We start from the raw sequence: 115,343 nt of genomic DNA, 5'->3' as shown, positions 1-115,343 counted from the left end.
TAGAACTCCTCGGCGGAGCCGTGCCGGCTGCGGCTGACCCAGCTGGTGATGGCCAGGGTGACCGCGATGAAGACGCTGAACAGGACCAGCGCCAGGGTCTGGTGGTCGCCGGTCATCGCGCCGCCTCCCCGCCGGTCGCGGTCGCCGGACGGCCGGGCAGCGGCTGGAGCGGCAGCCCGGCCGCACCCCTGGCCGCCTGCCGCACCGCCGCGACCGGCCCCGGCACGACCGACCCCGGCGCGACCGCCTCAGGAGCCGCGGCGCCCCCGACCGGCCACCCGGGCGCCGCCGCCTGCGCCGAAGCGGCCGCCTCGGTCCCGTACCGCTCCGTCCCGTACCGCTCGGTCCCGTACTGCTCGGTCCTGTGCTGCTCGGAGGGGTGCGGCTGGGTCGCGGAGGTCTCCGGGGCGTACCCCTGAGGGACGTACGACTCCGGGCCCCCGTATCCCTCCGGTACGGACGACTCCGGGGCCGCGTATCCCTCCCGTACGTACGTCTCCGGTACGTACGACTCCGGCGCGTACGTCCGCGGCCCGTACGTCTCCGGTACCGACGCCTCCGGCGCGTACGCCTCCGGCAGGCGCTCCTCCCGTGCGTACGGCTGCTCCTCCTCGGCCGGCGGTCGTTGCGCGGCGGCCCGGCCCTGGTCGAAGACCGTCCACCGCAGGTCAAGCGCGGCCTGGTCCCGATGGCGGCCGGCGTGCCGGACATACGCCCAGGTCAGCAGGAAGGTGGTGAGGAACTGGCCGAGCCCGGCCAGCATCGCCACGTTCACCGCGCCGAAAACCGGCCGGGACATCAGCCCGGGCGCGGCGGTGGCCGCGACCACATAGCTCAGGTACCAGAGGAGGAACCCGGCGGTGGCGGGCACGACGAACCGCCGGTAGCGGCTGCGCACCTCCTGGAAGGCGGCGCTGCGGTGCACCTCCAGGTAGATGTCGGCGGCGCTGCGGGGGTGCGGCGGGGCCGGTTCCCTCCGGGCACCCGGGACGCCCGGGACGGCCGGTCCGCCGGCCCCGGCCCCCTCCCCCCATTCGGAGGCCAGCGCGTCGTACCACGGGTCATCGATCACCGGTCAACTCTCCTTGTCAGCGAACCGTTTCGGCCGCGTGCACAAGGATGGACAGACCGGGACGCTCCCGACCCCCGATCCAGGGAGTCTTCACCCCATCAGGTGACCGGAGCCCGGGAACCGATCCGGCCCGGAACCGCGTCGGCGGTTCCGGGCCGGATCAAGCAGCTTGACGGGCACAACGGAGCATTCCCGTACGGATCAGGCGTCGATCCGGGAGCGGTCCATGGTCGCCGCCGAGCTGGTGATGAACTCCTTGCGCGGAGCCACCTCGTTGCCCATCAGCAGGTCGAACACCTGCTCCGCGCCGTCCAGATCACCGATGTTGATCCGGCGCAGGGTGCGGTGGCGCGGGTCCATGGTGGTCTCCGCGAGCTGGTCGGCGTCCATCTCGCCGAGGCCCTTGTAGCGCTGGATGGAGTCCTTGTAGCGGACGCCCTTGCGCTCGAACTCCAGCAGGGTCTGCCGCAGTTCGTTGTCCGAGTAGGTGTAGACGTACTTGTCCTGGCCCCTCTTGGGCTGGATCAGCTCGATCCGGTGCAGCGGCGGCACCGCGGCGAACATCCGGCCCGCCTCGACCATCGGGCGCATATAGCGCTGGAACAGGGTCAGCAGCAGGCAGCGGATGTGCGCGCCGTCCACATCGGCGTCGACCAGCAGCACGATTTTGCCGTAGCGGGCCGCGTCGATGTCGAAGGTGCGGCCCGAGCCCGCTCCTATGACCTGGATGATCGCCCCGCACTCGGCGTTCTTCAGCATGTCCGAGACGGAGGACTTCTGGACGTTGAGGATCTTGCCGCGGATCGGCAGCAGCGCCTGGAACTCGCTGTTGCGGGCCAGCTTGGCGGTGCCCAGGGCCGAGTCGCCCTCGACGATGAACAGCTCGCTGCGCTCCACGTCGTCGCTGCGGCAGTCGGCGAGCTTGGCGGGGAGCGAGGAGGACTCCAGCGCGGTCTTGCGGCGCTGCGCCTCCTTGTGCTGGCGGGCGGCGATCCGGGTACGGGCCGCGGCGACGGCCTTGTCGAGCACGGCCCGGGCCTGCGCCTTGGCGTCCCGCTTGGTGGAGGTCAGGAACTCCTTCAGCTCCTTGGCCACCACGTTGGCCACGATCCGGTTGGCCGCGGAGGTGCCGAGCACCTCCTTGGTCTGGCCCTCGAACTGCGGCTCGGCGAGGCGGACGGTGACCACGGCGGTCAGCCCCTCCAGGGCGTCGTCCTTGACGATGTCGTCCTCGGCGACGCGCAGCAGCTTGGCGGAGCGCAGCACGTCGTTGACCGTGCGGGTCACGGCGCGCTCGAAGCCGCTGACATGGGTGCCGCCCTTGGGGGTGGCGATGATGTTGACGAAGGACCTCACCGTGGAGTCGTAGCCGGTGCCCCAGCGCAGCGCCACGTCCACCCCGAGCTCCCGGGTGACCTCGGTGGGGGTCATATGGCCGCGGTCGTCGAGGACCGGGACGGTCTCCTTGAAGGTGCCCTGGCCGCTGAGGCGCAGCACGTCGCAGACCGGCTTGTCCTGGGCCAGGTACTCGCAGAACTCGCTGATGCCGCCGTCGAAGCGGAAGGTCTCCTCGCCGGCCTCGGCACCTTCCGCGCCCTCGGTGCCCCGCTCATCCCGTACCACGATGGTGAGGCCCGGCACCAGGAAGGCGGTCTGCCGGGCGCGCTGGTGCAGGTGGTCCAGGGAGAGCTTGGCGTCCTTGAGGAAGATCTGCCGGTCGGCCCAGTAGCGCACCCGGGTGCCGGTGCGGTCCTTGCGCACCCGCTTGCCCTTGACCAGCCCGTTCGCCGGGTCGAAGGGCGCGTCCGGCCCGGACTCGGTGAAGATGCCGGGGACACCGCGGCGGAAGCTGATGGCGTGGGTGGCGCTGTTGCGGTCCACCTCGACGTCGAGCCGGGCGGAGAGCGCGTTCACCACGGAGGCGCCGACGCCGTGCAGGCCGCCGGAGGCCGCGTACGAGCCGCCGCCGAACTTTCCGCCGGCGTGCAGCTTGGTCATCACGACCTCGACGCCGGAGAGCCCGGTCTTCGGCTCGACGTCGACCGGGATGCCCCGGCCGTTGTCCCGGACCTCGACCGAGCCGTCGTCGTGGAGCAGGACCTCGATGCGGTCGCAGTAGCCGCCGAGGGCCTCGTCGACCGAGTTGTCGATGATCTCCCAGAGGCAGTGCATCAGGCCGCGGCTGTCGGTGGACCCGATGTACATTCCGGGTCGCTTGCGGACCGCCTCAAGCCCCTCCAGGACGAGCAGGTGCCGCGCGGTGTAGTTGGAACCGTCACGGTCTGCGGTCAGCAGCGCACTGGACGGCACGGACGTATCGGCGGTCACGCGGTTCGCTCCTCGCTGAATTTGGGATAGGGCCTTGGTGGGTAAGGCCGGACGGCTGTCGCCGGATCAGAGCGTACAGAGGCCTGGTAGAGCGGTTGTCACGCCACCCACCGCGATGTTCATGCTAGTCCACGCTCGCATGTCTGTTCGATCGCCCGAAGGGGTGACGTGGACATCACGTTCCCTTCGAGGCATGAACCATTTAGGCTCCGGGCACGTCCTCTTGCACAACCGGCAACCGCCGGGAGGGCGTAAGACGTAAGCAACGCGAAACCCGTAGAGCACAGCAATACGGCTCATTCGCCGCCAACCGTCGGCAGACAACCCCCTCGGAGGGAAACTTTCGAGGAAAAGCCACGAGCGGGAACGTTTTCGGCCTGGTTGGATGTTGACCCTGGTACGACAGCTCGTCGAGCTAGAGAAGAGGCGACGTGACTACTGTTCTGACCCCCGCGAGCCCGCTGACGGCCGCCGACCGCTGCGACCGCTGCGGCGCCCAGGCTTATCTGCGCGTCGTGCTGACCAGCGGTGGTGAGCTGCTCTTCTGTGCCCACCACGGGCGCAAGTTCGAGCCGGAACTCAAGAAGATCGCTTCGGAAATACAGGATGAGACGGACCGGTTGACCGCCGTGCCGGGCGCACCGGAAGAGGAGCGCTGACACTCGCATCCCCGACGAGCCAGGGGCCGGTCCCGGACCGGCCGACGGGCGACCACCTCCCTCCCGGAGGCGGTCGCCCGTTCTCGTACCCCTTGCCCCGACCACGCCGGCCGCGCGAGCCCGAGCGTCGCCGCTCGTACGGGCCCGGTGCCCCGGCCGCCCTCCCGCCCGGCACCGTCAGCCCGTTCAGGGCCGTGGGAGCCGCCAGGAACCCCCGTACGACCCCCTGGACAGGCTCCATACGGCCACGCCAGGCCCCCGTAGCCAACCCCGCACCGCCCGGGCCGCCTTGCGCCCCGTACGCCCGTCAGCCCGCCCCAGGCCGGCGCCGGCCCGCCGAGGCCCCGCCCTCGCCCACCGGCTCCTGATTCACTGCCCCGCGGACCGTCACGGCTCCTCCGGGAGCACCGCCGACAGCCGGGTGTAGACGCCGGGGGCGTCCGCCTCGCCGCAGCCGCTCCCCCAGGAGACCAGGCCGATCAGCCGGCCCCGGGCCACCAGCGGGCCGCCGCTGTCGCCCTGGCAGGCGTCCCGCCCCCCGGCCGGGTCGCCCGCGCAGAGCATCGTCGCGGGCAGATAGCCGCCGCCCGACTCCGCCGGGTAGGCCCGGGCGCACACCGCGTCGTCGAGGACCCGCACCTGGGCGGCGCGCAGCGCGTAGGCGTAGGAACCGGAGCCGGTGGTGTCCCCCCAGCCGTAGACGGCGGCGCGGGTGCCCGCCCGGTACGCGGGGTCGCCCGCCTTCGCCGTCTCGATGACGTAGCCGCGCGGCAGCGCCGTCTCCAGCGTGACCATGGCGAAGTCGCCCGCCTGGGTGGCCGGGTCGTACGAGGGGCTGATCCAGGTGCCGGTGACCGCGATCTCCACCCCGCCGGAGTCGCGCAGCTCGGTGCGGCCCGCGATCACGCTGAGGTCGGTCAGCTCCTTGGAGTCGGTGCCGAGCACCGAGGGGCCCAGGCAGTGGGCGGCGGTGACGACCTGGGTGGGAGCCACCACCACTCCCCCGCAGAACTGGCCGGCCCGGGTACCGCCGAACCGGTCACGGCTGGAGAGGGCGACGACCCAGGGGCTGTCCTCGGCCCGGACCGGCTGTCCGCCGACGACGACGCTGTCGGCGGCCGCCGGAGCGGCCGTACCGAGCGGCAGGGTGGCCGCGGCCACGAGGGCGGCCAGCGGGGCCGCGCACCTCCGGGCCGTCCGCTTCCTCCGGTTGGTGGTCCGGCTGATGGTCCGGCTGATGGGGCGACGCATACGGTCTCCTTACTCTCCGGTGGACCGGCTTCACCAAGGGTCACGTACTACGCCGTCTGCCGCACCCCCGGAGCACGGCCGAGGCCCGGCTCCTCGGCGGAACCGGGCCTCGGTGAGGGCGTGGCGGGGAGGTGTCCGCACGACGAAGCCGCCGCCCGGGGCAGAACCCTCGGACGGCGGCTTCCTCGCAGGTCACCAGCGTGCTCGCGGTACAGGCGGCGGACCGCCTCCGCGCGCGGCGGGATCAGTCCAGGTAGTCGCGCAGCACCTGGGAGCGGGACGGGTGGCGCAGCTTGGACATGGTCTTGGACTCGATCTGGCGGATGCGCTCACGGGTGACCCCGTAGACCTTGCCGATCTCGTCCAGCGTCTTGGGCTGGCCGTCGGTCAGACCGAAGCGCATGGACACCACACCGGCCTCGCGCTCGGAGAGCGTGTCCAGGACCGAGTGCAGCTGCTCCTGCAGCAGGGTGAAGCTGACCGCGTCGGCCGGCACGACCGCCTCGGAGTCCTCGATCAGGTCACCGAACTCGCTGTCGCCGTCCTCGCCGAGGGGGGTGTGCAGCGAGATCGGCTCACGGCCGTACTTCTGGACCTCGATGACCTTCTCGGGGGTCATGTCGAGCTCCTTGGCCAGCTCCTCCGGGGTGGGCTCGCGGCCCAGGTCCTGGAGCATCTGGCGCTGGACGCGCGCGAGCTTGTTGATGACCTCGACCATGTGCACCGGGATACGGATGGTGCGGGCCTGGTCGGCCATGGCGCGGGTGATCGCCTGCCGGATCCACCAGGTGGCGTACGTGGAGAACTTGTAGCCCTTGGTGTAGTCGAACTTCTCGACCGCGCGGATCAGACCGAGGTTGCCCTCCTGGATGAGGTCCAGGAAGAGCATGCCGCGGCCGGTGTACCGCTTGGCCAGCGAGACCACCAGACGGAGGTTGGCCTCCAGCAGGTGGTTCTTGGCGCGGCGGCCGTCCTCGGCGATGATCTCCAGCTCGCGCTTGAGCTTCGGGGCGAGCTTGTCGGAGTTGGCGAGCTTGTCCTCGGCGAACAGGCCGGCCTCGATCCGCTTGGCGAGCTCGACCTCCTGCTCGGCGTTGAGCAGCGGGACCTTGCCGATCTGCTTGAGGTAGTCCTTGACCGGGTCGGCGGTGGCACCGGCGACGGCGACCTGCTGGGCGGGTGCGTCGTCCTCGTCCTCGTCGGAGAGGACGAAGCCCTTGTTCTCGCCCTCGGCCTCCTCGTCCTCGCCCTTGCCGGGCGCGACGTCCTCGATAAGCTCCTCGGACTCCAGGACCTCGTCGGCGTCCTTCTTGCCGGCGGTCTTCTTGGCCGCGGTCTTCTTGGCGACGGTCTTCTTCGCCGTCGCCGCCTTCTTGACGGCGGTCTTCTTGGCGGCCGCCTTCTTGGCGGGGCCGCCGGCCTCGTCGGCCGAAACGTCGGCGCCCGGCGTCGCGGGGGCGGCCGCGGGGACGGACTTCGCCACGGTCGTCTTCGCGGTGACGGCCTTGGTGGCGGTGCGCTTCGCCGGACTCTTCGCCGCGACGCTCTTGCGGGTGCGCTTCGGCTCCGCTGCACTGACCATCAGCGTCACACCCTCTTCCTCGAGGATCTGATTGAGGCTGCGCAGGACATTCTTCCACTGGGTCGGCGGAATCTGGTCGGCCTCGAAGGCCCGACGCACGTCATCGCCCGCGATCTGTCCATCAGCCTTTCCCCGCTCGATGAGCGCCATCACAGACTCGGACTCGGCGATCTCCGGCGGGAGCGTACGGGATGTGCTGGCCGACACGAACAACCTCTCGGAATGATGGGAAACGGCTTCCGGCGCCGCCCGTGATCGGGTCGGTGCCGACGGCCGTCGGCGGGGAGTGTGCCGACGACGCGGGCTGGAACCTCGGAGCTGCACAGCGCCGTCCACGGCGGCTGTATTCCTTCCTCGGCCATCACCTCTTAGGTCATCGCAGGGCTTACGGGAGCGTTACGCCCAATCCGCGTGGCCCGAGTCACACCACATACCCGGCGAAAGGGCACAGAACGGGAGTTCGCCCCCGGTTCGACTCCCTTCGGACGACCGATCCGCCGAGTCCCTCCTCGGAAACCCGCCCGGAGACCCGCCGGAACCGCTGCCGGACGGCGCCGAGGCGCCCGACCCGACCGGCCGGCGGAGTGGCACTCCGTGCCCCGGACTCCACGGCGGCTCTCCGCGGCCGCGGCCGGATGATCCGCCGCGCGGGGCCCGTCCCGGACTCCGCGGTGCGGTTCGACCGCGGCATCCGTACTCCAGACCCACCCGGGGGTCCACTCGGGTGAACCCTTCAGGCGACGTCCCCCGCCTACCCCCACCGGATCGCCGTACACGCCCCCGGGCTTTGTGGGCCTTATGGGCCTGGTGGGCTCTGTGGGCTTCGTGGGCCTGGTGGACTGGTGGGCTTCGTAAGCTCTGTGGGTCTGGTGACCGCGCTCGCCCCTCGGCGGATCGCCGGCGGCGGAGGCGTCCCGCCGCCGGGCGGGGCCTTCGGGAGTGCCCTCCGGCCCGGAAGCGGCGCCTCGGCGGCTTCGGCCGCCCATGCGCACCTCCGGATGTCCCCGCGTACTCCGGCAGGCATCTCCCGGTACACGGACCGGGCCCAGGTACGGGAACGGAGGAGCCGGGGACGGAGGACCCGGTACGGGGATCGGGGCCCCGTACGGGGGGGGGTCGGACCCCGCTCTCGGGGATCGGGCCCCGCGCGGGGGCCGGACGGCGCGTCCCCGCACCCGGCCGGGCGCAGCCGTTACGCGGCCGGGGCGCCGGGCCGGTCGGTCGGATCAGTGCTCGCGCGGGGCGGGGACGACCCGCTCGACCTCGGGGTGGACGGTGAGCAGCTGGCGCATGGCCGACTCGGCGGCGGTGCCGTCCCCGGCTGCCAGGGCGTCCACGATCCGCGCGTGGTGCGCGACGCAGCTGTCGCTGGGGCGGTCGCAGCCGGTGGCCGGGGCGCCGGACACCTGGAGAGCGGCGGAGACGATGCCCGACAGGTGCTCCAGCATGCGGTTGCCGGCGAGCTGGATCAGCAGGGCGTGGAACTCGGTGTCGGCCCGGGAGAAGGTGATCGCGTCGCCCTGGGCGAGCGCGTGGCCCAGGATCTCGACCATGTCGTGGAGGCGCTGCTGCACGTCCTCCCGGCCGTGCCCGGCGGCGAGGCGGGCGGCCAGCGGCTCGATCGTCCAACGCAGCTCGCCGAGTTCACGGCGCTGGTCCTCGCGCTGCGGGCCGAAGGCGCGCCACTCGATGATGTCCGGGTCGAGCAGGTTCCAGTCAGCGACCGGGCGTACCCGGGTGCCGACGTTGGGGCGGGCGCTCACCAGCCCCTTCGCCTCCAGCACGCGCAGCGACTCGCGCACCACGGTGCGGGACACCTCGAAACGCTGGCCGATCTCCTCGGGTACCAGGGGGCGGTCCGCGCCGAGGTCGCCGGAGACGATCATCTGGCCAAGTTGCTGGACCAGTTGGCCGTGCAGGCCGCGGCCTCGGCTGCCGGTCGCCCGGCGGCCCACCCGGCCCAGCTCGGTGTCGGGCCCCTCCCAGGCGGGCGGCGCCAGGCGATCGGCGACGGGGCCCTCGGGGTAGGGGTAACGGTCCAGGGCGCCGGGTGCCGTGAGGCTGTCCACGGGGCGGGCGGCGGCGGTCATCATCGTGTGCGCAAGGGTGTTCACGCATCCTTTGTCGGCGCCGGTTCCACGCCCCTTGAGGTCTTTAGTGAAAAGCACACGAAAGGGTGATCGGCGCCCGCTCATCCATTGACGCCAGAAGAGCAGAACTCAGGCAATCTCCCGGGTTTTACGACCCGTTGGGCACATCCCTTCCGTATGCGATCACCAACGGGCGCGGCGCCGACATCCAGTGATCAGATACGCGCAGATCAAGACCGAAAGCGACAACACCAGTGCCGCACCCATCGGTTGGGCCGCCATCCGCGTCGCGGCGCCCAGCACGCCATCGGTGTCGAACGGCCAGCGTGGCCACAGGAGTTCGCGAAGCCGGTGCGGCAGACCGGCGATCGGGCGGACGGAGGGCCCCGCCGACGCCCGCTGGACGAGCGGAGCCACCACCACCGGCACGGCCAGTACCGCGGCGACCCCTGCCGCGGTGACCCGGAAGACGCCCGCCCCGAGCAGCCCGGCCCAGCCGCAACCGACGCAGAGCGCCGTCCAGATCGCGACCAGTGCCGCCCAGTGCCGGGGCACCGGGATGGCCTCGCCGCCGTACAGCAGCCGCAGCGCGGCGAAGGCGGCCAGCGCCGAGACCAGGGCGAGCAGTGCCGCGGTGGCCGCGGTGACGAGGAGCTTGGCGAGCAGCAGCCCGAGCCGGCGCGGGACGGTACCCCGCCCGGAACTCAAGGCGGGGTGGCGGTACTCGTCACCGAAGGAAAGCGCGCCCAGCAGCCCGGCGGCGAGCGCGGCGGGCGGCAACGGCAGCAGCCGTGGCCAGGCGGCCAGGGCGGTCGGGAGTGGAACACCCCCGGACCGCGCCAGCAGGACCGCGATCAGGACCGAGGCGGCGAGCCCGGCGGCCGCGGTGAGCGGGGTACTGGGCACCCCCAGCAGCCGCCGCACCTCGTAACGCACCGGCCGCGAAGGCCCCCGCGGCGGCCGCCGCACCAGCGGCGGTACGGCGGCCTGCCTCACCAGAGCGGCCACCGCGGGCCGGGCGACCGAGGTAGGCGGGACCCCGGGGGCCGGGGCGAGCGCGGACTTGGCGGCCTGGGCGGCCGGGGACCCGGCAGCGGTGGCGGGCGCGGAGTCGGAGGCCGGGGCGGTCGCGGAGGCCGCGGACCCGGGGGCCGGAGCGGCCGCGGATCCGGCGACGGGGGCGGGCGCGGACTCGAAGGCCGAGGCGGGCGCGGATCCGGCAGCGGCGGCGGGCGCCCTGGTGGGAGTGGGCAACACCGACGGAGCCGGCGTCGGCCCCAGAGCGGGCCGGACTGCCGGGCAGGGCATCTTCGCGGGAGCCGCCGTCGCCTCAGGGGCGGGTCCGGCGACCGGGGACGAGGAGGGGGCGATCCCCCCGTCGGGCGCCTCGCCGGGACACGCAGCCGGAGTCCGACCGAGTTCGGAGGCTCCGCCCTGAGCCGCAGCCGGAGTCCGAAGGAACCTGGAGGCTCCGTCTTGAGCGGCAGTCGGATTCAGGACCGGAACCGGGGGCGTCGAGCTGCCGGACGCCCCATCAGGGGCCGGAACCGGAGGCGTCGAGCCGCCGGACACTCCCTCGGGGGCCGGGCCCAGTGACCGAGGCGGCCCGGAGGCTCCGCCTGGAGCCGGGGCCGAGAGCGGCGACCGAGGCAGCCGCGAGGTCTCGCCAGGAGCCGGAGCCGGGGCCGAGAGCGGCGACCGACGAGGGCCGGGGGCCGTACCGGGAGACCGAGGCGGGCCGGGGGTTCGGACGGGTGCGGACTCTTCGCCCGTCTCGTCGGCGAGCCGGTGGAGCAGTACGCCGTGCCGGAACGCGGTCTCGCCGATCCGCGCGCAGTCGCTGCCGTAGACGGAGAGCCGGCCCCCGCTCTCGGCCACCACCTCGACGGACCGCCCCGAAGCCCGGGCCTCGCGGGCGACAAGTGCGGCGAGCCGCGCCGCGTGCGGGGTGTGGACGGCGACCCGGGGCCGGAGCCGGGTACGGGCGAAGGCGGCGCCGTCCTGGTCCGCCACCAGCCGGCCCCCGTCCAGGGCCAGCACACGGTCGGCCCGGCGGGCCGCCTCCCTCGGGTCGTCGGTGGTGTAGAGCACGGTGCCGCCGTGGTCGGCGTGGGCGCGCAGCAGCCCGTGCAGCCACTGGGCCTCGCGCGGGGCCAGCCCGGCCGACGGCTGGTCGAGCAGCAGCGTGTGCGGATCGCCCAACAGCGCGGAGGCGATGCCGAGTCGGCGGTCCATCCCGAGCGAGAGCGCGCCGAGCCGATGGCTTCGCAGGGCGGCCAGCCCGACGACGTCCAGCAGCTCGTCGGCGCGCGAGGCGGGGACCCCGGCGGCGGCCGCGAGCATCCTCAACTGCCCGCGCGCGGTGCGGGACGGATGCCCGGGTACATCGCCGAGGAGGACGCCGACCTCGCGTGGCGGATGGGCGATGCGGTGCAGCGGCCTGCCGCGGAAGCAGGTGATCCCCCGCCCCGGTTCGAGCTCCAGCATCATCCGCAGGGCGGTGGTCTTGCCGGAACCGCGGGCGCCGAGCAGCGCGGTGACACTGCCGGGGCGGGCCTCGAAGGTCAGGTCGTCGACCGCGGGCGGGCGGCCTGGGCGGCGGCTGGTACTGGTCAGTCCGATGGCCTGGAGCATCGCTACTCCCGCGAGGTCGGGGGCCGCTCGGCGGCAGGCGCTCCGCGGCGGGGCGGGTCGTACCGCGACAAGATAGCGCTACATTTCCTACTAAACGCACAGAATCGGGCGATTCACCCCTCGATATTCGACTCACGACACCCGACTCGCGAAATCAGGCTCACTACCGGACCCGGACCGGTGTCAGACCTCGGGACGCAGCATCGGCGGATTGAGCAGGGTGGCGCCGCCGGCCCGGAACAGCTGGGCGGGGCGGCCGCCTTGGCGGGTCGTGGTCCCGCCGGACGGCACCAGGAAGCCCGGGGTGCCGGTCACCTTGCGGTGGAAGTTGCGCGGATCCAGCGCCACGCCCCAGACGCCCTCGTACACCCGGCGCAGCTCACCCACGGTGAACTCGGGCGGGCAGAAGGCGGTGGCCAGCGAGGAGTACTCGATCTTCGACCGGGCGCGCTCCACACCATCGGCGAGGATCCGGCCGTGGTCGAAGGCGAGCGGGGTCTGCTGCTCGTCCGAGTGCGGCGGGGCTCCCTCCGGTTCGAGGAGTTCCTCCACCGGCGCCCAGCGCGCGCTGTTGGCATCGCCACCCGGCCGGGGCGCGGGAAGATCGGGCGCCAGGGCGAGATGGGCGACGCTGACCACCCGCATCCGGGGGTCGCGGCCCGGGGCGCCGTAGGTGGCGAGCTGTTCGAGGTGGGCGCCGCTCGTCTCCGCCGGAGGCGTACCCGCGTCATGGGCGCACAACCCGGTCTCCTCGGCGAGTTCCCGGCGGGCCGCGGCGCCGAGGTCCTCGTCCTCCCGTACGAAGCCGCCCGGCAGCGCCCAACGCCCTTGGAACGGCTGCTCCCCGCGCCGCACGACGAGCGCGCACAGCGCGTGGCGGCGCACGGTGAGCACCACGAGGTCGACGGTGACGGCGAAGGGCGGAAAGGCCGAGGGGTCGTAGGGCGACATGCCGCGCATCATAGTCGTCTTCCTGACGATAAGCACGCCCTACAGACCGGCCCGAGGGCGGTCTTCCGTCAGGTTCCGCGGTTCCGCGAGCACTTCCGCGTGATGATCCACGCGATCCGGTGCGCGTGATCGCGCGCACCGGATCACCGGCGGTCACGTCGACCGCAGCTGCTTCGAGGCCCCGTGCTCGGCGGCGACGGGGGCGTCATGGGCGCCGAGGCGCAAGTGTTCGACGTGGTAGAGGGCCTGGTCGAGGAGCTCGGCGACATGGTTGTCGTACAGGGCGTAGACGATGGACCGCCCGTGGCGTTCGCCGGTGACCAGACCGAGGTTGCGCAGCAGGCGCAGCTGGTGGGAGCAGGCGGAGGCTTCCATACCGACCGCGTCGGCCAGCTCGCTCACCGAGCAGGGCCCCTCCTGCAGGCGGGCCAGGATGTAGAGCCGGGACGGGGTGGACAGAGCCTGGAGGGTGGCGGCGACATCGGCGGTGCCCACCGCGTCAAGGCGCTCGCGGGTGGTGGCGCTGCTGGCGGTGCCGGTTCCGTGACCCATGGACCTCATCATACCGAGAACACATGAAGACCTGTTCATGTGTTCGTGTATGGTGATGACATTACCCCGGTTCGACCGTGCGGGGTCGTTCCGTTTCGCCCGTGAAGGGTCGGTTCTGTCATGCCCTCCGTCCTCGATCAGCGGCCCGCGCCGCCCGTCGCCGCGCACCGCTCCTCGGCCATCCGCCGCCGGACGCGGCTGCTGGCGCTGCCGGAGGCCCGCTGGGCGGTCGCGGCCCTGGTGCTGTTCCTGACCGGCCTGCCCGTACACCTGCTGGGCGGCCCGGCATGGCTGTGGGGAACGCTGTTCGCCGCCACCTGTGCCACCGGCGGCTGGGAGCCCGGATGGGAGGGGCTGAAGGCCCTCAGGGACAAGACCTTGGACGTGGACCTGCTGATGGTCGTCGCGGCCCTGGGAGCCGCCGCGATCGGACAGGTCCTCGACGGCGCGCTGCTGATCGTCATCTTCGCCACCTCCGGTGCCCTGGAGGCCGTCGCCACCGCGCGGACCGCCGACTCCGTGCGTGGTCTGCTCGACCTCGCCCCGGCCACCGCCACCCGGCTGCTGCCCGACGGCACCGAGGAGACGGTCGAGACGGAGCGCCTGGCGGTCGGGAACACGATCCTGGTGCGGCCCGGCGAACGGGTCGGCGCGGACGGCCGGGTCATCGACGGGGCCAGTGACGTCGACCAGGCCACCATCACCGGCGAGCCGCTGCCGGTGGCCAAGCAGGTCGGTGACGGGGTGTTCGCCGGCACCGTCAACGGCACCGGCGCCCTGCGGGTCCAGGTCGAGCGCGACCCGTCGGACTCGGTGATCGCCCGGATCGTGAGGATGGTCGAGGAAGCCTCCGAGACCAAGGCCCCCACCCAGCTGTTCATCGAGAAGATCGAACAGCGCTACTCGATCGGCATGGTGGCCGCGACCCTCGCTGTCTTCGCGATCCCGCTCGCCTTCGGCGACGCCCTCTCCGCCGCCCTGCTACGAGCCATGACGTTCATGATCGTGGCCTCGCCGTGCGCGGTCGTCCTGTCCACCATGCCGCCGCTGCTGTCCGCCATCGCCAACGCCGGCCGCCACGGCGTCCTCGCCAAGTCCGCCGTCGTCATGGAGCGCCTCGGCCGGATCGACACCGTCGCCCTGGACAAGACCGGCACCCTTACCGAGGGCACCCCCCGCGTCACCGACCTGCGCCCGCTGCCCGGCAGCGGCCTGGACCAGGACAGCCTGCTGATGCTGGCGGCATCCGCCGAGCACCCCAGCGAACACCCGCTCGCGCGTGCCGTGGTCGCCGCCGCCCGCGAACGCGGCCTGCCGCTGACCGGCGTCGAGGACTTCACCTCCGCACCGGGCCGGGGCGTCACCGCCACCGTCGACGGCCGCACCGTCACGGTCGGCGCCCCCGCCCGGCTCCTGGACGCCGCCGGCCACCAGCCCGGGCGAGCCGTGGTGGCCGAGCTGGAAGAGGCCGGACGGACCGCCGTCGCCGTCCTGCGCGACCAGGAACCGGTGGGCGTGCTCGGGATCGCCGACCGGCTGCGACCGGACGCGGCGGCCACCGTCGCCGCCCTCACCCGGCTGACCGGTCGCACGCCCATCCTGCTGACCGGCGACAACGAACGCGCCGCCCGGCACCTGGCCGCCGAGGTCGGCATCACCGACGTCCGCGCCGGACTGCTGCCCCAGGACAAGGTGGCGGCCGTCCAGGAGTGGGAAGCCCAGGGACGCCGGGTGCTGGTGGTCGGCGACGGCGTCAACGACGCCCCCGCCCTGGCCGCCGCCCACTCCGGGATCGCGATGGGCAAGGCCGGCTCCGACCTCGCCCTGGAGACCGCCGACGCCGTGGTCGTGCGCGACGAACTCGCCGCCATCCCCTCGATCGTGCAGCTCTCCCGCACCGCACGCCGCTTCGTCATCCGGAACCTGGCCCTCGCCGGCGCGTTCATCGCCGTCCTGGTGGCCTGGGACCTGATCGGCGCCCTGCCCCTGCCCCTGGGGGTCGCCGGCCATGAGGGCTCCACCGTCATCGTCGGCCTCAACGGCCTGCGCCTGCTACGCGAGTCCGCCTGGCCCCGACCCACCAAGCCCACAGCATGAGCAGTCGCCCTCGCCGCACCGCCACCGCCACGGCCTGCCGAGGGCCCGCCAGGGTCACCGCTCCTGGTGGCACATGCCTTCCTCCAGCTCCTGGATGCCACCGTCGCCGGAGGCCACGCAGATCCAGCGGGTCGGCTCCTCCTGGTACGCCCAGCCGGCCGGGTCGGCCAGAAGATCGGCCAGGGCCTGCCCGGTGACCTCCTCGCCGGACAGTTCCGCCGGCCACGTCCCTCCTTCCTCCCTCCCCGCACGGTCAGTCCGGTGCGGTGATCTCGACGCGATCACTCTCCCCGTCCGAGAGGAACGAGGCCAGCGCCTGCCCCTGTTCGGCGCTCTCGGAGCGCTCGGCCCGGGTGAGGCGGCGCAGCGGGGTGACGGTGACGGTGGCGTCCCGGCCGACGTCCCAGGTCGCGGCGACCCGCCCGTCGACCAGGACGACGCGCTCACCGGCGACCGACAGACCGCGGTGGGCGTCGTCGATGATCCTGCCGCGATACCGGTAGCCGAGGATCGCGCTGTCGAAGGCCGGCAGGAACCGCAACGGGGCAGGCGCGTCGGGGCCGGGCCGCGGGGCGTCGGGCAGATCCAGCAGTTCCCTCCCGTGCTCGTCGCGGAAGCCGACCAGCTCCGGGCGCACGGCGGCCACCGCGGCGGGCAGCCCGGCCAGGCCGCACCAGGCCCGGAGGTCGGCCGAGGTGGCGGGGCCGTACGCGGCGAGGTAGCGCCTCACCAGGGTCTGGCCGACCGGGTCGGAGCCGTCCGGGGCGGGCGGGGCGATCTCGCGGCCGAGCCAGGCGGAGAGCAGGACATTGCGCACTCCGGCCTTGGTGCGCCACAGCCCACGGGGCGGGATCTGCGCGACGGGGAGCAGGGCGGCGACCAGCATCTCGCCCAGCGCCCGCCGCCCCGCCGGCCACCGCCCTTCCACGGCCCGCACCAGCTCGCCCATGGTGCGGGGCTCGGCGTCGGCCATCACCGCCCGCCCCGCCGCGGCGAGTTCGTCCAGATCGACCCCGGCGAGTTCGCGGCGGTACGTCCCCAGGACCCGCTGGCGCAGCATGGCGTCATGGCGGGACCGCCAGCCCAGGGCGTCCTCGGCGGTGACGAGGTGGACGGTGCGGCGCATGAGATGGGTCCGCACCACACGCCGTCCGGCCAGTGCATCGGACAGGTGCGAGGGGTCGAAGGCGCGCAGCCTCGACCAGAGTCCGACGAATGGCTCCTGAGGCTCCTGCGCCTGCAGACCGCCGAGGTGGGAAACAGCGTCCTCGACAGGCATGTCGGCCGGGTCGAGCAGCAGTTGCCGGGCGAGTGTCGCGCGGCCCAGGGCCCTGTCGCTCAGAACAGTCATCCGCTCACCATCTCCAGGAAGACTCGGTTCGATCAGGTGCGGTTCGGTCCAGTGACCACCATCGCAGCGGATGAGGTCAGATGGTGACCGCTTCTCGGAGCAGCTGCCATCACCAGCGGCGCTCGCATCCAGGAGGCCGCCGCCCGCGCGCCGACCACCGTCCGGCAGGTCCTGCCCGCCCGGCCGTCCCCGCCCGGGGCACCGAGCGACGGCGATGGCCGGTCAGCCGCCGAGCCGGAGGCCCGGGGCGGCGGCCTCGACCAGCCCCAGCCCGATCCCGCCGACCCGGACGGCGAGGGGCTCCCCCGCGACGGCGAGCCCGGAGAGCCGGAACGCGCCCAGGGGCGCGGAGCGCAGCGGCCGTACCGCGAGGAGCCCCGCCGGTACGTCCGGGCGGATGCCCGCAGCCGTGGTGAGCAGGTGCACGGCCGAGGCCGCGGAGAGGGCGGAGGGGCGGCAGGCGGCCGGATGCGGCACCGGGGCGCCGCCCGCCGTGTGCCGGCCCCCGCCGTACATCTCCGGCAGCCGGTACGCGAAGGCCTCCGCGGCCCGCACCAGGCCGTCGAGCAGGGCGGCCGCCTCCTGCTCGTGACCGCTCGCCGCGAGCCCCGCGACGGCGACGGCCGTCTCGTACACCCGTACCGCACCGGTGCGGTGGCCGAACGGGTTGAAGCCCGGCTCAACCTCGCCGAGCCCCCGCAGTCCCCAGCCGGAGTCCAGGGCGGGGCTGCCGAGCAGCCGGGCGAGCCGCCCGGTGCGGACCGGGTCGAGCAGTCCGCACGCCGGTCGCACGCCGTCGCCGAGGCCGGTATCCAGCAGATGGGCGGCGGCACCGCCGAGGTGCGGGCGCGGTCCGCCCGGGGTGCGTACGGCCACCGGCCGGCCGCCGCCCCGGTCGTCGATCCAGAAGTCGGCGCGGAACCGGGTGGGCAGCCGGCCGGCCCAGGACCGCCACTCCTCCGCGCCCGGGCGGCCGCACGCCTCCAGCAGGTCGGCGCCGAGCATGGCGGCCCGGTGCGCGTGCGCCTGCGTCTCGGCGCGGAGTACCCGGACAGAGCCCGGCTCCGGCACATAACCGTCCTCGTCCGCTGCGGCCCGCAACCAGCGCAGGCAGCGCTCGGCGGCGGGCAGCAGTTCGGCGAGCTCACCGTCGGGCAGCCCCCAGCGGCGGGCCTCGGCCAGCACCACCGGGAACGCCAGGGTGGCTTCGGTGCCGGTGCATACGGGAGGCAGCCCGGGCCCGCCGTCGCGCAGCGGCCCGGGGATGAACCCGGCCCCTTCCCCCGGCGCGGTGTGCTGGGTCCGCGCCAGCGCCCGCAGCGTCCCGGCCGCCGCCCCGGTGCCCAGTGGGAGAGCCATCCGCGCGGCCCGCAGCGCCTCCGCCGGCACCGGGCGGGCGCGCCAGGGGACACCCGCGGCGAGCAAGGCGCGGCCGGGATGGGCAGGGTCACGCAGCAGCAAGGCTCACAGGTCGGCGACGCCCGCCGCCAACAGCCGCTCCACCCGCGGATCGTCCGCCTCGGCACGGGCGTCGGAGAAGCAGCGACCACCGCTCGCTCCCTCGGCCGCGAGCGCACCACCGACGGTGGGATGGAGGTGGCCGGGGCCGCCACGGGGCAGGAGGGACGAGCGGACCCGCAGCTCGATGGTGCGCTCCTCCCCCGGTCCGAGATCGAGCAGCCAGCGCAGCACCCCGGCCGAGGCGAGGGTGTCGTCCGGAGCCGGCTCGGCGGTGACGGAGGCCCAGCCGACCGGAGCCGACCAGCGAAGCCCCGCACCATGGACCGCGGCGGGCGGCTCGGGACAGGGGCGCCCCGCCGCGATCGTGCCCAACTCGGCGAGGTCGGCGCCGAGGAGGAGTTCGACCGGCAGGCGCAGCACCCGGTCGAGTGTGCTGCGCAGGCTGATCCGCTCGGACCCGTCGGCGTCTCTGCTCCGCTCCACCACGATCGCGGGATCCGGCCCACCTCCGGCCGGCGCCTGGACCAGCGCCATGAACCGGGTCGAACCCGCTCCCACCATGCCTGCCTGGACGGTGACCGGCTCCCGGCCCGCGACCCGGAGCCGTGCCCGGACGAGGACGCGTCGACCCGCGTGGTACACCCCGTCGACACCGTGCCCGGTGAGCTGGCCATGAGGCGGGGAGAGGGCGAAGGCGGGCATGGCGACGCTGGCGAGCGACTCGTGGACCGGTGGCGGCCCGCCATACCGAGTGGACGACGCCCCGGGCGCTCCCCGGCCGGGCCACGGTGACGCCTGCCGAGGCAGGGTGCGCCACAGACCGGGTGCCGGACCAGGAACCGAATCGGAGGCCGGATCGGGATGAGGGAGGTCCATGGAGGGGTGAGAGGGCCTTCTGTGTGCTCCGGACAGCCGCTGGACGTACGGCGGCACGGGTCAGGCGACTCCGCCACCAGGGTCAACGGCCAGGCAGACCATCCGGTCACGCCGAGCCCCCCGCCACCGCCCATGCACCTCCTTCCGACAGCTACGTCACCATCCACCACCGTCGCCATCCCCTGATCACCTCTCATCGAGCCCCGTCACACCCAGCCCGCCCCGACCGGCCGCGCCCCGACCCGACTCGGCCGAACCGGCCACCCGCGGCGGTCGGCAGGTCGGCAGGTCGGCAGGTCGGCAGGTCGGCAGGTCGGCAGGCAACGGAACCAGTTCGCGGCCAGGCCGTTCGAAGCGTCGGCCACGTACGACAGCTCCGGCCGCCAGGCGACGGGGTCGGCTCAGCGCCCGGTCCAGCGCGCCCCGACATCCAGGGTTCACGTGCGGCTCTCCGTACGATCTCCCTCCTCTCCCCGGCCCGCCGCGCGGAGGCCGCTGCTCGGCACTCCGCCGACCGTGCGGGCCGCCTTCGTCGGTGCCGAACCGGCGGCCGGTCGTGAGGCATCAGCCCTCCGAGCTCCCGCCGCCGGCCGGACCCTGGCAGCGCGCGGCGCACCGGTCCTCCGGCCGCCGTCGCCGCCGTCACCGGCCCCGGCCCGGGTCCGAAGCCGGGTCCGGGTCCTGGTCCTGGTCCGGACGGCCCCGGGCTCCGGGGGACGGGCGGAGGCCACCGCACCCTCCTCCGCCGCCACCCGCACCTCGCGCTCCTTCCGAAGGCACTGGCGCAACGACTCGGGGTCCAGGTTCTCGTTGCACGCCTGGTGCAGCAGCCTGGCGAAGACGTACTCGGGGTCCACCTCCAAGGCCAGCCCCAGCGCGATCCGGGCGGCCGGCTCGTCGCCGGTCGACCAGGACACCCAGCCGGCCAGGGTCAGCGGGGCGGCCGAGTGCTCGACGTAGGCGCCCACACAGCGGCGGGACAGCGCGCGCCAGAGCCGCAGCGCGGCGGGCGCGCCGGGCCCCTCCATCCACTCCGCAGCGCGGTCCCGCGTCAGCCGGTCCTGCAATCCGAGGATGACCGAGGCCGCCTCCCGGTGGCCGAGCAGCCCGTCGTCGTGGGTGTCGGCGGCGGCGGAGTCGCCGCCGGGCGGGTTCTGCGCGAGCCGCCGCATCAGCTCCTCGGCGAGCCGCAGGGTGTCCTCCCGCACCCCGTCCCGGCCCTGTTCGCCCAGGATGGCCGGCACCAGGGCCGCCCCCGCCTCGTCCAGCGCCCGCAACTGCTCGTCGGCGGCCCGGGTGCCCCGGTCCCAGGGGCGCAGCCGGGCCTGGAAGTCCCGTAGCGAACCGCGGACCTGGATGCCCGCGTAGGTCGCGGCGGCGGCCATCACCGAGGTGCCCGGCGCCACCAGCGGGGTGCCGTCGGGCGGGCAGCAGCGGCTGTCCGGGCAGCAGTAGGACCAATAGCGGCCGTCCGAGACGCACAGCGCCTCATACACCGGCACGTCGAGCGCGCCGCAGGCGGTGCGCAGCCGCTGGGCCAGCGGACGCAGCCGCTCCATGACCCGCAGGGCGGACTCGCCCTCCGCGGGGTCCTGGCAGAGGAACGCCACGATGCCGTCCGGACGGGTGCCGCGCCGCTCGCCCCCTTCGACCAGCGCCTCGGCGAGCTGGTCGGCGACGGAGGGCCATTCGCGGGCCGAGCGCGGAATGCCCAGCCGCACCCGGCCGCCGAACCTGCCCCGGTCACCGTGGAGCGCGACCAGCACGATGGAGTCGGTCGGGTGGTAGCCCAGCATGTACGGCAGGGCATCGGCCAGCTCGGCGGGGCCGCGCAGGGTGATCTGCTCCACGGCCCCTGGCCGGGACTCCGGTCGGCCGGCCGCCCACCCGCCGGACCGGTGGTCCGACGACTGGTCGTCGGAGCGCTTGCCGTGGTCGTCGCCGGGCTCGGGGGGCGCGACGGGCCCGGAGGACTCGGAGGAACCGGCGGGGACGAGCGGCATGGCTGCTCCGGTGGGGTCGGTGACGCGGTCGGTGGGAAGGGCGGGCTCGGAGTGCTCGGGGAGGGGAAGAGGGCGGTCGTGCGGCTGGGGGCTGTCCTGTCGTTCGCTCATGGCCGAGACCGTCCCGCACTCCGCAAGCCCCCGTCGACCCCTGTGGACAGCGTTGTCCACAGGGGTCGACACCGCCGCCCACCAGGGGTTATCGGAGACCTCCGCCCTCGTCGGAGCCGTGGTGGCGAGTCCTGGCCACGGTGGCCGCCGGGGTTCGCCGAATGTCAGAGCCGTGCTGTTGCATGGGGGCATGGAGCACACGAGCGAGGCAGCAGCACCCCAGGATCTCCGCGCGGCGGCCGACGCCGTGCTCGCCCGCCTGGTCGGGGACGAGAGCGGGACGGCGCGGTTGCGCGAGGACCAGTGGCGGGCGATCGAGGCGCTGGTCGCGGACCGCCGCCGCGCGCTGGTGGTACAGCGCACCGGATGGGGCAAGTCCGCGGTGTACTTCGTCGCCACCTCGCTGCTGCGCGCGCAGGGCGCCGGGCCCACGGTGATCGTCTCGCCGCTGCTGGCGCTGATGCGCAACCAGGTGGACGCTGCCGCCCGGGCCGGGATCCGCGCCCGCACGATCAACTCCTCCAACACCGAGGAGTGGGAGGCGATCCACCAGGAGGTGGCCACGGGCGAGGTGGACGTGCTGCTGGTGAGCCCCGAGCGGCTGAACAACCCCGACTTCCGCGACCAGGTGCTGCCCCGGCTGGCGGCGGCGACCGGGATGCTGGTCGTCGACGAGGCGCACTGCGTCTCCGACTGGGGCCATGACTTCCGGCCCGACTACCGGCGGCTGCGGACCATGCTGGCCGAGCTGCCGGACGGGGTCCCCGTGCTGGCGACGACCGCCACGGCCAACGCCCGGGTGACCTCCGACGTGGCCGAGCAACTGGGCACCGGGGCGGGCGGTGACGCGCTGGTGCTGCGCGGCCCGCTGGACCGCGAGAGCCTGGCCCTGGGAGTGCTGCGCCTGCCGGACGCGGCGCACCGCCTCGCCTGGCTGGCCGACCATCTGGACGCGCTGCCGGGGTCCGGCATCATCTACACGCTGACCGTGGCGGCGGCCGAGGAGGTCACGGCCTATCTGCGGCAGTGCGGGCACACGGTGGCCTCCTACACCGGGCGCACCGAGGACGCGGACCGCCGGCAGGCGGAGGAGGATCTGCTGGCCAACCGCGTCAAGGCGCTGGTGGCCACCTCGGCGCTGGGCATGGGGTTCGACAAGCCCGATCTGGGGTTCGTGGTCCACTTCGGCTCGCCGTCCTCGCCCATCGCGTACTACCAGCAGGTGGGGCGCGCCGGGCGCGGAGTCCGGCACGCGGAGGTGCTGCTGCTGCCCGGCGCGGAGGACGAGGCCATCTGGCAGTACTTCGCCTCGGTGGCCTTCCCGCCCGAGGAGCAGGTGCGCCGGACGCTCGATGTGCTGGCCCGCGCCGAGCGCCCGCTGTCGCTGCCGGCGCTGGAGCCGCTGGTGGAGCTGCGCCGCACCCGGCTGGAGACGATGCTGAAGGTGCTGGACGTGGACGGCGCGGTCCGGCGGGTGAAGGGCGGCTGGACGAGCACCGGCACGCCCTGGGCGTACGACACCGAGCGGTACGCGTGGGTGGCCCGCCAGCGCTCGGCGGAGCAGCAGGCGATGCGGGAGTACGCCGTGTCGGAGGGCTGCCGGATGGAGTTCCTGCGGCGACGGCTGGACGACGAGGAGGCGGCCCCCTGCGGCCGCTGCGACAACTGCGCGGGGCCCCGCTTCGACACCAAGGTGTCACCGGCCGCGCTGGACGCCGCGCGCGGTGAGCTGGGGCGTCCCGGGGTCGAGGTGGAGCCGCGCCGGATGTGGCCGACCGGGCTGCCGGCGGCGGGGGTGGAGCTGAAGGGCCGTATCCCGGCGTCGGAGCAGTCGTTCGCGGGCCGGGCACTGGGCCGGCTGTCGGACATCGGGTGGGGCAACCGGCTCCGGCCGCTGTTCGCCCCGGGCGCGCCGGACGGGCCGGTGCCGGACGATGTGGGGGACGCGGTGGTGCGGGTGATGGCCGACTGGGCGCGCGGCCCGGGTGGCTGGGCCTCCGGCGCTGCCGACGCCCCGTCACGGCCCGTCGGGGTGGTGACGGTCCCCTCGCGCGGCCGGCCGGAGCTGGTGGGTTCGCTGGGCCGCCGGATCGCGGAGGTGGGGCGGATGCCGCTGCTGGGCGCTCTGCGGTACGCGCCCGGCCCGTCGGACCGGCTGTCCCGGACCAACAGCGCCCAGCGGGTGCTGGGGCTGCATCACGCGTTGGAGGTACCGGCGGAGCTGGCCTCGGAGTTGGCGGCGGCGAGCGGGCCGGTGCTGCTGGTGGACGATCTCACCGACAGCGGGTGGACGCTCGCGGTAGCGGCCCGACTGCTGCGCGGAGCCGGAGCGGAGGGGGTGTTTCCGCTGGTCCTCGCCGCACAGGGATGATCGGCCGCGCGGGCCGCCGACGGGCCTTCGGAGGGCCTTGGGCCGCTCCCGGGAGCGCGGGAAGGCATCAGCCGCCTGGGAACGGGCAGGATATGAGTGTCATACCAACCCATTCCCGGCGTCGGCCCCAATTGCTCGTTGCCGCTGGCCCGTTCCGCCAGGAACAATTGGAATCCGCTCCCCGTGCGGCCCATTCGCCCTGGAAGGGCCATGCCGGTGCGTCCCTCACTCGACCCTGCCGCCCTTGTGGGCGCGTATGCGAAGGGAGGACCGTGACCTTCGGATTCGCCCCGTCCACTGCCACTTCCATCGACTCTCCGGACCATTCCGCGAGCAGCCTTGCCAGGATGCTCCAGCCGACGGAGTGGGCGGCGGCGGGCATCCCCCTGCTGCGCAGCCCGCGCGAGATCGTCAGCGGTCTGCACGCCCGCCACCATCCGACCCCCGCCACCGCCGTGGTGGCCGTGCTCGACCAGGAGGAACGGCTCACCGCCAGCGCCTCCTTCGCCCGGCGCCCCGTACCGGCGGACGGCTGGGAGTTCCGTAACGCGCTGCTCTCGCATCTGCGCCGGGTCATCCCGCACGACCTGCGCCGCCGCACTCCGGTGCGCACGGCGGTGCTGCTCTACTGCCGAGAGGGCGACGAGCGCTGGACCGAGGAGGACGGGGCGTGGATGTGGGGGCTGCGGGACGCCTGCACCCTGCACGGGCTGCGCTGCGGCGCGTACATCACCCTGACCAAGGGCGGTTGGCAGGTGCTGGGCGAGGGCCGGGGAGGCCGGCGGCCGCACTCCGCGTCACCCCCGAGCGACCTGGCCGATCCGGCGCCGGAGGGATTGCTCGCGGTACCGCGCGGGGCGGGCGGTGCCCCCGAGGCGCTGCGCCGCTCGGCGGCCCGCTGAGCCCCCCTCAGACGGCTCGACCGGGCTGCGCTGGGCTCGGCTCCGTACCGCCGACCGGGGCGAACCACCGGTCACCGCACAGCCGTACGCGGCCGGCACCCTGATGGTGCCGGCCGCGTACGGGCCGTTCGTCGGGCGCTGCCATGGGGCGCCCGGCGGCGAGGACCGATCGGTGTCCGGGCGGCGGGCGCCCGGGCGACCGCTCAGACCCCGGCGCCCAGAACCGAGTTGACGCGCTCCGAGTCGCCGCAGACGACCAGCAGGGCGGTGGCCCGGGTCAGTGCGGTCGGCAGGGTGCGAGCGGCCGCGTCGTCGTCGCCGCCGTTCAGGGCGACCACCACCACCGGCCGGTCGGAGGCACGGGTGGCGGCGGTGGCGTCCGCGAAGAACACGTCCTCCCCGGCGTCGTGCTGCGCCCAGTAGGACGCCTCGCCGAAGGACAGTTCATGGGCGGCCCAGGGGTGCTGCTCACCGGTGGTGAGCACCAGGATGTCGCCGGGCGCACGGCCGGTGTCCAGCAGCAGGTCCACCGCCTCCTCGGCGGCGTCGAGCGCGCCGTCCACCGGGGCGAGGATCAGCTGGATCTGGGGCCCGGAGCCCTGCGTCGCGGAACGATTCTCCACCCGCGGGCCGGGAGCCGGAGCGGTGGAGCCGTGCTGGCGCTGGGCGGGCGGCGCCGGCCGGGCGGGGCCGGGGCCCGGACGTCCGGGACGCGGCGCGGAAGCGGAGCGCGGGCCGGGGACGGCTCGCGGACCGGGTACGGGTCGAGGGGTCGGCGCGGTACGGCCTGCGGCCGGGGTGGCGCGGGGACCCTGGGCACTCTCGGGAATCTGAGGCTCCTCGGGGATGAGAGGCATGGATGGTTGTCTGTCAGACGCCGGCCGAAACGACGGCGGCGGGTGGTGCTTGCACGCGGCACGGGGGGCGGTCGGTCAGGGCCGCCGGCCGTCCGCGAGCGGTCGGAAGTCGACCGATCGGAAGCCGAGCAGTCGGAAGTCGATCGGTCGGGAATCGAGCAGTCGGAAGTCGATCGGTCGGGAATCGAGCAGTCGGGATCGGAGCGGTCGAAGTCGAGCGGTCGGGGGTCGAGCGGTCGACGTCGGATGGTCGAAACCGAACGGTCGAAGGTCGAGCGGTTCGCGTCAGAAGTCGAAGCCGAGTTGGCCCCCGCTTTCCCGTTCGGCCGCCTGGGGTGGGATGCGGACCTTCTTGAGGTGCCGCCACTGGGGCAGCCCGTCGAGATAGGCCCAGCTGAGCCGGTGGTAGGGCGTGGGCCCCCACTCGTGGAGCGCCGCTTTGTGCACCGGCGAGGGGTAACCGGCGTTGGCCCCGAACCCGAAGGCGGCGTACTGCGCCGACTCCGCCTCCAGTTCGGCCATCATCGCGTCCCGGCGCACCTTGGCGATGACGGAGGCCGCCGCGACGGCGACACAGGACTGGTCGCCCTTGATCACCGTACGCACCTGCCAGGGCACCCCCAGGTAGTCGTGCTTGCCGTCCAGTATCACCGCGTCCGGCCGCACCGGCAGCGCGTCCAGGGCGCGGACGGCGGCCAGCCGCAGCGCCGCGGTCATCCCGAGCTCGTCGATCTCCTCCGGAGAGGCATGGCCGAGGGCGTGCGAGGTGACCCACTTCTCCAGCTCCACGGCGAGTTCGGCGCGGCGCTTGGGGTTGATGAGCTTGGAGTCGGTCAGCCCGGCGGGCGGCCGGCGCAGACCGGTGACGGCGGCGCAGACCGTGACGGGCCCGGCCCACGCCCCGCGTCCGACCTCGTCGACCCCGGCGATGGTCTTGGCGCCGGTGGTCGCTCGGATCGAGCGTTCGACGGTGTGGGTGGGAGGTTCGTACGGCATGGCGCCAGACAGGTTACGCCGCCCGGCCCGGCCCGCGATACCCGGATTGCCCTACGGGACCCCGGCCGCTCCCGTACCGCCGGTTACCCGCCCCCGCAGCATCGGACATCTGCCCCCTTACCGGCCGGTATCCACCCCCCGGCACCACCCGGTATCCCCCCACGACACCGCCCGGCATCCGCCCCGGGGCACCGTCGGGTATCCATGCCCCCAAAGGCCGCGCGCGAGAGGCGTGGAGGCATAGAGGGCTCAGCGGGCGCCGGGGCGCAGCAGCGGCACCAGCACCTGGTCGACGAGCTCCGCGACCTCCGTGTCCGGCCACTCGCTCCCGTGCACCTTCGAGCGGTACATCAGCAGGGCGGGGAGCACATCCACGACCAGCCCGTCGCCGCTGTCCGCCCGGACGTCGCCCCGCTCGCGGCCACGGTCCAGCACCATGCGGATCAGCCGGGTTCCGGGATCGATGACGCCCGTTCGGATGAGGCCGTGGAACCGTTCGCCGCCCGCGCCGTCGCATTCGTGAAGCACCGAGCGAAGCGCCGTGCCCGACGCGGAGAACATCGCGTCCCGGATCATCCGGCACAGGGCGTGGAGGTCCTCGCGCACCCCGCCGAGGTCGGGGACCTCGTCCAGCGCCGGCAGCGCGGCCCGGAGCGCGTCCGCGACCAGATCCTCCTTGCCTGACCAGCGGCGATAGACGGCCGCCTTGCCGGTCCGCGCGGCGGCGGCCACCCCTTCCATGGTCAGGCCGTTCCAGCCGACCCGAGCCAGCTCCGCGAGGGCGGCTTCGAGGATGGCCCGCTCCAGCACGGCGCCGTGCCGGCGGCAGGCCGTGCGCTCGTGGTGGGCGTCCTCGGTGCGGGTGTTCGCCATCGGCAACTCTCCATCGGTCACGGGCCGGGCGCGGGGCCGGCCCGGAGCGGCACCGGACGGCTGATGCCGCCCGGCAACCCCCCGCGGCGGTGATTCAGTGAACGCTTGCGTTCCCTGACGGGGACTCACTACCGTGGCGAGCGCAGTGAACGCCCCCGTTCACTGCATTACCCTGGGGGGAACCATAGTGACAATTTCCGCGCCGGAGACCCAGCGGGAGCGCAGCGGACCGGCGGCGGGGCCACCGGCCCGTGCGGGTCTGGCCCTCGCGGTCATCGCCGCCTGCCAGTTGATGGTGGTGCTCGACTCCACCATCGTGAACATCGCGCTGCCCCACATCCAGGACGCGCTCTCCTTCTCCACCACCGGCCTCTCCTGGGTGCTGAGCGCCTACACCCTCACCTTCGGCGGCCTGCTGCTGCTCGGCGGGCGCGCCGGGGACGTGCTCGGCCGCCGCCGGGTGTTCATGACCGGCATCCTGCTCTTCACCGCGGCCTCGCTGCTGGGCGGATTCGCGCAGGAGCCCTGGCAGTTGTTGGCGGCCCGGGCGCTCCAGGGGGTCGGCGGCGCGATCGCCTCCCCGACCTCGCTGGCGCTGATCACCACCACGTTCCCGGAGGGGCCGGCCCGGAACCGGGCGTTCGGCGTCTTCGCGGCCGTCTCGGCCGGTGGCGGCGCCATCGGCCTGCTGGCCGGCGGAATGCTCACCGAGTGGCTGGACTGGCGCTGGGTGCTCTTCGTCAACGTGCCGATCGGGCTGCTGATCGCCTTCCTCGCCCCGCGCTGCATCCGGGAGTCCGAGCGCCACCCCGGACGGTTCGACGTCGCGGGCGCGCTGACCTCGACGGGTGGTATGGCCTCGCTCGTCTACGGCTTCATCCGGGCCTCCGAGGAGGGGTGGCGCGACGCGCTGACCATCGGGTCGTTCGTGGCCGCCGTGATCCTGCTGGCCGCCTTCGCGGTGGTCGAGCGGCGGGCGAAGGAGCCCATCACCCCGCTGCGGATGTTCGCCGACCGCAACCGCTCGGGCACATATGTGATCATGCTCAGCCTGTCGGCGGCCATGTTCGGCATGTTCTTCTTCATCGTGCTCTTCGTCCAGAACGTGCTGGTCTACAGCCCGATCGAGGCGGGACTCGCCTTCCTGCCGGTCACCGCGGCGATCATCGTCGCCGCCGGGCTGGCGCAGCGGCTGCTGCCGGTACTGGGACCGAAGCCGTTCATGGTGTCCGGTGCGGCGATCACCGGTGCGGGGCTGTTCTGGCAGACCTTCGTCTCGCCGGACAGCACCTACCTGGGCGGCATCCTCGGGCCGCTGCTGCTCTTCGGCTTCGGCATGGGGCTGAACTTCGTCACCCTGACCCTGACGGCCGTCTCCGGGGTGGCCCCGCACGAGGCGGGCGCGGCCTCGGGTCTGCTGAACGCCACCCAGCAGGTGGGCGGTTCGCTGGGACTGTCCATCCTGGTCACCGTCTTCGGCACGGCGAGCCGCGAGGAGGCGGAGAAGCAGCTGCCCGACTTCATGGCGCAGGCCACCCCCGAGCAGTTGAAGGAGTTCGCCGCCACCCGCGAACTGCCCGCCCCCTGGGGCGGCCAGGTCCTGACGGAGGGCATCTCCACGTCCTTCATGGCCGCGGTCGCCATGGTGGCGGTGGCGCTGCTGACCGCCCTGCTCGTCGTCCGGGTACGCCGCAGTGATCTGGCGGCCCTCAGCGGAACGGCCGAGTCCGCCGGGCCGGGCCTGGGCTGACGGAGGCCTGGGGGTGAGCAGAAGAGGCCCGGGGGCGGGCGGATGAGACCCGGAGGCCGGGGGCTACCGTCCGTACTCCCCGAACGGATCCGCACCTCCGCCCCCGGTGTCCGGCTCCCAGTCCCCGTACTCGTCGAACTCGTCCCGATCGCCGTCCCGCCCCGGCGTGCACTCGTATCCGGCGGTGGTGACCGGGCGGGCCTCGATGATCTCCCGGGCACGGTGCTCGCCGAGGCTGAGCGCGTACCAAGGCGTGTCCGCGGCGTCGAGGTCCCGCTCGATGTTCCGCAGCGCGCAGGAGCGCAACGGCTCGGGCAGCCGGTCCAGGGCGGGGGCGGCGTCGGCCGACAGGCTGTCGAGGTAGCCGATGTCGATGGTGCCGCTCCTCTCGTACCGCTGGACGTTCCGCTCGGCGACCAGCGCGTCCGGGGAGATCAGGCCGAAGCCGAGCACGAACACCGCCGCGCTCACCGCCACGGCCCGCGGCAGCGGGAGGCGCCGGGCACCGAGGGCGCCCGCCGCCATCACCAGGACGAGGACGACGCCCAGCCACAGCTCCACGGCGGCCACCGAGACCCGAAGCCGGGTGAGCCCGTAGGCGTCCACGTACAGATCCATCCGCCGCAGCGCCGAGGCGACCACCACCAGCGTCATCAGGCAGAGCGTGCCGAGCACCGCCCGGACCAGGGTGCGGTCGCGGGCCCCGCCGCGAGGCGCCCAGCGGACGGCCAGGGCGATGACGACCACGGTGAGCAGGGTGGCCCACAGCAGTTGCCAGAACCCCTGGCGGGCGTACTCGGCGTTGGTGAGGCCGGTCTCGCTGAGCACCCGGTCGTAGCCCCGGAGCAGCACCGCGAGTTGTACGGCGTTGAAGACCGCGAACAGCACCGTGAGCACGATGAGCGGAAACGCCCATTCCAAGCGGCTGCGCGGGCGGCCGGGGCTCGCCGGGAGCAGGTCCCAGCGCAGTGGCGCGGCGGCGGTACGGGCGGCGCACAGCGCCCCGATGAGGCCCCAGACGAAGAGCAGCACCCGCCAGGGCCCCTCCGTGACGGAGACGTCCGGCACCAGGGAGCCCACCAGGCCGGCGAAGGCCGCGTCCGCACCGGCGAACAGGGCGCCGAAGACGACGAGCAGGGCCAGCGCCACCCCGGTCGTCCGCAGGACGGGGCCGAGCGAGCCCCGCGCGGCGGCGCGCTTGCGTACCCCCTGCCACCCCCAGACGATCCCGGCGGGCAGCGAGTCGAAGAGGCCCAACGGGGCGAGGACGATGCCGCGCCAACTCCGGCTGCCGTGCAGGGCCAGCGCGCCGAGCCCGAAGGCGGCGGCGAGGGCGAGGAAGGTGGGCCAGCCCGCGTCGCGCAGCGCGGGCACGGTCAGCAGGGCGAGCCCGCCCAGGGCCCAGACGACCGTCCAGGGGCGGATCCGCCGTCCGGCGGCGACCGCGGCGAAGCCGGCGGCGAGGGCGGCCGGCACGGCGACGATCAGCAGGTTGAGCCCGATGCCCCCGTCGCCCAGGAGGAGGGCGCTGAGCAGACCGGTGGCGAGCACGGCGACCAGCGCCCCGGTCGGGACGGGGGCGGGAGGCCGCGGGCGTATCGGACTGGGTCCGCGCCGCGGCGGTTGCGGCGGCACCCGTACGTGGGTGGGAGCGCCGGTACGCGCCTGCGGCCGTCCCGTGTGCGCCCCCGGCGTGCCCGCCCGGCCGGCGGCCGACGCGCCCGCCGCCTGTACCGGGATAAGTGCCGCGTCCGGATCGGGCGCCGCACCCTTTGCCACAGCCACGCCCGAAGCCGTACCAGCCCCGGCACCGCCACCGGCCTCGCTACCGCCACCAGCCCCGGCCCCGCCACCGGCATCAGCCCCGCTCCCGCCACCGGCATCGGCTTCCGCACCGCCAGGGCGGCTGGCCCGCGGCGCGGGGACCGCGTCGGCCGGCTCGTCACCCTGGCCCTGGCCCTGACCCTGGCCCGGCCGCTCCGGTGGCGGCGGCGGTATGGACGGTGTATCGGACACGGGACCCCCTCCCGGCCGGCCGCGTGCCACCCGTCACGGGGCGGCCCGGACGGACCGGCTCCGGTGTCTGCTCAGCGCGGCCGTTGATGATCAAGGCGGCGGTGTGGCCGACAGGCTAGCCCGGAAACCGCCTGCCCCCGCCGCCGAGGCCGCGCTGTGGCAGGACCGTGACAGTCAGCCCGGCCATGCCGGTCGGACCGGTCCGACCGGCGCCCAGCACCCGGTATCCGGCACAAGGACCGACCGGCCCCTCCGGCGTCAGGCGCCGAGCACGCCGGTCGTGGCGGCCGTCAGCCAGTCCGGCAGCGTCTCGGTGCGCTCCAGCCAGGCGGCCGGCGGTGCGCCACCTGCCGCGGCCACCACTCCCCCGGCGATGGCGCAGGTGGTGTCGACGTCCCCGCCGGCCTGCGCCGTCGTCCAGAACATCCGCTCGTAGTCGCCCAGCGCCCGGGCGGCCGACCAGAGCGCGAAGGGCACCGTGTCGTGCGCGCTGGTGCGGCGGCCGCAGCCGAGCACCGCCGCCACCGTGCCGGCGTCCGCGTAGTCGAGCATGTCCCGGGCACGGCGGAGCCCGGCCCCGACCGCGCTGCGCGGCACCAGGGCCACGACACCGTCCAGCAGCTCCTCCGGGGTCGGAGGCCCCCCGGGACGGGCCGCCAGCGCCGCCGCGGCGGCCACCGCCATACAGCCGACGACCGCCTCGCGGTGCTGGTGGGTGGTGTACGAGGAGATCTCGGCCTGGTGCGTCGCCTGCTCGGGGTCGTCGGCGTACCAGGCACCGAGCGGGGCGATCCGCATCGCCGCTCCATTGCCCCACGAGCCCTGCCCGTTGAACAAGGCCGCGGCGAGTTCTCGCCAGTCCGTCCCCTCGCGGACCAGCCGGAGCATACGGTTGACCGCGGGGCCGTAGCCGCGGTCGAAGTCATGGTGCTCGGCGAAGGAGAGGGCCAGGGCGTCCTGGTCGACGCGGCCGTGCCGGGCGAGGACGGCGACGACCGAGCAGGCCATCTCGGTGTCGTCGGTCCACTGCCACCGCCCGGGCGGCAGCTCGCGTTGCTTCAGCAGCGGGTAGTGGGCCGGGACGAAGAACTGCGAGCCGAGGGCGTCGCCCACCGACAGCCCGCGCAGGCCGGCGAGCGCGCGCCCCAGCGGGTCGGGCGCGGAGGCCGGACCGGAGGCGGAGGAGGAGAAGGAGGAGGTGGGGGTGGGATGGTCGCCAGGGGTGCGGGGACCGTCCGTGGAGCGGGAAGAGGAGTCAGCCGTCATCGCACCGCCACTCTAACCGGTGGTCCCGTACGGCTCGGGCTCCCGCCACCGTTCGAACGGGCGGTCCAGCACGTACCGGCCGTCGGCGCCGAGCAGCAGCGTGCGCGTCTCCCCGTTCGAGGGGTTGCGCAGGCACTCGAACTCGTCGACCGTCCAGTGGAACCACCGCATGCAGAACAGCCGCATGGTCAGCCCATGGGTGACCAGCAGGACGTTCGGCGGGTGGTCGGGCTCGGCGAAGCTGCGGTACAGACTCTCCAGGAAGGCGCCGACCCGGTCGTACACATCGGCGCCGGACTCGCCCTGGGCGAAGCGGTAGAAGAAGTGCCCGTAGGCGTCGCGCCTCGTCTTCTGGCGGCGTACGTCGGCGGGGTCCTGCCAGTTGCCCCAGTCCTGCTCGCGCAGGCGCGGCTCCTCCCGTACCCGGGTCAGGGCCGGGTCGAGCCGGAGGGCCCGCAGGGTCTCGTGGGTGCGGCGGTAGGGCGAGACATAGACGCTGACCCGCTCCTCGCCGAAGGCCTCCCGCAGCCGCTCCCCCGCCGCTTCGGCCTGGCGCCGCCCCCGGTCGGTGAGCCTCAGCGCGTGGTCGGGCTCGCGCTCGTACACCGTGTCATCGGTGTTGCCCTCCGATTCGCCGTGCCGTACGAGGACGATGCGCCGCGGTCGTGCCATGCCCCGACGATAGGCCCCGTACGTGACGGATCCTGCCGGGGGGGTGCGCGTATCGCAGACCTACGGCGCCGTACCGAGCATCCGCCCGGCAGCAGCGCCGTACGGGGCGTCCGCCGGGCAGCCGAGTCACCCCGCGCTCACACCGTCCACGCCGTCTCCAGGTCGACCACGTCCCCGGTCAGCGCCGCCACATCGGCCTCGATCTGGGTGCGCAGCGCCAGCCGCTCCACCCGCTCGGCACGGTACTTGCCGTGCTCGGCCGCGGAGCGCCACATCGACAGCACCAGGAACTCGTGCCCCGGCGCCTCCCCGAACAGCCCGCGCAGCATCCCGGGCGAGCCGGCCATCGCCGGGTTCCACACCTTCTCCTGCATCAGCGCGTAGTGCTCGGCCCGCTCCTCGTGGATCCTGCTGTGCGCCACCCGCACCACGTCCGCGTCGGTGAAGCGCGGCTCGAACCCGGTCTTCACATCGAAGCGGTGCTCGAACAGCTTGGCCCGCGACCGGGTGTAGGTGCCGACCTGCGAGGCGGCGAGCCGGTCGTGGGAGCGGGCCATGAAGGAGTCGTAGAAGGGGCGGCTCTCCCAGAAGGCGAAGACATGGGCGACATCGGGGCGGGTCCGGCTCCAGCCGCCGCCCTGCCCGCGGAAGCCCGGCTCACCAGGCAGCCCCGCCCATTTCCGCTGCGCGCGTTCGAAACCTCGGCGGTCCACGACGGTGCAGCGCATCCACTTGACCAGCACCGCGCCATGGTAAGGCCCGGGAGATACCGGCTCCCGCACGATCCACCGCATGACACCATGGCAACGGCCCTGTCCACGGGGAGCGTTGGGGGCGGGGGGTTGACCGGGCGGCCGTGCGCGGAGGAACCGGTTCCGATGGCCGCAGACGAGAGGGGATGGCGTGACCAGCAGTCTCAACAAGGGTGTCGGCAAGGTGCAGGTGACACTCCGGTGGGACCCGAGCCCGGCCGGCGCGCCCGACCACGACCTCGACATCATCGCCGCGGTGTACCCCCAGGAGGACCCGCACGGCACGCCCGTCTACCTGGTGCACTTCGGCAGCCGCTCGCCGGACGGCACCATCACGCTGGACCGGGACAGCCGCACCGGCCAGGGGTTCGGCTCGGACGAGGTGATGACCCTGGAGCTGGAGCGGCTGTCGCCCGCCTACGGGCGGGTGGTGGTGGGCGTGGCCATCCAGCAGGGCGGCGGCCGGGTCGCCTTCGCCGATGTCGCGGGCGGGCAGGTGGCGGTCAAGGAGGGCTACCAGGAGCTGGACAACCTCCCCCTGGCCGACCTCGGCCCGGCCACCGCCGCGACGATCGCGGAGTTCACCCGTGCCGACGGCGGCACCGGCGGCTGGCGGTGGAGCCGCTCCCTGCGCGGCTTCGACGCCGACCCGCGCTCCTTCACGGAACTGATGGGCGGCGCCGCCGACTGACAGAGGAGGGCCGGCTGACAGAGAAGGGCGGGGGGACCGGCGTCCGCCGGTCCCCCCGATACAACGACGCCGATGGCGCGCGGAAGGTCCAAGGGCTGCGGTGGCCCTTGACGCAGCGTCCGTGGACTGTCAGTGCGGGCGCCTATGTTGGCGACCAGACAGCTTTCGAGCGAGGAGAGGGGCCTGGTGTGCGAAGCACATCGCATGGCGGGGATCTCGTCAGCGCCACCGGTCTGGCACTTGACGATCTACCGCTTGGCCCGTGGGCAGGCGCAGAGACCCCGTTCTGGGCATCCAGGACGGGCAAGGTCTGGCACGGGGACCCGGACTGCCACGCACTGCGTAGCCGGGCCCAGGAGGAGACATACATCCAGCCGGCCTCGGGCACCATGGCGGATCGCGTTTTCCCGAACCCGCTCCACTGCTCTCCCCCCGGTCCGCTGGGCGATCACCATCGATCCGCTCAAGCGCTCCTCGACTTCGATGCGCGCACGCGCGAAGCCGCAGTGCGCCTTGCGGAGCAGCATGTCGATATTTCCGCCTACAGCCATCTGCGCACGGGCCTCACGGAACGGGCGGATGACCGTGGAGGAGATCTGTCCCGTCACTGGGAGCGCTGCCAGGAGGAGCGTCGGACGCTGGTCAGCCGCCTGGAAGGCGAACTGGCCGGCCGGCTTCCTGTCATGCTGGCCGCCGCATGGGTCCTCAGCGGCAAGACGCCGCGCCAGCATCAGGACCGGTACGCAACCTTCCTGGATGTCGCCGAGGAGGAGTGCGACGCTCGAAACATCACCTCATGGCTTGGTGCGCGCGGCTACGCGAACCAGAACTTCCTGCCGAGTTGGCTGTCCGCAGTCGCTGCCGGGCAGGAGGCATCGCGTGTCTCTGAAAAGTTGGCCACCGAGGAAGTCGAACGCTCACGCACCTTTTCCCGAGACACCTCTGACGATTTCTACGAGCAAATACGGGAGGCGTGGCGGCTCATCGGAGAGGCATGGGCTCGCATGCTGGAGGGCCTCGTTCTGGCGCACCAGGGAGAGGCCCTGGCAATTTTCCACGAGCACCACGGCGGGCTTCCGTGGGGCGTGCACGACCTGCTCCAGGCGGTGTTCCCGGGCGCACGGCTCAGGACGACGGAGTTCTCCTGGCTGTGCGCACGCGTTCCCGCAATTTTTCGGCTGTTCTTGCGAGAGCGGGAGCCCGGACTCGCAGGGCTCATCCTGGCCGAAGAGCACGTCCACATGTACGGCCCCGACATGTGCGCCCTGTTCCTGCGAAACCTGGTGGTGGACCTGGACCGCTCCGAGCTCGCCGCGCATGTCCGGCAGGACGGCGGCTCCCCCTCCGGTGACCGATCGGAGAGCAGCAGTCTCCCCTCCGGGTTGCACGGGCGACTGCAGGGCTTCGGGACAGGTCTTGGCGACCGCGGCCTCACGGTCGACCAGATGCTGCCCGCACTGCGCGCCGCCCGCGAGGGACAGGCGCTCAGACCCAGGCGGCAGGCACGGAAACGCACCCGCGGATGAGAGCAGGTGGGAGGGCACCATAGTGCCCTCCCACCTGCTGCGTCCTGTGGGGCAGCGGCCTGGTCGGTCAGCCCCGTGTGACCCTCGTCAGCTGCAGCCGCTGGTGGAGCCGCAGCCCTCGCAGATGTAGCAGGAGCCGGCCCGCTGCATCTTGGTGCCGCAGGAGAAGCAGAGCGGCGCGTCCGCGCTGATGCCGAGCTGCATCTCGACCAGTTCCGCCGAGGTGTGGGCCTGCTTGCGCTCCGGGGTGTCCACCTGCCGCAGGGTGACGGGGGCGGCCGGGGCCTCCCGGTGGAGCGGGGCGGACTGGGCCAGGGCCTCGACGTCCACCTCGTCCTCGGAGGGCTCGTACGAGCCGGTCTCCAGGTGGCGCTGGCGCTCCTCGGCCGAGTGGATGCCGAGCGCCGAGCGGGTCTCGAAGGGCAGGAAGTCCAGCGCCAGGCGGCGGAAGATGTAGTCCACGATGGACTGCGCCATCCGCACGTCCGGGTCGTCCGTCATACCGGCCGGCTCGAAGCGCATGTTGGTGAACTTCGAGACGTAGGTCTCCAGCGGCACCCCGTACTGGAGGCCGACCGAGACGGCGATGGAGAAGGCGTCCATCATGCCGGCCAGGGTGGAGCCCTGCTTCGACATCTTCAGGAAGACCTCGCCCAGACCGTCGTCCGGGTAGGAGTTGGCGGTCATGTAGCCCTCGGCGCCGCCGACCGTGAAGGAGGTGGTGATGCCGGGGCGGCCCTTGGGCAGGCGCTTGCGGACCGGGCGGTACTCCACGACCTTCTCGACCGCGGCCCGGATCGTCTCCTCGGCCTTCTCGGTGACCTCGGCCTTCTCGGTGACCTCGGCCTTCTCCTGCTCCTTCTTCTTGGCGGAGAGCGGCTGGCCGACCTTGCAGTTGTCGCGGTAGATGGCCAGCGCCTTGACGCCCATCTTCCAGGCCTCGAAGTAGATCTCCTCGACCTCCTCGACGGTCGCCGACTCCGGCATGTTGACCGTCTTGGACAGGGCGCCGGAGATCCACGGCTGGATCGCGGCCATCATCCGGACGTGGCCCATCGCGGAGATGGACCGGTCGCCCATGGCGCAGTCGAACACCTCGTAGTGCTCCGGCTTGAGGCCGGGGGCGTCGACCACGTTGCCGTGCTCGGCGATGTGGGCGACGATCGCCTCGATCTGCTCCTCCTGGTAGCCCAGGCGGCGCAGGGCCTGCGGGACGGTGCCGTTGACGATCTGCATCGAGCCGCCGCCGACCAGCTTCTTGAACTTGACCAGCGCGAGGTCGGGCTCCAGGCCGGTGGTGTCGCAGGACATCGCCAGGCCGATGGTGCCGGTCGGGGCGATGACGGACGCCTGGGAGTTGCGGAACCCGTTCTTCTCGCCGAGCCGGATCACGTCCTGCCAGGCCTCCGTGGCGGCGGCCCAGACCGGGGTGTCCAGGTCGTCCACGCGGACGGCCTTGGTGTTGGCGTCGGCGTGCTGGAGCATGACCCGCTTGTGGGCGGTCGCGTTCAGCGCGTAGCCGTCGTACGGACCGACGACCGCGGCCAGCTCGGCCGAGCGCCGGTAGGAGGTGCCGGTCATCAGCGAGGTGATGGCACCGGCCAGCGCGCGGCCGCCGTCGGAGTCGTAGGCGTGGCCGGTGGCCATCAGCAGGGCGCCGAGGTTGGCGTAGCCGATGCCCAGCTGGCGGAAGGCGCGGGTGTTCTCGCCGATCTTCCGGGTGGGGAAGTCCGCGAAGCAGATGGAGATGTCCATCGCGGTGATGACCAGCTCGACGACCTTGGCGAAGCGCTCGGCCTCGAAGGACTGGTTGCCCTTGCCGTCGTCCTTGAGGAACTTCATCAGGTTCAGCGAGGCCAGGTTGCACGAGGTGTTGTCCAGGTGCATGTACTCGCTGCAGGGGTTCGAGCCGTTGATCCGGCCGGACTCCGGGCAGGTGTGCCAGTGGTTGATGGTGTCGTCGTACTGGATGCCGGGGTCGGCGCAGGCCCAGGCGGCCTCGGCCATCTTGCGGAAGAGCGACTTGGCGTCGACCTCCTCGATGACCTCGCCGGTCATCCGGGCGCGCAGCCCGAACTTCCCGCCCTCCTCGACGGCCTTCATGAAGGCGTCGTTGACCCGGACGGAGTTGTTGGCGTTCTGGTACTGGACGGACGTGATGTCGTCGCCGCCCAGGTCCATGTCGAAGCCCGCGTCGCGCAGGGCGCGGATCTTCTCCTCCTCGGTGACCTTGGTCTTGATGAAGTCCTCGATGTCGGGGTGGTCGACGTCCAGGATGACCATCTTGGCCGCCCGGCGGGTGGCGCCACCGGACTTGATCGTCCCGGCGGAGGCGTCGGCGCCGCGCATGAAGGAGACCGGGCCGGAGGCGTTGCCGCCGGAGGAGAGGAGCTCCTTGGAGGAGCGGATACGGGAGAGGTTCAGGCCGGCCCCGGAGCCACCCTTGAAGATCATGCCCTCTTCCTTGTACCAGTCGAGGATCGACTCCATGGAGTCGTCGACGGACAGGATGAAGCAGGCGGACACCTGCTGCGGCTGGGGCGTGCCGACGTTGAACCAGACCGGCGAGTTGAAGCTGAAGACCTGGTGCAGCAGGGCGTACGCCAGCTCGTGCTCGAAGGTCTCCGCGTCGGCGGGCGTGGCGAAGTAGCCGAAGTCCTCACCGGCCTTGCGGTACGTCTTCACGATCCGGTCGATGAGCTGCTTCAGACCGGTCTCGCGCTGCGGGGTGCCGACCGCGCCGCGGAAGTACTTGCTGGTGACGATGTTGACCGCGTTGACCGTCCAGAAGTCGGGGAACTCGACGCCCCGCTGCTCGAAGTTGACCGAGCCGTCCCGCCAGTTGGTCATGACGACGTCACGACGCTCCCAGACCACCTCGTCGTACGGATGCACACCGGGGGTCGTGTGGACGCGCTCGATACGCAGCCCCTTGCCGGCCTTCGAACCCTTCGTACGGGTCCCACGTGCCGGGCTGCTCGCCGTCTCTGTCATGCCGCCTCCCATATACGGGCAAAACACCCTGGACTGCCCGGAACTTCCCCGGGCGTCCCCTATCTGTCTGTCGTCACGGGCCCCGCTCGGGGTCCGCGACACGCATGTGTGCCGCTCCGCGGCCGCACCCGGCCGTGGACGGTCCCGCCGCCAAGGGGCCCCCACGGGCCCCGGCGACCTGGCGCCGAAGCACGTCGGCGGGCCGGTGGGCCGGGTCGGCGGCCGGTCAGCCGTGCGGGGCGGCCGGCCGCGCGCTCAGTCGGCGGCTTTGGCCGGTACGGGGACGCCGGCCGGCGTCTCCTTCCCGTCCTCGGCGCCGTCGGGCTGCCGCTCGCGGAGCTCCGCGATGGCCGCCTCGAAGTCCTCCAGTGAGTCGAACGCCCGGTACACGGACGCGAAGCGCAGGTACGCGACGAGGTCGAGTTCCTGGAGCGGTCCGAGTATGGCGAGCCCGACGTCGTGTGTGGTCAGCTCCGCGCTGCCGGTGGCGCGCACCGCCTCCTCGACCCGCTGGCCGAGCTGGGCCAGCGCGTCCTCGGTGACCGGGCGGCCCTGGCACGCCTTGCGCACCCCGGAGATGACCTTGGTGCGGCTGAAGGGCTCGGTGACCCCGCTCCGCTTGATCACCATCAGGGACGCGGTCTCCACCGTGGTGAAACGGCGGGAGCAGTCGGGACACTGGCGGCGGCGCCGGATGGACGTCCCGTCGTCGGTGGTGCGACTGTCCACGACCCGACTGTCGGGGTGCCTGCAGAAGGGGCAGTGCATGGTCCCAACCCTCCCTCACAGCACGACTCGACAGCCCCGCCGCAGGCTCGGGACGAGCCCTGCGGGGCAGCCACCAGCATAGGCGATCGCCAGAGCCCCGGAAGCCCCGGGACCACTACTTCTGGGTGACCGGAGCAATCCAACCACTAGATCTAGGGTCTACCCCGTTCGCGACACGCGCCTTGCGGTACGGATGGCAGGCGAGCGGCACGGGGAACCAGGGGCCGGCCCGAGCCTACGGGAACCACGGCGGCCGCCCGCACCCGGCCACCCGCCGGGTCCCCGGGCAGCGCCGGCCACCCGCCCGGGGCGGCGGCCGCCCGGGCGGCTACGGTGAAGCCCGGCGGGCGTCGCACCGACGGCGACGGCCGTGCGCCGCCCTGGCGACGCGCGGCGGAGCGACGGCGGTGGACCTCGCACCGCCCGGCGACGTGTGGACGTCCGTGCGATCACCTCTGCACGGCGATCGCACATACACCTCGCCAGCCGCACTGGTAAGCCAATTCGCGATTTTTCACTCGAACGTGTGTTTGGCGCAACCTTTCGAAAGCAACTACCGTTGTCCAGCTAGGGAGACCATTCGAGAGGGGCTGACGTGACCACCACCGCAGACAGTGCCGCCACCATCACCGCCCAGGCCGCACCGGACCGCTCGCCCGGCCGCTTCGAACCGGTGCGCGCCGTCGGCGACCCGGGTACGAGTCCGGAGGGCGCCAAGCCCGCGCGCTCCCTCCCTGGCCGCCCCCCAGGCATCAGGGCCGACAGCTCCGGGCTCACCGAGCGGCAGCGGCGGGTGATCGAGGTGATCCGGGATTCCGTCCAGCGCCGGGGTTACCCGCCGTCGATGCGGGAGATCGGCCAGGCGGTGGGCCTCTCCAGCACCTCCTCCGTGGCGCACCAGCTCATGGCGCTGGAGCGGAAGGGCTTCCTGCGCCGGGACCCGCACCGCCCCCGGGCGTACGAGGTCCGCGGCTCCGACCAGCCCAGCAGCCAGCCCACCGACACCACCGGCAAGCCCGCCGCCTCCTATGTCCCGCTCGTCGGCCGGATCGCGGCCGGTGGGCCCATCCTGGCCGAGGAGTCGGTGGAGGACGTCTTCCCCCTCCCCCGGCAGCTGGTCGGAGACGGCGAGCTCTTCGTCCTCAAGGTCGTCGGTGACTCGATGATCGAGGCCGCCATCTGCGACGGCGACTGGGTCACCGTCCGTCGTCAGCCGGTCGCGGAGAACGGCGACATCGTGGCCGCGATGCTGGACGGCGAGGCCACGGTCAAGCGCTTCAAGCGGGAGGACGGCCATGTCTGGCTGCTTCCGCACAACGCCGCCTACCAGCCCATCCCCGGCGACGAGGCCACCATCCTGGGCAAGGTGGTCGCCGTGCTCCGGCGCGTGTGAGGGCTCCCGGCGCGTGCGAAGGCTCCCGGCGGATGTGAGGCTCCCGGGCCTCGCACCGCAGGCTCCCGCCTCCTCCACCGTCGGCTCCGACCGGGCCCCGGAACCCACTGCGCCGGTTCCGGGGCCCGCCCCTGTCCGGCGACCGGTCAGCCGGTGCCGTCTCCCGCGCGGGCGGCCGCGTCGATGGCGGCGAGGGAGCGGCGGACCTGGTTGCGGTCCGTGGTGTACCAGAAGTCGGGCAGTGAGGCGCGGAGGTAGCTTCCGTAGCGGGCCGTCGCCAGCCGCGGGTCCAGCACGGCGACCACGCCCCGGTCCCCGGTCGCCCGCACCAGCCGCCCGGCCCCCTGGGCCATCAGCAGGGCGGCATGGGTGGCGGCCACGGCCATGAAGCCGTTCCCCCCGGCCTCCTCCACGGCCTTCTGCCGGGCGCTCATCAGCGGGTCGTCGGGGCGGGGGAACGGAATGCGGTCCATGACCACCAGCTGGCAGCTGGCGCCCGGGACGTCCACGCCCTGCCACAGCGAGAGGGTGCCGAACAGGCAGGTCTCCGCGTCGGCCGAGAAGTTCTTGATCAGCTCTCCGAGGGTGTCCTCGCCCTGGAGCAGGATCGGCTTGTCCAACCGGCCGCGCAGCTCCTCCGCCGCCGCCTGCGCGGCCCGCATCGAGGAGAAGAGGCCGAGCGTACGGCCCCCGGCGGCCTCGACCAGCTCCGCCAGCTCGTCCAGCATGTCCCCGCGGCCGCCCTCGCGACCGGGGGTGGCCAGGTGCCGGGCCACATAGAGGATGCCCTGCTTGCGGTAGTCGAACGGCGAGCCGACGTCGATGCCGCGCCAGGACGGAAGCTCCTCGTCCGCCGTACCGACCGTGCCCTCCGGGGGCAGCCCCAGCGACGCCCCCACCCCGTTGAAGTCGCCGCCCAGCTTGAGGGTGGCCGAGGTCAGCACCACCGAGCGGTCGGAGAACAGCTTCTCGCGCAGCAGACCGGAGACGGAGAGCGGCGCCACCCGCAGCGAGGCGCCGAACCGGTCGTGCCGCTCGTACCAGACCACGTCGTACTCGGAGCCCTGGGTGATGCGCTCGGCCACGTCGTGGACGTTCTGCACCGAGGCCATGGCCTGCTTGCGGACCGCGTCCTCGTCCTGCACCGACCGGTCGCGGGTGCTGCCCAGGGCCGAGATGACCGTACGGGCCGCGTCACGCAGCGCCGCCAGCGCGTAACCGAGGTCCTCCGGGACCTCCTCCAGCCGCCCCGGCAGGGCCAGCTCCATCAGCCGCTCGAACCCTTCGGAGGCGGTCTGGAGCTGGTCCGCCGCCTTCTCGTCCACCAGCTTGGCCGCCCGGCGCACGGCCCGGTTGACCTGCCCGGGGGTGAGCTCGCCGGTGGCGGCCCCGGTGACCCGGGAGACCAGCTCATGCGCCTCGTCCACGATCAGCACCTCGTGCGACGGCAGGACCGGGGCGCCCTCGATCGCGTCGATCGCCAGCAGCGCGTGGTTGGTGACCACCACATCGGACAGCTTGGCCCGCTCGCGCGCCGCCTCGGCGAAGCACTCCGCGCCATAGGCGCACTTCGAGGCGCCGAGGCACTCTCGGGAGGAGACGGACACCTGGGCCCAGGCCCGGTCCGAGACACCCGGCGTCAGATCGTCCCGGTCGCCCGTCTCCGTGTCGTCGGACCAGTCCCGCAGCCGCAGCAGGTCCTGCCCCAGCTTGCTGGAGGGCGCGGCGGCCTCGAACTGGTCGAACAGCCCCTCCTCCTCGTCCTGCGGCATGCCCTCGTGCAGCCGGTGCAGGCACAGGTAGTTCGACCGGCCTTTGAGCATGGCGAACTCGGCCCGGCGCCGCAGCAGCGGATGGAGCGCCTCCACCGTGCGCGGCAGATCGCGCTCGACCAGCTGCCGCTGGAGGGCCAGCGTGGCGGTGGCGACCACCACCCGCTCCCCGTGGGCCAGGGCCGGCACCACGTACCCCAGGGACTTGCCGGTACCCGTGCCGGCCTGGACCAGCAGATGGGAGCCGTCGTCGATGGCCTGGGTGACAGCCTCGGCCATGGCGGTCTGGCCAGGCCGCTCCACGCCGCCGACGGCGGTCACGGCGGCGTGCAGGAGCTCGGGGAGGGATGGCTTCGTCATAGCCCGTCCACCCTACGGGGCACCACCGACAACGGGTGGCCGGGCAACCGGATCACCCGCCGGACGACGGTCGGGCAACGGCCGGACCCGGTCACTTCCAGGCGGAAGTGACCGGGTCCGAAAGGCCGGCCGGTGTCCGCACTCAGTCGCGGGCCGCCAGCGGGTTGGGGACGGTGCCGTGCACGGCGGCGTGCGGGCGCTGCGGGCGGTCGCGGTAGCCGTCCAGGTGCAACCGGTTCCGGTTGAGGCAGAGGCGGTCGATCCGGGGGGTGAGCAGGTCGAACAGCTCGTAGCGGTCGGCGAGCTCCGGGAAGCGGCCTTGGTAGCGCAGCACTTCCGCCCGGACGAGTGACCAGAAGTCCGCCTCGGCGAAGTCCAGTTGCTCCTCGCACAGCGGCGCGAGATAGCGGAAGACGCCGACGAACAGCCCGGAGTGGATGAACTGCGGCAGGAAGTCCGGCTCCTCGGTGAGCAGCACGGCCTTCACGTCCTCGGGCATCGAGTCGTGCTCCGGCAGCACCGCCGCGCTGACGTTGACGTCGTCCACGAAGTCCTTGATCGCCAGCCGGACGGGGATGTCGTGCTCGTCGAAGACGACGATGGCGTTCTCCCCGTGCGGGGAGAAGACGGTGCCGTAGCGGTAGAGGAAGTGGAGCAGCGGCGGCAGCAGCGCGCCGAAGAGCCGTCGCAGCCACTCCCCCGGCTCCAGCCCGGAGCGGGCGACCAGTTCGGCGGTGAACGCCCGGCCGTCGGGGTCGGTGTGGAGCAGGGCCGCGAGGGTGCGGGCGCGTTCCCCGGGCGGCAGCCGCAGCGGCTCCCGCCAGATGGCGCCGAGCAGCTCCCGGTACTGGTACGGGACTTCCGGCAGCCGGTCGTAGAGCGGGTGCTCGACGGTGACCGAGGCCACCTCGCCGAGCAGCACCACCCGGCACTCCTCGGTCAGGAACGGGTCGCCGTCGCGCAGCGCGTGCACCCAGGCGGTGACCGCCGGCGCGGCGAGGGTGCGTTCGGTGGGCAGCCCGCGCCACACCAGGGTGTTGAGGATGGACAGCGGCAGCTTGACCGTGTGCCGGTCCGGGTCGCTGAGGTTGAGGAAGGTCCGGATCGACTGCTGGGGCAGCCGCAGGGCGTTGTCAGTGGGGAGTGGCACGATGAGGTTGTCGGCGATGGCGGGGGCGTAGAGGGGCACCACCACCTCGTCCCACTGCCAGGGATGCACGGGGAGGAGGAGGTAGTCCGCGGGGTCCAGACCGCGGGCGCGCAGTTCGGCGGTGAAGGTCTCACGGATGCCGTCGCCCAGTTCACCGGAGTAGAGGTCGTCGGGGGTGGAGAGCGTGGAGATACCGCGGTAGGTGGCCAGCGTCCTGCTGACCGCGATCCAGGGCAGGGTGACGGGGGTCCGGGCCTCCGGTGCCCAGGTGGCCGCCTGGGTGGCGGAGAAGCCGACCCGGCCCTTGTTGAGCACGATCCAGGGGTGGCCGGTCTGGTGCCCTTCCAGTTCGGCGTAGCCGAGGTCGGCGAGTCGCCCGACGGTCAGTGCGGTGTGTTCGAGCCGGGCGTCGGCCGAGAGAGTGGCGGTCAGCTCACGGACGAGGTGTCCGAGGGTGGCTCCGTCCAGGTCGAGCGTGCCGCGCGCCCTGACCAGGAAGTCCAGCGGATCGGTGTACGGGGTGGTGGCACCGCCGTCCGGATCGGTGCGGGTGATCGAGTCGGCGTCCACCCGCCAGCTGCCGTAGGCGGTCCGGCGGGCGTGGAAGCCGATCCGGGAGCCGTCGTCCAGCCCGAGGGCGTACGCGCGGCCGGAGCCGTCGGCCCCCGCGGCCGTGTCCGGTGCCGGGCCGTCCACGGGCACCGGCTCGATGATCTCCTCGTAGGCGAACTCTCCGAGGGTCTTGGCCAGCAGCCGGCGTGAGGCGCTCAGCCAGGTGGAGGCCCGCAGCTCGGCGGGGGCGGACAGTATCGCGGCGCCGGACGGCGACGAGGCGGCGGGAGCGCCCGCGTGGGAAGCGGAGCCCGGCGGGGCGGAGGCCGGGGAAGCGGCGGCAGCAGGGGCGGCCGGGGACGGAGGGGCACTGGGAAGAGGAGAAGAGGACGGGGAGACGGGGCGCACGCCGGTGGGAGGCGGTGGCGTGGACGGGCCGGCGGCAGCGGAGGGAGTGTCGGGAGCCCGGGAGACGGCGGGCTCCGTGGAGTCGTGGGTGGCAGGGGACTTCGGCACAGGGACTCCTCAGGGTGGGACCGATGCGGATCGAGCGAGCGGTGGACGCACGGCAGCGGGCGGCTTCAGAGCAGGTGCCGCAGGGACCGTTCGCTGACCATGAGGGCCGCTCGCTTGTCAGGAAGATCGAGTTCGGCGGAGTAGCGGTAGCCGGCGCTGAGAAAGGCGGAGACGGAAGGGGTGTTGCGCAGATCGGGCTCCGCGACGACCCGGGTGCAGGCGGGCCGGTGGTCCAGGACGAGATCGGTCACCGCTCTCAGCAGGGCGGTGCCCACCCCCCTCCCCCGGTGGGCGGCGCCTCCCATGAGGAGGTGGACGCCGGTGTCGTGCTCGCGGGCCGGATACGCCGAAGCCAGCGGGTCGAGATCGGCCCGGTAGATCTCGAAGTAGCTCATGGGGACACCGTCGAGGACCCCCAGGCAGGGCACGCTGCGGCCGTCGCCGTCGAGTTGGGGAAGAAGGTGGTCGGCGGTGACCGACTCGGGGCCGGCGAGCTCCCAGAAGGCGGCGACGGCGGGCTCGTTCATCCACTCGGCGATCATCGCCAGATCCCGGTCGAGCCGTACGGGAACCAGCCGGAAGCGGCCGACGGTGGTGGCGACCGGACCCCAGCCTTCGATGTCGCCGACCAGCTCACCGCCCCGATCGCCACCCCGTACCGGCCGGGCTTCGCCACCGGCGGCGGAGGCGATCTCGCCACCGGTGCCGGAGACGGCCGCGGCCCGGTCATCGGCGGCGGGGTCGGCCGCGGCCCCGTACCCCCCGCCGCCCTCGGCCGTCCCCCGGACCACGCTGCCCGCGACATCCGCACTGCTCCGACCGCCTGGACCCGGGACGGCGGCCCCGGGCGCTGCCCCGCCCCGATGGCCTCCGGGTGCCGAGACCGGGCCGGGGCCGGGGGCCGGTGCCCGCCTGGCGCCGAACAGCGCCTCCGCCTCGGGGCTGGTGCCTATGTCGGCGTCGCGGCCCGGGTGGGCCCCGGGGTCGGGGGGAGGCATGGTGGCGCTCCTCTCAGCAGTACGGGTCTGCGCTGTTCCGGTGGGGGGTGTGCGTACGGGGGAGGTGAGGTCGGTCCGGCGGCGGGGAGTTCGGGAGGAGGCCTCCTCTCAGGCGTACGGGCGGACGTACGGGTCAGGCGTACGGGTCAGTCGCGCGAGCCAGGTGTACGGCTCAGTCATGCAGGGGGTTGCCGATGGTGACGTAGACGGACTGGGTGTCCACCGGTCCGACGAGTTCGTCCAGGCCGTGCAGGCGGGTGAGGAGGTTCGCCTTGCAGCGCAGGGTGCGGCTCTCCAGGAGCCGGGCCGGCAGGGGCGAGCCGAGTCCGGCGGACTGGTGGAGGAACTGCCGGAAGGCGGCGAGGAGAAGGCGCTCGTCGGCGAGGCCCTGCGCGCCGAAGGCGCCGATCAGCCCGAGGACGTTGTTGATGCCGAGATAGTAGGCGAAGCGCTCGTCGGTGACCTCGTCGGAGACGAAGGTGTCACTGGCGGTGCCGATGCCGGGAAGGCGGCGCTCCAGTGCCTCGCGGTGGGAGTTCCGGAAGTAGTAGCCCTGGTTGTCCCGGTAGCGGCCGCCGCAGGGCCAGCCGTCCGGGTCGAGCAGGACCAGGGTGTTCTGCTGGTGCGCCTCCAGGGCGACCCCCGCCGTACCGTCCAGCCACAGCACCGGGCGCACCACCTGGTCGAGGTAGCGGAGGAACCACTCCTCCGCCACGGCTCCGGTGGTCCGGCCGGTGCGGGCGGCAAGCCGGGAGACGGCGACGTCCAGCCGGGAGCGCATCCGGTCCTGCCCGGGCCAGGGGCGGGGAGCGGTGAGGGAGGCGATGCAGACGGCGTCGTCGCCGTAGCCGAAGGGGTTGTGGCGGATCATCAGGTCGAGGCCCGCGACGGGCTCGCCGGCGGGGGTGTCCACGCCGAGCCAGGCGGGGTCGCGCACGATGTCGAAGCCGGGGTGCGCGGCCCGCCACTGCTCGGACAGCCCGGTGCCGAGCAGCCGGTGCACCTCCACGCCCCGGTGGAGCTCCTTGCGGAGGTTCTCCCGGCGGGAGTTGGTGATCCGTACGCCCAGCGACAGCTTGAGCATGGCGGGGGCGCCGGGGCGGTGGACGGTGCGGATGGAGGAGGTGGGGTGCCAGGGCGCGCCGTACGGGCCGAGGGCCGTCAGCAGCCCGGCGGAGACCAGTGCGGCGACCTCGGGGCGGCCCAGTACCTCGCGGGCCTGCCAGGGGTGCACGGGCAGGGCGGCCGTGCCGTCCGGCAGCGCCGGCCCGTCGGCGAGGTCGGCGGTGATCCGTTCGGCGGGCACGGTCCGCCCCTGCTCGGTCCAGGCCGAGTCGGCGGCGAGCACGGACCGGTCGACGGCCAGCCAGTGCAGCGGGAAGGAGCCGTGCAGCTCCGGCGAGTAGAGCCGGGCCTCCGAGTCGGACAGCCCTTCGCGGCTCTTGGGCGTCGGGTGCAGCGGGTGGCCGAGGAGCAGGGCCTGCTCGGCGGTGAGGAAGAGGTCGGCCTCGGGGCGGACCTCGGGGCGGGCGCGCTGGTGGGTGATGAAGTCGGCGGTGCGGCGGACCGAGTCGGCGACCCGCCCGACCAGGTCGGCGCCATCGCCGGAGGGCGTACCCCCGCCGGGGGCGGCCCCGGGGGCGGACTCCCGGCCCAGGAGCGCGGCGACGGTCACCGCGTCGACGGGCGGCGCGGCGGGCGGGGCGCCTTCGAGGAGGGGGGATCCGAAGCGGTGCCAGCCGGTCGGGGACCAGTAGCGCACGGGGACCAGCAGTGCCGTACCGCTGGCGTCCAGCGGGACCCGGAGGGTGCGGCCGTCGGGGCGGGCCAGGCCGCTCTCCCGTACCCAGCACCGCAACAGGTTCTCGGTGGCGGCGGTGTCGGCGGCCCGGCCCGCGTCCGGGTGGTCGAGGGGGTCGGCGTCCTCCAGGCACTCCTCGCCCCGGTTCGCTTCCCGGTCGGTGTTCCTCGGGTCGGCTGCCGGCTCGGTGCAGGGGCAGGCTCCGTCGGGTGCCGCCGTCCCGCCGCCGGGCAGGGCGTCATAGGCCCCGTGGGGCTGGCGCGGCACGGTGGTGGACTCGACCGCGGCCGCACACCCCGAAGCGTGTGGGGATCCCGCGGCATGAGGGTTCACGGTCAGCGGTGTGTCGTGGTGTGGGTGGGTGGGACGGCCGTCGGCGCCGGCCGCGTCGGGTACGGGGGTGGGGTTCACGGTGTGGCGCTTTCTGGTGAGTGGGGGCGGACGTCAGCCGAGTACGGCCGGGTCGTCCGGGTGCGGTGCGGCGCGCTCCGCGGCGGCCAGGGCGTCGGCGAAGCGGTCGAGGACGGCTTCCGCCTGTTCGTCGGTGAGGGTGAGCGGGGGCAGCAGGCGGACGACGGCGTTGCGGCGGCCGCCGAGTTCGACGATGAGGCCCCGCCGGAGGCATTCGCGCCGGACGGCGGCCGCGAGCCGGGGGTCGGCGGGCGGGGCGCCGGTGTCCCCGGCCGGCGCACCGCCGTCCGGTGCGGAGTCCCGGCCCGGCCGGACAGGTGCTCCGGACGAGTGGGGCGAGACCAGCTCGACGCCGATCATCAGCCCTCGGCCGCGGACGTCACCGACGCAGGGGTGGGCGGCGGCGAGGCTCTGGAGCCGGGCCAGCATCCGGGCGCCGAGGGTGGCGGCGCGCTCGGCGAGGCGGTTCTCCCGGACGTAGGCGAGGGTGGCGGCGCCGGCGGCCATGGCGAGCTGGTTGCCGCGGAAGGTCCCGGCGTGGGCACCCGGGCGCCACTGGTCGAGCGAGGAGCGGTAGACGATCACGGCCAGCGGAAGGGATCCGCCGATGGCCTTCGACATGATCACCACATCGGGGACGATACCGCTGTGCTCGACCGCCCAGAAGGTCCCGGTGCGCCCGACGCCGGTCTGCACCTCGTCGGCGATCAGCGGAACGGAGCGGTCCGCGGTGAGCGCCCGCATCCGGCGCATCCACCCGTCGGGGGCGGGGATCACCCCGCCCTCGCCCTGCACCGGTTCGAGGATCATCCCGGCCGGCGCGGGGACACCGGCCTTGGGGTCGTCGAGCAGGTTCTCCACCCAGCGGGCGGCGAGTTCGGCGCCCCGCTCGCCGCCGGTGCCGAACGGGCAGCGGTAGTCGTACGGGTAGGGCAGCCGGGTCACCCGGACGTCCGGGGCGCCCCCGGAGGCGGCGAGCGCTCCGGCGGTCATGCCGTGGTGGGCCCCGGTGAAGGCCAGCAGCCCGCCGCAGCCGGTGGCCGTACGGACCAGGGTGAGCGCCGCCTCGACGGCGTCCGTGCCGGCCGGGCCGCAGAACTGCACCCGGGCGTCGTCGGCGAGTCCGGCCGGGAGGGTGGCGAACAGCTCGGTGGTGAAGGCGTCCTTGACCGGGGTGGCCAGGTCCGGCACATGGAGCGGGGCGCCGGAGTCGATGACCTTCTTGATGGCCTCCAGCACCACCGGGTGGTTGTGGCCTAGGGCGAGGGTGCCGGCCCCGGAGAGGCAGTCCAGATAGCGGCGGCCGTCCGCGCCCTCGATGGTGAGCCCGCGGGCGCGCACCGGGACGATCGGCAGCGACCGGGCGTAGGTCCGGGCGGCCGACTCCCTCAGCGCCTGCCGGCGCAGGATGCCCTCGTGTACGGACGTGGGTGCCACCGGTGTGTGGGTCAGGGCCACGGCTCTCGTCCTCCCGGTCACGGTCGCGCTGCGCGCGGGATCGAAGCGCGCACGGAGCCGGCCGCCGGTGCCGGCGCGGTGCGCATGGGTGTGTCGGCGTCCGCCGCGGAGGGCGGTGAGACGCCGTCCTCAGGCCCCCCTACGTACCAACGACCACCTCCGTTCAGGAACACGGCTCCGATGAAGATCATCGACCACGGACCGGATACCCGCGACCGCCGTCTCTTGCACCCGAGTTGAGTCCTCGTCAGCGGGAGATCAACGGGAGCCGCCGCACCGCACGGACGGCGGCCCGCTTCCGCGCCTACCCGCGGTCGCGGCCCGTCAGAGCCCCTCGGACGCCCAGTTCGCCGGGTTGGCCGCCGCCTTGGACGGAACCGCGGCCCTCCCGGAAGCCGTCCCCTCCGGCACGGCATAGTGGGGGCCGCACTCCGGTGCCGTACGTCCTGCCGTCCCCGTGCCGCCGCACGTACGCCGAGCCGTTTCCCGAACCCGAACCCGAAGTTCCCTGGGGGATCACGACATGCGACCGATACGTCCGCTGCTCACCGCGGCCGGTGCCGCCGCGGTGCTGGCGCTCACCGCCACCGCCTGCGGGCCCGGCGAGGACAACGCGGGCGGCGAGCCGTCCGCTTCCGCCACGCGGACCGCGAGCTCCGGGTCCGACGGCTTCACCATCCCGGAGGACCTCAAGGGCCGGCTCAAGGAGCACGGCATCGACATCGACAAGTGGCGCGACGGCGAGTGGAAGAACTGGGACCAGGACCGCTGGCTGCGTGAGGCCAAGGACTACGTCAACCCGATCATCGAGGACCTGTGGGACCCGGACCGGATGCGGGAGGCGGAGGAGCCGCAGCGCCCGGTGGACGAGGGCGACATCTCCGGTGACGAGGCGGTGACCGACCCGGAGCCCGCACCGGTGGAGGCGCAGGCGGTGCGGAGTCCGTACCACTCGGCCTCGCCGGCCTCCGGCAAGGTGCTGTTCGACGGCCCGCAGGGGTCGATGGTCTGCTCGGCGACCGTGGTGAAGGACCCGGCCAACCCCGGCAAGTCCAACCTGGTGTGGACGGCCGGCCACTGCGTGCACGCGGGCAAGGACGGCGGCTGGTACCGCAACATCGCCTTCGTCCCCTCGTACAACGACTCCGGCGAGTCGGCGGCACAGCTGGAGGACGCGAACCGCGAGGAGATCGCGCCGTACGGCGTGTGGTGGGGCGACTGGGCGCAGACCTCCGAGCAGTGGATCGACCAGGGCGCCAGCACCGGCGGCCAGGGCGCCCCGTACGACTACGCGGTCATCCATGTGACCCCGGAGAAGGGCGGCGACGGCACGTCCCTGGAGGAGACGGTGGGTACGGCGCTGCCGGTGGAGTTCGCGGCTCCGGCGGCGGCCGAGGCGGGCAGCCTCCAGGCCACCGGCTACCCGGCCGCGCCGCCGTTCGACGGGCAGCGGATGTTCCAGTGCCAGGGTGAGCCGGGCCGGCTGTCCATCGAGGCGGACCAGCCCACCATGTACCGGATCGGCTGCACGATGACCGGTGGGGCCTCCGGCGGCGGCTGGGTCGGCACCGGCCGCGACGGCAAGCCGGCGCTGGTGTCCAACACCTCCATCGGCCCGGTCACCGGCGGCTGGCTGGCCGGCCCCCGCCTGGACCAGGGCGCCAAGGGCGTCTACGAGGCGGTCAGCCGCAAGTTCGCCGGCCGCTGACGCGGGAGCCGGCCGCCGTTCCCGTAGGCGTACGGGCGGCGCCGGCGGGCGGAACAGGCGCAAGGCCCGCCTCCCGGTCGGATGACCGGGAGGCGGGCCTTCGGGGCCGCGAGGCCTGTGGAATCAGCGCGTCGTCAGTGCACCGTGGGCACATAGGGCGCGAGGAGCGCGGCGAGTTCCTCGTGCACCCGGGCCTTGAGGTGGGTGCCCTCCGGGGTGTGCTCCTCGGAGAGGACCTCACCCTCGGCGTGCACCCGGGAGACCAGCGCCCCCTCGGTGTACGGCACCAGCACCTCGATCCCGACCTGCGGCCGGGGCAGCTCGGCGTCGATCAGCGCGAGCAGCTCCTCGATACCGGCGCTGGTGCGCGCCGAGACCGCGATGGCGTTGCGCTCGATCCTCAGCAGCCGCTGGAGCTCGACCGGATCGGCCGCGTCCGCCTTGTTGATCACCACGATCTCCGGCACGTCGGTCGCGCCGACGTCGCGGATCACCTCGCGCACGGCCGCCAGCTGCTCCTCCGGGGCCGGGTGCGAGCCGTCCACCACATGCAGGATCAGGTCGGAGTCACCGACCTCCTCCATGGTGGAGCGGAACGCCTCGACCAGGTGGTGCGGCAGGTGCCGCACAAAGCCGACGGTGTCGGCCAGGGTGTACAGCCGCCCGCTGGGCGTCTCGGCCCGGCGCACGGTCGGGTCCAGGGTGGCGAACAGGGCGTTCTCCACCAGGACACCGGCCCCGGTCAGCCGGTTGAGCAGCGAGGACTTGCCGGCGTTGGTGTATCCGGCGATGGCGACCGAGGGGACCTTGTTGCGGCGGCGCTCCTGCCGCTTGATGTCGCGGCCGGTCTTCATCTCCGCGATCTCCCGGCGCATCTTCGCCATCTTCTCGCGGATCCGCCGCCGGTCGGTCTCGATCTTGGTCTCACCGGGACCGCGGGTGGCCATGCCGCCACCGCCGCCGCCACCCATCTGCCGGGACAGCGACTGACCCCAGCCGCGCAGCCGCGGCAGCATGTACTGCATCTGCGCGAGCGCGACCTGCGCCTTGCCCTCACGGCTCTTGGCGTGCTGGGCGAAGATGTCCAGGATCAGCGCGGTCCGGTCGACCACCTTCACCTTGACGACGTCTTCGAGGTGGATGAGCTGGCCGGGGCTGAGCTCACCGTCGCAGACGACGGTGTCGGCGCCGGTCTCCAGCACGATGTCCCGCAGCTCGTCGGCCTTGCCCGAGCCGATGTAGGTGGCCGGGTCCGGCTTGTCGCGGCGCTGGATGACGCCGTCGAGCACCACGGCTCCCGCGGTCTCGGCGAGCGCGGCCAGCTCCGCGAGGGAGTTCTCCGCGTCCCGGGCCGTACCGGTGGTCCAGACGCCGACCAGCACCACGCGCTCCAGGCGCAGCTGGCGGTACTCGACCTCGGTCACGTCCTCCAGCTCGGTGGACAGACCGGCCACCCGGCGGAGGGCGGCGCGGTCGGACCGGTCGAACTGGTCGCCGTCACGCTCCCCGTCGTGTCCGTGGCTCCAGGCGACGTCCTCTTCCATCAGGGCATCGGCCCGGCGGCCTTCGGTGCGGCTGGTGTCCGCGAGGTTCTGCGTGTCCTGGGAAGGGGATGAAGAGGAGGTCATTGGATCCTTTACCTGGTCGGGGATACGGATGGCTCGGCTGGGCCGGGCCTGGCGGAACGGTGCCGGGAGCCGCCGACGGTCCTCGGCGGTCGTACACCGTCACCGTCACAACGCGTGACGCACCCGGATGATTCCCGGCGAGGAGCGAGTCCCTGGGCCGTGCGCCTGGCGACCGGTCCGGGCCTGGTCCGGGCCGCCCGGCAGTGCCGGCCGACGCGTCGATCGTCCCATGAGCCGCCCGGCCCCGTCACCGCCTTTTCCACCGTACGGCGCCGGGGGCGGGGGCGGGTCCCCCCGCCCCCGGCGAGGGGTCAGCGTTTCCCGGCGAGCGGGGCCGTGCGGTGGTGCGGGTGGCCCGGCGCCCCGGCCGTCTCCCCCGCCCCCGGCTGCGCGGCCTTGACCGGCGCGGCGGCACGCCACTCCGGGTGACCGGGCATGGGCGGCGTCTTCTCGCCGTACAGCCAGCCGTGCAGGAAGCCGCCGAGGTCCCGGCCGGCCACCTCCGAGGCGAGCCGGACGAAGTCGTCGGTGCTCGCCGTGCCGTGCGCGTGGTCGGTCACCCAGCGCCGCTCCAGCCGCTCGAAGGCGGCGGTGCCGATCTCCTGGCGCAGCGCGTACAGCACCAGCGCGCTGCCGTCGTAGACCACCGGCCGGAACAGGCTGATCTGCTGGCCCGCGGCGGGCGGCCGGGGCGCGGCCGGCGGGCCGCCCGCCGTGCGCCAGCCGTCCGACTCCGCGTACGCCTGGCGCATCCGGGTGGTCATGGCGACCCCCTTCTCCTCCTCGGCCCACTGCATCTCGTACCAGGTGGCGTGGCCCTCGTTCAGCCAGAGGTCGGCCCAGCGGCGCGGCGAGACGCTGTTGCCGAACCAGTGGTGGGCGAGCTCATGCACCATGATCGACTCGATGTACCAGTCGGGCAGCCCGGACTCGGTGAAGAGCGAGCGCTCGAAGAGGGAGAGCGTCTGGGTCTCCAGCTGGAAGCCGGTGTCGGCGGAGGCGATGAGCACCCCGTACGTCTCGAAGGGGTAGCGGCCGGCCTTCCGCTCCATCCACTCCAGATGGGACGGGGTCCGCTTCAGCCAGGGCGTCATCAGCGGGACGTCGGCGGTGGGGACGACATCGCGTACCGGCAGTCCGCGCGGTCCGATGCGCTCCAGCACGGCGGAGCGGCCGATGGAGACCTGGGCCAGCTCGGTGGCCATCGGCTCGGCGGCGCGGTAGAGCCAGGTCCGGGTGTTCCCGCTGAGCACCGAGCCGATCCGGCGCCCGTTGGCCACCACGGTGAGGTCCTTGGGGGCGGTGACGTGGAAGGTGAACGGGGCCTTGTCGGAGGGGTGGTCGTTGCTCGGGAAGACCCGGCGCGCGGCGTCGGCCTGGTTGGCCATGGCCAGCCCGTCGACGGTGCGCACCCAGCCGCCGGCGCCCCGCGGACCGGTCGGGTCGCTGCTGTGGGCGACGGTGATCCGCACCCGGTCGCCCGCCTCCAGTACGCGGTCGGGGTCGACGACCAGGTCCTCCCCGCTGCGGACGAACGCGGCCGGCCGCCCGTCCACCGCGACCGACCGGACGGTGCCGTGGGTGTAGTCGAGGTTGATCCTCTCCAGCCGGTCGGTGACCCGGGCGTCGACGGTGGTGACGGCGGGCAGCGGCTTGGTGTTGTCGCCGCCGTAGGTGAAGGCCAGGTCGTAGGCGAGGACGTCGTACCCCGGGTTTCCCAGGTGCGGGAAGAGCGGGTCGCCGATGCCCAGCGGCTCGGGGGCGGGCGCGGCGGCCGCCAGCAGCCCGCCGGAGGCGAGGACGGCCAGCGCGACCCGGGTGAGGCGTGAGGTACGTGGGGAGCGAGGGGTACGTGAGGCGGACGGGGTGCCGCGGCGGGCCCGGAAGGGCGGTGTGAGGGACATGGGCAACCGCTACCAGGGCTTCACTCCCCGGCCGGGACGGCGCGCGCCCCGCGCACCCGAACGGCCGCCCTCCCGTCCGCGCGCCTTTCCCCGCTGCTGAGGGGCGGCCGTCAGGCCCGGCCGACGTCGTAGACCCCCGCGACCTGCCGCATCACCCGCATCAGCGCGGGCAGCTCCGCGGCGTCGGCGAGCCGGAGGGTGTAGGTGTGGCGCACCCGCTGCTCGCTGGGCGGCTCCACGGTGGCCGCCACGATCGCGGCGCCCGCGGTGGCGATGGCCTCGGTGAGGTCGGCGAGCAGCCAGGGGCGCCCGAACGCCTCGGCGACCAGGGTGACCCGGCATCCGGAGGCCTCGCCCCAGCCGACGGACACCGTCTCCCGGCCGGCGGCCGCCATCCGGGCGACGGCGGGGCAGGCGGCCCGGTGGACGGTGACAGTGCCGCCCCGTACCGCGAACCCGGTCACCGCGTCCGGCGGTACGGGGGTGCAGCAGCGGGCCAGTCGGACCGGGGCGTCCGGGGGCCCGGCGAGCACGGCGCAGCCGGCGGAGTTCCGGTCGGACCGCCGCGGGCGGCCGGCCAGGGCCTCCGGGGCCACCGCCGCCCGGGGCTCGTCCGCCCGGGTCGGCACGGGGTCGGCCGCCGGGGCCGGCGGGTGGGCGGCGAGCCATCCGCCGATCGCGATCCGCGCGGCGGGTGTGATGGCGTACTCCAGCCACTCCGGCGACGGCCCGGAGGCGGGGGCCGGCGCGACCGGCTGGTGGCCGAGCAGCAGCTGTACGGCGTCGCCGTCGGCGAGCACGGTGCTCAGGGCGGCCAGGCGGCCGTTGACCCGGGCGCCGACGCAGTCATGGGCCGCCTCACCGTACTGGGCGTAGGCGGCGTCCACACAGGTGGCTCCGGCCGGCAGGGCGAGCGGACCGGCCTCCGGGCAGAAGACGGTGATCTCGCCGTCCTGGGCCAGGTCGACGCGGAGGGTCGCCCAGAAGGTGTCGGGATCCGGCGCGTGCCGCTGCCAGGCCAGCAGCCGGGACAGCCAGCCGGGCCGCGTCGGATCATGCCGCTCACCATCCTCCGTACCCTCCGCAACCCCATCCCCATCCCCATCCCCATCCGGGACAGGACAGGTCACGTCCTCGGCGGGTACGGCCGAAGCGGCGGAGGCCCCGCAGGCGTTGGCCGTCGTGCCAGACGCCGTATAGGGGTTGCCGAGGGCGACCACCCCCGCCTCGGCGACCTTGTGCATCCGATGGGTGCGGATCAGCACCTCGGCCACGGCTCCGTCCGGTGCGGCGACGGCGGTGTGCAGCGACTGGTACAGGTTGAACTTGGGGGTCGCGATGAAGTCCTTGAACTCCGAGACCACCGGGGTGAAGCAGGTGTGCAGCTCGCCGAGCACGCCGTAGCAGTCGGCGTCCTCCTCGACCAGGACCAGCAGCCGCCCGAAGTCGGTGGCGCGCAGCTCGCCGCGCTTGAGCAGGACCCGGTGGACCGAGACGAAGTGGCGCGGCCGGACCAGCACCTCGGCGGTGATCCGGGCCTCGCGCAGCACCCCGCGGACGTCCTCCGCGATCGCGGCCAGCGCGTCCGGTCCGGCGGCCGCGGCCACCAGGGCGCGTGTCTCCTCGTACTCGGCGGGGTGGAGGATGGCGAAGACCAGGTCCTCCAGTTCGGTCTTGAGCGCCTGGACGCCGAGCCGTTCGGCGAGCGGGATGAGCACGTCCCGGGTGACCTTGGCGATCCGCGCCTGCTTCTCCGGGCGCATCACCCCGAGGGTCCGCATGTTGTGCAGCCGGTCGGCGAGCTTGATCGACATGACCCGTACGTCGTTGCCGGTGGCGACCAGCATCTTGCGGAAGGTCTCGGGTTCGGCGGCGGCGCCGTAGTCGACCTTCTCCAACTTGGTGACGCCGTCGACCAGATACCGCACCTCGTCACCGAACTCAGACCCGACCTGATCGAGGGTCACCTCGGTGTCCTCGACGGTGTCGTGGAGCAGCGAGGCGGTCAACGTGGTCGTCTCCGCGCCCAGTTCGGCGAGGATCAGGGTGACGGCGAGCGGATGGGTGATGTAGGGCTCGCCGCTCTTGCGGAACTGGCCCCGGTGCGAGCACTCCGCCAGGACGTAGGCGCGGTGCAGCACGTCGAGGTCGGCGTCGGGGTGATGCGCGCGGTGGGCGTCGGCGACATGGCCGATGGCGTCGGACAGCCGGTCACGGGCGGCGGGACCGAGCAGCGCGGGGGCGAACAGGGCGGCGCGGCCGAGTCTGCGGAGGTCGATCCTCGGACGGGCGCGGCGCCGAGTGGGCGGAGCGGGGGCGGGCGCTGGGGCGGGACTGGCGGCCTCTGCGCTCATGGGGGCACCTCCGGCGGGTCGACCGGCGGAGGGCGGGGCTCGACACGCCCGCCGGGCCGGTGCTTGATGCTACCGACCCCACCACGGTGTGCTGTCCCACTCTCGCTCAGCGTGAACGGGACCACCCGTTCGAGCGAACCTCCAGCGATTAGTCGAACCCCCACACGGGTAAGGCCCCGGCCCACCGGTGGGACCTATGGCGCGGGTGGCGCCGGTGATGTGGATCGGGCGACAGCCTCAGCCGGTTGCCGCGACCGCAGCCGGCCGCCCCCGGCCTATTGCTGGGGGCGGGGCTCAGCCTGAGGCGCCGGCTGCCGCGTCGAACCAGGCGGGGTCGAAGTGGCCCTCGGCCACGATGACGGCGGGGCCGGTCATCTCGACGGTGCCGTCCGGGTGCTCGGTGATCACCAGGGTGCCGCCGAGGACGTCGACGGTGTACGTGACGGGGGTGCCGGTGAGGGCGGGGTCGGCCCCGTCCCGGCGGGCTGTGGCCACCGCCACGGCGCACGCCCCGGTCCCGCAGGAACGGGTCTCGGCGGCACCGCGCTCGTGGACGCGCATGGCCACATGGCGGGGGCCCCGGTCGACGACGAACTCGATGTTGACCCCGTCCGGGTAGACCGAGGCGGGGCTGTACGGCGGCTCGGTGTACAGGTCGCCGGCCTGGGCCAGGTCCTCGACGAAGGCGACGGCGTGCGGATTGCCCATGTTGACGTTGCGGGCGGGCCAGCTGCGCTCACCGACGCTGACGGTGGCCTGCTCCTCGGGCAGCCTGGCCCGGCCCATGGCGACGGTGACCTCGCCGTTCTTGGCGAGGTGGACGTGCTTGACGCCGCCGCGGGTGGCGACGGCGAGGTCCCCGGCGGTGACCAGCCCGGCGTGCTGGAGGTAGCGGGCGAACACCCGCACGCCGTTCCCGCACATCTCGGCGATCGAGCCGTCCGCGTTGCGGTAGTCCATGAACCACTCCGCCTCGCCGGCGGAGTCCCGCGCCTCGGGGTGGGCGGCGGACCGGACGACGTGCAGCAGCCCGTCGCCGCCGACTCCCGCGCGCCGGTCGCACAGCCGGGCCACCAGGGCGGCGGGCAGGTCGAGCGCGTTGTCCGGGTCGGGCACGATCACGAAGTCGTTCTCGGTGCCGTGGCCCTTGAGGAAGGCGATGGGTGCGGTGCTCACGGGGCCCATCGTACGACCGGGGTACGACAACCGGTGCATGACATCCGAGAGCCCCGGCCGATGCGGGGTCAGCGCAGGCGGGCGACGCGCCAGACGGCCAGCACCACGGGGACCGCGACCCCGGCCGCGTAGAGGACGAGCACCCGCCAGTCCGGGCGTTCGCCGGAGCCCCGGGCGGGCAGACCGGGCCAGGTGTAGCCGACCCGGCGGGCGGCCATCAGGCCCCAGCCGGCCGCGCAACCGCACAGCAGCAGGCCCAGCATGGCGAGGACCGCGCCCCCGTCACCGGAGCCGAAGGCGAGCGGGAAGCCGAACATCAGGGAGCCGATCACGGCCAGCCCCACGATGGGGGCGAGCTGCCAGATGCGGAGCTTGCGCTGCGGGCGCAGCTCCACCTCGACCTCGTCGGGCGCGATCCGCGGCGTGCCGTCCTCGTCGAGGTCGGGGCCGTCCGGGCTCAGGCCGGGTGGCGTGGCGAGCGGGGCGCCAGGGGCCGCGGTGCCCACCCGGATGTCCTCCGGTGGCGCCTGCTGCTCTTCTCTGTCGCGAGGGCCGGCCTCCATCGCCACGCGCCCTCCCCACTCGGAATCCACTGGCTCGTCGATGCTCGATGATGGCACGCTCCGGACCCCCGAAAGGGCGGCCGGAGCGTCCCGATGCCATCACGTGATCAGGCTGTGACCGCTCGTTCGACCAACGCCAATGCCTCCCCCGGGAGTTCCCCGCTGTGGGAGGCGCCGCCGCTCAGCCAGTGGACCCGCGGGTCGCGGCGGAACCAGGAGTCCTGGCGCCGGGCGAACCGCTTGGTGGCGCGCACCGTCTCGGCCCGGGCCTCGTCCTCGCCGCACTCCCCGGCGAGCGCGGCCAGCACCTGCTGGTAGCCGAGCGCGCGGCAGGCGGTGCGGCCCTCGCGCAGTCCGCGGGACTCCAGGGCCCGTACCTCGTCGACCAGCCCGGCCTCCCACATGCGGTCCACCCGCAGGGTGATGCGCTCGTCCAGCTCGGGGCGCTCGACGTCGACACCTATCTGGACGGTGTCGTACACGGAGTCCGGCCCGGGGAGGTTGGCGGTGAAGGGCCGGCCGGTGATCTCGATGACCTCCAGGGCGCGGACGATCCGGCGGCCGTTGCCGGGGAGGATCGCGCGGGCGGCCTCCGGGTCGGCGGTGGCGAGGCGGGCGTGCAGGGCGCCGGGGCCCCGCTCGGCGAGTTCGGCCTCCAGGCGGGCCCGGACGGCGGGGTCGGTGCCGGGGAACTCCAGGGCGTCGACGGCCCCGCGTACGTACAGTCCGGATCCGCCCACCAGTACCGGGGTGCGGCCCTCGGCGAGCAGGCGGTCGATCTCGGCGCGGGCGAGCCGCTGGTACTCGGCGACGCTGGCGGCCTCGGTGACGTCCCAGACGTCCAGCAGATGGTGGGGTACGCCGCCCCGCTCCTCGGGCGTCAGCTTGGCGGTGCCGATGTCCATCCCCCGGTAGAGCTGCATGGAGTCGGCGTTGACGACCTCGCCGCCGAGTCGCTGGGCCAGGAAGACACCCAGATCGGACTTTCCGGCCGCGGTGGGGCCGACGACGGCGATGACCCGTGGGGCCTGACGTGCGCTTCTCACCGGCCCAGTGTCCCAAATCCGCTCGGCTTCCCCGAACGGGTGAAGTGACGCCGCCGGATGGAGGTCGTTGCCTGATGCGAGGTTCCGGCCGCCGGTGTGCGCACCGGCTCCACCGGATGACGCAATGGGGCGCTCCGGACAACGCGGAATTTCGCCCGGTTGAGTAGGATATGGAGCAGTAATGGGCTTTTTCTCTTGGTTTCGCAGGAAGCCGTCCGGTGCTGCGGGCGAGGAGGCCACTGCCGCGCCGGTAGTGGCGGAGGAGTCCACCCAGGGCGGGCCGGAGCCGGCGGAGAGCGCCGAAGGTGGGCGGGGTTCGGAGCCGTCCGCCGATCCCGGCTCGGCCTCGGAGGCAGGGATCCCGAAGCAGCAGTCGGCCGAGGTGGCGGCGGACAACGAGGCAGGCGAGAACGCCCGCGCCTAGCGGGCGCCACGTACGACGACGGCATATGGACCGCGTACACCGCGTACCGACGAGGAAGGTGCCCGATGGGGTTTCTGGACACGCTGAAGGCCAAGCTCGGCCCCGCCAAGGACCGGGTGTCCGACCTGGCGCAGCAGCATGAGGGCAAGATCGACCAGGGCCTGGAGAAGGCGGCCCGGATGGTCGACGAACGGACCAAGGGCAAGTACAGCGACAAGATCGAGTCGGGTACGGGCAAGGCCAAGGACGCCGTCGGCCGTATCGCCCACCGGGACGAGGGCGGCTCCCCTCCCCCGCCCTCGCAGACTCCGCCCGCCTCCTAAGGTCCGGAGACGGAGGGGTACGTGGCCGGTCCGGGGCCCTGAGGGGTACGGGCCGGTCGCGGGCTGTGCGGGGTCAGGCCCAGGTGGCGGTGAAGTAGCCGACTCCGTAGGGGGCGTCCTCGTAAAGCAGCCGGCCGTCCAGTCCGGCTCCCCGGGCGGCGCCGGCGAGGACCTGCCAGGGGGCGCGTCCGGCGGCCTTCAGCTCGCGCGCGAGTTGGGGCTCCAGGGCGGCCAGGGCGGCGGTGTCGGCGGTGCCCAACGCCCGGGCGCAGCACTCGTCGAAGCCGGCGGCCCGCTCGTCCAGATAGCCGGGTGCCTTGACCGTACGGCAGGCGCTGCCGTCGCCCAGGACGAGCAGGGCGACGCGGGCGGCCCGTCCGGCCAGTTCGCGGCCGGCCTCGGCGCAGGCCTCGGGTGCCAGCCGGTCGCCGACGGCCAGCCCCTCGACCGGGGCGTCGGCCCATCCCGTACGGGACAGCAGCCAGGCCCCGACCGCGAGGGAGCCGGGCAGCGGGCGGTCGGTGGGGGCGCCGGTGCCCAGTCGTACGGCGAGGTCGACGCCGTAGCCGCGGAAGTCGCCCACCGATCCGGCGGGGTACGGCACGGTGGCCGCGCCCTCGTCCGGTCCGACCGCCACCAGCAGGTCCGGGCGGGAGGCGGCGAGGACGGCGAGCGCGTCGGAGCAGGCCGTGCGGGCGGCGTCCAGTTCGGGCGCGGCGCCGGCGGCCACCTCGGGGACGAGCAGCGGCGGGCAGGGGCAGACGGCGGCGGCGACAAGCATGATCCGCAGCGTAGCCGCTGCCCCGGCGTGCCGGATTCCCGCCGGAACACGCCCCCGCTGAAACCCCCCGCCGGAACAGGACTCCGCTGGAACACGGCTCCGCGCGGAGGGCGCGGCGCGCGTCAGGAGACGGCGCAACCGCCGGTGACGGGCGGGAGGGGGGCGGGGACGCCGATCTGGGGCAGGCCCAGCATCACTCCGGCGGGGGCGGGCGCCGTGGCGGTGTTCCGCTTCTCCCAGGCGTCGCCGGCGCGGGTGCGGCGGACCGCGGTGGTCCGGCCCTCGGCGAGCAGGTGGTGCGGGGCGGCGTAGGTGATCTCCACGGTGACCACGTCGCCGGGGCGCACCTCCTGCTCCGGCTTGGTGAAGTGGACCAGCCGGTTGTCGGGGGCGCGGCCGGAGAGGCGGTGGGTGGCGCCGTCCTTGCGGCCCTCGCCCTCGGCGACCATGACCTCCAGGGTGCGGCCGACCTGCTTCTTGTTCTCCTCCCAGGAGATCTCCTCCTGGACGGCGACCAGCCGCTCGTAGCGGGCCTGGACGATCTCCTTGGGCAGCTGGCCGTCCATGGTGGCGGCGGGGGTGCCGGGGCGCTTGGAGTACTGGAAGGTGAAGGCCTGGGCGAAGCGGGCCTCGCGGACGGTGTGCAGGGTCTGCTCGAAGTCCTCCTCGGTCTCGCCGGGGAAGCCCACGATGATGTCGGTGGAGATGGCGGCGTGCGGGATGGCGGCGCGGACCTTCTCGATGATCCCGAGGAAGCGCTCCTGGCGGTAGGAGCGGCGCATCGCCTTGAGCACGGTGTCGGAGCCGGACTGGAGCGGCATGTGCAGCTGCGGCATGACGTTCGGCGTCTCGGCCATGGCGGCGATGACGTCGTCGGTGAAGTCGCGGGGGTGCGGGGAGGTGAAGCGGACCCGCTCCAGTCCCTCGATGGAGCCGCAGGCGCGCAGCAGCTTGGAGAACGCCTGGCGGTCGCCGATGTCGGAGCCGTAGGCGTTGACGTTCTGGCCGAGCAGGGTGATCTCGGAGACGCCCTCGCCGACCAGGGCCTCGATCTCGGCGAGGATGTCGCCGGGGCGGCGGTCCTTCTCCTTGCCGCGCAGCGCGGGAACGATGCAGAAGGTGCAGGTGTTGTTGCAGCCGACGGAGATCGACACCCAGGCCGCGTAGGCGGATTCGCGGCGGGTGGGCAGGGTGGAGGGGAAGGCCTCCAGCGACTCGGCGATCTCGACCTGCGCCTCCTCCTGGACGCGGGCGCGCTCCAGCAGCACCGGCAGCTTGCCGATGTTGTGGGTGCCGAAGACCACGTCGACCCAGGGGGCCCGCTTGACGATGGTGTCGCGGTCCTTCTGGGCGAGGCAGCCGCCGACGGCGATCTGCATCCCGGGGCGGGAGGCCTTGCGGGGCGCGAGCCGGCCGAGGTTGCCGTACAGCTTGTTGTCGGCGTTCTCCCGCACCGCGCAGGTGTTGAACACGACGACGTCCGCGTCCCCGTCGGCGTCCTCGGGGGCGCGGACGTATCCGGCGCCCTCCAGGAGGCCGGAGAGGCGCTCGGAGTCGTGGACGTTCATCTGGCACCCGTAGGTGCGGACCTCGTAGGTCCTGGTGCCTGTTCCCGTCCCCTGGGCGTCCACGGTGCTGCTCCGGCGGCTGCTGCTGGTCATCCCTCAAGGGTAAGTGCTTCCCCGAGTGCCCCCGCCGGGCCCCGGCACCCTCCGACGACCGTGGAAGACGGTCCCCGGACACAGCAGGGCAACGGTTGCGCACGGACCCTGGCCCGGTGCCGGGAGCGGCTGGCAGGATCGCGGCCATGCTCCCGGCCCTGACCCCGCTTCGCCGTGCCCGTGTACTCCGGGTGGCGGCGGTACTGGCGGTGGTGCTGGGGCTGCTGGCCTGGTGGCTGGTGCCGGACGGCCGTCCGGAGCCGCGGGGGCGGGTGGTGTTCAGCACCGGGGTGCCCACCGGGGTGTACCAGCGGTACGGGGAGCTGCTGAAGGAGGCGCTCGCCCGGGATCTGCCGGAGGTCTCGGTGGACCTGCGCGACAGCGAGGGCTCGCAGCAGAACCTGGCGCGGGTCGCGGCCGGCCAGGCCGACTTCACGGTGGCCACGGCGGACGCGGTGGCCGCCTATCTGCGGGACCGCCGGCCGGGTGCCGACCGGCTGCGGGGCTGCGCGCGGCTGTACGACGACTATGTGCAGCTGGTGGTGCCGCGGGACTCGCCGGTGCGCTCGGCCCGGGATCTGCGGGGCACGCGGGTGGGGGTCGGGCAGGACGGCTCGGGGGTCCGGCTGCTGGCGAACCGGCTGCTGTCGGGTGCCGGGCTGGACACCGCAGAGGACCTCGCCCCGGTCTCGGCGGGCATCGACACCATGCCGGGGCTGCTGGAGCGGGGCGAGCTGGACGCCTTCTTCTGGTCGGGCGGTCTGCCGACGGCGGCGGTGCAGGAGCTGTCCGCGCGTTTCCCGGTGCGGCTGGTGCCGCTGGAGGAGGGCCTGATCGGCCGGCTGCACGAGACGGGCAGCCCGCACTACCGCTCGGCGGTCATCCCGGGAGACGCCTATCCGCAGGCGCAGCGCGGGGAGCCGGTGCCGACGGTGGCGGTGGCCAATCTGCTGGTGACCACCGAGGACGCGGACGCGGCCCTGACGGAGGCCTTCACCCGTACGGTGATAGGGAGCAGGGACCGGATCGGCGGCAAGGTGCACTCGGCCCAGCTGGTGGATCTGCGTACCGCGATCTACACCGATCCGCTGCCGCTGCACGAGGGCGCCCGGCGCTACTACCACTCGGTGAAGCCCTGAGCCGGCTGGTTCGGCCCGTTCAGGCGGTTCGGTTCTCGTGCTGCGGTGCGGTACGGGGCAGGGTGACGGTGACCCGCAGTCCGTGCGGTTCGTGGTGTCCGTAGCCGATGCCGGCGCCGCCCGCGGCGAGCAGGGCGCGGGAGATGGACAGGCCGAGGCCGGAGCCCTTGACGTTCTGGTGGCGGTTGCTGCGCCAGAAGCGGTCGCCGATCCGGGCGAGCTCCTCCTCGCTGAGCCCCGGGCCCTGGTCGGTGATCGTGATCATGGTGGTGTCGCCCTCGGCGGAGGTGGCGACATGCACCTCCTGGCCCTCGGGGGTGAACTTCAGCGCGTTGTCGATCACGGCGTCCAGGGCGCTGGAGAGGGCCACCGGGTCGGCCCAGGCGGTGACGGCGCGGCCGCCGCCGGTGAGCCGTACGCCCTTCTCGTCGGCGAGCGGGCGCCAGGCGGCGAGCCGTTCGCCGGTCAGGGCGCCGATGTCGGTGAGCCGCAGGTCGGCGGCGGCGTGTTCGGCGAGGGCCAGGTCCAGCAGGTCGTCCAGGACCCGGGCGAGCCGTTTGCCCTCGGTGCGTACGGAAGCGATCTCCTCGTTGCCCTCGGGGAGTTCCAGGGCGAGCAGCTCGATCCGCAGCAGCAGCGCGGCGAGCGGGTTGCGCAACTGGTGGGAGGCGTCGGCGACGAAGGCGCGCTGCTGTTCCAGCACCTCTTCGACGTTGTCGGCCATCTCGTTGAACGAGCGGGCGAGGCGGCGCAGTTCGGGGGGCCCGCCGGCCGGGGCGACCCGGGAGTTGAGCCGGCCGGTAGCGATGTCGTGGGTGGCCGCGTCCAGCACCCGTACCGGTCTGAGCACCCAGCCGGTGAGCCGGATGGCGGCGGCGACGGCGAGCAGCATGGCGGCGGACTCGCCGGCGGCGATCAGCAGCCAGCCCTGGAGGATCCGGGAGCGGAGCTGGCCGGTGGGCGAGTCGGTGACGACCACGGCGACCACGTCGCCGTCGCGGACCACCGGTGAGGCGACCGCGAGCCGGGCGCCGCCCTGCCAGGGCCAGACCTGGGGCGGGTCGTGGCTGCGCCGGCCGAGCAGGGCCTCGCGGAAGGCGCGGCGGGTCTCGCCGTCCCGCGGCAGCTCCCAGTCGAGCGGGGCGCGGGCCATGGAGGTGCCGTCGCGGTAGAGGACGGCGGCCTCGATCCCGTACACCTGCCGGTAGCGCAGCAGTTCGGACTGGAGGGTGGACTGCCGCTCGTCCAGGCCGGGGCTGCGTTCGGTGACGAACTGGGCGAGGGCGGCGAACCGCGCGGTGTCGTCGATGCGGTCCACCACGACGGTCTGCTGGCGGGCGGCGGCCAGGCTGGCGGCGAGCGGGAAGCCGAGGGCGAGCAGGACACCGGCCATCAGGACGATGAGCAGCGGCAGCAGGCGGGAGCGCACGGGTGGGGCCTCGGAGGGGTCAGCCGGCCGGTGCGGGGACGACCAGGCGGTAGCCGACCCCGCGGACGGTCTCGATGAGTGCGGGCATCCGCAGTTTGGACCGCAGCGAGGCGACATGCACCTCCAGGGTGCGGCCGGTGCCCTCCCAACTGGTGCGCCACACCTCGCTGATGATCTGTTCGCGGCGGAAGACCACCCCGGGGCGCTGGGCGAGGAGGGCGAGCAGGTCGAACTCCTTGCGGGTGAGCGGGACGGCGACGCCGTCGACGCTGACCCGGCGGGTGGAGAGCTCCACGGCCACCGGGCCGAGCCGCAGCGGGGCGGCCTCCTGCGCTTCGCCGGGCGCCGCGCCGTCCTCGGTCTCGGCGGCGCCGGAGCGGCGGGCGACGGCGTGGATACGGGCGAGCAGTTCGCCGGTGTCGTAGGGCTTGACCACGTAGTCGTCGGCGCCCAGGTTCAGCCCGTGGATGCGGGAGCGTACGTCGCTGCGCGCGGTCACCATGATCACCGGGGTGGAGGTGAGCCGGCGCAGCCGCCCGCACACCTGGTAGCCGTCCTGGTCGGGCAGCCCGAGGTCGAGCAGGACCACCGCGAAGGGCGCCCGCTGGCCGTGGGCGGTGGGCAGCACGGCCTGCAGGGCCTCCTCGCCGTTGCGGGCGTGCACCACCTCGAAGCCGTGCTTCTTCAGCACGGCGGACAGCGCCGCGGCGACATGGTCGTCGTCCTCCACGAGCAGCAGTCTCATGGGCCTCTCCGTTCCCCCCTCCGGGCCTCCCGGGGAAGTCCCCCTCCGGGCAGGTGAACGCCCGGCGGTCCGGCGGCCACCCCGGCATGAACGCTGATGGGCGGGGTCCGCGTCAAGGGGGTTCCCGGACACCGCGGGATCCGTTATGGACCCGTACTCAGGGTGTCGGCCGTCTTCACCCAGTGTGTCGGGTCGCGGCCGGATCGTTATGCTCAAGTTCCGCTCAGATGTGATGACGCTGGTCCCGCCCGGTGCCTATGGTCCATGGCTAACCGAGGAGGACGGAGCAGCCGATGAGCGGAGTATCAGTGACCAAGGGCCCGGAGGACGCCGCACGCACCACCGGCGACCTGGTCGTGCTGAGCAACGTCAACAAGCACTTCGGCGCGCTGCACGTGCTCCAGGACATCGATCTGACCATCGCCCGCGGCGAGGTGGTCGTGGTGATCGGTCCGTCCGGGTCCGGCAAGTCGACGTTGTGCCGCACGATCAACCGGCTGGAGACCATCGACTCCGGCGCCATCACCATCGACGGCCGGCCGCTGCCGCAGGAGGGCAAGGAGCTGGCCCGGCTGCGCTCGGACGTCGGCATGGTGTTCCAGTCGTTCAATCTCTTCGCGCACAAGACCGTGCTGGAGAACGTGGTGCTGGGCCAGGTCAAGGTCCGCAAGACGGACCGCAAGGCCGCCGAGCGCAAGGGCCGGGCGCTGCTCGACCGGGTCGGCGTCGGCACCCAGGCCGACAAGTACCCGGCCCAGCTGTCCGGCGGCCAGCAGCAGCGCGTGGCGATCGCCCGTGCGCTGGCCATGGACCCGAAGGTGATGCTCTTCGACGAGCCGACCTCCGCGCTGGACCCCGAGATGATCAACGAGGTCCTGGAGGTCATGCAGCAGCTGGCCCGCGAGGGCATGACGATGGTCGTCGTCACCCACGAGATGGGCTTCGCCCGCTCCGCCGCCAACCGCGTGGTCTTCATGGCGGACGGCCGGATCGTGGAGGAGGCGGCCCCCGAGCAGTTCTTCAGCAGCCCGCGCAGCGACCGGGCCAAGGACTTCCTCTCCAAGATCCTGCACCACTGACCACCGGCCCCACTCCGGTGCCGGCACCTGCGGCACCCGCTCTCCGGGCTCCCGGCGACGACCGACGACCGACGACCGACGACCCGCAACGACCACACGACCAAGGGATGTTCACCATGAAGTTCCGCAAGACGGCCGCGCTGGCCGTTGCCGTGCTCGCACTGACCGCCACCGCCTGCGGCGGCAAGGAGGGCTCCGCCGGCGACAAGCCGGGCGGGGTGCAGCCGGGCGCCTCCGACGCCCCGGCGCTGCCCAAGTACGTCGTCGCCACCGACGTGAGCGTGGACTCGCCGACCTTCAAGTCCGCCAAGGAGCGCGGCAAGCTGGTCATCGGTTCCAAGGCCGACCAGCCGTACCTGGGCTTCGAGGACCAGTCCACCAAGGAGCGCTCCGGCTTCGACGTGGAGATCGCCAAGCTGATCGCCGCCGAGCTGGGCTTCACCGAGGCGCAGATCGAGTGGAAGACGGTCGACTCCGCCACCCGCGAGACCGCCATCTCCAAGGGCCAGGTCGACTACTACGTGGGCACCTACACGATCAACGACAAGCGCAAGGCGCAGGTCGGCTTCGCGGGCCCGTACTACAAGGCCGGTGCCGACCTGCTGGTCCGCAAGGAAGACACCGCCATCACCGGCCCCAAGGCCGTCAAGGGCAAGAAGGTCTGCTCGATCAAGGGCTCCACCCCGCTGCAGGAGATCAAGAAGCCCGAGTACGGCGCGCAGACCACCGAGCTGGGCAAGTACTCGGACTGCGTCCAGCAGCTGCTGACCAAGCAGGTCGACGCGGTGACCACGGACGACGCCATCCTCAAGGGCTACGCCGCGCAGAACCCCGGCAAGCTCAAGGTCGTCGGCCAGCCGTTCACGCAGGAGCCCTACGGCATCGGCATGAACAAGGACGACAAGGCCCTGCGCGACAAGGTCAACGACGTGCTGGAGGCCAAGACCAAGGACGGCACGTACAAGAAGATCTACGACGCCACCCTCGGCCTGTCCGGCTCCGCGTACACCGAGCCGCCGGCGCTCGAGCGCTACTGACGCCGGGCCCGGGGCGCGGGCACGGAAGGGAGCCGCTGAACCGCGGCCGCCGACCGCGCCCCGCCCCGCCCGCCGAAGCCCGGCCGGCCGGCCACCAGTCCGCGCCGGGCGGCTCGGGAAGCCGAAGCCGAATCCGAAGCCGAAGCCGAACGGGGCGGTTCCGGGGACGCCCCTCGGGGGACGGACCGGCCGGTGCGCACCTTCGGGGGGGCCGGCCGGCGCGCACCTGGCGCACTCGGGGACGCGGGGACCGACCGCCCGCCCCGTACCGCCGCCCGCCTCGCCCCGGCCCCGTACCGCCGCCCGCTCCACTGCGGCCGTACGCGCTTCCGCACCACCCCCGCACCACCCCGTACCACCGCCCGCCCCTGCCGCCCGCCCGCCGCTGACCGCCGACGCGGAGACCCCATGAACGTACTGCTCGACCACTTCTCAGATTTCCGAGACGGCTTCATAGGAACTGTGTCGATCACGGCCGTCAGTACGGTCATCGCGCTGGTCCTCGGCCTCGTCATCGCCGGCTTCCGGGTCTCCCCCATCCCGCCGCTGCGGTGGTTCGGCACCGCCTGGGTGACCCTGCTGCGCAACACCCCGCTGACGCTGCTCTTCCTGGTGACCACCTTCGTGGTCCCGGAGATCCTCTTCCCCGGGATGAGCGCCTTCGTACTCGGCTCGCTCGCGCTCGGCTTCTACACCTCCTCCTTCATCTGCGAGGCGGTGCGCTCCGGTATCAACACGGTGCCGCTCGGCCAGGCCGAGGCCGCCCGCTCGCTGGGCATGACCTTCCCGCAGACGCTCAGCCTGATCGTGCTGCCGCAGGCCACCCGGACCGTGCTGCCGCCGCTCAGCTCCATCCTCATCGCCCTGACCAAGAACTCCGCCATCGCCGGCGCCTTCAGCGTCACCGAGCTCTTCGGCTGGCAGAAGCTGATGGGCGAGGAGGGCTACGACATCGTGCCCGTCTTCCTCTGGGTCGCCCTCGCCTATCTGGTGGTCACGTTCACCATCAGCGGTGTGTTCCGTCTCCTTGAGCGCCGTATGGAGGTCGCCCGATGAGTGCCAGCGTTCTCTTCGATGCCCCCGGCCCCAAGGCCCTCGTCCGCAACCGGATCCTCGCCGTGGCCGGCTCGCTGCTGATCGCCGGACTGCTGGCCTTCAGCATCGTGCGGCTGGGCGAGAAGGGGCATCTCGCCGCCGGAATGTGGGACATCTTCAACTACTCCGGTATCCGGCAGAACATCGCCGACGGCATCCTCGCCACCCTGAAGGCCTTCGGCATCGCCGCGGTCGGCTCGCTGGTGCTGGGTGTGCTGCTGGCGGTGGCCCGGCTCTCCGACCACAAGCCGGTGCGCTGGTTCGCCACCGGTTTCATCGAGCTGTTCCGCTCGATCCCGCTGCTCATCACCATCTACGCGGTGTGGGTTGGCTTCCTGATCGACTACTCGATGTGGGCCCTGGCCGTCGGTCTGACGATCTACAACGGCTGCGTGCAGGCCGAGGTGCTGCGGGCCGGCGTGAACTCCGTGCCGAAGGGCCAGCGGGAGGCCGCGTACGCGCTCGGCATGAGCAAGACCCAGGTGATGGTCACCGTCCTGCTGCCGCAGGCGGTCCGGGCGATGCTGCCGACGATCATCAGCCAGCTGGTGGTGACCCTGAAGGACACCTCGCTCGGCTACATCATCCTCTACCCCGAGCTGCTGAACTCGGCCCGGCTGATCGCCTCCAACACCCTGGTCGACGGCAAGTACCCGTATGTCTCGACCATCGTGGTAGCCGGCATCATCTATGTGGCGATGTGCCTGGCGCTGTCCGGGCTCGCCACCTGGATCGAGAAGCGGGGCCGCCGCGCCAAGACCGGGATCGGCACCCCGCCGGCCGGTCAGTCGGCGCTGCTGAGCGGTGACGCCGGGCAGGCCGCCGCCACCGGGATCCTCATCCTGGGCGACAGCAACCAGACCGGCGGCCCGGGTACCGGTGGCGGCGGGCAGAACTGACGCCGTGTGACATCATCCGGGTGGCATGTACGGGGTACGGGGGCAGTGGCGGTCGCGCCGCTGCCCCCGTCACTTGACGCAAGCACCGGCAGTAGGTTGCATACGTTCTGTGATCAACTCACCCCGGCCCCTCGCCGTCGTCACGCCCGTTTCCCCTGCTCACCGCGCGGATCCGAGTGGCCGGCGGGAGGGATGGGACCGGTGCGCCGCACGGGGCGGTGACGGTCCACGGGGCCGTGATGGTCTACGGGGCCGTGATGGTCTACGGGGTGGTGGCGCCGCGACGGCCGACGGGGCCGTGCGGGCGGGTGCCCCCGGCCGGCTCCCGGGGACGGAGGGCGCGCCGTGGACCCGGTGATCGTGGTGGGGGCGGGTCCGGTCGGGCTCGCCCTGGCCCTGGCCCTCGCCGCCCAGGAGGTCCCCTCCGTCGTCCTGGACGAGGGACCCGGCAAGGACGACGCACGGCCCGCCCGGACCGCGGTGCTGCGCGAGGACACCGCGGAGTTCCTGGAACGGCTCGGCTGCACGGCGGTGCGCGAGGCCGGGATCCGCTGGGCGGGCTGGCACTCGATGCGGCGCAAGCAGCGGACGCGGCACGTCCGCTTCGGCCCGGGAAGTCCGGAGAGTCCGGAGGGTCCGGAGATCCCAGCGCCGGTGCACATCGCCCAGCACGCCCTGACGGCGGGCCTGCGGGACGCGATCGCCGCGCTGGCGGAGAAGGCAGGTGATGCGTCGCCGGGCGGCACGTCGGCGGGCGGTCCGGTGACGGGCGGTGCGACGGCGGGCGGTCCGGTGACGGGCGGTGTGTCGGCGGGCGGTGCGACGGCGGGTGGTCCGTTGGTGCGGGTGGTGACGCACAGCCGGTTGGACGCGATCGAGCAGGACGCCGGGTCCGTCACCGCGCACACCCGGGGCCCCGAGGGCACCTGGTGGCGCGGCAGCCATCTGGTGGGCTGCGACGGCGCCCGGTCCACCGTGCGCAAGCTCCTGGGCGTGCGCTTCCCCGGGCGTACCGCGGTCGAGCGGCATGCGGTCGCCACCCTGCACACCGAGCTGCCCTGGCCCGAGGAGGGCGTGCTGCACCGCCAGCCGACCTGGCGGGGGGCCGACGAGGAGGTCACCGCCCGGCCGCTGCCGGATGGGGCCTGGCGGCTGGACTGGCTGCTGCCGCCCCGGGGCGACCTGGTGACGCCGGACGCCCTGGTGGGGCGGATCCGCGACACCCTCGCCGGCTGGTGCGGGCAGACCCCGCCGTACGACCTGGTCGACACCGGGGTCTACACCCTGCACCACCGACTGGCGAAGCGCTGGCGGGTGGGGCGGGCGTTCCTCGCCGGGGACGCCGCCCATCTGCTGGGCGCGCTCGGCACCCAAGGGCTGGACGAGGGACTGCGGGACGTCGCCAACCTGGCGTGGAAGCTGGCGCTGGTCTGGCACGGCGAGGCCCCGCCGGCGCTGCTCGACAGCTACCAGGCGGAGCGGCGGACCGCGGTCGCGGCCCGGTTGCGGGCAGCCGACCAGTCGCTGCCGGTGCTGCGCGGCGGGGGCGGTCTGCGCACCTATCTGCGGAGCGCCGGGCATGACGCGCTGCTGACGGACGGCCATGTGGGGCGCGGCCCACTCGGCGAGCCGCCCGCCTATCCGCTCTCCCCGCTCGCGCCCGCCCCCGCCGAGGGACACACCTCGGTGGCGACCCCGGCGGGCGCCCCGGTGGAGAACGTCCGGGTGACGGCCCCGGACGGTACGGCCGGCGGTCTGCGGGACCGGCTGGGGCGCCGGAGGCTGCTGGCGGTCCTGGTCGCCCCGGGCACGGGGGTGTGGGACCGGCGGCACTGGATGTCGGCGGGGGTGATGCCCCGACTGGCCGAGGCGGTGGCCGCGCTGCCGGTCGCCGCGGAGGTGCTGGTGACCGAGGCGTACCCGGGCGCGTCCGCGCACACCGTGCTGCTGGTGCGGCCCGACGGGCATCTCGCCGCGGCCTTCGCCGGCGTTCGCCCGGCCGAGCTGCGGGCGGCGGCCGAGGCGGTACGCGGCGACGCGTCCACCACCCGGCCGGCCCCGGTGGACGACCAGGGGCCCGATGGACGCGTGCCCGAGCAGCCCGCCCCCGGGTCCGCGGACGGAGGCACCGACCCCGGGCCCGGCCCGGATGCGGGTGCGGGTGCGGGCAGCGGGCCCCGCAGGGGCACTGGTCCTGCCACCGGGACGGGCGCGGACGAGGCGTCCGGCCGGGGTACGGCCTCCGACCGAGGCACGGGGGCTGGCATGGGTGCGGCGTCCGGACCGGGCACGGCATCCGGCCGAGGGACGGGGACTGGCCCGGGTACGGCGCCCGGCCGAGGGACGGCGCCCGGCCCGGGTACAGCGACCGGGCCAGGCGCGGCATCCGGCCCAGGCGCGGTGTCCGGCCGAGGTACGGCATCCGGCCGAGGGACAGCATCCGGCCCAGGCACGGCTTCCGGCTCAGGCACGGCGTCCGGTCCGGGTACGGCATCCGGCCCAAGCGCGGATGCCTCCCCTCCGCCCCGTCCTCGGTCGGCCGAGCCGCCCACCGGCCACGCGGCAGGTGGTACCCCGGCGGGCGGACCGCCCGCCCACGGCTCGTCGGCCCGCCGCTCGTCGGCAGGCGGCCCCGGCAGTCCGGGCGGCCCCGCGCCCGCCGGTGATGAGAGGTCTCGCCGCAACCGCTGACCCGATTGCCCCTGCCCGCCCCTGTGCCTCCAGGCGCCTCACCCCCGCCCCGCCGCCGGGTGTCCGGATGCTGTCGGGGGTTTGACCGGGGTCGGCACGGCGTGCTGTACTCCGGATCATGACCGACACCTGTGTGCGCCTGTGGCGGAGGGTCCATATGGACCTGGTCCGCTACGCAGGCTGCGTGTGTCGTCCGTCCTGCTGAACTCAGCTCCCCGCGTACCTCTTCGTACGGCGTTCGCGCGCCCTGCTTCGCGCGCCTGATCCCCAGCGGTGTCCCCGTCTTCCGGGCTCTCCGGTCGCCCCCGGGCCGCCGCGCGCCGTCTCGTCGTACGCGCTCCCCGGACACCGAGTCAGAACCTCAGGACGGTTCCCATGTCTTCGCCCGTCGTGCCCATCGTGCCCGCCGCGCCCGCTCCCGCCCCAACCGCCTCCGCGTCGCCGTCGACCGTCGCGCCTCCGACTGCTTCCGCGCCCGCGCCCGCTCCCGCGCCTGATTCCGCTCCCGTGCAGGCCGGGAGCGGCTCCGCGGCGCCGACCGCCGCCCAGTTGCTCGCCTTCGTCCGCCGTGCCGCGGCCGACGCCGAACTGATCGCCTCGCTCCCCCTGGACCCCGAAGGCCGCACCTGGGTACGGCTGGAGGGGCCCGGCGGCAGTGAGGCCTGGCTCATCGGCTGGCCGCCGGGCACCGGCACCGGCTGGCACGACCACGCCGAGTCGCTCGGCGCCTTCGCCACGGCGAGCGGCTCGCTGACCGAGCACTCCCTCGCCGCCCGGTTGCCGTCGAGCGGCTGGCGCAGCCTGGAACTGGAGGAGGGCGTCGACCGGGAACGCCGGCTGGGTGCCGGTGACTCCAGGGCGTTCGGGCAGCACCATGTGCACGAGGTGCTCAACGAGTCGGCCACCGCGCACGCGGTGTCGGTGCACGCCTACTACCCTCCGCTGCCGCTGATGCGCCGCTTCAGCCGTACGGGGAGTGTGCTCCGGCTGGAACAGGTGGAGCGCCCCGAGGACTGGCAGTGAGCCGAGGACCGGCAGTGAGGAGCGAAACGGTGACCGAGCCGCAGGTGGGCATAGACGAGTTGCTGGAGCGGGTACGGGACGGATTCGACCGGGTGACCGCGCGGGAGGCCTTCGCGGCCGCCGAGGCGGGGGACGCCCTGCTGGTGGACATCCGGTACGCCGCGCTGCGGGACCGCGACGGGCTCATCCCCGGGGCTCTGGTCGTCGAGCGCAACGAACTGGAGTGGCGGCTCGACCCCCGGGGCAGCCATCGCGTCCCGGAGGCGGTGAGCCACGACCTGCGTGTGGTCGTGGTGTGCAACGAGGGCTACGCCTCCTCCCTGGCCGCCGCCTCGCTGCACCAGCTGGGGCTGCACCGGGCGACCGACCTGGTCGGCGGCTTCCAGGCCTGGGCAGCGGCCGGCCTCCCGGTCACCACAGCCCCGGAGTCCCCCGCCGCCTCCGAATCCGCCGTCGCCCCCGAGACCACCGTCGCCGCCGCCACTCCAGAGACCCCCGTCACCCCTTGAGCAGACGCGCACCCTGCTGAGGGGGCGCGCTCCGTCGAAGAGCCTGGCACGGTGGAGGAGGCGGCGCCGCCCGCCCAGGCGCCGGCCCGGACACTCCGGATGACGAGGCCCCCACTGGGGGCCCTGAGTACCTACTCCGGTTCCAGTCCCTCGGTGTCCTCGCCCTCCTGCTCCAGGGCCTGCCGTACCACCCGGAGGGCCATGCCCTCCGGGTACCCCTTGCGGGCAAGCATGCCCGCGAGCCGTCTGAGCCGGCGGTCCCGGTCGAGACCGCGGGTGGAGCGCAGTTTGCGCGCCACCAGCTCCCGGGCGGTCTCCTCCTCCTGCTCGGAGTCGAGTCGCCCGACGGCCTGCTCGATCAGTTCGCCGTCCACCCCCTTGGTGCGCAGCTCGCGGGCGAGAGCGCGACGGGCCAGGCCTCGGCCGTGGTGGCGGGACTCCACCCAGGCCCCCGCGAAGGCCGCGTCGTCGATCAGGCCGACCTCCTCGAAGCGGGAGAGGACCTCCTCGGCGACCTCGTCGGGAACCTCGCGCTTGCGCAGGGCGTCCGCGAGCTGGCTGCGGGTCCTCGGCGTTCCGGTGAGCAGGCGCAGGCAGATCGCCCGCGCCCGCTCGGCCGGATCCTGGGGCGGCAGCTCCTTCTCGGCCCTCGACGAGTCGGGGCTGCCGCCCGGCCATTCGGTGCGCCGGACCACGGGCTAGCCCTTGGCCGCCGTGGCCTTGGTCGCCTTGACGGCCTTCGCCGCCGGGGCGGGGACCGACTTCACCGGGTCGTCGCCGGCCGGGGCGTCCGCGCTGTCCGCGCCCGCCTCGGCGGCGGGCTCCTGCGGCCGGACCCCGACGCCCAGCTTCTCCTTGATCTTCTTCTCGATCTCGTTGGCCAGGTCGGGGTTGTCCTTGAGGAAGTTCCGGGCGTTCTCCTTGCCCTGGCCCAGCTGGTCGCCCTCGTAGGTGTACCAGGCGCCGGCCTTGCGCACGAAGCCGTGCTCCACGCCCATGTCGATCAGGCCGCCCTCGCGGCTGATGCCCTGGCCGTAGAGGATGTCGAACTCGGCCTGCTTGAAGGGCGGCGCGACCTTGTTCTTCACGACCTTGCAGCGGGTGCGGTTGCCGACCGCGTCCGTGCCGTCCTTGAGGGTCTCGATGCGGCGGATGTCGATGCGCACCGAGGCGTAGAACTTCAGCGCCCGGCCACCGGTGGTGGTCTCGGGGGAGCCGAACATCACGCCGATCTTCTCGCGGAGCTGGTTGATGAAGATCGCCGTCGTCTTGGACTGGTTGAGCGCGCTGGTGATCTTCCGCAGCGCCTGGCTCATCAGACGGGCCTGGAGGCCCACGTGCGAGTCGCCCATCTCACCCTCGATCTCCGCGCGCGGCACCAGCGCGGCCACGGAGTCGATGACGATGAGGTCGAGGGCACCGGAGCGGACCAGCATGTCCACGATCTCCAGGGCCTGCTCACCGTTGTCCGGCTGGGACAGGATGAGGTTGTCGATGTCGACGCCGAGCTTCTGGGCGTACTCGGGGTCGAGGGCGTGCTCCGCGTCCACGAAGGCGACCTGGCCGCCCGCCTTCTGCGCGTTGGCCACGGCGTGCAGGGTGAGGGTCGTCTTACCCGAGGACTCCGGGCCGTAGATCTCCACCACCCGGCCGCGCGGCAGCCCGCCGACGCCGAGCGCCACGTCGAGCGCGGTCGAGCCGGTCGGGATGACCTCGATGGGCTCCCTCGACCGCTCGCCCATGCGCATCACCGCGCCCTTGCCGAACTGCCGCTCAATCTGTGCGAGCGCGGCGTCGAGCGCCTTCTCGCGGTCGGTTCCTGCCATGGGTTCCACCCGATTTGCTTGTGTCGATCGCTTCACGTCAAAGACGCTAACCCCTGCCACTGACAATGGGCCCCGGCGTCCCTCCGACCTGTGGAAAACCCGGCGGCCGGAGCCCCCTCCCCCACCCGGCCGCCCCGGTGTCCCGGGCCGGAAGCTCCATCAGAATGGATGTTCGATTTTACTGTCAAGCGAGCCACGCCACCCGCACGGCGCCTCCTCCCGACTGCTCTGTGTCATCGAAGTGCGAGCGCGCGCCATGGAATCTTGAGTGGCCTTGGTCACGTGTTGTGCGTGCCGGGCGGTCCGAGGGCGTGAAAGCAGTGTCGGAGGGACGGAGGAGGGGTGGGCGAGTCGGTCTCCGCTTCCCTGATGGGCAGCAGAGGGGCTGCGCGGAGGACGGTGGGTCCACGATGAGAGGGAGGGCCGGGGAGGCGACGGTGCCGGGCCCTCTGGGGCCTCATTCGGGTTTGAAGGCGTGGTCGATGCGGGGGTCTGCGGGTGTGTCGCCGAACAGGTCGTGGAGTCGTGTCTGCATGGCGGGCCGCAGTGGGTGGCGGCGGCCGTGCCGGCGTTCGGGATAGCGCTCGACCAAGGGCACGAAGAGGAAGCCGGAACGGCCGAAGTGCACGAGTGGGTCAGGGGCCCCGGTGGCCACGAGGTCGGCGATGAGGTCCAGGTAGAGGGAGTGGTAGCCGGTTTCACGGCGGCGGGCGTGCTGGCCGTGGGCGGTGGGCTGGTGGTTTTCGACGTGGTAGATGTCCAGGGCCGCGGTTTTGGCGAGGTCCATGGAGATGGCGTCGCAGATGGCGGAGTCCATCCGCCATGTCCACGTGATCTCGTCGAGGTCGCACACCTGGCCGCATACCTGTTCGATGGCGATGGCGGCGCCGTAGGTGTTGGCGGTGTACGTCCGGTAGATCACGGCGTCCCAGACACTCTCCAGATCGTTGAGGCGCGGGTGCAGGGCTTGGTGGGTCTTCTCGGCGTACTGGAGCAGGTACTGGCGGACCATGGCCAGCATGGCGTGCACGCCGTGGCGGCCCCATCCCTGGGCGTCCAGGGCGACGGCGAGGTCGGCGGCGGAGCGCCCGTAGAGCCGGAACCTGCCCGTCACCAGGTCGAGGGGCGGGATGCAGAGATCGTCCACGATGCTGGTGAGGGCGACGTAGTGCACGGCGGCGGGCTGGATGTCGTAACGGTCACCGCACCACAGCGCCATCCACTGCACGACGTCGCGGCAGATGTATCGGCACAGCTCGGTCGCGGAGGCCGCGTGCTTCTTCGACCAGTCGGTGTAGTCCAGTTCGGCCGTCGCGCCCGCATCGGTACTCGTGATGCTCTCTCAGCAGGGGCCAGAGGCAGAGTTCGTGGACCTGAGGTGTGCCGGGTTGGTAACCGCCGCCCATGAGGCCGAACAGTTCGGCGGTGCGCCGGGTGTAGCGAGAGGCCGGCGAGCGCGGTGGTGCGTCGGGCGGGCGGGTGCGGGGGTAGTGCAGGAAGGGGCAACCCGGTCCCTCGTCGCAACGGGGGCCGCACCACAAGTTGTGTGCTGCATCGAGGAGTTCGGTGGTAGAGCTGACACGCTCCAGTTCTCCCCATAACTGAGTGGCGGAGTCCAAGGCGGTGTGAACGTCCCTCATGTCCGTGGAGGATAAGCACCGGCGGCGGATGCGGGAATGACCCGCGCGAGACATCGACTCCCCGAGAGCGCCTTCACTCTCGCCCGGGGGCGGGGAACCCGGCGTTCGCTTCGGTCGGCGCGAGGTGCCGATGCCTGCTCGTCCGCCGCCGCTCCCGGGGGGCGCACCGGGTGGGGGAACGGCCTGGACCCCGGGCGCGCGGCTGAGATCACTCGCCACGGTCGCCGCACGACCGGCCGGGCCCTGCCGGCGACACCGCGGGAGGCGTGCCCTGGTGGGCGGCGGCGCGCGGAGGGCGGCAGGGCAGGAGCGGCTCCTGGACGCCACCGGGACGGTGCTGGAGTGGGGCTGATCGGCGATCTGGTCGGCGGCGGTTCGGGGCTGGAGATGGACATCGAGGAAGCTGCTGGCGAACCACGGGCAGATGCTGGAGGCGATCCTCGCCGGGCAGCACGATCTGCTGGAAGGCATCGGCGGGGTGTCCGACCAGGTCGGTGGGGTGTCCGGACAGGTGGGTGAGGTGGCCGACCTGATCGCCCAGCTCCAGCAGGCCGGCGGCGAGCAGGCCCAGGAACTCAAGGGCCAGCTCGCGGCCCTGCTCATCGAGCAGCGCCGGTAGGCCGCGGAGATCAACGCCAACATCAAGAAGCTGTCCGGTCAGGTGTCCGGGTTGTGGGCGGACATGAACGGCTGGTTCACCGCCACACTCGGCGAGATCGACCAGCTCTCCCAGGATCTGGCCCCGCTCCGGGAGCAGGTGGCCCGGATCGAGGCGCTGCTCCAGGACGTCCTGGCGGAGCTGGCCGAGCTGCACGACCGCGTGGACTGGAGCGCGGTGATCACGCTGATGTCGGAGCACGAGTACCGCGTCGCCTACGGAGCCTCCGCCGCGCTGGAAGTACCCCTCACCGTGGACGAGGGCACCGAAGCCGAGGGTGAGGGCCGGGTCGCGGTCGACGCGGACGGGTTGCGCGCGTGGGCGCAGGCCACCGCGGACGAGGTCTCCGGCCTGCCGTAGTCCCTGTATGTGATGCACCGGGTGATGGTCGGCGACACCCTGCTCGGCAAGTCCCTGATGGAGGTCTTCTGCCGTCTGGCCCGGCACAAGGACGAACTCACCATGGCCGATGTGGGTAGGTACTTCCTGCGACTGGCCACCGTCCAGGCCCAGGGCTACGCCGCGCTCGGCAGGGCCCGCCAGGCGCTGGCCCTGCCCGCCGCCCAGGACGAGCTGTTCGCCTCCCGCCTGGACGCCCAGGCCGCCTCCATCCGGCAGACGCTGGCCTCGGTCTACGGCGTGGACGAGTGGACCCTCGGCGTCCACGGCCGGCAGACGGCACCCGCGCGCCGGTCGATGGAGCCATAGTCGACCCCCACGTCGCCATCCCCCGCGAAACCCCGTAGCGGTTCGGGCCCGGCGCTCCCTACGTTCGGCGGCATGACAGCTGACGCCTGCTTCGCGCATCCACACCTCGCCGCGATCTACGACCCGCTCGACCCCGATCGCAGCGACCTGGACGCGTACCTCGGGATCGCCGAAGAGTACGGGGCGCGCCGTGTGCTGGACATCGGCTGCGGCACCGGGGTGTTCGCCCTCCTATTGGCCGGCCGCGGGGTCGAGGTCGTCGGCGTCGACCCGGCCCTGGCGTCCATCGATGTCGCCCGGGCCAAACCGGGCGGTGAGCGGGTGCGCTGGATCCACGGTGACGCGACGGACCTCCCACCGCTGCGTGCCGACCTGGCGACGATGACAGCGAACGTCGCCCAGGAGATCACCGACCCGGAGGGATGGCGGAAGACGCTGCGGGGCGCCCACGGCGCGCTGCGGCCCGGCGGGCACCTGGTCTTCGAGACCCGCGACCCGGCCCGGCGCGTCTGGGAGGAGTGGACCCGGGAAAGCTCCTACCGGGTCACGGAGGTCCCAGGGGTCGGCTCCGTCGAGAGCTGGGTCCGGCTGCTCGACGTGAGCCTGCCGCTGGTGACCTTCCGCTGGACCTATGTCTTCGCCGCGGACGGTCAGGTGCTGACATCGGAGTCGACGCTGCGCTTCCGGGAGCGCGACGAGGTGGAGGGGGACCTGGTCGCGTCCGGATATGTGCTGGAAGACGTCCGTGACGCGCCCGACCGACCGGGGAGGGAGTTCGTGTTCATGGCGCGACGCCGGTGATGTCCGGTGGATCCGCATACGGGGCTGTCGTCTCGCGGCACGGGATGTGGCACCACCTGACGCCAGATGGCACCACGTGATGCCAAACAGGCTCCGCACACCCGTCCACGAGACCCTGGAGGCACATCCCGCCACACCACATCAAAGGCATCTCCACGGCTTTTTCGCAGCTCAGCCGGGTTCGACTGCGCTCGGAAGCACGCGCGGCGCCATCAGAGCTTGCACATGGCGCCACTGTGGTGCCACTATGAGGCCATGGATCTGACGCCCTATGTCGACACTCTCCGCCGTGAACTGGCGGTGGCCGCCGAGGCCGGCGGGAAGGACGCCCGTGAACTGGCCGAGCGGCTGATCGCCCCTCTGGAGTCCGCCACCCGGCTGACCATGCTCAATGTGCTCTCCGCCGCGATGGATGAGATCACCCGCGAGCTCGCGCCCGGCTCGGTCGATGTGCGGCTGCGCGGGCTGGACCCCGACTTCGTGGTGACGCCGCCGCCCTCCGGTGGCGGCCCCGTGGAGCCGGCCGCCGCGCAGGCCGAGCCGCTCAGGGCGCCGGCGCCGGCCGACGGCGACGAGGGGGGCACCGCTCGTGTCAATCTGCGGCTGCCGGCCCCGTTGAAGGCCCGTGCCGAGGAGGCCGCGGCCCGTGAGGCCTTGTCGGTCAACGCGTGGCTGGTGCGCGCCGTGTCGGCCGCGGTCGACGGCGGCGCCCGGCCGCGCGAGGCGGAGCGGGCCCGCACCGTCGGGCAGGGCTACACCGGCTGGGTGCGCTGAAGAACCCGCACCCCCGCTCGTACCACTTCCTCACCCACACCACGTCCCACCAGCGGGGACGCTCCCAAGACCCAGGAGGACGGAACAGCCATGCCTTCTTTTGACACGCCTCAAGCGATCTCCGTCACCGCACAGGTGGACGCCGGCTCGGTCACCTTCTCCGCCGGTGACCGCCTCGACACCCTTGTCGACGTGCGGCCGCGCGATCCCCAGCGGGACCGGGACGTGAAGGCGGCCGAGCAGACCGAGGTCACCTACGCGAGCGGCGTACTGACCATCAGGGTGCCCAAGGCCCCCAGGCTCGGCCGCACCGGCACCGTGGACGTGGTGGTCGAACTGCCCACGGGTTCGCACACCGAGACCACCGGAGCCTGGACCCAGGTCTTCGGCGAGGGCCGGCTCGGCGAGGTCCGGGTGAAGACCTCGACCGGTGACGTCCGGCTCGACGCCACCGGGCCGCTGAACCTCAGGGCCTCGCACGGGTCCATCACCGTCGACCGCGTTGAGGGCGCGGCCGAGATCACCACCAGCTCCGGCAGTCTGCGCGTCGGCCATGTGGACGGGCCCGCCGTCCTGAAGAACTCGCACGGCACCACGACCGTCGGCACCGCGATCGGCGAACTGGAGGTGCGCGGCGCCAACGGCGACATCGACATCCGGCGCGCCGAGGACTCGGTCACCGCCGTCACCGCCCATGGAACCGTGCGGGTCGGCGAGGTCGCCCGCGGAACCGTGCAGTTGGAGACCTCGTTCGGAGCCGTCGAGGTCGGCATCCGGGAAGGCACCGCCGCCTGGCTCGACGTCACCTCCACCGCCGGACAGGTGCGCAACACGCTCACCGCCTCGAAGGCCCCGGACCCGGCGGAGGCCGAGGACACGGTCAAGGTCCGCGCCCGCACCAAGTACGGCAACATCGACGTCCGCCGCGCCCGGGGCTGAGCCCCACTCCCAGGTCCTCCGGTCACCTCACTCGTCATCGCACACCCCGCACTCTTCGAACGAGAGGGCTCCATGCGTTCATCTGTCATGCCCACGTCCAGCCAGGACGGCCCTCCGCAGCCGTCCGCAGCCGTCTCCGCCCTCGGCCTGCGCAAGTCGTACGGCGACAAGACCGTGCTCGACGGCATCGATCTGCACATCCCGGCCGGGTCCGTGTTCGCGCTGCTCGGTCCGAACGGCGCCGGCAAGACCACCACGGTGCACATCCTGTCCACGCTCATCGCCGCCGACGGCGGCCGGGCCCAGGTCGCCGGCCACGACCTCGCCGGTGCACCGGAGGGGATCCGTGCCGCGATCGGCGTCACCGGGCAGTTCTCCGCCGTCGACGGCCTGATCACCGGCGAGGAGAACATGCTCCTCATGGCGGATCTGCACCATCTGCCCAAGGCGGAAGGGCGACGGGTCACCGCCGAACTGCTGGAGCGCTTCGACCTGGTGGAGGCCGCGAGGAAGCCCGCGCAGAGCTACTCGGGCGGGATGAGGCGCCGCCTCGACATCGCCATGACGCTGGTCGGCAAGCCGCGGGTCATCTTCCTCGACGAGCCCACCACCGGCCTCGACCCGCGCAGCCGCCACAACATGTGGCAGATCATCCGGGAGCTGGTCTCCGACGGGGTGACCGTCTTCCTCACCACCCAGTACCTGGAGGAGGCCGACCAGCTCGCCGACCGCATCGCCGTGCTCCACGGCGGCAGGATCGCCGCCCAGGGCACCGCCGAGGAGCTCAAGCGGCTCATCCCGGGCGGGCACGTCCGGCTCCGTTTCGCCGACCCCTCCGCGTACCGGTCGGCGGCCGGCGCACTGCGCGAGGCGACCCGGGACGACGAGTCCCTGGCGCTGCGGATTCCCAGCGACGGCAGCCAGCGCGAGCTGCGCTCCGTCCTCGACTGGCTGGACTCGGCCGGTATCGAGGCCGACGAGCTCACCGTGCACACCCCGGACCTCGACGACGTCTTCTTCGCCCTGACCGGCACCGACCGGCCCCACCAGCCCCACCCCTCCCACCAGTCGAACACCCCCGACCAGCCCGAGGAGGCTGTCCGATGAGCTCTCTGGCCCTCGCCGTGCGCGACTCCTCCACGATGCTGCGCCGCAATCTGCTGCACGCCCGCAGATACCCCTCCCTCACCCTGAACCTGCTGCTCACCCCGGTCGTCCTGCTGCTGCTCTTCGTCTACGTCTTCGGGGACGTGATGAGCGCGGGCATCGCGGGCGGCGGCGCCGACCGCTCGGTGTACCTCGCCTACCTCGTACCGGGCATCGTGATGATGACCATCGGCGGCACCGTGGTCGGGACGGCGGTGTCCGTCTCCAACGACATGACCGAGGGCATCATGGCCCGCTTCCGCACCATGGCGATCCACCGCGGCGCGGTCCTCGTCGGGCATGTCATCGGCAGCGTGGTGCAGTCGGTCATGAGCGTGGTCCTGGTGGGTGCCGTCGCCGTGGCCATCGGCTTCCGGTCCACGGACGCCACGGCCTTGGAGTGGCTGGCGGCGTTCGGGCTGCTGGCACTGGTCGCCCTGGCGCTCACCTGGATCGCGGTCGGGATGGGCATGGTCAGCCCGAACGCCGAGGCGGCCAGCAACAACGCGCTGCCGCTGATCGTGCTGCCGCTGATCTCCAGCGCCTTCGTCCCGATCGACGCGATGCCGGGCTGGTTCCAGCCGATCGCCCGGTACCAGCCCTTCACTCCGGCCATCGAGACCCTGCGCGGCCTGCTGCTCGGCAGCGAGATCGGCCACAACGGCTGGCTGGCGGTCGCCTGGTGCCTGGCGCTCTCCGTGCTCGGCTACCTCTGGTCGAAGGCGGTCTTCAACCGCGACCCGAAGTAGCCCGGCTTCCTCCCGCCCGAGGGCGGCGTACCCCCGGACAACGGATCGGGTGTGCGCCGCCCGTCCGCGTGCCCGGGGCAGCGGACATCCGCTACGGATGGGCGGCCCTCGCGACCGCCGGCGGGATCGCCAGGGGCGCCAGGGCGGCGAGGGCCGCCGTACCGGCCGCGAGGAGCAGGGCGCCGGGCAGGGACCAGACGGCCACCGGGCCGGCGGCCGCCGCGCCCAGGGCGAAGCCGGTGATCTTCAGGCTGGCGCCGGTGGTGAAGATCTGGCCGCGCAGGTGCTCCGGAGCCTCCCGGTGGCGGACCGCGAAGAGGGCGGCCAGCTGGGGACCCTCACCGCAGCCGAGGAGGAGGGCCGCCGCGAGGAGCAGGGGCGGCCGGCCGGACGCGGCCAGGGCAAGCGCGGCGGCCTGCACGAGGGCCCCGGCCCATATGACCGTGTCGGGGGTTACGGAGCGGGGGAACCGCGCGACTACGGCGGTGGCCGCCAGCGCGGCGGCCGCCGCGACGGAGAGCAGCATGGCGCCTTGGGCGGGCCCGCCCAGGGCGTGCGCGCCCAGCAGGGGAAGGCAGGCCGTCAGCATGCCCTGTGCCGCACAGCAGACGACCGAGCCGAGGGTCGCCCGGGCCAGCGGCCGGCTGAGGGCGACCGCCCGCGCTCCGGCCGCGAGGTCGCCGAGCACCGAGGCGGGCCCGGCCCTCCGCGCCCCACCGGGGCGGTTCGGCAGTCGCCACGCGGCGGGCAGTGCCAGGGCCACCAGCGCCGCGGCGACCACCACGGCCGCCGGCGCACCCAGCTCCGCGGCCGCGACCCCGGCGAGCGCCGGGCCGGCCAGGCTCGCCGCACCGAAGGTCATGGCGTCCAGGGCGTTCGCCCACGGCAGGCGGTCGCCCGGCACCACCCGGGGGAGCTGGGCGGTCCATCCGCCTGACAGAGCGGGTCCCAGCAGCCCCGCCGCCACCGCGGTCAGCAGGGTGAGGGCGAACGGCAGACGGCCGAGCCCCACCAGGACCGCGACCAGCCCGACCGCGTACAGCAGGAGGGCGCCGGCCAGCAGACGGCCCGGCCGCCGCGCCCGGTCGAGAAGTGCCCCGAGTAACGGGCCCCCCACGGCGGCGGACACGGTGACGCCCGCGAGCAGCGAGGACGCGTCGACGGGTGACCCGGCCAGGGCGAAGGCGGCCAGCATCAGCGCGGGTCCGGACATCTCGTCCCCGGTCCGCGCGGCCAGCGCTCCGGCGAGATAGCAGGGGTAGTGGTAACGGCTCATCACTGGCGGGACGTTACGGCGGTAACCCAGAACTCAGCAATATGCGTTACAAGCCGCTACAGTGCGGGGATGGCCTCCCTTCCCGCAGAAGACCCCTCCTCGGCCCGCGGCCGGTCGGCCGCGTACGGCAGGCCCGTTGAGGGCACCGGCGGCGACTGGTCCACACGGCACTCGGTGTCGGCCACGGCCCAACGGACCGCCGCGCTGATCAACGCGCTGGCCGACGACCGCCCCGATCCGGCCGCCGTCGCGGCTGTGCTCCGCGCGTACGGGGAGGCGGATCCGGTCGAGCTCACCGCCGCCGAGGTCGCCGGGATGCGCGCCGCGGCCGAGCTGCTGCGGCCGGTCTTCGCCGCCGAGGACACGGACACCGCCGCGGCGGTCCTCAACCGCCTCCTCCTGGAGCACACCGGGCCGCTCCGGCTGTCCTCGCACGGGGGCGGCACCCCCTGGCACCCCCACCTCGACCGGGACGACGACGCCCCGTGGGAGGCATGGCTCCTCGCCTCGTCCTGTATGGCACTGACCGTACTGCTCTGGGACCGGCAGCGACCGCCCGGCCGAATCTGCGCCTCGACCGCCTGCCGGAACGTCTTCGTCAGCCAGGGCAGCGGCCCGGAACGCCGCTACTGCTCCCGCCGGTGCGCGACCCGCGAAAGGGTCGCGGCCCACCGCCGCCTCCGCTCCGCCGAGCGGCCGGCGGACGGAAACGGCCGGTCGCCCGGGCCGGGCGCGGACCGGTGACCGCCGCCCGGCGCGATCAGCCGGCGTCCTCCTCCTGACGGGGGTCGGGCACCCTGCCCCCTGCTCCGGAACGCTGCTGCGCCTCCTTCTCCACCTTGGTGCGCAGCGCGCGCTGCATCCGCTGCACCCGGGCCATCACCGCCTCACCGTGCCGCCGGTGCCCATGCATCCGCGGGTCCTCCGCCACGTCGTACCGCCGGACGTAGGCGCCGAGGAAGGCCTGCAGGGTGGCGACGGCCGGAATGGCGATCAGGGCGCCCACCGCGCCGAGCAGTGCGGTGCCCGCGATGACCGACCCGAAGGCCACCGCCGGGTGGATGTCCACCGTGCGGGCGGTGAGCTTGGGCTGGAGCACGTAGTTCTCGAACTGCTGGTAGACCACGACGAAGCCCAGCACCCACACCGCGTACCAGGGGTTCTCGGTGAACGCGATCAGCATGGGCAGCGCACCGGCCAGATAGGTGCCGATGGTCGGCAGGAACTGCGAGACCAGACCGACCCAGACGGCGAGCGCCGGGGCGTACGGGACGCCGAGCAGCTCCAGCAGGACGTAGTGCGCGGCGCCGGAGATGAGCGCCATCAGCCCGCGCGAGTAGATGTAGCCGCCGGTCTTGTCGACGGCGATCTCCCAGGCCCGCAGCACCTCGGCCTGCCGGGCGGGCGGCAGCACCGAGCAGAGGGCCCGGCGCAGCCGCGGTCCGTCGGCGGCGAAGTAGAACGAGAACAGCACGATCGTCAGCAGCCGGAACAACCCGCCGAGCACGGTCGCCGACACGTCCAGCACTCCGGTGGCGCTGTTCTGCACGTACTTCTGCAGCCAGTCGGAGCGCAGCAGGCTGTCCTGGACCTCCACCCGGGACAGCTCGGTGTCGAAGGTGTGGTTGATCCATTTGATCAGCGAGTCGAGGTAGTGGGGGAAGTCGTCGACGATCTCGATGATCTGGCCCGCGAGCATCGAGCCGAGCAGGACGGTGAAGCCGACGCCGCAGGCCAGGACGGTGAAGAACACCAGGAAGGTGGCGAGTCCGCGCCGCATCCCCCGGGCCGCCATCCGCCCGACCGCCGGTTCGATGGCCAGGGCCAGGAAGAAGGCGATCAGTACGTTGACCAGCAAGCCGATGAGCTGGTGGAACGCCCAGCTGCCCAGCTGGAAGCAGGCGTAGAGGGCGAGCGCCAGCAGCATGGCCTTGGGCAGCCAGCGCGGCATGCCGGCGGCCCGGCCGCCCGGTCCGCCGGCCGGCGCCGGTGGTCCGCCGGGCCCGCCCCCGGCGGGCGCCGCTGCGGGCCCGGGTGGTGTCGTGCTGCCGTCGGTGACCGGCGGGGCCGGGGTCCGTGCCGCCGGGTCGGCGGTCGTCGTCTCGTTGTCGTCAGTCGGGGCCACGCGGCAAGTTTCTCGTACGCGGCTGACAGCCCGTCGCCCGGCCACCGGACCCGGGGGAACGGAAGCCTCCGTTCCCCCAGCTCATCCCCCGGGTCCCCCACCTCACCCTTGGTCCCCCGGCCCCCCGGTCCCCCGGGCTTCCGGTTACCCCGGCCTCAGCGCTTCTCGGGCGGGATCCCCACCGCCGTACAGACCGCCCGCCACACGTCCCGGGTCTCCCAGCCCGCGTCCAGCGCCTGCCGCACCGTCCGCCCGCCCAGTTCGGACATGACATGGTCCCGGGCGAAGGAGTCGGCGTAGGCCTCACCGAAGTGGTCGGCCATCCGCTCCCAGAAAATCGTCAACCGCATGCCCTCAGTATCCCGCTCCCGGGGGGCCTCGGGCGGCCCCGGGGGCTCACTCGGCGAGGGGCGCTCAGCCGCCCAGGGCGCGTACCACCGCCGTGACGGCGACGGCGGCGCCGACCACCACCAGGAAGGGGGCGCGCAGCACCAGGGCGAGCGCGGCCGCCGCCACCCCCGCCACCCGGGCGTCCACCGTGAGGGTGCTGCCCACCGCGAAGGTCTGCTGGGCGGTGAGCGCGGCCAGCAGGGCGACCGGCAGCAGGGCCGCGAGCCGCTGCACCAGCGGGCGCTCCAGGGTGTCGGCCGGCACCAGCAGCCCGGCGAGTTTGACCAGGTAGCAGCCGGCCGCGGTCAGACCGATGGCGATCCACACGTTCATCACACGTCTCTCTTCGCCGAGGTTTCGGAGGTGGCGTCACCGCGCCGGATCCGGCGGCCCTGGAACCACAGCACCAGGGGCGCGGCCAGCGCCGCCACCAGCACCGGCACACCGGCCGGCAGGACGGGCAGGAAAGCGAGGCCGAGTACGACGGCGAGGCCGGCGGTGGCCCGCTCGGTCGCGGTACGGAGCATGGGGGCGAGCAGGGCGAGGAAGACCGCGGGGCCGGCGGCGTCCAGGCCCCAGGCGGCGGTGTCGCCGATGGCCTCCGCGCCCAGCCCGCCGAGCAGGGTGGTGAGGTTCCACAGCAGATAGAGGGTGAGCCCGGTGGCGGTGAAGCCGAGCCGGGTGGACCGCTGGTCGGGCTGGGCCAGCGCCACCGCGGTGGTCTCGTCGATCACCCAGTGCGCGGCGAACGGGCGCACCCAGCGGGGCAGCGCCAGCAGCTGGGACAGCCGCAGTCCGTAGAAGGCGTTCCGGGTGCCGAGGAAGAAGGCCCCGGCGGCGGCGGTGAACGGGTTGCCGCCCGCCGCCAGCGCCCCGACCAGCGCGAACTGCGAGGCCCCGGTGAACACCAGCAGGCTGAGCACGCAGGTCTGGAGGAGGGTGAGCCCGGCACCGGCCGAGGTGACGCCGAAGGCGAAGCCGGAGAGTCCGACGGCCACGCCGACGCCGAGGGCATCGCGGACCACCGCGCGGTCGGGTCTGGCTCCGGAAACCACCGGCGAACCGCCCACCGGGCCCCGGCCCCGTTCCGGGCCCCGGTCCAAGCCCCCGACCTGATCCCGGTCCTCGGACGCTGTCATCGCTGTCTGTTCTGGCACATCGGCGACGTTAGGCCGGGCGGGTGCGGGCGGTCTTGTACGAAATTGCGCGCTCGCGCTGGTAGGCGCCGGGCGGGACGCCGACGATCCGAGTGAAGTGGCGGTTGAGGTGGGGCTGGTCGGTGAAGCCGACCTCGGCCGCGGCCGCCGCGGGCGGAGTCCCGGCCTCCAGCAGCCGACGGGCGGCGCGGATCCGGGCGTCGGTCAGCCAGGTGTGCGGAGGCATCCCGTACGCGGCCTTGAAGGCGCGCAGCAGCGCGAAGGTACCGGTGTCCAGTTCGCGGGCGAGCTCCTCCAGGGACGGCGGCTCGGCCATCCGCCGCAGCAGCAGCTCCTGGGCCCGGGCGGCCGTCCCCGCACCGGCGGTCTTGGGGGTACGGGCCGGCAGTGACCGGCCGTGGCGGCGCAGCAGCCGGGCCAGGACGACCCGCAGCAGGCTGTCGGCGGCGAGCGCGTTGCCCTCCTCGGCCGCCCGGTGCACGGCGCGGATGAGCAGCGCGGTGTCCTCGTCCAGGACCATGGTCTCCGCGAAACCGGGGGTGCCGCGCAGGGTGGTCTCCTCGGCCGCGATGGCGGTGACCAGGGCGGAGGACGGGTAGAGCGTGGCGTAGGACCAGCCCTCGGGGTCCCCGGCGTGCGCCGAGTGCGGGACCTCGGGGTTGACCATGACGATGGTGCCGGGATGGGCGTGCAGAGTGCCGTGCGGCATGACCACGTCCTCGACGCCCTGGCGGACCGCACCCAGTACGAAGCCCTCATGGGTGTGGCGGACGAAGGAGTGGCGGACGTAGCGGGCGCGGAGCAGGTCGAGTCCGGGCACCGCGGGGTACTGCCAGTGCCGGGCCCATTCACCGTCCCGGGCGCGGGCCGTGCCCCCGGTGCCTCTCATGCCTCCCGTACCTCCCATGACTCCATTGTGCGCACCGCGCACACTGCCGGACCTGGGCGTCCATGGTGCGGACGCAAGGCGTCCCGCCGTGCGCCGGGGCGGCGGGGCGCCGGAAGCCGGGCAATTGGCGTCGGTGCCGGGGCGCCGGAAGCCGGTATCAGGGTCGATGTCAGTGCCGGGGTGCACGATGGTGGGCATGGCACAGAGCGCGCTCGACTCCTTCTCCCCCGCGACCCGCGGCTGGTTCACGGGGGCGTTCAGCGCGCCCACCGCGGCCCAGGAGGGGGCGTGGCGGGCGATCGGCGAGGGTGCGGACGTCCTGGTGGTGGCGCCGACGGGGTCGGGCAAGACGCTGGCGGCGTTCCTGGCCTCGCTGGACCGGCTGGCGTCGACTCCCGTGCCGGCCGATCCGAAGAAGCGCTGCCGGGTGCTGTACGTGTCCCCGCTGAAGGCGCTGGCGGTGGATGTGGAGCGCAATCTGCGCTCCCCGCTGACGGGTATCCGCCAGGAGTCGGTACGACGGGGGCTGCCGGAGCCGGAGGTGCGGGTCGGCATCCGTTCGGGTGACACCCCGGCGGCGGAGCGGCGGTCGCTGGCGACCAGGCCGCCGGACATCCTGATCACCACCCCCGAGTCGCTGTTCCTGATGCTGACCTCCGCCACCCGGGACGCGCTGGCCGGGGTGGAGACGGTGATCCTCGACGAGGTGCACGCGGTCGCGGGGACGAAGCGGGGCGCCCATCTGGCGCTCTCGCTGGAGCGGCTGGACGGGCTGCTGCCGCGCCCGGCCCGCCGGATCGGTCTGTCGGCCACCGTCCGCCCGGTGGACGAGGTGGCCCGGTACCTCTCGCCTCAGCGCCGGGTGGAGATCGTGCAGCCCGCCTCCGGCAAGGAGTTCGACCTGTCGGTGGTGGTGCCGGTCGAGGACATGGGCGAGCTGGGCGGCTCCCCGGCCGCGGACGCGGGCGGCGGGCAGCAGGACCGGCCCTCGATCTGGCCGCAGGTGGAGGAGCGGATCGCGGACCTGGTGCAGGCGCACCGCTCGACGATCGTGTTCGCCAACTCGCGGCGGCTGGCCGAGCGGCTGTGCAACCGGCTGAACGAGATCGCCTACGAGCGGGCCACCGGTGAGCCGATGCCGGAGGACCACTCGCCGGCCGAGCTGATGGGCGGCTCGGGCGAGGCCAAGGGGGCGCCGCCGCTGCTGGCCCGGGCGCACCACGGCTCGGTCTCCAAGGAGCAGCGGGCCCTGGTGGAGGAGGACCTGAAGGCCGGGCGGCTCCCGGCGGTGGTGGCGACGTCCAGTCTGGAGCTGGGCATCGACATGGGCGCGGTGGACCTGGTGGTGCAGGTGGAGTCGCCGCCGTCGGTGGCCTCCGGGCTCCAGCGGGTGGGCCGGGCCGGGCACCAGGTGGGCGCGGTGTCCACCGGGGTGGTCTTCCCCAAGTACCGGGGCGACCTGGTGCAGGCGGCGGTGGTGACGGAGCGGATGCGGTCGGGGGCGATCGAGGCGCTGCGGGTCCCGGCGAACCCGCTGGACGTGCTGGCGCAGCAGCTGGTCGCCATGGTGGCGCTGGAAAGCTGGGCGTATGACGACCTGCTGGCGCTGGTGCGGCGGGCGGCGCCGTTCGCCTCGCTGCCGGAGTCGGCGTTCAGCGGGGTGCTGGACATGCTGGCCGGGCGCTATCCCTCGGACGCCTTCGCCGAGCTGCGGCCGCGGGTGGTGTGGGACCGGGTCACCGGGACGGTCACCGGCCGCCCCGGGGCGCAGCGGCTGGCCGTGACCTCCGGCGGCACCATCCCGGACCGGGGCCTGTTCGGGGTGTTCCTGGCCGGCTCGGACCCGAAGAAGGGCGGTGGGCGGGTCGGCGAGCTGGACGAGGAGATGGTGTACGAGTCGCGGGTCGGCGACGTGTTCACGCTGGGCACCTCCTCGTGGCGGATCGAGGACATCACCCGCGACCGGGTGCTGGTCTCCCCGGCGCCGGGGGTGCCGGGGCGGCTGCCGTTCTGGAAGGGCGACCAGCTGGGGCGGCCGCTGGAGCTGGGGCGCGCGGTGGGCGCGTTCCTGCGCGAGGTGGGTGCCCTGTCGGCACAGGACGCCCGGCTGCGGCTGGTGGCGGCCGGTCTGGACGCCTGGGCGGCGGACAACGTCCTCGCCTATCTGGACGAGCAGCGCCAGGCCTGCGGCCATGTGCCGGACGACCGGACGATCCTGGTGGAGCGGTTCCGGGACGAGCTGGGCGACTGGCGGGTGGTGGTGCACTCCCCGTTCGGCGCCCAGGTGCACGCCCCGTGGGCGCTGGCGCTGGGGGCGCGGCTCGCCGAGCGGTACGGGATGGACGCCCAGGTGATGCACGCGGACGACGGGATCGTGCTGCGGCTGCCGGACGCCGATCTGATGGGCCTGGACCTGCTGGACCAGGACCCGGCCGCGCCCGGCACGGAGTACGACGCCGAGAAGGCGCCGGTCGGGGCGGCCGATGTGCTGATGGACGCGGGCGAGGTGGACCAGGTGGTCACCGACCAGGTCGGCGGCTCGGCGCTGTTCGCCTCCCGCTTCCGGGAGTGCGCGGCCCGCGCCCTGCTGCTGCCCCGGCGCCAGCCGGGCCGGCGCACCCCGCTGTGGCAGCAGCGCCAGCGGGCCGCCCAGCTGCTCCAGGTGGCGAGTGAGTTCGGCTCGTTCCCGATCGTGCTGGAGGCGGTCCGCGAATGCCTCCAGGACGTGTTCGACGTACCGGGGCTACGGGAGCTGATGGGCGACATCGAGTCCCGCCGGGTCCGGCTGGTGGAGGTCACCACCCCGGAGCCGTCCCCGTTCGCCCGCTCCCTGCTCTTCGGCTATGTGGCGCAGTTCCTCTACGAGGGTGACTCGCCGCTCGCCGAGCGCCGGGCCGCCGCGTTGTCGCTGGACTCCCGGCTGCTGGCCGAGCTGCTGGGCCAGGCCGAGCTGCGCGAGCTGCTGGACGCCGAGGTGCTGGCCGAGCTGGAGGCCGAGCTCCAGTGGCGCACCGAGGACCGCCGGGTCAAGGACATGGAGGGCGTCGCCGACGTGCTGCGGGTGCTGGGCCCGCTGACCGGGGCGGAGCTGGCCGAGCGGGGCGCCGAGCCGGAGTGGGCCGAGCAGCTGGCGGGCGCCCGGCGGGCCATCCGGGTGCGGATCGCGGGCGCCGACCACTGGGCGGCGATCGAGGACGCGGGCCGGCTGCGGGACGCCCTGGGCACGGCGCTGCCGGTCGGCGTACCGGAGGCGTTCACCGAGCCGGTCAAGGACCCGCTCGGCGATCTGCTCGCCCGGTACGCCCGCACCCACGGCCCGTTCACCTCCGCCGACGCGGCGGCCCGGTTCGGGCTGGGCGGCGCGGTCACCGACGGGGCGCTGCACCGGCTGGCGGCGGCGGGGAGGGTGGTGCAGGGCGAGTTCCACCCGGCCGGCATCGGTCAGGAGTGGTGCGACGCGGCGGTGCTGCGGCGGCTGCGGCGGCGCTCGCTGGCGGCGCTGCGCCAGGAGCTGGAGCCGGTGCCGCCGGCCGCGCTGGGCAGCTTCCTGCCGCAGTGGCAGCACGTGGGCGAGCGCGGTCTGCGCGGCCTGGACGGGCTGGCCCGCGCCGTCGAACAGCTCCAAGGGGCTCCCGTGCCCGCCTCCGCGCTGGAGCGGCTGGTGCTGCCGTCCCGGGTCGCCGGATACGCCCCCGGCATGCTGGACGAGCTGACCGTCGCGGGCGAGGTGGTCTGGGCCGGGGCGGGCGCGCTGCCCGGCAAGGACGGCTGGGTCTCCCTCTACCTGGCCGACGCCGCCCCGCTCCTGCTCCCCCCGCCCCACCCCCTGGAGCTGAGCCCGCTCCACGAGTCCGTCCTCACCACCCTCTCCGGCGGATACGGGCTGTTCTTCCGGCAGATCGCCGAGCAGGTCCGTGCCACCACCCACCCCGAGGCCACCGACCCGCAACTGGCCGACGCGGTGTGGGAGCTGACCTGGTCCGGCCGGCTCACCAACGACACGGTGGCCCCGCTGCGGGCCGTCCTTGGCTCCGGGCGCACGGCGGGCTCCACCGCCCACCGGGCCCGCCGCACCGTGCCGCGCGGCCGGTACGGGACGCTGAGCGCCGCCGCCCGTACGGCGTCCCGCTCCGGACCGCCCACGGTCAGCGGCCGCTGGTCGCTGCTGCCGCCCGTCGAGGCGGACCCCACCCACCGCGCCCACGCGCTCGCCCGCACCCTGCTGGACCGCCATGGCGTGGTCACCCGGGGCGCGGTCGCCGCCGAGGGCGTGGAGGGCGGCTTCTCCGCCGTCTACCGGGTGCTGTCCGCCTTCGAGGACACCGGCCAGGCCCGGCGCGGCTATGTGGTGGAGGGGCTGGGCGCCGCCCAGTTCGCCATGGACGGCGCCGTGGACCGGCTCCGGGCCGCGTCCACCGCCCGTGAGCGCGCCGAGGGCTCCGCCGCCCCCCGCGCACTGGTGCTGGCCGCCGCCGACCCGGCCAACGCCTATGGCGCCGCCCTGTCCTGGCCCGAGCCCCCGACCGGCGCCGGCCACAAACCGGGCCGCAAGGCCGGGTCCCTGGTGGTGCTGGTCGACGGAGAGCTGACGCTCTACATGGAGCGCGGCGGCAAGACCGTGCTCAGCTGGGCCACCGAGCCGGACGACCCCGCCCTCCACGCCGCCGCCACCGCCCTCGCCCAGGCGGCCGGCGCCGGTGCGCTCGGCACGGTCACCGTCGAACGCATCAACGGCACCGCCGCCCTCACCTCCCCCCTCTCCGCCCCCCTGGAACACGCCGGCTTCCACGCCACCCCCCGAGGCCTGCGCCTACGAGGCTGACACGCCGCCCCCACGGCCGACCCCCGTGGGCCGTACCCGCCCGGGGTGGCCCCCCCACGGCGTCCTGCCCACGCGGCCGCTCTCCGCGCCGTACCCCCGGCACAGCACCAGACGCGTGAGCCGCGCCGGACGACCCGACGGGTACACGGCGACGCTCGGCCCACACGGCCGCGCCCCGGGGCGGGTGCGCCCCCTGGGCCGGACTCGCCAGCCCGGCCCCCGCGGGCGCCGTGCCCCTACCGGGTGGCATACGAACCGGACGACTGCCTCAACGGGGCGCCGCGACGAGCGGGTCGGTTCCCGAACCCACGGCGCACCACGACCGCCCGACCCGGCGCCCTGGCCTCAGGCCATCCGGGGCGGCCCAGCGCGCGCATCAACGCCCATCCCACGCGCACCCGCCGCCACAGCCAAGCCCCGCCTCTCCGCCGGGCCAAAGCAGCCCCAGTGGCCCCACGAGCACCCCCGTCGGCGCCGCCCCGCCCAGCGGCGACGCAAGGGCTGACGGCAGCACGCCACCGATCCCGCATCGGCACCGGCACCGGCCCCGGCCCCGATGCCCACCGGGGCGGACCCGCGCCTTGCAGGCATCCCGCACACCGAACCGGCGCCTCGTGCGGGCCCCGCCCAAGACCCGCGCCTCGCGCGGGGCCCCGCGGCGCCGGACCCGCGCCTCGTGCGGGGGCCCTGCAACCCGGACCCCCGCCTAGCGGGCATCCCTCACACCGCACCGCGCCTAGTACGGCCCCCGCACACCGGACCCACGCCTCGCGCGGGGCCCTGCGGCCTGAACCTCCGCCTTGTGCGGGGCGGCCCCGTGTCCAAGACCCGCGCCTCGCGCGGGGCCCGCCTGCCAAACCCGCGCCTCGTGCGGGGCCCCGCATCCCGGACCCCCGCCTAGCGGGCATCCCTCACACCGCACCGCGGCGCCTGGTACGGGCCCCGCACACCAGACCCGCGCCTCGTGCGGGGGCCCCGCGGCCTGAACCTCCGCCTTGCGCGGGGCGGCCCCGCATCCTGGACCCCCGCCTAGTACGGCCCCCCGCACACCCGACCCGCCCCCTCGCACGCCCCCCGCATCCCCCGACTTCGCGCATCATGGAGCCATGCCCGAAGGAGACACCGTCTGGCTGACCGCCCACCGGATGCACGCCGCGCTCGCCGGGCGGGTGCTGACCCGGTTCGATCTGCGCGTGCCCCGTTTCGCCACCGCGGATCTGACCGGGCGGACGCTGCTGGACGTCACTCCGCGCGGGAAGCATCTGCTGGCCCGGGTCGAGGGCGGGCTGACGCTCCACTCCCATCTGCGGATGGAGGGTTCCTGGCGGGTGTTCGCCCCGGGGCAGCGCTGGAACGGCGGGCCGGACCACCAGATCCGCGCCGTCCTGGGCGCGGCCGACGCCACCGCGGTCGGTTACCGCCTGCCCGTGCTGGAGCTGCTGCGTACCGCCGACGAGGCGAGCGTGGTGGGGCATCTCGGGCCGGATCTGCTGGGCCCGGACTGGGAGCCGGCCGAGGCGGTGCGCCGGCTGTGCGCCGATCCCGCTCGTCCGCTCGGCGAGGCCCTGCTCGACCAGCGGAATCTGGCGGGCATCGGCAATGTCTACAAGTGCGAGCTGGCCTTCCTGGCCCGGGCCACCCCGTGGTTGCCGGTGGGCAAGCTGCCCGACGGTGTACCGGAGCGCCTGGTCGCCACCGCGCACCGGCTGCTGGAGGCCAACAAGGGGCGATTCGAGCGGAAGACCGTGATGGCCGGCGGGCATGTGGACCGCCCCGACCGGAAGGTGTACGTCTACGGGCGGCGCGGCAAGGCCTGCTACCGCTGCGGGGCCCCGATCCGGCATCGGGAGGAGGACGACCGGGAGCGGGTCTCCTACTGGTGCCCGGGCTGCCAGCTCGGCCCCGGGCCGGGTCCGGCGCCGCGCCGCTGACTGAGCAGGGTCCGCCCCCGCGGCCGGGGGCCGGGACGCAGGCTCCGGCGGTGCTGCCACTCCCGTACGGAGGCGAGCCGGGGGCGTCGCGGCCGGGCCGCGGCCACGTGGACCGGCAGCAGGCTCAGGCCCCAGCCGCCCGCCGCCACGGTCGCCTCGACCGCCCCGCTCTGGCCGGGCTCCAGCACCAGCCGGAGCACGGCCCACCACCACAGCGCACCGGCGGCCAGCGCCAGTACGAGCAGGGGTATTGGCCGCCTACGTGCCCTCTCCGCCCGTATCATCACCGCCTCCGCCTCTGCTTCCGTCTCTCGGGGCGTGACGCCCATCACCGGACCGGCCGTCGGGCGAGGTCGCCCAGCCCCAGCCTTCCACCGGGCCGCGGCCGGAACCGGCTCAAAGCCGGGCAACCGCCGGGCGGCGGGGCGCACCGGTGCGCCGAGGGCGCGTCCGATGCGGCCACGCGCCCCGGACTCCCGGACGAACCGGTCCGGCGACGGGTCTCAGGCCCGCTCGGCCTGAAACATCCAGTGGTGCTTTTCAAGATCGGCGGTGAGCGCGATCAGCAGGTCCTGGGTCACCGGGTCCGGGTCATCCGTCGCCGCGACCCGCTCCCGCATCCGCGCGATCACCGCGCCGAGGGCGTCCACCAGGATCTGCACCGCGTCGTTGTCCTTGATCCAGCCCTCGGGCACCGTCGCGATGGCGCTGGACTTGGCGACCGCCTCGGCACGCCCGTCCGGGCTCACCCCGAGGGCGGCGGCGCGCTCGGCCACCGTGTCGGAGTGCTGGCGCGCGGTGGTCACGACCTCGTCGAGCTGGAGGTGGATGGAGCGGAAGCGCGGTCCCACCACGTTCCAGTGCACCTGCTTGGCCACCAGCGAGAGGTCCACCACGTCCACCAGCGCGCCCTGCAGAGCCTCGCCGACCACCTTGAGGTCGGCCTCGGGCAGGGAGCTCTTGACGACAGTCATCGGAATCCTCCACATTCTGACGTGCGGTACGTCCCGGGGGTCACCGGGAATCCCTGGCCGCACGCCTGTCCACCATGGCACATAGGACCTAAAACGGGCATTCGGAATAGGCGAAAGCCCCGGTCGGCACTCGGGTACCCGACCGGGGCTCAGCCCAAAACACTCACCGCCGGAGAGCCGGCGGCACGCTAGGCGGCGACGACGTCCACCGCTTCCGCCGGCGCCTTGATGGTCACCCGCTCCGTCGGCACACCGGTCACCGACGTCACGGACACGGGGTTCAGCATCGGGCGTACCGGAGCCGGGACCGGCTCGGTGGCCCGCGCCGACTCGGCCAGCTCGGCGAGCGAGAGCTCGTCGCTCACCTCGCGCATGAGCTCGGACATCCGTACGTCAAGCGCGTCGCAGATCGCGGAGAGCAGCTCGGAGGAAGCCTCCTTCTGCCCCCGCTCCACCTCGGAGAGATAACCGAGCGAGACCCGGGCGGACGAGGAGACTTCGCGCAGAGTACGGCCCTGGCGCTGGCGCTGCCGACGCAGCACGTCACCCAGCAGGCGACGGAGCAGAATCATCGGTGGCTCCCTCCTCGGACCGTGTAGCCGCATCCTTCTCGCCCCACCGTACCGCCTCGCGACGCGGCCGTGCGGGGAGCGATGACGTGTTCACTCAGGGCTGCAAACATCAGTTCCCCCCGTTCTGTTCCGTATCATGTGCCCGCACGTTCGCCGTGAGTTCCGCCGCGAGCAGCTCCAGCACGCTCCGTACACTCTCCTTACGAATTTCCGTCCGGTGGCCGTTCAACCGCAGGGCGAGGACTTTACCGCCGGAGCACCGGCTTCCGCTCGGCCCGTGGACCGCGACGTACACCGTCCCCACCGGCTGCCCGTCCTGCGGCTCCGGCCCGGCGACCCCGGTGGTGGCGAGCCCCCAGTCGGCCCGCAGCCGGTCCCGTACACCCGCCGCCATCTGCGCGGCGACCTCCGGGTCGACCGCTCCGCGCTCGGCGAGCAGCACCGGGTCCACCCCGAGCAGCTGCTGCTTGAGCGCGGTGGCGTAGGCGGTGACGGAACCCCGGAAGGATCGTGAGGCACCGGGTACGGCGGTGAGTTCGGCGGCGACCAGCCCACCGGTCAGCGACTCGGCGACGGCCAGGGTCTGGTCACCTTGCGTGAGCAGGCTCAGGGCCCGGGCGGCGGCACTCACCGCCCCGGCTCCACCTCGGCGCGGCCGGCGAACCTGTCCGGATCATGGACATCCTCGGGGCCGCCCCGGCCCTCGGCCGCCTCCGGACCCTCGTCCACGAGGGCGGAGGCCGGTGCCGGTTCCGCCGCCGTCGCGCGGGCGAGCGCCGCCGCCTCCGCCGCCATCCGCGCCGCCTGGTCGGCCCGCTCGGCGGCCAGCCCCTTGCGGCGCAGGACCACGGCCTGGCGTACGTAGGCGAGCCCGGTCACCACCGTCAGCACCACGGCCACCGCCATCACCCAGAACCGCAGGGTGGCCAGCGGCCCGGTGAGCGCCAGCACGTACATCCCGACCGCGGTGCCCTGGGCGAGGGTCTTCATCTTGCCGCCGCGGCTGGCCGGGATGACCCCGTGCCGGATCACCCAGAACCGCATCAGGGTGATGCCCAGCTCACGCAGCAGAATGATCCCGGTCACCCACCACGGCAGGTCGCCGAGGGCCGACAGGCAGATCAGCCCGGCGGCCATGATCGCCTTGTCGGCGATCGGGTCGGCGATCTTCCCGAAGTCCGTGACCAGGTTGTACGTCCGGGCCAGATGGCCGTCGAAGATGTCGGTGATCATGGCCACGGCGAACGCGGCCCAGGCCCAGGCGCGCCAGGCCGGGTCGTAGCCGCCGTCCTGGAGCAGCAGCAGCACGAAGCCCGGTACCAGCACCAGCCGGACCATGGTGAGGATGTTGGCGATGTTCCACAGGCTGGCCTGGTTGACGGCCGCAGCGCCCAGCTTGCCGCCGGGCGCCGGCCTTCCCGTACCGCCCGCGGCGGATGCCGGCGCTCCGGTCATCTGCCCGCCTCCTCAAGACACTCGGCCACCAGGTCGACCCCTTCGGTGCCGACGGCCTTGGCCGTCACCATACGGCCCGGCACCAGGCCCGCGCGCGCCGCCGACTCGGGGGTGAAGACCACCTGGCCGTCGGTCTCCGGTGCCTGGTGGGCGGCGCGGCCGACCGCTCCGTCGCCGTCCTCGTCGGTGTCCACCGACTCGACCATCACCTCCAGGGTCTCTCCCATCCGCTCCTCCGCACGCTGGGCGGTCAGCTCCTCGGCGAGCCGGGACAGATGCGCGAGCCGTTCGTCGACGGTCTCCTGGTCCAGCTTGGCCTCGTAGGTCGCGGCCTCGGTGCCGTCCTCGTCGGAGTAGCCGAAGACGCCGATGGCGTCGAGCCGGGCGGAGGTGAGGAAGCGCTCCAGCTCGGCGAAGTCCTGCTCGCTCTCGCCGGGGAAGCCGACGATGAAGTTGGACCGCACACCGGCCTGGGGCGCCTTGGAGCGGATGGTGTCCAGCAGCTCCAGGAACCGGTCGGTGTCGCCGAAGCGGCGCATGGAGCGCAGCACGGCGGGGGCGGAGTGCTGGAAGGAGAGGTCGAAGTAGGGGGCGACCTTCTCGGTGGAGGTCAGCACGTCGATCAGGCCGGGCCGCATCTCGGCGGGCTGGAGGTAGCTGACCCGCACCCGCTCGATGCCGTCCACCGCGGCCAGCTCGGGCAGCAGGGTCTCCAGCAGGCGGATGTCGCCGAGGTCCTTGCCGTAGGAGGTGTTGTTCTCGGAGACCAGCATGACCTCCTTCACCCCCTGCTCGGCCAGCCACCGGGTCTCGCCCAGCACATCGCCGGGCCGGCGGGAGACGAAGGAGCCGCGGAAGGAGGGGATGGCGCAGAAGGAGCAGCGCCGGTCGCAGCCGGAGGCGAGCTTCACCGAGGCCACCGGGCTGGTGTCGAGCCGCCGCCGCAGCGGGGCGCGCGGCCCGGAGGCGGGCGCCAGGCCGTCGGGCAGGTCGCTCGGGGCGCTGGCCAGGGCGTCGGCGTCGCCGTGGCCGGGCAGAGCGACCCCGCCGGCCGCCTGCTGGCGCTCCACCGGCGACAGCGGCAACAGCTTGCGCCGGTCGCGCGGGGTGTGCGAGGCATGGACGCCGCCGCTGAGGATGGTCTGGAGCCGGTCGGAGATGTCGGCGTAGTCGTCGAAGCCGAGTACGCCGTCGGCCTCCGGCAGCGCGTCGGACAGCTCCTTGCCGTACCGCTCGGCCATACAGCCGACGGCGACGACGGCCTGGGTGCGGCCGTGGTCCTTGAGGTCGTTGGCTTCCAGCAGGGCGTCGACGGAGTCCTTCTTGGCGGCCTCGACGAAGCCGCAGGTGTTGACGACGGCGACATCCGCGTCGGCGGCTTCCTCGACGAGGTCCCAGCCGTCCGCCGCCAGGCGGCCGGCGAGCTCCTCCGAGTCCACCTCGTTACGGGCGCAGCCAAGGGTGACGAGGGCGACGGTGCGGCGTTCGGGCATGGACTCAAGACTACTTCGTCCCGATGGGCGCCTTGCCGCGCAGGGTCGCCGCCCCCGGCTCCGGCCGCCCGCCGGCGCGAACCGCGCACCCCGGCTGAGCGCCCCCGAGCCGCGTCCGCCCCCGCCGCGGAAGCCCGCGGAACACACCGGCGCCCGGGAGCCGATCGCTCCCGGGCGCCCGTGGATGTGCCGGGGCTCACCCGTCCTGGGGGTCGTCGCCCTTCTGGTAGCTGATCCGCTTGACCTCGCCGAGGGCGTACCTGTCCTCGACCTTCTTGCCGTTGACGAACAGCTCGATCGCGCCCGCGTTGCCGAGGACCAGGTCGACCTGCTCGGGGTCCTCGACGTCCACGGTCCTGGAGCTCTTCTGGGGGCCGTTCTGGTCCAGCAGGCCGTCGAAGAGCCGCTTGCCGCCGGTGCCGGTGGCGGTGACCCAGCTCTTGCCCTGGACGGCGGTGAGCTTGACCGTGACCCGGTCCTTGGGGATCGCCGCGATGGCGCTCTCGGCCGGGGCGGGCCGGGGGGCGGCCTTGCTCGGCTTGGGCGGGGCGACCGACTCCCGCGCGGGCGAGGCCGGGTCGCCGGCCACGTTGCCTCGCGAGTCGGGCTCACCGCCGCTGAAGAGGGTGAAGCCCACGAAGCCGATGACCGCGACGATCGCCGCCACCATGGCCGCGGTCCAGTTGGGCCGGCGGCGCTCGGGGCGGATGCGCTCCGCCTCGAACATCGGCGCGGCGGGGGTCGGGGCGGGGCGGCCGCCGTGTTCGGCGTCGTACCGCTCCACCAGGGCGTCGGCGTCCAGGCCGGCCGCACGCGCGAGCGTACGGATGTGGCCTCGGGCGTACACGTCTCCGCCGCACCGGGAGAAGTCGTCCTCCTCGATCGCGTGCACGATGGGGACGCGCACACGGGTGGAGGCGCTGACCTCCTCGACGGTGAGACCGGAGGCGGTCCGCGCGTGCCGGAGCACGCTGCCGATCGAGGGCCGGTCCTCAGCGGGTTCGGGGTCCGGAGTTGTCGAAGGCTGCTCTTCTTCGGGGGAGTTGCCGATGGACACGAGTGGGCCTTTCGAGCGTGCAACCACCTGCGGGTAGTTCAGTTTATGAGGGGAGCGAAAGGGTGGGGCAACCGGACGGACGCACTTCGTACGCCGTTGGAATGATTGTCCGCCCGGAGGTGACAGAAGCGGGTGACGGAGAGGTCTCGCGGTGGGCTCGGGACGGCATCATCCGCCTCCCTGCCCAACGTGACGTACGCCGGGGGGAAACGGTTGCCCGCGTGCGGGCGGCGAATGCGTGTCCCTAGCCTTCGGACTCCCCCCGGATGACCGCCAGTACGCCGTCCAGCTCGTCCGGCTTGACGAGGACGTCCCGGGCCTTGGACCCTTCGCTCGGCCCGACCACGCCCCGGGACTCCATCAGGTCCATCAGCCGGCCGGCCTTGGCGAAGCCCACCCGCAGCTTGCGCTGGAGCATCGAGGTGGAGCCGAACTGGGTGGAGACGACCAGCTCGGCGGCCTGGCAGAGCAGGTCCAGGTCGTCGCCGATCTCCTCGTCGATCTCCTTCGTCTGCTTGCTGCCTCCGGTGACGTCGTCGCGGAAGACCGGCGCCATCTGGTCCTTGCAGTGCTGGACGACGGCCGCGACCTCGTCCTCGGTGACGAAGGCGCCCTGCATACGGGTGGGCTTGTTGGCGCCCATCGGCAGGAACAGCCCGTCGCCCTTGCCGATGAGCTTCTCGGCGCCGGGCTGGTCGAGGATGACCCGGCTGTCGGCGAGCGAGGAGGTGGCGAAGGCCAGCCGGGAGGGCACGTTCGCCTTGATCAGTCCGGTGACCACGTCCACCGAGGGCCGCTGGGTGGCGAGCACCAGGTGGATGCCGGCGGCCCGGGCGAGCTGGGTGATGCGGACGATGGCGTCCTCGACGTCCCGGGGGGCGACCATCATCAGGTCGGCCAGCTCGTCCACGATGACCAGCAGGTACGGATAGGGCTGGAGCACCCGCTCGCTGCCCTCGGGGGTCTTCAGCTTGCCGCTGCGGATGGCGGCGTTGAAGTCGTCGATGTGCCGGTAGCCGAAGGCGGCCAGGTCGTCGTAGCGCAGGTCCATCTCGCGCACCACCCACTGCAGGGCCTCGGCGGCCTTCTTGGGGTTGGTGATGATCGGGGTGATCAGGTGCGGGATGCCCTCGTACGCGGTGAGCTCCACGCGCTTGGGGTCGACCAGCACCAGCCGGACGTCCTCCGGGGTGGCCCGCATCATGATCGAGGTGATCAGGCAGTTGATGCAGGAGGACTTGCCGGAGCCGGTGGCGCCGGCCACCAGCATGTGCGGCATCTTGGCGAGGCTGTGCATCACATAGCCGCCCTCGACGTCCTTGCCGAAGGCGACCAGCATCGGGTCGTCCTCCTCGCCGTCGGCGAGCCGCAGCACGTCCCCGAGGTTGACCATCTCGCGGTCGGTGTTGGGGATCTCGATGCCGACGGCGGACTTGCCGGGGATGGGCGAGATGATCCGCACGTCCGGGCTGGCGACGGCGTAGGCGATGTTCTTGGTGAGCGCGGTGATCCGCTCCACCTTGACCGCCGGGCCGAGCTCCACCTCGTAGCGGGTGACCGTCGGGCCGCGGGTGAAGCCGGTGACGTCGGCGTCCACCTTGAACTCGCCGAACACCCGGCGCAGCGAGGCCACTATGGCGTCGTTGGCGGCGCTGCGGGTCTTGCCGGGGCCGCCGCGCTCCAGCAGGTCCAGCGAGGGCAGCGAGTAGGTGATGTCGCCGGAGAGCTGGAGCTGCTCGGCGCGGGCCGGCAGCGAGCCGCTGTCCTCCTTCACCGGGCTGGACTTGGTGAGGTCGGGCACCTGCCCGCTGTCCTCGCCGTCCCGCGCGGTGCCGGAGTCCCGGGCCGGGGGTACGGAGCCGGGGCCCGGGATGTCGCGGCGGCTGCCCGGCACCGGGGCGCCGGCCGCCTCCTCGCGGGCCTTGCGCCGGTCGGCGGTGACGTCCTTGGTGAGGTCGGCGACGACCGGGGAGGGCGGCATCCCGCCGAGTACGGCTCCGTCCAGCGCCGCCGCGGCGGCCGCGGCCACGTCCACCGCGTCCTGCGAGGGGCCGCCGCTCGCGGTGCGCCGGGTGCGGCGGCGGCTGCCGAGCGCCTCCGCCTCGGCCGCGTAGGGGTCGTCCTCGGCCGGGGCGACCGCCCGTCGGCGGGGCCGCGCCGGGGCGTCCCGCCACTCGTCCGCGTACCCCTCCTCGCCGGGGGCCTCGGGCGCGTACCGGGGCTCGACGACGCCGAGCCGTTCGCCGAGCGCCCGCAGCCGGCGCGGGATGGCGTTCACCGGGGTGGCGGTGACCACGAGCAGCCCGAAGACGGTGAGCAGCGCCAGCAGCGGGACCGCGAGGACCTCGCCCATCAGGAAGACCAGGGGCTGGGAGGCGGCCCAGCCGATGAGGCCGCCGGCGTTGGCCAGGGCGTCGGTGCCCTCGCTGCGGGCCGGGGAGCCGCAGGCGATGTGGACCTGGCCGAGGACGCCGGTGACCAGGGCGGACAGCCCGATGACGATCCGTCCGTTGGCCTCGGGCTTCTCGGGGTGCAGGATGAGCCGGACGGCGACGGCGCCGACGAGCAGCGGGGCGATCAGGTCGAGCCGGCCGAAGGCGCCGGTGACCAGCATCTCGACCAGGTCGCCGACCGGGCCGCGCAGCTGGGCCCAGGTGCCGGCGGCGACGACCAGGGCGATGCCGAGCAGCAGCAGCGCCAGACCGTCCTTGCGGTGGGCCGGGTCGAGCCCCTTGGCACCGCGCCCTATGCCGCGGAACAGGGCGCCGACGGCGTGCGCGAGGCCGAGCCAGCAGGCGCGCACCAGGCGGTAGACGCCGCCGGTGGCGGAGGGCGCGGGCTTGGCCGGTTTGCGGACGGCCTTCCTGGCCGGCGGCCGCTTGGCGGGCGCCTTCTTCGCGGGGGCTCTGCGGGCGGCGGCCTTGCGGGCGGGCGGCGGAGGGGCGGCGGACGCCGTCTTCCGCGCGGCCGCCGTACGGCCGGCTGACGGCTTCGCGGCGCCCGCCGTGCCCTGGGAACCCTTGCCGGACGTACGTGAGGCCATGGGGGTGAGGTTACCGTCGCGGGGCGCGGTGGACACGTGTGCCCACCGCTTCACCCGTTCGTGTCGTCCGGTGTACGAGCGCGGGCTGACGGTGCCTCAGCGGGGCCGGTCAGGAGGCGCCGGGCTCCAGGGCGTCCAGGGCGCGGCGCAGCCCGGTGAGCTTGCGCTCCAGATGGGCGGCGGTGGCCACGGCGGCGGCGTCCGCCGACTCGTCGTCAAGCTGCTTGGACAGTGCCTCGGCCTGCTCCTCGACGGCGGCCAGCCGGGCGGAGAGCTCGGCGAGCAGCCCGGGGGACTCGCGTACCGCGGCGCCGTTCTGCTCGGGGCTCTCGCCGCCTTCGAGCTGGAGCCGCAGCAGCGCGGCCTGCTCGCGGAGCTGACAGTTCTTCATGTACAGCTCGACGAAGACGGAGACCTTGGCCCGCAGCACCCAGGGGTCGAACGGCTTGGAGATGTAGTCGACCGCACCGGCCGCGTAGCCCCGGAAGGTGTGGTGCGGGCCGTGGTTGATCGCGGTGAGGAAGATGATCGGGATGTCCCGGGTCCGCTCGCGGCGCTTGATGTGCGCGGCGGTCTCGAAGCCGTCCATCCCCGGCATCTGGACGTCCAGCAGGATGACCGCGAAGTCGTCCGTCAGCAGCGCCTTGAGCGCTTCCTCCCCTGACGATGCCCGCACCAGCGTCTGATCGAGCGCAGAGAGGATGGCCTCCAGCGCCAGCAGATTCTCCGGTCGGTCATCGACCAGGAGGATCTTGGCCTTCTGCACCATGGCCCGTCCTCCTCGCCCCGGCAGTCGGCCGGGCGCCGCCCCAGAAGACGACTCCCTTGCGCCGTCCGTCCTTGTGCCGGTCATCGTAGCCGCACCCCGCCTGTCACCACACCCTGTCACCGCGATGTCACTGCGCACACAGCTCAAACGCGGCCGACGACCGGAAAGTTCCCCGGTGAGCGCCTTCTCACACGTTTTCCACCACAGTCTGTCAACAAGCAGCCGGATTTGCCCCCTTGATCGGTCACTGAAAGTCACTCCCCGCGCATCCATTGGTCCATGACCGACAGCAGATGATCGGGATCGACCGGCTTGGTCACGTAGTCGGAAGCGCCGGACTCGATGGCCTTCTCCCGGTCGCCCTTCATCGCCTTGGCGGTCAGCGCCACGATCGGCAGACCGGCGAACTGGGGCATCCGCCGGATCGCGGTGGTGGTCGCGTACCCGTCCATCTCGGGCATCATGATGTCCATCAGCACCACGGTCACATCGTCGTGCTGCTCCAGCACCTCGATGCCCTCGCGGCCGTTCTCCGCGTACAGCACCGACAGACCGTGCTGCTCCAGCACACTGGTGAGCGCGAAGACGTTGCGGATGTCGTCGTCCACGATCAGCACCTTCTCGCCGCTGAACGTGATGCTCCGCGCCGCCTGCGGCGCCTCCTCCGCCTCCTGCCCGGTCGCCGCCCAGGCGGCCTCCCCGCCCTGGGCCGCGGTCGCGCCGCTCGGGGCGGGCGCCGCCGCCTGCTCGGTGGCCGCGGCGGTGCCGTTGCCGGCCTCCAGCGCCGCCCGGGCCGGAGCGCCGTCCAGCGCGGCCCGCCGCTGGTGCCGGAAGAGCGCGCCCGAGCGCGGTGCACGGCCCTGGCCGGGCGGCACATCCCGTACCGCACCCGCCTCGCCCGCCTCCGGGCCGTCCTCGGCCACCGGCACGTGCAGCGACTCGTTGAAGGCCAGCGGCAGGTACAGGGTGAACGTCGAGCCGCGGCCCGGCTCGCTCGCCGCGTGGATCTCGCCGCCCAGCAGCCGGGCGATCTCCCGGCTGATGGACAGCCCCAGCCCCGTACCGCCGTACTTGCGGCTGGTGGTGCCGTCGGCCTGCTTGAACGCCTCGAAGATCACCCGCATCTTGCCGGCCGCGATGCCGATCCCGGTGTCCGTCACCGAGAAGGCGATCAGCTCGCCGTCCGGCTCCCGCAGCGAACCGGCTTCGAGCAGCTGCTCGCGGATCGAGGCCGGAACGTCGGCCCGGGCGGGCCGGATGACCAGCTCCACCGCCCCGCTGTCGGTGAACTTCACCGCGTTGGACAGCAGGTTGCGCAGCACCTGGAGGAGGCGCTGCTCGTCGGTGTGCAGGGTGGCGGGCAACTCGGGCGAGACCCGCACCGCGAAGTCCAGGCCCTTCTCCGCGGTCAGCGGCCGGAAGGTGGCCTCCACGTAGTCGACCAGCTGCACCAGCGCGATCCGGGTCGGCGAGACGTCCATCTTGCCGGCCTCGACCTTGGACAGGTCCAGGATGTCGTTGATCAGCTGGAGCAGGTCGGAGCCGGCGCCGTGGATGGTCTCGGCGAACTCCACCTGCTTCGGCGAGAGGTTGCCCTCGGCGTTGTCGGCGAGCAGCTTGGCGAGGATCAGCAGCGAGTTCAGCGGGGTGCGCAGCTCGTGCGACATGTTCGCCAGGAACTCCGACTTGTAGCGCATGGAGACGGCGAGCTGCTCGGCCCGCTCCTCCAGCACCTGCCGGGCCTCCTCGATCTCGGTGTTCTTCACCTCGATGTCGCGGTTCTGCCGGGCCAGCAGCTCGGCCTTGTCCTCCAGTTCGGCGTTGGAGTCCTGGAGCGCCTTCTGCCGGTTCTCCAGCTCCGCGGAGCGCTCCCGCAGCTGCTCGGTCAGCTCCTGCGACTGCTTCAGCAGCACCTCCGTCTTGGAGTTGACGCTGATGGTGTTGACGCTGGTCGCGATCATCTCGGCGATCTGGTTGAGGAAGTCCCGCTGGATCTGGGTGAACGGCTGGAAGGACGCCAGCTCGATCACCCCGAGGACCTTCCCCTCGAAGAGCACCGGCAGCACGATGACATGCGCCGGGGCGGCCTCGCCCAGCCCGGAGGAGATCTTCAGATAGCCGGGCGGGACGTTGACCTGGATGGTCCGCTTCTCCTCGGCGGCGGTGCCGATCAGCGTCTCCCCGGGCCGGAAGGCGGTCGGCATGGCCCCGGCGGTGTAGCCGTAGCTGGCGCGCATGCACAGCTCGTACGAGCCGTCCTCGTCCGAGCCGATCTCGTTGCCGCCGCCGGTGGGCATCGCCAGGAAGAACGCGCCGTGCTGGGCGGAGACCACCGGGGTCAGCTCGCTCATGATCAGCGAGGCCACGTCGTCCAGGTCCCGGCGGCCCTGCATCAGCCCGGAGATCCGGGCCAGGTTGCCCTTCAGCCAGTCCTGCTCCTCGTTGGCGAGGGTGGTGTCCCGCAGGTTGACGATCATCGTGTTGATGTGGGTCTGGAGGATCTGGATCTCCCCCGAGGCGTCCACGTCGACCTTCACGTTGAGGTCGCCGCGGGTCACGGCGGTGGCGACGGCCGCGATGGCCCGCACCTGGCGGGTGAGGTTCCCGGCCATCTCGTTCACCGACTCGGTCAGATCGCGCCAGGTGCCGTCCACGTCCCGCACCCGCGCCTGGCCGCCCAGGCTGCCCTCGGTGCCCACCTCCCGGGCCACCCGGGTGACCTCCTCGGCGAACGAGGAGAGCTGGTCGACCATCGTGTTGATGGTGTTCTTCAGCTCCTGGATCTCACCGCGCGCGTCGATGTCGATCTTCTTGGTCAGGTCGCCCTTGGCGATGGCCGTCGTCACGGTGGCGATCTGGCGCACCTGGCCGGTGAGGTTGGACGCCATCGAGTTCACCGACTCGGTGAGGTCCTTCCAGGTCCCCGACACCCCGGGCACGCGGGCCTGGCCGCCGAGTTCGCCCTCGGTGCCCACCTCGCGGGCCACCCGGGTCACCTCGGCCGCGAACGAGGAGAGCGTCGTCACCATGGTGTTGACGGTGTCGGCCAGCTCGGCGACCTCGCCGCGCGCCTCCACGGTGACCTTCTTGGTCAGATCGCCGTTGGCGACCGCCGAGGACACCCGGGAGATGTTCCGCACCTGCGAGGTCAGGTTGTTGGCCATCACGTTGACGTTGTCGCTGAGGTCCTTCCAGATGCCGGTCACCCCGCGCACCCGGGCCTGGCCGCCGAGAATGCCCTCGGTGCCGACCTCCCGGGCCACCCGGGTCACCTCGTCGGCGAAGTTCGACAGCTGGTCCACCATGGTGTTGACGGTGGTCACCAGGTCCAGGATCTCCCCGCGCGCGTCCACGGTGATCTTCTTGGACAGGTCGCCGCGCGCCACCGCGGTGGTCACCTCGGCGATGTTGCGCACCTGGGAGGTCAGGTTGTTCGCCATCGAGTTGACCGACTGGGTCAGGTCCTTCCAGGTGCCGGAGACCCCCTGCACCTCGGCCTGACCACCCAGCCGCCCGTCCGTGCCCACCTCACGGGCGACCCGGGTGACCTGCTCGGCGAAGGCCGACAGCTGGTCGACCATCGTGTTCAGGACGTTCTTCAGCTCCAGGATCTCGCCCCGGGCGTCCACGTCGATCTTCTGGGACAGATCACCCCGGGCCACCGCCGTGGCGACCTGCGCGATGTTGCGGACCTGCGCCGTCAGGTTCCCGGCCATGCCGTTCACCGAGTCCGTCAGATCCCGCCACACCCCGGCCACGCCCGGCACCTGCGCCTGGCCGCCCAGGCGCCCGTCGGTGCCCACCTCGCGGGCCACCCGGGTCACCTGCTCGGCGAAGGCCGACAGCTGGTCGACCATGGTGTTGATGGTGTTCTTGAGCTCCAGGATCTCGCCCCGGGCATCCACGTCGATCTTCTGCGAGAGGTCGCCGCGGGCCACCGCCGTGGTCACCTGCGCGATCTGCCTCACCTGGTCGGTGAGGTTCCCGGCCATGAAGTTGACGGAGTCCGTCAGCTCCTTCCAGGTGCCCGAGACCCCGGGCACCTTCGCCTGACCGCCGAGCCGGCCCTCGGTGCCCACGTCCCGCGCCATCCGGGTCACCTGGTCCGCGAAGGACGACAGCTGCGCCACCATCGTGTTGACGGTGTTCTTCAGCTCCAGCATCTCCCCGGCCACGTCCACCGTGACCTTCTGCGACAGATCGCCATTGGCCACCGCGGTCGTCACCGTCGCGATGTCCCGCACCTGCCCCGTCAGGTTGGTGAACGCGGTGTTGACCGAGTCGGTCAGGTCCTTCCACGTACCCGCCGCGCCCGGGACCTTCGCCTGGCCGCCCAGCCGGCCCTCCACGCCGACCTCGCGGGCCACCCGCGTCACTTCCGAACCGAACGCGGAGAGCTGGTCCACCATCGTGTTGACGGTGTTCTTCAGCTCCAGCATCTCCCCGGCCACATCGACGGTGACCTTCTGCGACAGATCGCCGTTCGCCACCGCCGTCGTCACCGTGGCGATGTCCCGCACCTGACCGGTCAGGTTGGTGAACGCGGTGTTCACCGAATCCGTCAGGTCCTTCCACGTACCCGCGGCCCCCGGCACCCGGGCCCGGCCGCCGAGCCGGCCCTCCGCCCCGACCTCGCTCGCCACCCGCGTCACCTCGTCGGCGAAGGTCCGCAGCGTCTCCGTCATCTGGTTGATGGTGTCCGCGAGCTGCGCCACCTCACCGCGCGCGCTCACCCGCACCTTCTGCGACAGGTCGCCGCTGGCCACCGCCGTGGTCACCTCGGCGATCCCGCGCACCTGGGAGGTGAGGTTGCCCGCCATCGTGTTGACGGAGTCCGTCAGGTCCTTCCAGACCCCCGCGACCCCCGGCACCTTCGCCTGACCGCCCAGCTCGCCCTCGGTGCCCACCTCGCGGGCCACCCGCGTCACCTCGGAGGAGAACGACGACAGCTGGTCCACCATCGTGTTGACGGTCGCCTTCAGCGCCGCCATCTCCCCCGACACATGCACGGTGACCTTCTGCGACAGGTCGCCCTCGGCCACCGCCGTGGTCACCAGCGCGATGTCCCGCACCTGCGCCGTCAGCCGGTACGCCATGGTGTTGACCGAGTCGGTGAGGTCCTTCCAGGACCCCGAGACCCCACGCACCTGGGCCTGGCCGCCGAGGATGCCCTCGGTGCCCACCTCCAGCGCCACCCGGGTCACCTCGTCGGTGAACGTGGACAACTGGTCGACCAGGTTGTTCACCGTACGGGCCACCCGCAGGAACTCGCCCCGCAGCGGCCGCGCCGCCCCGTCCGCCCCCTCCGAGCGCAGCTCCATCCGCTGCTCCAGGTCGCCGTCGGCCACCGCCGCCAGCACCCGGCCCACCTCGGACACCGGCCGGGTCATGTCGTCGACCAGCGCGTTCGCGGCCTCCACGGCCTGCGCCCAGGCGCCCTCGCCGGCCCCGACCTCCAGCCGCTCCGACAGCTTGCCCTCACGGCCCACGACCCGCCGCACCCGCGACAGCTCCCCGGTCAGATGCATCTGCCGGTCCGCGACCTCGTTGAAGACAGCCGCGATCTCGGCCATCGGCCCGTCGCCGGTCACCGTCAGCCGCTTGCGGACGTTCCCGTCCCGCATCGACACCAGGGCGCCCAGCAGCCGGTCCAGCGCGGCCGCGTCCACCTCCACGGTCCCGTTGCCCCGGGACCGGGGCTGTCCGCCCTTCGCGCGCGTGCTGCCGCCCCGCGCCGTCACGCCAGACTCCACCGTGTCCCTCCCGCAAGGGTCGACCGTCATGCTCGGTACTCCGCCACCAGCCGGCGCCGGAACCATCCCCCAGTGTTTCACCGCGGCGGAACCAGGCCATAACAGTTCGGCAGCTTCGCATAACGTCCCCACCCTCGGGGGACGGAAACAGCGGTGACCACCATCCGCCAGGACAGCGAAGGTAAGTAACCTGGCATCCGGCTGTCCAACCGCCCCGGTCCGCCCGGCGGAGGCGGTGGACGGGCGGCACGACCAGCGGTTACCGGTGTTACCAGGGGAGGGGCTGAGCCGAGCATGGCAGACCCGGGCGTCGAGACGCGTACGAGGAGTTCTGTGATCACCGCGCGGGCGGCCGCCACCTTCGAACCCGTGGGGCGGTCCGTGGCGACCGCCCGGGCCTTCGTCCGGGACACCCTCCAGGGGTGGGGCCACACCGATGTCGTCGATGACGCCGTCGTCCTGACCAGCGAACTCGTCACCAACGCCGTCATCCACGCCGGCACCTCCGCCGACGTGCTGTGCCTGCGCGCCGAGCACAGCGTCCGCGTCGAGGTCGCCGACCGCTACCCCGAACGCGAGGTCCCCCTCCAGGGCAGCGGCCCGGCCGTCGCCGACCCCGACCGGGAGAACGGCCGCGGGCTGATGCTCTGCGCCGCGCTCGCCACCCGCTGGGGCGTTGACTACTCCCCCACTCGCAAACACGTCTGGTTCCAGCTCGACCTGCCCGAGCGCCCCGTCGGCACCCGCTCCGCCGGCCCGGTCCTCCCCGTCGAACTGCTGCCCACCACCGACGACCGGGTCCGCGTCGCCGTCGTCCAGATCGACCAGGGCGGCGCCATCGGCGCCTGGAACGAGGACGCCGAGCAGCTCTTCGGCTACACCCCCGACCAGGTCACCGGCAAACCGCTGGGCGACCTCGCCGCCTGGCCGCACACCCCCGGCACCGGCACCGGCCTCGCCGAGGCCCTGAAGCTCTCCCGCTGGGAGGGCAGCTACGGCATCCGCAACACCGACGGCCGCGTCATCCCCGTCTACGGCTCCCATCTGCGGGTCCGCGACACCAGCGGCGAGCCCTCCACCGTCTGCCTGCTGGTCCGCGACTACGAGCGCGCCGTCCTCCAGTCCCCGCCCCGCAACCACTCCGCCTCCCCCGACAACGGCACGTCCGGCGCCGAGGGCCGCCCGATCGACCCCTTCGAGGTCTTCATCGGCTCCCCCGCCCCCGACGACCTCGACGGGCTCCTCCAGCGCACCGTGGAGCGCGCCCGCGACATGCTCGACGGCGACGCCGCCTTCCTGCTCCTGGCCACCGACGACGAGACCGAGCTGGAGGTCCGCGCCACCACCGGGCTGCCCTCCGCCCGCCAGCGCTTCGCCCGCGTGCCCGTCGAGTCCGGCACCGGACGGTACGCCTCCGCCCGGATGCCCGCCGTCCACGAGGACCTGGACGCCGCCCCCGGCGCCGTACCCCTCCTCGGCGGCACCGGAATGCGCTCCGTGGTCACCGTCCCGCTCAAGGTCGAGGGGCGGCTGACCGGCTCCCTCGGCGTGGCCGCCGAGGCCTCCGCGCGCTACTCCAACGAGGAGGCGCTGCGCCTCCAGTTCGCCGCCGACCGGATCGCGCTCGCCGTCGAGTCCGCCCGCCTCGGCGAGCTGGAACGCCTGCGCCGCGGCTCCCTCAGCTTCCTGGTCGAGGCCTCCGACCTGCTGGCCGGCACCCTGGACCGCGACCAGACCCTCGCCCTCATGGCCCAGATGACCGTGCCGACGCTCGCCACCTGGTGCGCCGTCTACACGATCGCCGACGCCACCTCCGACCCGTACCTCTCCTATGTGCTGCACGAGGACGAGGAGCGCATCGACGGCCTCAAGGACCTGCTCGGCAAGATCCCGCCGCCCGAACCGGTCCCCTCCCCCGGCGCCCGTATCTGGACCGCGCCCTCTCAAGCCGCCCACCAGGCCGCCGTCCGCACCTCCATGCGCGAGCTCGGCCTCGGCTCCTCCGCCTCCTCCGGCATCAGCACCACCCTGGCCACCGCGTCGGCCGTCGGCGGCGAGACCGTCGTCCTCCCCCTGGTCGCCCGCAACCGCGTGATCGGCATGCTGACCCTCGGCAAGCCGTCCGACGACCACTTCCGCCAGGAGATCCTGGAACTCGCCGAGGACCTCTCCCGCCGAGCGGCTCTGGCCCTCGACAACGCCCGCCTCTACAGCGAGCGCACCGCCATCAGCCAGTCCCTCCAGCGCAGCCTGCTGCCGCCCGGCCTCCCCGACATCCCCGGCGTCGAGGTCGACGTCATCTACCGCGCCGCCGGCGAGGGCAACGAGGTCGGCGGCGACTTCTACGACCTCTTCCCCATCCGCGACAACGCCTACGGCTTCGCCATCGGCGACGTCTGCGGTACGGGACCGGAGGCCGCCGCCGTCACCGGCCTGGCCCGCCACGCCCTGCGCCTGCTCGCCCGCGAGGGCCTCGGCGGCCCCGCCGTGCTGGAGCGCCTCAACGCCGCCATCCTCGACGAGGGCTCCCGCAGCCGCTTCCTCACCCTCCTGTACGGGGAGCTGCGGCCCCAGCCCGACGGCAGCGCCCAACTCAAGGTCGTCTGCGCCGGCCACCCGCTCCCCCTCCGCCTGCGCCAGGACGGCACCGTCACCCCCGCCGCCGAACCGCAGCCCCTGCTCGGCGTCATGGACGACCTGGAGCTGTACGAGGAGACCGTCACCCTCGACCCCGGCGACGTCCTCCTCTGCGTCACCGACGGCGTCACCGAGCGCCGCGAGGGCTCCCGCATGCTCGGCGACGACGGCCTCGCCGAGGTCCTCACCAGTTGTACGGGCCTCACGGCCGGCGCGGTCTCCGCCCGCATCATGCGCGCCGTCGAACGCTTCGCCGCCGACCCGCCCTCCGACGACATGGCCATCCTCGCCATGCGCGTCCCCGAGGAGCACCCGCCCGCCTGAGGCGCCTTTGCGTGAGGACCGTGGCCCCGAGGGCGGCCGGGATGACCGCCGCCTTCATCGGGGCCCGGCTGCCGCCCAGACCGGGGACCCAGCGCGGGAACACCTCGCCCCACGAGCCAGGAACGACCGGAACAGGTCGGGAATGGCCACGCACAACGCAAAAAAGCCCCGCCCATCAATGATGGGCGGGGCTTTCGTTATGGAGCCCCCAAACGGAATCGAACCGTTGACCTTCTCCTTACCATGGAGACGCTCTACCGACTGAGCTATAGGGGCAGAAGTTCGGCGGTGTCCTACTCTCCCACAGGGTCCCCCCTGCAGTACCATCGGCGCTGAAAGGCTTAGCTTCCGGGTTCGA

The 115,343-nt window shown here is 73.3% G+C and carries 87 protein-coding genes, 1 tRNA gene, 1 rRNA gene and 2 pseudogenes (1 of these 91 running past the window's edge); 32 read left to right on the top strand and 59 right to left on the bottom strand.

The genetic code is table 11. From position 1 onward, the window contains the following. The 3 genes and pseudogenes from M1O15_RS00445 to M1O15_RS00435 all read right to left on the bottom strand — a co-directional run. On the bottom strand, positions 1-116 hold the 5' portion of the coding sequence (locus M1O15_RS00445) for a monocarboxylic acid transporter (RefSeq protein ID WP_248631106.1). 1,480 nt of this gene lie to the left of the window's left edge; only the first 116 of its 1,596 coding nucleotides appear in the window; it begins with the start codon at positions 114-116; its stop codon lies off the left edge, out of view. Positions 117-637: 521 nt separating this feature from the next. Further along, positions 638-1,072: pseudogene (locus tag M1O15_RS00440) on the bottom strand (DUF485 domain-containing protein); the annotation flags it as partial. A gap of 201 nt (positions 1,073-1,273) precedes the next feature. Then, on the bottom strand, positions 1,274-3,400 hold the full coding sequence (locus M1O15_RS00435; protein WP_248631105.1) for a DNA gyrase/topoisomerase IV subunit B: 2,127 nt from the start codon (positions 3,398-3,400) through the stop codon (positions 1,274-1,276). A gap of 431 nt (positions 3,401-3,831) precedes the next feature. On the opposite strand from M1O15_RS00435, the gene M1O15_RS00430 reads away from it, so the two are divergent. Next, positions 3,832-4,059, top strand: a complete 228-nt coding sequence (locus M1O15_RS00430; protein ID WP_248631104.1) for a DUF7455 domain-containing protein — start codon at positions 3,832-3,834, stop codon at positions 4,057-4,059. A 387-nt stretch (positions 4,060-4,446) separates the two neighbouring features. Here the strand turns inward: M1O15_RS00430 and M1O15_RS00425 are convergent, their stop codons facing one another. The 6 genes from M1O15_RS00425 to M1O15_RS00400 form a co-directional block, all read right to left on the bottom strand. Continuing rightward, on the bottom strand, positions 4,447-5,310 hold the full coding sequence (locus M1O15_RS00425) for a serine protease (protein WP_248631103.1): 864 nt from the start codon (positions 5,308-5,310) through the stop codon (positions 4,447-4,449). A 244-nt stretch (positions 5,311-5,554) separates the two neighbouring features. Beyond that, a complete protein-coding gene (locus M1O15_RS00420; protein ID WP_248631102.1) occupies positions 5,555-7,099 on the bottom strand; it encodes an RNA polymerase sigma factor in 1,545 nt (514 codons plus the stop codon). Positions 7,100-8,118: 1,019 nt separating this feature from the next. Then, on the bottom strand, positions 8,119-9,006 hold the full coding sequence (locus tag M1O15_RS00415; RefSeq protein ID WP_248631101.1) for a FadR/GntR family transcriptional regulator: 888 nt from the start codon (positions 9,004-9,006) through the stop codon (positions 8,119-8,121). Positions 9,007-9,165: 159 nt separating this feature from the next. Further along, complete coding sequence (locus M1O15_RS00410; RefSeq protein WP_248631100.1) at positions 9,166-11,616, bottom strand: ATP-binding cassette domain-containing protein; 2,451 nt, start codon at positions 11,614-11,616, stop codon at positions 9,166-9,168. A 183-nt stretch (positions 11,617-11,799) separates the two neighbouring features. Next, entirely contained in the window at positions 11,800-12,567 is a 768-nt protein-coding gene (locus M1O15_RS00405) for an NUDIX hydrolase (protein ID WP_248631099.1), read from the bottom strand. A gap of 153 nt (positions 12,568-12,720) precedes the next feature. After that, the gene (locus M1O15_RS00400) at positions 12,721-13,119 is read right to left on the bottom strand and encodes an ArsR/SmtB family transcription factor (protein WP_248631098.1); all 399 of its coding nucleotides are present in this window, start codon (positions 13,117-13,119) and stop codon (positions 12,721-12,723) included. A gap of 120 nt (positions 13,120-13,239) precedes the next feature. On the opposite strand from M1O15_RS00400, the gene M1O15_RS00395 reads away from it, so the two are divergent. Beyond that, a complete protein-coding gene (locus M1O15_RS00395; protein ID WP_248631097.1) occupies positions 13,240-15,216 on the top strand; it encodes a heavy metal translocating P-type ATPase in 1,977 nt (658 codons plus the stop codon). A 54-nt stretch (positions 15,217-15,270) separates the two neighbouring features. On the opposite strand, the gene M1O15_RS00390 is transcribed toward M1O15_RS00395, so the two are convergent. The 5 genes from M1O15_RS00390 to M1O15_RS00375 form a co-directional block, all read right to left on the bottom strand. Beyond that, the gene (locus M1O15_RS00390) at positions 15,271-15,501 is read right to left on the bottom strand and encodes a hypothetical protein (RefSeq protein ID WP_248631096.1); all 231 of its coding nucleotides are present in this window, start codon (positions 15,499-15,501) and stop codon (positions 15,271-15,273) included. Next, entirely contained in the window at positions 15,470-16,567 is a 1,098-nt protein-coding gene (locus M1O15_RS00385; protein ID WP_248631095.1) for a winged helix DNA-binding domain-containing protein, read from the bottom strand. Before M1O15_RS00385 ends, M1O15_RS00390 begins: the two co-directional genes overlap by 32 nt. 222 nt (positions 16,568-16,789) lie before the next feature. Beyond that, positions 16,790-18,028, bottom strand: a complete 1,239-nt coding sequence (locus M1O15_RS31770; protein ID WP_372499322.1) for an amylo-alpha-1,6-glucosidase — start codon at positions 18,026-18,028, stop codon at positions 16,790-16,792. A 3-nt stretch (positions 18,029-18,031) separates the two neighbouring features. Then, positions 18,032-18,730 carry a glycogen debranching N-terminal domain-containing protein gene (locus M1O15_RS31765; protein WP_372499321.1) on the bottom strand — a complete coding sequence of 233 codons (699 nt, stop codon included), beginning with the start codon at positions 18,728-18,730 and terminating at the stop codon, positions 18,032-18,034. 611 nt (positions 18,731-19,341) lie between these two features. Then, positions 19,342-21,018, bottom strand: a complete 1,677-nt coding sequence (locus M1O15_RS00375; protein WP_248631094.1) for a DUF4192 domain-containing protein — start codon at positions 21,016-21,018, stop codon at positions 19,342-19,344. Positions 21,019-21,208: 190 nt separating this feature from the next. On the opposite strand from M1O15_RS00375, the gene M1O15_RS00370 reads away from it, so the two are divergent. Then, a complete protein-coding gene (locus M1O15_RS00370; RefSeq protein ID WP_248631093.1) occupies positions 21,209-23,389 on the top strand; it encodes a RecQ family ATP-dependent DNA helicase in 2,181 nt (726 codons plus the stop codon). 272 nt (positions 23,390-23,661) lie between these two features. After that, on the top strand, positions 23,662-24,291 hold the full coding sequence (locus tag M1O15_RS00365; RefSeq protein ID WP_248631092.1) for a hypothetical protein: 630 nt from the start codon (positions 23,662-23,664) through the stop codon (positions 24,289-24,291). Positions 24,292-24,494: 203 nt separating this feature from the next. On the opposite strand, the gene M1O15_RS00360 is transcribed toward M1O15_RS00365, so the two are convergent. The 3 genes from M1O15_RS00360 to M1O15_RS00350 form a co-directional block, all read right to left on the bottom strand. Then, complete coding sequence (locus tag M1O15_RS00360; protein WP_248631091.1) at positions 24,495-25,148, bottom strand: hypothetical protein; 654 nt, start codon at positions 25,146-25,148, stop codon at positions 24,495-24,497. A 285-nt stretch (positions 25,149-25,433) separates the two neighbouring features. Next, positions 25,434-26,144: a ribonuclease HII gene (rnhB, locus tag M1O15_RS00355; protein ID WP_248631090.1), complete on the bottom strand. Its 711-nt coding sequence runs from the start codon at positions 26,142-26,144 to the stop codon at positions 25,434-25,436. 249 nt (positions 26,145-26,393) lie between these two features. Next, positions 26,394-27,017 (bottom strand): TetR/AcrR family transcriptional regulator, encoded by a 624-nt coding sequence (locus M1O15_RS00350; RefSeq protein WP_248631089.1) that lies wholly within the window; start codon positions 27,015-27,017, stop codon positions 26,394-26,396. Positions 27,018-27,276: 259 nt separating this feature from the next. Here M1O15_RS00350 and M1O15_RS00345 point away from each other — a divergent pair, with 259 nt between their 5' ends. Further along, positions 27,277-28,767, top strand: a complete 1,491-nt coding sequence (locus M1O15_RS00345; protein ID WP_282576088.1) for an MFS transporter — start codon at positions 27,277-27,279, stop codon at positions 28,765-28,767. Between the two features lie 63 nt (positions 28,768-28,830). On the opposite strand, the gene M1O15_RS00340 is transcribed toward M1O15_RS00345, so the two are convergent. From M1O15_RS00340 to M1O15_RS00325, 4 genes are all read right to left on the bottom strand, one after another. Beyond that, complete coding sequence (locus tag M1O15_RS00340) at positions 28,831-30,765, bottom strand: DUF4153 domain-containing protein (protein WP_443735614.1); 1,935 nt, start codon at positions 30,763-30,765, stop codon at positions 28,831-28,833. Between the two features lie 276 nt (positions 30,766-31,041). Next, positions 31,042-32,049, bottom strand: a complete 1,008-nt coding sequence (locus tag M1O15_RS00335; protein ID WP_248631086.1) for an ADP-ribosylglycohydrolase family protein — start codon at positions 32,047-32,049, stop codon at positions 31,042-31,044. Positions 32,050-32,061: 12 nt separating this feature from the next. Then, positions 32,062-32,721: a histidine phosphatase family protein gene (locus M1O15_RS00330; RefSeq protein ID WP_248631085.1), complete on the bottom strand. Its 660-nt coding sequence runs from the start codon at positions 32,719-32,721 to the stop codon at positions 32,062-32,064. A gap of 137 nt (positions 32,722-32,858) precedes the next feature. Continuing rightward, positions 32,859-33,464 (bottom strand): YdbC family protein, encoded by a 606-nt coding sequence (locus tag M1O15_RS00325; protein WP_248631084.1) that lies wholly within the window; start codon positions 33,462-33,464, stop codon positions 32,859-32,861. A gap of 160 nt (positions 33,465-33,624) precedes the next feature. On the opposite strand from M1O15_RS00325, the gene M1O15_RS00320 reads away from it, so the two are divergent. Continuing rightward, on the top strand, positions 33,625-34,164 hold the full coding sequence (locus M1O15_RS00320) for a TerD family protein (protein WP_248631083.1): 540 nt from the start codon (positions 33,625-33,627) through the stop codon (positions 34,162-34,164). A 188-nt stretch (positions 34,165-34,352) separates the two neighbouring features. After that, positions 34,353-35,690: a hypothetical protein gene (locus M1O15_RS00315; protein WP_248631082.1), complete on the top strand. Its 1,338-nt coding sequence runs from the start codon at positions 34,353-34,355 to the stop codon at positions 35,688-35,690. Positions 35,691-35,777: 87 nt separating this feature from the next. Here M1O15_RS00315 and M1O15_RS00310 read toward each other — a convergent pair whose 3' ends face one another. Next, positions 35,778-38,684, bottom strand: coding sequence for a vitamin B12-dependent ribonucleotide reductase (locus tag M1O15_RS00310; protein ID WP_248631081.1), 2,907 nt, complete (start codon positions 38,682-38,684; stop codon positions 35,778-35,780). Between the two features lie 255 nt (positions 38,685-38,939). Then, the gene (nrdR, locus tag M1O15_RS00305; protein WP_248631080.1) at positions 38,940-39,452 is read right to left on the bottom strand and encodes a transcriptional regulator NrdR; all 513 of its coding nucleotides are present in this window, start codon (positions 39,450-39,452) and stop codon (positions 38,940-38,942) included. A gap of 595 nt (positions 39,453-40,047) precedes the next feature. Here nrdR and lexA point away from each other — a divergent pair. Further along, a complete protein-coding gene (lexA, locus tag M1O15_RS00300; RefSeq protein ID WP_248631079.1) occupies positions 40,048-40,845 on the top strand; it encodes a transcriptional repressor LexA in 798 nt (265 codons plus the stop codon). A gap of 146 nt (positions 40,846-40,991) precedes the next feature. On the opposite strand, the gene M1O15_RS00295 is transcribed toward lexA, so the two are convergent. The 5 genes from M1O15_RS00295 to M1O15_RS00275 form a co-directional block, all read right to left on the bottom strand. Beyond that, a complete protein-coding gene (locus tag M1O15_RS00295) occupies positions 40,992-42,977 on the bottom strand; it encodes an ATP-dependent DNA helicase (protein ID WP_248631078.1) in 1,986 nt (661 codons plus the stop codon). 142 nt (positions 42,978-43,119) lie between these two features. Continuing rightward, on the bottom strand, positions 43,120-44,937 hold the full coding sequence (locus M1O15_RS00290; protein ID WP_248631327.1) for an IucA/IucC family protein: 1,818 nt from the start codon (positions 44,935-44,937) through the stop codon (positions 43,120-43,122). A 323-nt stretch (positions 44,938-45,260) separates the two neighbouring features. Then, positions 45,261-46,193 carry a GNAT family N-acetyltransferase gene (locus M1O15_RS00285; RefSeq protein WP_248631077.1) on the bottom strand — a complete coding sequence of 311 codons (933 nt, stop codon included), beginning with the start codon at positions 46,191-46,193 and terminating at the stop codon, positions 45,261-45,263. A 172-nt stretch (positions 46,194-46,365) separates the two neighbouring features. After that, a complete protein-coding gene (locus M1O15_RS00280; protein WP_248631076.1) occupies positions 46,366-48,405 on the bottom strand; it encodes an IucA/IucC family protein in 2,040 nt (679 codons plus the stop codon). A 33-nt stretch (positions 48,406-48,438) separates the two neighbouring features. After that, a complete protein-coding gene (locus M1O15_RS00275; RefSeq protein ID WP_248631075.1) occupies positions 48,439-49,863 on the bottom strand; it encodes a diaminobutyrate--2-oxoglutarate transaminase family protein in 1,425 nt (474 codons plus the stop codon). A gap of 523 nt (positions 49,864-50,386) precedes the next feature. Here M1O15_RS00275 and M1O15_RS00270 point away from each other — a divergent pair. Further along, positions 50,387-51,571 carry a trypsin-like serine peptidase gene (locus tag M1O15_RS00270; RefSeq protein WP_248631074.1) on the top strand — a complete coding sequence of 395 codons (1,185 nt, stop codon included), beginning with the start codon at positions 50,387-50,389 and terminating at the stop codon, positions 51,569-51,571. A 134-nt stretch (positions 51,572-51,705) separates the two neighbouring features. On the opposite strand, the gene hflX is transcribed toward M1O15_RS00270, so the two are convergent. The 6 genes from hflX to miaA all read right to left on the bottom strand — a co-directional run bounded on the left by hflX (position 51,706) and on the right by miaA (position 60,242). Continuing rightward, the gene (hflX, locus tag M1O15_RS00265; protein ID WP_248631073.1) at positions 51,706-53,199 is read right to left on the bottom strand and encodes a GTPase HflX; all 1,494 of its coding nucleotides are present in this window, start codon (positions 53,197-53,199) and stop codon (positions 51,706-51,708) included. A 311-nt stretch (positions 53,200-53,510) separates the two neighbouring features. Continuing rightward, positions 53,511-55,103, bottom strand: a complete 1,593-nt coding sequence (locus tag M1O15_RS00260) for a M1 family metallopeptidase (RefSeq protein ID WP_248631072.1) — start codon at positions 55,101-55,103, stop codon at positions 53,511-53,513. A gap of 110 nt (positions 55,104-55,213) precedes the next feature. Continuing rightward, positions 55,214-57,457 carry a RelA/SpoT family protein gene (locus tag M1O15_RS00255; protein ID WP_248631071.1) on the bottom strand — a complete coding sequence of 748 codons (2,244 nt, stop codon included), beginning with the start codon at positions 57,455-57,457 and terminating at the stop codon, positions 55,214-55,216. Positions 57,458-57,751: 294 nt separating this feature from the next. Next, a complete protein-coding gene (dapF, locus tag M1O15_RS00250; protein WP_248631070.1) occupies positions 57,752-58,642 on the bottom strand; it encodes a diaminopimelate epimerase in 891 nt (296 codons plus the stop codon). 59 nt (positions 58,643-58,701) lie between these two features. Continuing rightward, positions 58,702-59,196, bottom strand: a complete 495-nt coding sequence (locus M1O15_RS00245) for a hypothetical protein (RefSeq protein WP_248631326.1) — start codon at positions 59,194-59,196, stop codon at positions 58,702-58,704. Positions 59,197-59,303: 107 nt separating this feature from the next. Beyond that, entirely contained in the window at positions 59,304-60,242 is a 939-nt protein-coding gene (miaA, locus tag M1O15_RS00240) for a tRNA (adenosine(37)-N6)-dimethylallyltransferase MiaA (RefSeq protein ID WP_248631069.1), read from the bottom strand. A gap of 181 nt (positions 60,243-60,423) precedes the next feature. On the opposite strand from miaA, the gene M1O15_RS00235 reads away from it, so the two are divergent. Both M1O15_RS00235 and M1O15_RS00230 read left to right on the top strand, forming a co-directional pair. After that, positions 60,424-60,666 carry a hypothetical protein gene (locus M1O15_RS00235; protein ID WP_248631068.1) on the top strand — a complete coding sequence of 81 codons (243 nt, stop codon included), beginning with the start codon at positions 60,424-60,426 and terminating at the stop codon, positions 60,664-60,666. Positions 60,667-60,731: 65 nt separating this feature from the next. Beyond that, a complete protein-coding gene (locus tag M1O15_RS00230) occupies positions 60,732-60,989 on the top strand; it encodes an antitoxin (RefSeq protein WP_248631067.1) in 258 nt (85 codons plus the stop codon). Positions 60,990-61,062: 73 nt separating this feature from the next. Here the strand turns inward: M1O15_RS00230 and M1O15_RS00225 are convergent, their stop codons facing one another. Both M1O15_RS00225 and miaB read right to left on the bottom strand, forming a co-directional pair. Continuing rightward, the gene (locus M1O15_RS00225; RefSeq protein WP_248631066.1) at positions 61,063-61,770 is read right to left on the bottom strand and encodes a class III extradiol dioxygenase subunit B-like domain-containing protein; all 708 of its coding nucleotides are present in this window, start codon (positions 61,768-61,770) and stop codon (positions 61,063-61,065) included. Between the two features lie 122 nt (positions 61,771-61,892). Beyond that, on the bottom strand, positions 61,893-63,431 hold the full coding sequence (miaB, locus tag M1O15_RS00220) for a tRNA (N6-isopentenyl adenosine(37)-C2)-methylthiotransferase MiaB (protein ID WP_248631065.1): 1,539 nt from the start codon (positions 63,429-63,431) through the stop codon (positions 61,893-61,895). Positions 63,432-63,577: 146 nt separating this feature from the next. On the opposite strand from miaB, the gene M1O15_RS00215 reads away from it, so the two are divergent. After that, positions 63,578-64,570: a TAXI family TRAP transporter solute-binding subunit gene (locus M1O15_RS00215; RefSeq protein WP_248631064.1), complete on the top strand. Its 993-nt coding sequence runs from the start codon at positions 63,578-63,580 to the stop codon at positions 64,568-64,570. 19 nt (positions 64,571-64,589) lie between these two features. Here the strand turns inward: M1O15_RS00215 and M1O15_RS00210 are convergent, their stop codons facing one another. Together M1O15_RS00210 and M1O15_RS00205 are read right to left on the bottom strand one after the other, a co-directional pair. After that, complete coding sequence (locus M1O15_RS00210) at positions 64,590-65,999, bottom strand: sensor histidine kinase (RefSeq protein WP_248631063.1); 1,410 nt, start codon at positions 65,997-65,999, stop codon at positions 64,590-64,592. 19 nt (positions 66,000-66,018) lie between these two features. Further along, positions 66,019-66,744: a response regulator transcription factor gene (locus tag M1O15_RS00205; protein WP_248631062.1), complete on the bottom strand. Its 726-nt coding sequence runs from the start codon at positions 66,742-66,744 to the stop codon at positions 66,019-66,021. Positions 66,745-67,037: 293 nt separating this feature from the next. Between M1O15_RS00205 and M1O15_RS00200 the strand changes: the two genes are divergently transcribed. From M1O15_RS00200 to M1O15_RS00170, 8 genes and pseudogenes are all read left to right on the top strand, one after another. Beyond that, a complete protein-coding gene (locus tag M1O15_RS00200) occupies positions 67,038-67,823 on the top strand; it encodes an amino acid ABC transporter ATP-binding protein (RefSeq protein ID WP_248631061.1) in 786 nt (261 codons plus the stop codon). A gap of 116 nt (positions 67,824-67,939) precedes the next feature. Then, positions 67,940-68,860: a glutamate ABC transporter substrate-binding protein gene (locus M1O15_RS00195; protein WP_248631060.1), complete on the top strand. Its 921-nt coding sequence runs from the start codon at positions 67,940-67,942 to the stop codon at positions 68,858-68,860. Positions 68,861-69,268: 408 nt separating this feature from the next. Next, positions 69,269-69,916, top strand: coding sequence for an amino acid ABC transporter permease (locus M1O15_RS00190; RefSeq protein ID WP_248631059.1), 648 nt, complete (start codon positions 69,269-69,271; stop codon positions 69,914-69,916). Continuing rightward, positions 69,913-70,854 carry an amino acid ABC transporter permease gene (locus M1O15_RS00185; protein WP_248631058.1) on the top strand — a complete coding sequence of 314 codons (942 nt, stop codon included), beginning with the start codon at positions 69,913-69,915 and terminating at the stop codon, positions 70,852-70,854. The genes M1O15_RS00190 and M1O15_RS00185 overlap by 4 nt, the downstream gene beginning before the upstream one ends. Before the next feature lie 345 nt (positions 70,855-71,199). Then, a pseudogene (locus tag M1O15_RS00180) lies at positions 71,200-72,883 on the top strand (FAD-dependent monooxygenase); the annotation flags it as partial. A 780-nt stretch (positions 72,884-73,663) separates the two neighbouring features. After that, positions 73,664-73,750 (top strand): putative leader peptide, encoded by an 87-nt coding sequence (locus M1O15_RS31760; protein ID WP_313960178.1) that lies wholly within the window; start codon positions 73,664-73,666, stop codon positions 73,748-73,750. Between the two features lie 170 nt (positions 73,751-73,920). After that, positions 73,921-74,568 carry a cupin domain-containing protein gene (locus tag M1O15_RS00175; RefSeq protein ID WP_248631057.1) on the top strand — a complete coding sequence of 216 codons (648 nt, stop codon included), beginning with the start codon at positions 73,921-73,923 and terminating at the stop codon, positions 74,566-74,568. After that, complete coding sequence (locus M1O15_RS00170; RefSeq protein ID WP_282576081.1) at positions 74,559-75,077, top strand: rhodanese-like domain-containing protein; 519 nt, start codon at positions 74,559-74,561, stop codon at positions 75,075-75,077. Before M1O15_RS00175 ends, M1O15_RS00170 begins: the two co-directional genes overlap by 10 nt. A gap of 131 nt (positions 75,078-75,208) precedes the next feature. Here the strand turns inward: M1O15_RS00170 and recX are convergent, their stop codons facing one another. From recX to M1O15_RS00155, 3 genes are all read right to left on the bottom strand, one after another. Next, positions 75,209-75,772 carry a recombination regulator RecX gene (gene recX / locus M1O15_RS00165; RefSeq protein WP_248631055.1) on the bottom strand — a complete coding sequence of 188 codons (564 nt, stop codon included), beginning with the start codon at positions 75,770-75,772 and terminating at the stop codon, positions 75,209-75,211. Between the two features lie 3 nt (positions 75,773-75,775). Further along, complete coding sequence (gene recA / locus M1O15_RS00160) at positions 75,776-76,903, bottom strand: recombinase RecA (protein ID WP_248631054.1); 1,128 nt, start codon at positions 76,901-76,903, stop codon at positions 75,776-75,778. 457 nt (positions 76,904-77,360) lie between these two features. Further along, complete coding sequence (locus M1O15_RS00155; RefSeq protein WP_505017673.1) at positions 77,361-78,206, bottom strand: hypothetical protein; 846 nt, start codon at positions 78,204-78,206, stop codon at positions 77,361-77,363. Positions 78,207-78,967: 761 nt separating this feature from the next. On the opposite strand from M1O15_RS00155, the gene M1O15_RS00150 reads away from it, so the two are divergent. The 8 genes from M1O15_RS00150 (at position 78,968) to M1O15_RS00115 (ending at position 84,318) form a co-directional block, all read left to right on the top strand. Further along, positions 78,968-79,162 carry a hypothetical protein gene (locus M1O15_RS00150; protein ID WP_248631052.1) on the top strand — a complete coding sequence of 65 codons (195 nt, stop codon included), beginning with the start codon at positions 78,968-78,970 and terminating at the stop codon, positions 79,160-79,162. 42 nt (positions 79,163-79,204) lie between these two features. Then, a complete protein-coding gene (locus tag M1O15_RS00145) occupies positions 79,205-79,561 on the top strand; it encodes a hypothetical protein (RefSeq protein WP_248631051.1) in 357 nt (118 codons plus the stop codon). A gap of 9 nt (positions 79,562-79,570) precedes the next feature. Then, positions 79,571-79,909: a hypothetical protein gene (locus M1O15_RS00140; protein WP_248631050.1), complete on the top strand. Its 339-nt coding sequence runs from the start codon at positions 79,571-79,573 to the stop codon at positions 79,907-79,909. 72 nt (positions 79,910-79,981) lie between these two features. Further along, positions 79,982-80,710: a class I SAM-dependent methyltransferase gene (locus M1O15_RS00135; protein ID WP_248631049.1), complete on the top strand. Its 729-nt coding sequence runs from the start codon at positions 79,982-79,984 to the stop codon at positions 80,708-80,710. Positions 80,711-80,965: 255 nt separating this feature from the next. After that, positions 80,966-81,484, top strand: a complete 519-nt coding sequence (locus M1O15_RS00130; RefSeq protein WP_248631048.1) for a hypothetical protein — start codon at positions 80,966-80,968, stop codon at positions 81,482-81,484. A gap of 90 nt (positions 81,485-81,574) precedes the next feature. Then, complete coding sequence (locus tag M1O15_RS00125; protein WP_248631047.1) at positions 81,575-82,423, top strand: DUF4097 family beta strand repeat-containing protein; 849 nt, start codon at positions 81,575-81,577, stop codon at positions 82,421-82,423. Between the two features lie 87 nt (positions 82,424-82,510). Continuing rightward, positions 82,511-83,530, top strand: coding sequence for an ATP-binding cassette domain-containing protein (locus M1O15_RS00120; RefSeq protein WP_372499333.1), 1,020 nt, complete (start codon positions 82,511-82,513; stop codon positions 83,528-83,530). Then, a complete protein-coding gene (locus tag M1O15_RS00115) occupies positions 83,527-84,318 on the top strand; it encodes an ABC transporter permease (RefSeq protein ID WP_248631045.1) in 792 nt (263 codons plus the stop codon). Before M1O15_RS00120 ends, M1O15_RS00115 begins: the two co-directional genes overlap by 4 nt. A 91-nt stretch (positions 84,319-84,409) precedes the next feature. Here M1O15_RS00115 and M1O15_RS00110 read toward each other — a convergent pair whose 3' ends face one another. After that, complete coding sequence (locus M1O15_RS00110; RefSeq protein WP_248631044.1) at positions 84,410-85,594, bottom strand: MFS transporter; 1,185 nt, start codon at positions 85,592-85,594, stop codon at positions 84,410-84,412. A 69-nt stretch (positions 85,595-85,663) separates the two neighbouring features. Between M1O15_RS00110 and M1O15_RS00105 the strand changes: the two genes are divergently transcribed. Further along, a complete protein-coding gene (locus M1O15_RS00105) occupies positions 85,664-86,338 on the top strand; it encodes a CGNR zinc finger domain-containing protein (RefSeq protein ID WP_248631043.1) in 675 nt (224 codons plus the stop codon). A 16-nt stretch (positions 86,339-86,354) separates the two neighbouring features. Here the strand turns inward: M1O15_RS00105 and M1O15_RS00100 are convergent, their stop codons facing one another. The 5 genes from M1O15_RS00100 to M1O15_RS00080 form a co-directional block, all read right to left on the bottom strand. Then, complete coding sequence (locus M1O15_RS00100; protein ID WP_282576080.1) at positions 86,355-87,545, bottom strand: AI-2E family transporter; 1,191 nt, start codon at positions 87,543-87,545, stop codon at positions 86,355-86,357. Positions 87,546-87,874: 329 nt separating this feature from the next. Continuing rightward, positions 87,875-88,069, bottom strand: coding sequence for a DUF3046 domain-containing protein (locus M1O15_RS00095; RefSeq protein ID WP_248631041.1), 195 nt, complete (start codon positions 88,067-88,069; stop codon positions 87,875-87,877). A 64-nt stretch (positions 88,070-88,133) separates the two neighbouring features. Beyond that, a complete protein-coding gene (locus M1O15_RS00090; RefSeq protein WP_248631040.1) occupies positions 88,134-88,442 on the bottom strand; it encodes an AzlD domain-containing protein in 309 nt (102 codons plus the stop codon). Further along, positions 88,442-89,179 (bottom strand): AzlC family ABC transporter permease, encoded by a 738-nt coding sequence (locus tag M1O15_RS00085; protein ID WP_248631325.1) that lies wholly within the window; start codon positions 89,177-89,179, stop codon positions 88,442-88,444. The genes M1O15_RS00090 and M1O15_RS00085 overlap by 1 nt, the downstream gene beginning before the upstream one ends. A 97-nt stretch (positions 89,180-89,276) precedes the next feature. Continuing rightward, positions 89,277-90,155, bottom strand: coding sequence for an AraC family transcriptional regulator (locus tag M1O15_RS00080; RefSeq protein ID WP_248631039.1), 879 nt, complete (start codon positions 90,153-90,155; stop codon positions 89,277-89,279). Positions 90,156-90,351: 196 nt separating this feature from the next. Here M1O15_RS00080 and M1O15_RS00075 point away from each other — a divergent pair, with 196 nt between their 5' ends. Both M1O15_RS00075 and M1O15_RS00070 read left to right on the top strand, forming a co-directional pair. After that, a complete protein-coding gene (locus M1O15_RS00075; protein ID WP_248631038.1) occupies positions 90,352-94,977 on the top strand; it encodes an ATP-dependent helicase in 4,626 nt (1,541 codons plus the stop codon). Positions 94,978-96,083: 1,106 nt separating this feature from the next. After that, positions 96,084-96,908 carry an Fpg/Nei family DNA glycosylase gene (locus M1O15_RS00070; protein WP_248631037.1) on the top strand — a complete coding sequence of 275 codons (825 nt, stop codon included), beginning with the start codon at positions 96,084-96,086 and terminating at the stop codon, positions 96,906-96,908. Here M1O15_RS00070 and M1O15_RS00065 read toward each other — a convergent pair. From M1O15_RS00065 to M1O15_RS00020, 10 genes are all read right to left on the bottom strand, one after another. Next, the gene (locus tag M1O15_RS00065; protein WP_248631036.1) at positions 96,851-97,192 is read right to left on the bottom strand and encodes a hypothetical protein; all 342 of its coding nucleotides are present in this window, start codon (positions 97,190-97,192) and stop codon (positions 96,851-96,853) included. The genes M1O15_RS00070 and M1O15_RS00065 overlap by 58 nt on opposite strands. 219 nt (positions 97,193-97,411) lie before the next feature. Continuing rightward, positions 97,412-97,882, bottom strand: coding sequence for a Dps family protein (locus tag M1O15_RS00060; RefSeq protein ID WP_248631035.1), 471 nt, complete (start codon positions 97,880-97,882; stop codon positions 97,412-97,414). Between the two features lie 188 nt (positions 97,883-98,070). Continuing rightward, positions 98,071-98,454, bottom strand: a complete 384-nt coding sequence (locus tag M1O15_RS00055) for a helix-turn-helix domain-containing protein (protein ID WP_248631034.1) — start codon at positions 98,452-98,454, stop codon at positions 98,071-98,073. A 109-nt stretch (positions 98,455-98,563) separates the two neighbouring features. After that, complete coding sequence (locus tag M1O15_RS00050) at positions 98,564-99,085, bottom strand: CinA family protein (protein ID WP_248631033.1); 522 nt, start codon at positions 99,083-99,085, stop codon at positions 98,564-98,566. After that, positions 99,082-99,909, bottom strand: a complete 828-nt coding sequence (pgsA, locus tag M1O15_RS00045; protein WP_248631032.1) for a CDP-diacylglycerol--glycerol-3-phosphate 3-phosphatidyltransferase — start codon at positions 99,907-99,909, stop codon at positions 99,082-99,084. Before pgsA ends, M1O15_RS00050 begins: the two co-directional genes overlap by 4 nt. Further along, positions 99,906-101,402, bottom strand: a complete 1,497-nt coding sequence (gene rimO / locus M1O15_RS00040) for a 30S ribosomal protein S12 methylthiotransferase RimO (protein WP_248631031.1) — start codon at positions 101,400-101,402, stop codon at positions 99,906-99,908. Before rimO ends, pgsA begins: the two co-directional genes overlap by 4 nt. Positions 101,403-101,598: 196 nt before the next feature. Further along, positions 101,599-102,459 (bottom strand): helix-turn-helix domain-containing protein, encoded by an 861-nt coding sequence (locus tag M1O15_RS00035; protein WP_372499320.1) that lies wholly within the window; start codon positions 102,457-102,459, stop codon positions 101,599-101,601. A 244-nt stretch (positions 102,460-102,703) separates the two neighbouring features. Beyond that, positions 102,704-105,502, bottom strand: a complete 2,799-nt coding sequence (locus M1O15_RS00030) for a DNA translocase FtsK (RefSeq protein ID WP_248631030.1) — start codon at positions 105,500-105,502, stop codon at positions 102,704-102,706. A gap of 109 nt (positions 105,503-105,611) precedes the next feature. Continuing rightward, complete coding sequence (locus M1O15_RS00025) at positions 105,612-106,271, bottom strand: response regulator (protein ID WP_248631029.1); 660 nt, start codon at positions 106,269-106,271, stop codon at positions 105,612-105,614. A gap of 254 nt (positions 106,272-106,525) precedes the next feature. Then, positions 106,526-112,024 (bottom strand): HAMP domain-containing protein, encoded by a 5,499-nt coding sequence (locus tag M1O15_RS00020; RefSeq protein WP_248631028.1) that lies wholly within the window; start codon positions 112,022-112,024, stop codon positions 106,526-106,528. 294 nt (positions 112,025-112,318) lie between these two features. Here M1O15_RS00020 and M1O15_RS00015 point away from each other — a divergent pair, with 294 nt between their 5' ends. After that, complete coding sequence (locus M1O15_RS00015; protein ID WP_248631027.1) at positions 112,319-114,985, top strand: SpoIIE family protein phosphatase; 2,667 nt, start codon at positions 112,319-112,321, stop codon at positions 114,983-114,985. Positions 114,986-115,185: 200 nt separating this feature from the next. On the opposite strand, the gene M1O15_RS00010 is transcribed toward M1O15_RS00015, so the two are convergent. Both M1O15_RS00010 and rrf read right to left on the bottom strand, forming a co-directional pair. Next, positions 115,186-115,261 (bottom strand) — tRNA-Thr (locus tag M1O15_RS00010). Positions 115,262-115,265: 4 nt separating this feature from the next. Next, positions 115,266-115,343: ribosomal RNA gene (rrf, locus tag M1O15_RS00005) — 5S ribosomal RNA — on the bottom strand; the annotation flags it as partial.

The sequence above is a fragment of the Streptomyces lichenis genome (assembly GCF_023218175.1).
Lineage (GTDB): Bacteria > Actinomycetota > Actinomycetes > Streptomycetales > Streptomycetaceae > Streptomyces > Streptomyces lichenis.
The sequence above is the reverse complement of the archived record's forward strand: the minus strand, read 5'-3'. Positions and strand labels throughout refer to the sequence as shown.

What these genes read in the sequence shown, in the direction of transcription:
- M1O15_RS00425 (WP_248631103.1), bottom strand. Translation starts at nt 5,310, where the DNA reads ATGCGTCGCCCCATCAGCCGGACCATCAGCCGGACCACCAACCGGAGG.
- M1O15_RS00410 (WP_248631100.1), bottom strand. Translation starts at nt 11,616, where the DNA reads ATGCTCCAGGCCATCGGACTGACCAGTACCAGCCGCCGCCCAGGCCGC.
- M1O15_RS00405 (WP_248631099.1), bottom strand. Translation starts at nt 12,567, where the DNA reads ATGTCGCCCTACGACCCCTCGGCCTTTCCGCCCTTCGCCGTCACCGTC.
- M1O15_RS00400 (WP_248631098.1), bottom strand. Translation starts at nt 13,119, where the DNA reads ATGGGTCACGGAACCGGCACCGCCAGCAGCGCCACCACCCGCGAGCGC.
- M1O15_RS00395 (WP_248631097.1), top strand. Translation starts at nt 13,240, where the DNA reads ATGCCCTCCGTCCTCGATCAGCGGCCCGCGCCGCCCGTCGCCGCGCAC.
- M1O15_RS00385 (WP_248631095.1), bottom strand. Translation starts at nt 16,567, where the DNA reads ATGACTGTTCTGAGCGACAGGGCCCTGGGCCGCGCGACACTCGCCCGG.
- M1O15_RS31765 (WP_372499321.1), bottom strand. Translation starts at nt 18,730, where the DNA reads ATGCCCGCCTTCGCCCTCTCCCCGCCTCATGGCCAGCTCACCGGGCAC.
- M1O15_RS00375 (WP_248631094.1), bottom strand. Translation starts at nt 21,018, where the DNA reads ATGAGCGAACGACAGGACAGCCCCCAGCCGCACGACCGCCCTCTTCCC.
- M1O15_RS00370 (WP_248631093.1), top strand. Translation starts at nt 21,209, where the DNA reads ATGGAGCACACGAGCGAGGCAGCAGCACCCCAGGATCTCCGCGCGGCG.
- M1O15_RS00360 (WP_248631091.1), bottom strand. Translation starts at nt 25,148, where the DNA reads ATGCCTCTCATCCCCGAGGAGCCTCAGATTCCCGAGAGTGCCCAGGGT.
- rnhB (WP_248631090.1), bottom strand. Translation starts at nt 26,144, where the DNA reads ATGCCGTACGAACCTCCCACCCACACCGTCGAACGCTCGATCCGAGCG.
- M1O15_RS00350 (WP_248631089.1), bottom strand. Translation starts at nt 27,017, where the DNA reads ATGGCGAACACCCGCACCGAGGACGCCCACCACGAGCGCACGGCCTGC.
- M1O15_RS00335 (WP_248631086.1), bottom strand. Translation starts at nt 32,049, where the DNA reads ATGACGGCTGACTCCTCTTCCCGCTCCACGGACGGTCCCCGCACCCCT.
- M1O15_RS00330 (WP_248631085.1), bottom strand. Translation starts at nt 32,721, where the DNA reads ATGGCACGACCGCGGCGCATCGTCCTCGTACGGCACGGCGAATCGGAG.
- M1O15_RS00310 (WP_248631081.1), bottom strand. Translation starts at nt 38,684, where the DNA reads ATGACAGAGACGGCGAGCAGCCCGGCACGTGGGACCCGTACGAAGGGT.
- nrdR (WP_248631080.1), bottom strand. Translation starts at nt 39,452, where the DNA reads ATGCACTGCCCCTTCTGCAGGCACCCCGACAGTCGGGTCGTGGACAGT.
- M1O15_RS00295 (WP_248631078.1), bottom strand. Translation starts at nt 42,977, where the DNA reads ATGACGAAGCCATCCCTCCCCGAGCTCCTGCACGCCGCCGTGACCGCC.
- M1O15_RS00285 (WP_248631077.1), bottom strand. Translation starts at nt 46,193, where the DNA reads ATGCCTCCCCCCGACCCCGGGGCCCACCCGGGCCGCGACGCCGACATA.
- M1O15_RS00270 (WP_248631074.1), top strand. Translation starts at nt 50,387, where the DNA reads ATGCGACCGATACGTCCGCTGCTCACCGCGGCCGGTGCCGCCGCGGTG.
- hflX (WP_248631073.1), bottom strand. Translation starts at nt 53,199, where the DNA reads ATGACCTCCTCTTCATCCCCTTCCCAGGACACGCAGAACCTCGCGGAC.
- M1O15_RS00260 (WP_248631072.1), bottom strand. Translation starts at nt 55,103, where the DNA reads ATGTCCCTCACACCGCCCTTCCGGGCCCGCCGCGGCACCCCGTCCGCC.
- M1O15_RS00255 (WP_248631071.1), bottom strand. Translation starts at nt 57,457, where the DNA reads ATGAGCGCAGAGGCCGCCAGTCCCGCCCCAGCGCCCGCCCCCGCTCCG.
- dapF (WP_248631070.1), bottom strand. Translation starts at nt 58,642, where the DNA reads ATGGGCCCCGTGAGCACCGCACCCATCGCCTTCCTCAAGGGCCACGGC.
- M1O15_RS00245 (WP_248631326.1), bottom strand. Translation starts at nt 59,196, where the DNA reads ATGGAGGCCGGCCCTCGCGACAGAGAAGAGCAGCAGGCGCCACCGGAG.
- M1O15_RS00235 (WP_248631068.1), top strand. Translation starts at nt 60,424, where the DNA reads ATGGGCTTTTTCTCTTGGTTTCGCAGGAAGCCGTCCGGTGCTGCGGGC.
- M1O15_RS00230 (WP_248631067.1), top strand. Translation starts at nt 60,732, where the DNA reads ATGGGGTTTCTGGACACGCTGAAGGCCAAGCTCGGCCCCGCCAAGGAC.
- M1O15_RS00225 (WP_248631066.1), bottom strand. Translation starts at nt 61,770, where the DNA reads ATGCTTGTCGCCGCCGCCGTCTGCCCCTGCCCGCCGCTGCTCGTCCCC.
- miaB (WP_248631065.1), bottom strand. Translation starts at nt 63,431, where the DNA reads ATGACCAGCAGCAGCCGCCGGAGCAGCACCGTGGACGCCCAGGGGACG.
- M1O15_RS00215 (WP_248631064.1), top strand. Translation starts at nt 63,578, where the DNA reads ATGCTCCCGGCCCTGACCCCGCTTCGCCGTGCCCGTGTACTCCGGGTG.
- M1O15_RS00205 (WP_248631062.1), bottom strand. Translation starts at nt 66,744, where the DNA reads ATGAGACTGCTGCTCGTGGAGGACGACGACCATGTCGCCGCGGCGCTG.
- M1O15_RS00200 (WP_248631061.1), top strand. Translation starts at nt 67,038, where the DNA reads ATGAGCGGAGTATCAGTGACCAAGGGCCCGGAGGACGCCGCACGCACC.
- M1O15_RS00195 (WP_248631060.1), top strand. Translation starts at nt 67,940, where the DNA reads ATGAAGTTCCGCAAGACGGCCGCGCTGGCCGTTGCCGTGCTCGCACTG.
- M1O15_RS00190 (WP_248631059.1), top strand. Translation starts at nt 69,269, where the DNA reads ATGAACGTACTGCTCGACCACTTCTCAGATTTCCGAGACGGCTTCATA.
- M1O15_RS00185 (WP_248631058.1), top strand. Translation starts at nt 69,913, where the DNA reads ATGAGTGCCAGCGTTCTCTTCGATGCCCCCGGCCCCAAGGCCCTCGTC.
- M1O15_RS31760 (WP_313960178.1), top strand. Translation starts at nt 73,664, where the DNA reads ATGACCGACACCTGTGTGCGCCTGTGGCGGAGGGTCCATATGGACCTG.
- M1O15_RS00175 (WP_248631057.1), top strand. Translation starts at nt 73,921, where the DNA reads ATGTCTTCGCCCGTCGTGCCCATCGTGCCCGCCGCGCCCGCTCCCGCC.
- recA (WP_248631054.1), bottom strand. Translation starts at nt 76,903, where the DNA reads ATGGCAGGAACCGACCGCGAGAAGGCGCTCGACGCCGCGCTCGCACAG.
- M1O15_RS00150 (WP_248631052.1), top strand. Translation starts at nt 78,968, where the DNA reads ATGCTGGAGGCGATCCTCGCCGGGCAGCACGATCTGCTGGAAGGCATC.
- M1O15_RS00135 (WP_248631049.1), top strand. Translation starts at nt 79,982, where the DNA reads ATGACAGCTGACGCCTGCTTCGCGCATCCACACCTCGCCGCGATCTAC.
- M1O15_RS00130 (WP_248631048.1), top strand. Translation starts at nt 80,966, where the DNA reads ATGGATCTGACGCCCTATGTCGACACTCTCCGCCGTGAACTGGCGGTG.
- M1O15_RS00125 (WP_248631047.1), top strand. Translation starts at nt 81,575, where the DNA reads ATGCCTTCTTTTGACACGCCTCAAGCGATCTCCGTCACCGCACAGGTG.
- M1O15_RS00120 (WP_372499333.1), top strand. Translation starts at nt 82,511, where the DNA reads ATGCCCACGTCCAGCCAGGACGGCCCTCCGCAGCCGTCCGCAGCCGTC.
- M1O15_RS00115 (WP_248631045.1), top strand. Translation starts at nt 83,527, where the DNA reads ATGAGCTCTCTGGCCCTCGCCGTGCGCGACTCCTCCACGATGCTGCGC.
- M1O15_RS00110 (WP_248631044.1), bottom strand. Translation starts at nt 85,594, where the DNA reads ATGAGCCGTTACCACTACCCCTGCTATCTCGCCGGAGCGCTGGCCGCG.
- M1O15_RS00105 (WP_248631043.1), top strand. Translation starts at nt 85,664, where the DNA reads ATGGCCTCCCTTCCCGCAGAAGACCCCTCCTCGGCCCGCGGCCGGTCG.
- M1O15_RS00100 (WP_282576080.1), bottom strand. Translation starts at nt 87,545, where the DNA reads ATGCCGCGCTGGCTGCCCAAGGCCATGCTGCTGGCGCTCGCCCTCTAC.
- M1O15_RS00095 (WP_248631041.1), bottom strand. Translation starts at nt 88,069, where the DNA reads ATGCGGTTGACGATTTTCTGGGAGCGGATGGCCGACCACTTCGGTGAG.
- M1O15_RS00090 (WP_248631040.1), bottom strand. Translation starts at nt 88,442, where the DNA reads ATGAACGTGTGGATCGCCATCGGTCTGACCGCGGCCGGCTGCTACCTG.
- M1O15_RS00080 (WP_248631039.1), bottom strand. Translation starts at nt 90,155, where the DNA reads ATGAGAGGCACCGGGGGCACGGCCCGCGCCCGGGACGGTGAATGGGCC.
- M1O15_RS00075 (WP_248631038.1), top strand. Translation starts at nt 90,352, where the DNA reads ATGGCACAGAGCGCGCTCGACTCCTTCTCCCCCGCGACCCGCGGCTGG.
- M1O15_RS00070 (WP_248631037.1), top strand. Translation starts at nt 96,084, where the DNA reads ATGCCCGAAGGAGACACCGTCTGGCTGACCGCCCACCGGATGCACGCC.
- M1O15_RS00065 (WP_248631036.1), bottom strand. Translation starts at nt 97,192, where the DNA reads ATGATACGGGCGGAGAGGGCACGTAGGCGGCCAATACCCCTGCTCGTA.
- M1O15_RS00060 (WP_248631035.1), bottom strand. Translation starts at nt 97,882, where the DNA reads ATGACTGTCGTCAAGAGCTCCCTGCCCGAGGCCGACCTCAAGGTGGTC.
- M1O15_RS00055 (WP_248631034.1), bottom strand. Translation starts at nt 98,454, where the DNA reads ATGATTCTGCTCCGTCGCCTGCTGGGTGACGTGCTGCGTCGGCAGCGC.
- pgsA (WP_248631032.1), bottom strand. Translation starts at nt 99,909, where the DNA reads ATGACCGGAGCGCCGGCATCCGCCGCGGGCGGTACGGGAAGGCCGGCG.
- rimO (WP_248631031.1), bottom strand. Translation starts at nt 101,402, where the DNA reads ATGCCCGAACGCCGCACCGTCGCCCTCGTCACCCTTGGCTGCGCCCGT.
- M1O15_RS00030 (WP_248631030.1), bottom strand. Translation starts at nt 105,502, where the DNA reads ATGGCCTCACGTACGTCCGGCAAGGGTTCCCAGGGCACGGCGGGCGCC.
- M1O15_RS00025 (WP_248631029.1), bottom strand. Translation starts at nt 106,271, where the DNA reads ATGGTGCAGAAGGCCAAGATCCTCCTGGTCGATGACCGACCGGAGAAT.
- M1O15_RS00015 (WP_248631027.1), top strand. Translation starts at nt 112,319, where the DNA reads ATGGCAGACCCGGGCGTCGAGACGCGTACGAGGAGTTCTGTGATCACC.